Source organism: Achromobacter sp. UBA2119, from assembly GCF_002331005.1.
Classification (GTDB): Bacteria; Pseudomonadota; Gammaproteobacteria; order Burkholderiales; family Burkholderiaceae_B; genus Achromobacter; species Achromobacter animicus.
This window is the reverse complement of the sequence record NZ_DCYD01000018.1, coordinates 220,916-331,766: the sequence shown is the minus strand read 5'-3', so window position 1 is coordinate 331,766 and position 110,851 is coordinate 220,916. Positions and strand designations below refer to the sequence as shown.

Below are 110,851 nucleotides of genomic sequence, written 5' to 3'. Positions count from 1 at the left end.
ACGATGTTTACGCCGCAGCGATCGTCATCGCGCGCATCGGCTCGGGGTTATGCACTCCGCCCCCAACGCGCTTGGTCGTATAGAACAGCACGAAGGGCTTGTTCGTGTACGGGTCCCGCAGCACTCGCACGCCCACACGATCGAAGATGGTGTAGGTGCGCTTGAAGTCGCCGAACAGCACCGGCGTGGCGCCCGCCACCGCGTCCGGCATGTCCGGCACTTCGGTCAGCGGGAAACCGCCCACAGTGGCCGGCTGACCCGCGACGAAGGACGGTTGCCACAGGTAGTTGCCTTGACCATCCTTCAGCTTGCGGACCTGGCCCTGGGTTTTGCGGTTCATGGCGAAGCGCGCGTTCCCCGTGAATGCCGAGGGCAGGTCGTAGATGAGATCAATGATGCCGTCCGACGTGATGGCTGCAGCCGCGCCGCTGTTCACCACCTTGATCGCGCCGAACGGATGCTTGGCCGCGTTGGCGCCGCCTTCGACATAGGTCAGGATCCCGAAGGGCTTGTTGGTGCCGTTGCCCGAAACGAAAGCCAGGCCCTCCTGCTTGGAAAACTCGGTTTCCACTTCACCTGCGAGCCAGCTTTCCAGATTGATCGCCGAATCGTCGAGCAGTTGCTGCGTCGCGGCGGGGTTGGCGTAGATTTCGCCCCAACCGAAGCCGAGCGAAGCGAAACCAGCCGTGTTGGTCTGCGGACGCGCCGCAGTCTCACCCACCCAGCCAGATGCCGTACCGCCCATGTTGTAGAGCTTGGTCAGGCCGGCGCCGGATACCGGTTGTACGGTCGCCAGTTGCCGCATGGGCGAAACCAGCACCAGCTTGTCGGTAATGGTGCGATCCCACTCCACTGGCGCGAGATAGCCGCCTTCTTCTGCGGCCCCCTTGTTCAGCGCGGCCTGCACGTCGCCCTTCTTGAAGTGCGCGTTGAAGGCGTCGCTGTACTCGGAGTCCTTCAGGCGTTGGCCGGTGCCGTCGCCCATCTGCGCCGACGCGATCTTCATGTTGGCGTCGTCGATGGCGGATTGAAGCCGGGAGATGTCCGCGTTGATCTTCTCGACTTTGAAGGCCTGAAGCGCATCATGCGTGCCCTTCTTAACCTCATCCAGCTGCTTGGAGTGTTCGTCCTTGAACGTGGCGAAGGCTTGGTTCAGCTGTTCGATGAGGGCCTTCACCTCACCTGGGCTGCCGGCGTCGGCGCGTACGGAAACCAGCCCGCGGGGGACGCGGGCATTCGATTGTTGCTTCATGTTTAACCTCGCAGGGTTGTAAGTGTGGTTTGCAGCAGGGCTGCTACGTCGTCACCAGCGCACGGCGTGGTGGTTGTGGCAGCGCTCGGCTTGCCGGAAAAAAGTGCTTTGAAGGTGTCGCGGCGAGAGGAGCGGCTATATCCGGCGCGAGCCATAGCCGCTTCCACCTGGGCCAGGGCCCGACGTTCCCCGCTCGATTGCGGCTGCTCGGTGACTGCGGAGCCGTCCAGCAGGCCGGTGGCGAAGCCATCCTCGACCGCCTGATCTGCGCCGATCCAGGTTTCCTTATCCATGAGGGCTGCGGCCTGTTTCGGCGTCAAGCCAGTTCGAGCTGCATAAACCAGTGCCATCGCTTCATCGAACGGCTCCAGCTTCGCGGCTGCGTCTATCAGGTCGTGTCGGTTCCCTATGGCAACAGCCCAGGCGTTGTGGATCATCAGGAACGATCCCTGTCCCATCAAGATCTCATCGCCCGCCATCGCAATCACGGACGCTGCCGACGCCGCCAGTCCCAATACCTTGATGGTCACCTTGGCCTTGTGATCGCGCAGCGCGTTGTAGATCGCCACTCCTTCAAAGAAATTGCCGCCGGGTGAGTTGACGTTCACCGTCACGTCGCGGGCGCCAACGGAACGCAGCGCGGCCTGAATACGCTTGACCGTTACGCCGCTACCATCCCAGGTTTCCCCGATGGCGTCGTAGATGGAAATGGTGGCGTCTTCGTCCGCGCCAACGGCGCGCACTTGGGGCGCCCACCGCTCCAGCGCGTCCGGGCGCAGATCGAAGTCGGCGGCACCCAGACGGGCGTCCGCCTTGATCTCAGGCAGTTGCAGCAGGCTCATTGGATTTTCCTTTCTGGGTAATGGGATCGCGTAGCTTGTTTGCCTGCGGGTCATCGCTCGCGGGTAGGTCTGACAAGTCGCGGATCTCGTTCTGCCACATCCACGGGGCATGACCGCCGGCACCGGACGCTTTGGCGAAGTAGTCCGCCTGGTCCTTCAGCGTGCCGCGCATCAGAGCCCGCTCGTTGAACTTGTAGGCCAGCTGGTCCAATTCTTCGTCAGTCAGAAAGGTGCGCATCGCCGCCTGTTCCCACGCCGTGAACCAGAACTGCAGCCCGTACTGCACGAAGAAGATTCCCAACTGCTCGATGCCCGACCCCCAACTGGTGTCGTCCATCATCAAGAGGGGCCGCGGCACGCCGAAGGCGCGCGCTACCTCTTCAATCTGGGCGTTGCGGTTCTCGATGTGCTGCGCTTCGGCTGCGGTCACCTTGAACTTGTTTGCCTTGGCGCCCTCCTCCAACAACATCCAGCGCTCAGCGTTCTCCGCACCCGCGAAATCCGTGTCCAGGGAATTGCGCATCCGCCCGTAGGCCGTATCCGAGAGCGCCTTGGGCACCTCCACGGCGCCGCCCGCCAGGTTGCCCGTCCGAAATACGCGACCAGCGGCGCGCTCTGCGTCACGCGCCAGTGAGATGGCATCCCGGGCGAGCTTCATGCGGCCCAGCCCTTCCACCCCATCAATGGTGATGTCCCGCAGGTGGAACACCTCTTTCTGGGACAGCTTTACCTGCTGGCCATCTGGCCGGGTGTACGTGTAACGCATCTCCCAGCCCACCAGCTCGGCTTTGACGGATCCCAGCGCCATCGGCACCAATGCGATGGGCCTACCTGCCGACCAAATTACCCGCGCGTAGGCGTTGCCTTGCTGCAAGACATGCAGCTGCATCATGCTCTTGAACTCGAAGGGTGTTTGCCACCCGTTCGGCTTGAGCTTCATCAGCCGATAGCCCGGGTGGTCTTTCGCTGGTGCCTTGGATGGGTCGTTTCGAATCAGGTTGAGCGGCAGCATGCCAAGCGAAGTGACGATCAGCGACACGCACCGCAGTGCGGCCATGTTCCGTAGCGACTCCACTCGGCGGTTGTAGTCGCCGCTGCGGATGTATTCCAGCAGCGCTGGATCATCCAAGCCTCGGAACGCCTGCCCCCTGGGCTGCACCGACGCCTGCGCGCTTTCTAGCGCAATGGTTGGCTCAAGCCGCAGGCCGGCTTCAGGCGCCGACTCGTCCGCCGAGCCGCCCAGAAAGCGGTCCAGTAATTTCATGAGTTCTCTCAGATAAATCGAATCCCGCGGGATTCGTATACCGACCGGCCAGAGGCCTCGGGGTTGAGCGACAACAGGAAAACAGCGTCAAAGAGCGCCATGAGCGGGTCGATTTTTGCCGTACCCGATACCTGCTTGTTGATGGCGATCGCGTTTCCCTGCTGTACTGTCTTTGCATTGCCGACACACCAGGCCATCAGCGGACGCGCCCCGTGCAGCATCTCCTGCCCAGCAATCTTGCGCTCTGTGGTCTTGATCGCGCCATTCAAGCGCCATCCCTGCGAAATGGCGGTGATTTCTTCAAGGGTGAAGTTCCGCCCCGGACTGGTGAGCTCGTCAACAATGTCTCCGATACCCGATCCATCCACGCCGATGCACAGCTTCTCCGGCAACAGCCCGCGATCACGCACTTGACAGACAATGTCAGCCACTTCGGCCACGTCATCGCCGGGCCGATCCACGATCCTCAGGTCGCCCTGCTTATCGAAGTCCAGCAAAGCAGGGGCAATTTCTGCCCTACGCTCCAAAACAATCTTGTGCGCCCAGGCGCGCCCCCAGTGCAACCAGCGGCGCGTTTCAACTTCCCGCCCCATCAGGGCTAGCCCAAGCAAGTCATCCAAGCCGCCCCCGTCGATGCCGACCACGACCACTTCGCAGCGGTCGAGAAACTCATCCAGGTCTGCCAAGGCTGGATCACCTTGAGCCAGCCAGAAGTCGGCGCCCGCCCAGCGGTCTGATCGCAAGTTCAGCCCGATCTGCACATTTAGGTGCTTAGCCAGAAACTTCTGGCTGGACCCGTCGGTTTTCCCGAGGTTCTTCTTGAGTTCGTCTTGCAACCACTCCGCGCTGACAGAGCGGCCAAGGTTCGGGTTGGTGATGTAGAAGTTCTCCGGTAGCTGGTAGGCCTTCGCCTTTACCATTTCGTCCGGGAACTCGTATAGAACCCCCAGCGTCTTCCGATCCTCGATTTTCCCGTCGCGGACATCGCGCCAGTAGTCGAGTTTCTCCTTGAACACGCCTGCCGGCGGATCATCGCTCTGTGTGGTCAGGTAGATCACCCATCCCTCATCGCGGGAGACCTGGCCGCCCAACGCCTCCATAAACATTGCCGCGGCATTCGCTCGCTTGCCGAATACCCATAGCTCGTCCACCAGCACGCGGCCGGACTTCTTGCCAGATACTGTGTCGGTGTCAGCGGCAACGACCTTCAGGCTATTGCGCGTCACGCGATGGGTAATGGTTCGGATGTGTTCCTGGATGTGGAACATGTCCGACAGCTCTTCATCCGCGCGAATCATGCTCGCTGCGGGCTTAAAGCTGTTGTCGGCGACCTCTTTTGTCGGGGCCAGGATCAGGTGTTCCTCTTCCTCTCGCCAGCACATGACAAGAGCCGTCAGCATGATTCCGGCCGCAATGGTGGACTTCGTATTCTTTTTGCTGATAAGCAGCCCGTACTCGCGGATCAACTGCTTCCCCGTTGCCGCCTCATAGCCGCCGAAGATGGCGCGCACAAAGGCAAACACCCATTCTTCGCTGCACTCGCCAAAAGTGGGTTTCCCGGGTAGGTCGACAACGCGCAACTGCTTAAAGATGTTCAACGCGTATTCGGCCTGGTCTGCAAAGATCGGCGCCGGAATGATCGAACGGCGCGCGCGCAAGCGTGCTGCCCAATCTGGGCATGCAGTTGTCCAGGACATGGCTTAAACCTTCCCCACGACGCGCAGATGGGTGGGCGGTGGCGGCGGTGCAAATCGTCCACCGCTTGCCGCCTTGTCTGCTGCTTGTTTCTTCGCGTCCTTTTTCCCTTGTTCCCCCATCTTTCCATGTACGTAGGGGACCCACGCCTTTGCGGCCTCCACGCGCAGCTTCATGTCCTGCGCGGGATCGTTTGCGACTGCCTTGAGGAACTCCAGGGGATCGGAGTACAGCTTGCCCAGATCCGGGAGCGAAACCTCCTTCCCAGCGGCTGCGGCCGCTTCCTTCATTTTGTTAACCTGGTTAACACGGCCCAGGGCTTCCTGGACGTCCTTGTCTTTCATCAGCCGGGACGCTGCAACGGCCGCCCCTTTTTCGCTGTAGCCCGCATGGATAGCGGCTTTAGCACCGGACAGGCCCGACTGCAACGCCTGCACAAAGCGGCGCTTTTTGTCGGTTAATGCCATTAACAATCTCGGTTAACAAATCCGGTTAAGGGAAAATTTTCTGCGCATGAGGGAACAGGTGGTTTCCAGGGTCGATATCCCCCAGACTTTCGACCCGCCCCCCCCTGCCTGCCGCCCGACCAGTGGCCGCGGCCCCTCTGCCGATGCCCCAGGGAGCCGCGCAGAGGCCCTACAGGACGCGACGATTGACCGGGCGGGCCTCGGCGCCGGCCTCGATGCTGAGGCGCCCTACGGCTTCCTACTGGCGCGGACGGATAGGCCGCGCCTGATCCACCGTTCCACCTTGGTCGTGTCAGGCGTTGCGCCCGTCAGGCGCGCCGCGATGACGACGCCGACCAAGTACCAGCGGACCCACCACGCGACGCGAAGGGAAAGCTTGACCGCGATCTGTGCCATTACGTGCGGTTCCTGTATCCCATGTCCTGCCGCGTCTTGGCGTCATGGCATCCAACCTTGCGACCATGCGCATCGCGCGAGACGCAGAGCACCTGCGAGTTCTCGTCGGTGTCGGCTCCCCCATCGTTCAGGCTGACTTTGTGGTCCAGTTCGAAGCCATCGGGGTACGCGGTCACTGCGCCGCAGTGGGCGCAATGCGGATCGGCAGACCAGACACGCAACCGGCGGTCTTGCAGCTTCCGGCCCGTCATGCGCTTGGCGCTGGGCGTCGGCGCAGTGGTCAACCTGGAACCGGCCATTGCAAGGCGCGGCTTGAGTGTCGTGAGCTTCATGCCGATTCTCTCTGTGATCTTGCCGGGTGCTATCCACTGCACACCGCCCGGCGGCGATGCTCAACCACCCGCGCGCCATGCCCAGCGCGCGGACCCTTGATAGCGAAAGGGGGAGTAGTACGATATGGACCCGCGACTAACGGTTGAACGCCGCGCGGCCCGTGCATTCAATGCCACGGGCCATTTATTAGGTGACCTGAAGAAGGAGATCACCGCAATGCGTATCCTGATCGTAGACGACGCCACCGTATCTGCTGAGCTGACCGCCGAATGTTTGATGATGGAACCGGGTGTTTCGGTCCAGATTGCAGGCGACGGTGCAACGGCACTACGCACCATGGCCGAGTTCCAGCCCGACGCCGTTCTGCTCGATGTTGATCTGCCCGACGCGTCGGGTCTCGACCTTGCACCGCAGCTCAAGACAATGAACGAGGGCCGCGCCCCACGGATCATCATTTTCAGCGGCAGCGTCCGACAATCGCCCGGGTTTCTACCGGACGGTGTTGATGCTTGGCTCACAAAGCCTGCACACCTTGACGCGCTGTTGGACTGCATCTTTCGACCCGATGCAAAAAAAAGGGGCTTGACGGATAGGACATAATGCCCTAATATTCAGTTCAAGGCCGGCGCACACCGCGCAAGGTCACCTACCGGAGAACTCCGATGAACCAGCAAGAACAAGCCACCGTCCAAGCCGCAATCGCGATCCTGGACAAGCACCTCAAGCAGCCGGGCGTTGCAGCCAACAGCCCCGAAGCCATCAAGCAACTGCTGCGACTGGTGCTGGAAACCGAAGAGCGCGAAGTCTTCTTCGTTCTCTTCATGGACTCCCGGCTCCGCCTGCTGTCCGCCGAACCCCTCTTCTACGGCACGATTGACCAAGCCCCGGTGTTTCCTCGCGAAGTCGCCCGGCGCGCACTGATGTTGAACGCTGCCGCCCTGGTAATCGCGCACAACCACCCGTCGGGCAATGCCACCCCGTCTGAAGCCGACAAGCGCATCACCAAGACCCTGCGCATCGCGCTGGAACTCTTCGATGTTCGCCTGCTTGACCACTTTGTGGTCGGGTCCGGCAAGATGACCTCGTTTGCAGAAGCTGGCCTGATGAACTAACAAGGAGAGGCCCGGGAAACCGGGCCTATTGATCTATGGAAACTCGCGTACCCTATGGCGCCCCCGCGATCCGTCCAGAGTGCCTGCGACCGTTTGCCGATGGATGGAAGCAGCCCGAGGCGGGCGAAGTGCGCGCCGTGCTGTCTATGGCCGGCCTGACCGGCGGCGAAGCGGCAAAGCTCCTGGGCATCTCGGACGGCCGGACGATTCGGCGCTGGACTGGCGGCGATTCGCCTATCCCGTTCGCGGCTTGGGCAATCCTGTGTAATGTGGCCGGGCTCGGGTTGATCTGGGCCAAGCCCGAGCAGTAGAGGTCCCGCTATCACCTAACGAAAGGAGTGCCACACATGAGCAAAGACAAGCGCCTGGATATGGACGCAGCGCGGAAACTGGACTTGACGCTGGCCACCGGCAAAGTCGAGTGCCAGGTTTCCAATCGTTGGCTTCAGTTCCCAAGCGAAGCTCCGCTGTTTTCTGATGGTGCGTACGTGTTCGTGAACGTCATGACCGAATCGGAAGGCGGGACCGAGCGGAAGCTGTGCGAGCTCATCCTCCGCAAGCACGAACTCGAGCATGTTCTTTCGCGGGTGCAGGTACGCCCCCGCGGGGACTAATGCAGGCCGGCTGCTTAGCTGGTCGCCAAAGGCACCGCCGGTACGTCAAAGACCGAGTTCGGAGGCAGCTTTTCCGCGTACATCCGCGTATCCGCCCCCGCCGTGATCGCCGCGTCGCACTGCACGCAGTAGGTATCGGCGCCCTTGCGCACGATCTGCGTGAAGTTGCGAAAGTAGCCTTGGCAGCGGTCGCACTGCATTTCCAGACACATAGCGATCTCCAAAGAGGAAAGCCCCGACCGGTGTTCCGTGCCGGGGTTTTTTATTGTGTGGCGGGCAATGCAGGATTCGAACCTGCGGGGCGTCGTCGCCCTACGGGTTAGCAACCCGCTGCTTTCGGCCTCTCAGCCAATTGCCCTGAAATGGAGCGGACAGAGGGAATCGAACCCTCGCTGCGCGGCTTGGGAGGCCGGCGGCTCACCATGAGCATGTCCGCGAAAACAAAAACGCCCTGGCCAGAATTCGGACCAGGGCGTGACGACCACGGGGTCGCTTCTAGAGCATCTTCTCGCAAGCCTGGGCGCATTCGCGGCAGGTTCTCGCGCACGCTTCCATTCCTTCAATCTGCTCACAGCTAGCCGCGCAGTCATTACACATCGAAGCGCAGGCCTGGCAAACATACTGGTGATTTGCCGCACCAACTAGCATCGTGTGTGCTGACGTACGGCATACTTCCGCACACGCCAGCATGAGCCGAAAATGGCTAGGTTCAACGTGCTTACCCCCCGCCTCCAGACAATGTCCCATTGCTTCCTGAAGGCACGTTCGGTAGCACGCGAGGCAGGCATCGATACACCCTGTCATGTCTGCATTCATGGCGTTCATAGGAGTTCCTCCTTGTGTTGGCCCGAAGTGGGCAACACAAGGGCAGCAAACAGCATTCCTGACACAAAGGAATTCCCCAAACAAACCCAGAAACGCGAAAACCCGCCTGCTTTCGCGTGGCGGGTTTCGTGGGCGGACTTCTGAGGAAATCCGTTATCGCTGATTATGGCGGCGAATCTCCGCACAGTCAACGGTCAGGGGATAAAACCTCCGTCTCGCAGCAGCTTTTCGGCGGCGGCGTGCGCGGCCTGCTCGACGCCGTAGATTGGTTCCGCGCCCTTCTTCTCGCGCGTACCGCGCAGCCAATCGTTCGCCCTGGCGCTAGCCCGCTCCACGCTGCGCACCTTGCACGCATACTCATCGGCCAAGGATTGCAGGGTCCGAACGGTACCGCTGTCGTAGTAACGGCGCACAAGGGCATACAGCAGCTCGCTATGCGCCGTGCGCATCGACAGGTGCGCGCCCAGCGCCGCCGCGATCTTGTACAGCGCAGCCACCCAGCCCGGGTGATCGGCCTCGCTGTGGCAATGCTTGCAGCTTGCCACGCGCTGACCGTAGCGGGCGTGCAGCACAGCCACGTGCAGCGGGTCCAGGTTCCGTTCGAGGAATTGCCGAACCTTGCCGATCTCCGCGCATCCGTCCGCGCCGGAGAGCGGGCCAGGCTCACCCAGGCGCATGTCAGCCGCGCGGGCCATCGCAGGACGGTTCAACGTGTGCCGCTCATCGCTGAACGCGTAAGCCAGGGCGACGGCCAGGCGGGCAAAAGGCGTATTGCGTTCGCTCATGCTTCCTCCGGCATCACGTAGACCGGATAGACCGGCGCCGGCTCGTTGCTGCCGCCAGCGATGCGCAGCCACGTGTTGAGCTGGTCCAGCGCCTCCGCATCGTGGCGCGGGTGTGCCGCCCAGAAAAGCATCCACTGGCCCCGCTCCGTTTCACTGAGCGTCATCAGGTGCTTGGCCAGGAGGCGGTCCAGGGTGGCGCGGTCAGCGAGCGCCACGCCCCCGCGGCAGCGCCAGCAGCGGCACGGCGCGTATGCCATGCCGGGATCCGCATTCGAATCCGCCGACTGATGAACGCGGCTGACGGATGCGGCGGCGGGGTTCTGAAACGGGATTTCCAGCCAGGTGTCGGGGTTGTTGTGATCGAGCATGATCAGTCCTCAAACGATTCCAGGGTTGTAGGGAGGGACGCGCAGCAGGCGCGCCACAAGCTCAACCGCAGAGCCGTCGCGGACGGTGCTCTCGGTAAAGCGCAACACCTTCCAGCCCGCAAGGGTGGCGGCGTTGTACTTCTCGCAATCAGCGACGAATCCGGACCCACGGGTGTGACGCCCGTTCGTCCATACGCCGCCTTCAATCTCGACCGCGATCTTTTGATCCGGCCAAGCAAAATCGAAGCGCCAGAGGCGCGGGGGCGCGAAACGGTACTCCCGCTGCGGCTCCAACACCTTTAAGGCGCGTGCATCGCGCGCGAAGCGCTCCTCAAGCGCGCTCGGGGCCTTGGGGGCGCGCTTCGCCGTCTTAGGCTTGGTTTCCGTGACTGACGGCCACCGCTTAACGCGAAGTACCATCAAGCTGCTCCCCGGTTTTGCAGGGAATAAATGGGTGGCCGCGTGAAGTGCGCGTAGTCGCGGTATTGACCGGTCACGCGGTCGTAATGGAGTTCAACCATCCCCACCCGGCCTACGAACTTCTTGCGGATTTTCTGAATGTGGATCTCCACCGGCTTATGCTCGTCCTTGACGTGCCGGTACACGGTGATGCAGTTGTCCGCCTTGTTGCGCCAATGCGCCGAGCCGGACACGTCGTAGGGTGTCGGGATGGGGTAGTCGCCCGAGTCTTTGTCCTTGTAGAGCTTGGCCGGATGCGCCACGACCCAGGCATGAACTCCATGTGCCCAGCAGAACTTCCGGATCTTGGACAAGGCCAGGGAGATGTAATCGGTCTCGGTCTGACCAGGCGCCCGGCCATGCTCAATCTCGTTCCATGGATCCATGATCAGCCCGCGGATGCCCTTGCGAGTCACCAGTCGGCTAGCCTGTTCAAGAAGGGCGTCCAGACTGGGGGACTCGGGCATCATGAAAGTGAAGTGGTCCGCCAGGAAATCCATTGCGCTGTCCAACTCAGCCACGTCCATCCGCTCGCTCGGGCCAGCGGAAAACGGCTTGCCGATGAACTTTTCCATCAGCTTTTCGCTGTGATAGTCGGCAGGAAAGTTCTCGGGCGAGAACACACCGAAGTTCCAGCCGTGCTGCTGCGCAAGGTGAACAGCCAGGGCATCCAGCCATTCGGATTTGCCGTGGCCAGGGATACCTGTCACCAGGGTCCACTCCCCTTCCAGCACCGTGTAGTACCCGTCCATGCCGGGCCAGCCGGTGGAGACCCCGCGTCGAACCTCGCCCTCGTAGCGCCGGAGGATCTCGGAGCGGAAGTCCGTGACCGAATACGTGCCCTCGATCGGCACCGGTTGCGCGTCTTCGATGCACTTTTGCAAGGCGTCTGGGCCAAGCTTTATCAGTACGTCATTGGCGTCTTTGCAGCCGTCCGGCCAGGTCACGATCAAGCACTTGTCACGGCCAAGGCGGCGGATCAGTTCCTCTTGCAGGCGACGGCCCGGGGCATCGTCATCGACGGCGATGATGTGCTCGCGGACGTTGGCCAAGTGCTCGCAGTCCAGGAAATCGAATTTGCTGTCGTAGTTCTTCGTGTCCGGCGTGGGGGCACCATCGGGTACCGAGACGCAGTTCTTGAAGCCGCCCTCTTCCACCGACAGCTTGTCCATTTCCCCTTCGACCCAGATCAAAACCGCATCCACGTCGTTCAAGCCGTACAGCACACGCTTCGCTCCCGACGCCAACCGGAACAGCTTGTCGCCGGTGCGGTATTTGACGTTGATCACCTCATCGCCGTCCAGGTACGGGAACATGACGCAGGTCCGCTCCTCCTCGACCTGGGGGAAATACTGCTGGCCGTAGCCGATGCAGTTGCGCAGGAGCGTGGCCTGGCTGATGCCGCGGCCCGCGAAGTAGTCCACGACAGTCTGCGGCAGATCGGTGCGGTTCAGCACGTAGTCGGGCTTGCGGTAGATCTTCGGCGCCTCGGGCCGGCGCTCTTCGCCGTGGCCCAGCGATCCGCCCCAGCCGCAGTGGTGGCAGTTCCACAAGCCCTTCTCGGTGTTGACCGACAGGCAGGGATAGTTCTTTTTTCGCCGCGACGGCGAGCACCGCGGGCAAGTGGTTTTAACCTCCACGCCGGTGCGCCCGCGCAAATCGATCCCAAAGTCGTTGAAGGCCTTCACAGGACAGGCTCCGGGTTGCCGCTGACGTCGAAGAAGCGGTTGCCCACGCGGTATCGCCCCCCGTCGACCTGGGTGATGCTGGCACCAGGGAACCGCGTCTGGAGGGTTGCCATCACGGACGCTCGGTCGCCCGCCCCCGGTGAATCCTGGCCCCTATCGTTCGCGATAAAGCGGTCGATCTGGTCGGCAGACCGCAGGATCACATCGATCCCGTTGTACTTCTCCCGCCTGTCGTTCTGGCCCATGTTGTGCGGGGTCTTGCTGCAACCACGGATGGCCCGCCGCAGATCCTCGGGGCTGTGGCCGTTTTTCAACGCGGTCTTGATCGCCTTGCGCCGCTTGTCGTCCAGCACGGAGCGGGGCGATTGCATGACCTCCTGCCAGTAGGCGAAAACCTCCTGCACGGCGTCTGGCTTCGGTGTCGCCGTTGATTCCGGGGCATCGACCGGCGCCCCCGGGTCGGCATCAGCCGACAAAGGGGTTTGATCTTTTGGAGACGGAGACGGAGACGGAGACGGAGACGGGGCAGTGCTAGATTCTGCTAGTGGCAAGCTACTAGCACTTTCTGGCACTGCTACTCGTGTGCTACTAGCACCTTCTAGCACTGCGTCAGCCGTGCTAACAGCCTGCCCTTGGCACTCGGCCGCATGCTCACTGACTGCTCCCCCGATGCGTTCGGCATACTCGGGCATACGCCTAGCAGCTTCTGCGCGGCCGTACTTCTTGCACAGGGCTGCCCAGCGCGCCTTCTCGCTACGGGCCTCGGATCCTGCTACCCACGGGTTGTGCTCTTCCCAGTCATGGATGGTCCGGCAGAACTCCTCTCCATCGAGAAAACCAACGTCGCACAGCGTAGCGACGAATTCGCCTTCGCCGCCGGCCCAGTCAACGGCCAGTTCGATGTCTTCGTCCGACAGTCCGCTGAGATTGCCGTCCGGTTTGTGGGAAGCGCACCAGAGGAACAGGCAGACCAGGCGCCAGGCGCCGTCACCGCCGAGCCGGCGGACCAACTTCTTGGTCTTAGGGTGCGTGGCCAAGCCCACTGATAGGCGTGCGTCTGTAGTTGCCATAGGGGCCGTCCTTAGCTCCCTTGGGGCAAATCGAAGTACGACAATGGCACGATGAAGAGCGTGGCGGGGTCATACAGTTCGTACGCCCAGCCTCGCGCCTTTAACCACGCGACAAAGGCATGGTGAACGTGGCCATCGTAGTAATCCGGGTCCGCACACTCCAAGGTCCACAGGATCGGTTGCCCGTCCGGCATCGCCATCTCGTCCGCCCCCGTCCAGATCCCCTCGGCATCTTTCCACTGCCCGCCGAACTCCTGCAGCGGGCGCATCCAGAGGCCCGGAAACGTCGCTGCGAGGTCCGCCCGCATAGCGTGATAGGTCAAAGCTTGCATTGCATCTACCTCCATCACTCCACTTGAAGGCACAGCGCCGGGCCGGGTGGAGGAGTCCGGCTTTCGGGAGCTACCCGGGCGCGTGCACACCATTGCCCGCCTACGGCCTGAACCGATGGCGGCGTTGAAAGACGGCCCGCGCGCGTTCTTCGCGCTCCAGGCCCTGATCGAAATCGGCAATCCACTTGCGCATACCGCGGCGGCGCCACAGCCACCACACGCCGACGCAGCATCCAGTCATCAACATCAGCAGCCACGTGAGCGCGGCGATCAGGATCAGGATCGAAACGGCAGTGTTCATATCGTGGGCGGCCAGTTGCCCAGCGCGAGCACCGCCAGCACAAGGGCAAGGATGAGGAAGTCGAAGGCAGCCATGTCAGCAGTCCACCGGGCCAATGGGAATGGCGTCGGGCGCCGGCGCGGTCGTGGTGTCACCCGGGATATGTTGCGCAGAGGTCGAATAGGAAAGGCGAACGCCGCGCAGCAAGTGCCCGCGCGTCGCGGCAAACGTCTCCGGCGACATGCCTGCCTCTTGGGCTCGGTCAATTAGGGTGGTGCCGGCGTTAGGCATGCATCACCTCGCGGGCACGATAAGACCCGAGCACCAGCGGCCCGAGGTCGAGTTTGGATTGGGAAGGGTGGCCGGTGATGGCGATGCGGTTGAATTCGAGCTGGCGCCATTGCGCCCCTGAATCCGTACCGGCCAGGATTGCACCGCCGAAGCCGCCGGCCTGGGCGATGTGTCCCAACAGCATCGCCTTGAACGACTCGACGCCGGCGAAGTGCGCCAGCGCGCGGTAGATCACTGGAAACGACAGACCATGCTTGACCATGATCTGGATCGCCAGCAGGTACAGCGGCTCGCGGTCGGCGACCGTGCTTAGGGCGTTAGGATCGGGCTGGGCGGCCCCGCCGCGTACGATGGCGTCGATCTTCAGGTCACACCACACGGCGAAGTCATCCGACAGCCAGCGAGCAAATGGCACGGCCAGCTTCGGGTGCAACCACGTGCCGGCCTGGCCGCGCACCTTGGATGTGCGGATCAGCTTGATGTCGGGAAATCCGACCTCAAAGCCGAGGGCCTTTCCGAGTGCCGCCATGTAGCTTTTGGTCCCAGGCAGCGCGATCCAGTGCGCGGGCTTCTTGCCGTGCCGTTTTGCCGGGCCGGTGGCGTTGAACCAGCCATCGCCCATAAAGTGAACGGGCTGGCCCTCGTACTGTTCGATGATCAGGGCGTTAGGCATGGGCAGGCTCCGTCTCGGAATGAGCGATGTCAGGCCAAAGGCTTTGCCAGTCGTTCGGATGAAGTCGCACGAACGCGGCGAAGACGCGATCGGCGATCTTAGGTGGCAAGTCGTCGGGCCATTGGCGTACACCTTGGTAGGAGATTCCAAGAGCGGCGGCGGCTTTAGGGATGGTTCCGCCCAATTTTTCGATTGCACGAGCTTTTTTCATGGCCAAATTGAATCATGATTCAGTATGATGTGCAACCATAATTCAACCGCCACAGGCGAAACTTTGAATCATGATTCAGACCTACGCAGACCGCCTCCTCCTCGCCATGAACCAGCGCAATGTCGATGTGACAACGCTGGCCAAAGCGTTGGGCATGAGCTATCAGGGTGTTAAACGCGTCGCGGACGGCAAGTCCAAAGCGTTTACCGCCGCCAACAACGAAGAGGCCGCGCACTTCCTCCGCGTGTCGCCGCGATGGCTCGCAACTGGTCAAGGCGACATGGACGCCGGAGCGGTTCGCGCGCCAGATCCTTGGCCGCTTCCATTTGTGGAAGAGGCAGACGTGCGCGCCCTGCCGCCGGAGCAACTAACCGCGCTGGGGGTGGCCGTTGCCCTGGCCGTCGCGCAGCTCAAGCTCAACATCAAGGTTTCTCCCCAGACGGCGACCGCGCCCCCAGCGGCAACGACGGGACTGCGTGCTCACAAGCCTGGCGCGTTGGTGGACATGGATGCTGCTGATGATCCATTTCCGATGCGTATCCCGGGGCTCCCGCCCGCGCCCTGGGATGCGGAGCGTGCGGCGCCGCGCACCGCCGCGCCCTTGCGAATCAGCACACAGGCGGGCGTTACCGCCAATGCCGGGCCGGGGGAGCCGCACGCGGCTAATGACGAATTCGAGGAAGTGCCCGAGTTGGCAGAGGTACGCTTGGCCGCGGGAGACGGCATCGAGAATCACAGCGAAGACCAGACCGGCATGATCCAGTTCCGTCGCTCGTTTCTCAAGGCAGTGGGTGCGGATAATGGCAAGGCGCGTGTGGTGTACGCGAAGGGGGACAGTATGGAGCCCGTCATCCGCGACGGTGCCGCGCTGCTGGTCGTGCCCAACGAGAACCTCACGCTTCGCGACTTGGCCGCCGGCGGCGTCTATGCCATCAATTACGACGGCAAAATGATTGTGAAGACGGTCGCCAAAGACAAACTTACCGGCCGGTGGGTGGCGCGGTCGTTCAACCCGGCATATCAGGACATCCCGCTGGAGAACGGACACCCCGCTCGCGTGCTGGGCCAAGTCGTTTGGACGGGCGCCCGTCTGCGGGATGATGAGGCCGGACAGTGGGTACGCTCGTGATGCCCCACGACCTCATGCATGAAGTGGATGAGAAGCTGCTCTCGCACCCGAATCAGCATCAAGCATGAAAAAGCCGCCCACAAAAGGGGCGGCTCTCAATAGGCAGAGACGTTCAGGCAATCACAGCCAACATTGCCTGATAGGCGTTAGGCTCGATCTTTTGGTCGTCTCGGTTTATCTCACTCATGACATCGTTGTAGGCAATGGTCCGCAGCGACTCAATTTCAGGTGCATCCGTTTTCCGTGCCTCAGCCAGCAAAGGCAAGATTTGCGCCGCCGTTAGTTCCTGGGCTTTGGTCAAAAGCTCATCGTACTTCTTGATGTCCATTTCATTCGGCACCGCCTTGTCGGCAGGTCGAATGACAATCACCATGGCGCCAAATACGGCGGCCAGCACCGCACCCGCAATAGAAACCCAAGCAGGAAAATTCGTAGCCATAGCCGACATTACGCCGGCACCACCAAGTATTGCCAGAAAGGTTGAGATAGCCTGGATGCGCCGATACAGCCTCGCCGTCCGCTGTGCGAGGCGCTGCGCGTACCGAATTTCTCCAAGAACTTGATCCTTGGTCTTGATAATCGTTTCGCTCATACGTACCTCCTATCGCGACGGTGGCGGGGCTGGCGGCTGCGGCGCTGGTATCGGCCTGGGCGGTACATGCCCCTTCACCGGATAGCTAAAGTAAGACACCCGATCGACTCCAAAGTTTCCATGACTGTCCAAATCATAACCGGCCGAGAAAAGTCATGGGTAGAGCGATCTCAAAGGTGGCCACAGGAGCCTGCCGACGTCAAGGCGCATCTAGATCTTGGGGGTGCTAATGGCTCCTTGCGCCACACCGACCCACTAAGATCCGTGCCACCGCCCAGTGGATTTTTAATGCGCCATCAACCAAACGATTGAATTATGATTGACCTGCAACTTGAATCATGATTCAATGGCTGCATGGTGGAAATACACCGCCAGAAAAGGAAAGCCCCGCACCTGTTAGCGCAGGCCGGGGCTTCAAGAAGTACCGCAGTTAGCGCTGCGGCCCTCGTACCTGGACAGCCTGAGGAGGCCAACATGTCCAAGAAAAATATCCGCCCGCATGGCGCGGAGGGGATCTTTCATCCTCGCACAGTAACAAAATCTTCGTTGACCGTCAATACTTCGTCAACGCTCGCATTTCCCTTCCGCGCTGATGGCTTTCGAGCTGCCGAGCAATGGCACGTGGCGTTCTGCGCTGCAGCCGATGCAGCCCGAGGCTATCTCTTCCCCTCGGGCCTACGCCAAGCATTTGAAGCGCTGCCCCTCCCCGCTCGCTCAGATTTTCTGGATGCGGTCGGCGCATTGCTGGTCAGCTTCGCAGTCATCGGCGCGCCGGCCCCCGGCCGCCAGAACCTTCGTGAAGACGTGGCGTTGGCACTCAAGTCACCAGAAGAACAGGATCGCTGGGCGCAGGCCAACAACCCCGAGGAGGACGCAGCATGAGTTCGCGCACCGATGCAATCCTCCGCATTACTCCCGCCGAATACCGTCAATTCGCTGAGGAAGTGAAAGCCTGCGGCATGGTCCTGCGACTGTTCGAACAGCCTGCACAAATCATCGGTCTCCGCTCCGGCCTCGACGCCAGCGTCATCGATGCAACGTGCGAAGAGGTTACGGGCTCGCTCGTCGAAGCTCCGTCACTCCTTCTTTGCACCCACATTGATGCTGGCCGAGTTCGTCGTGAGGCAAAGGACCGCTACGAATGCGACCTGTCTCAACTGACCGATTCGGAGATGTACCGCTTCTGGCTGTATCACGAGATCGGTCATGGCGCGGATAACTATTGCTCCCTCTCCTTCCAGCTCAGCGAAGCGGCCAACGACGCGGAAAGCGCCAAGGACATTCTGCACCGCATTTGGTGCGCGAATGAGGTCCTGGCGGATCGCTGGGCCTGGGCGCAGGTGTGCGACAGGCCGATGCCGTTGACCGCAAGCGGAAGGCGGTTCCAAGAAGCTATCGCGGCTGAACTGGAGTTCCTCGATGGAGTAACGGGCGGCCGAAAGAACTATGCAAAACGGCCGTTCCCGCACGTCAAACCCGGCCCGTATCACGGCGTGCCCCTTCGAATGCTGGCGCGAGAAGACGCACATCTTTGGATCGGGCCTGACATCGCGCCAGGCGTGAAGGAGCGGGCGCTGCGATTCGAAGAGCGAGCCATGCAAAGCCCCCATCACCATCTGCCGGAACGGCTGGTGAACCGCGTGCAAAGTCGTGCGCCGCTCGATCTGACGCACGTTACGGTATTGGAGGTGGCATGAGCCCGCGCAACAACATCCCCGCCCCCCAGGACCTCGCCGGCGCGGCTTGGGAGATCAAGGCACTCCTCGATGCGCTGGACGAGCTCATGCCGCTCGACAAGGCCGAAGGCGTGGCGCTCCATGCCCTTGCGCAAATCGGTAGCGCCAAGGCCCGCGAGCTGGCCAATCATCTGTCCGTCGTGACGGAGGTGCGTCATGTCTAAGCCCCGCAACCCAACCGAACAACTGGCGGCTGCGGTGCGCGGTCGCGCGCTGTACACCCGCCTGTACGACAAGGCCACGGCTGAACTGTCCGAGTGCAAGGCTGAGGCAGCGGCGATGCGCGAACGCTGCGCAACTCTGGCCAGCGCGCTCGAGATCACCACCAGCATTCTCGAGGCCTCGTCCGATCCCCATCTGAAGGCCAGCGCCGTCGCGGCGCGCAGCCTATTGAACACTGCGGGGCGCGCGCCCGCCGCGGAGGCTCATCAATGAAAGCTCTTGTCATCCCCGCAAGCACAGCCGCCACTATGAGCAGTCGGGAAATTGCTGATCTGGTGGAGGCCCGGCACAACGATGTCGTGTCCACGATCGAGCGCCTGTTCGACAAGGGACTTTTACGATCAAGTCGTAAAACCCGGCGCGAGGCCACGCGCGGCCGGCCGATTGACGTGTATGACCTGGTCGAGCGGGATACGCATCTTGTCGTGGCCGGCTACAGCGATGAGCATCGCGCCCGCGTGATCGATCGTTGGCAAGAGCTGGAAGCGCAGGCGGCGCCAGGCTTTGCCATCCCGACAACGCTTTCCGGCGCCCTGATGCTCGCCGCCGAACAGGCAGCCACCATCGAACGCCAGCAGGCTCAGATCGCCGATGCCGCCCCCAAGGTCGAGTTTGTGGACCGCTATGTGGATGCCACCGGCAATAAAGGCTTCCGCCAGGTCGCAAAGCTGCTCAAGGCGAACGAGGCGCGATTCCGCGAGTTCCTGGAGGCCAAGAACATCATGTACCGCCTGGGCGGGGAATGGACCCCGTACCAGAACCATATCGACGCAGGCCGCTTCGTGGTCAAGACGGGCGTGTCCGAATCGGACCACGCCTACACCCAGCCCAAGTTCACGCCTAAGGGCATCGAGTGGATCGCAGCCCTGTGGGCCGTGCATTGCTTACGTGAAGATGAAGATCGGGAGGCAGCATGAAACAGTCAGACATGAACCACCTGCGCAGGCTGCTCGGATGGATCCGATGCGAGATCGAACAGCCGCCGGCGGAGCAGCAACGGACCATGATCTCCATTGCGGAGAAGCTGGGCGAGTGCGGAATCGATCCCGACGCTAAGGCACGCTTGGTCGAGGGATATCGCCGGGCCGAGGCCGTACCGGTCTATGTCCGAGATGCGGTGAACGCCCTGGAAAAGTTGCTCCCCGCCCCCGGGCGCGGACCTGGTGCTGAAGGACCGCGCGCAACGGCTGAAACCCGCGTCAATATTGGGTTTGACCCTGGTGCTCCTGCCGGGCGCGCGCCACACCGCCCCATGAGCCTGGGCGCAATCTTGGCCGAGTACAACAAGGGATGCGGAAACACTGTCGGCACAGGCTCGGAGCATTGCCCGGAATGTGTCGCCGCTTTCGTCCGTGCCCTTGAGGCCCTGAACGTCCGCCAGGAATGCGTTCCCGTAGGCGATGCACAGGAAGCATTCGTTTCGTGGTGGAACGGTCAGGATGAGGGAAGTATCCGTTTCGACCTTGCGCAATACCCGGATGACCTTAAGTCCACATTCAACAACCTGTGGAACGAGGCATGGCGGGTTGCCCTGGCCGGGCACACGCAGGAGGGCGAGACATGCTAACTTCCCGCCTTTCTCACAACGCCCTCGCCCAGCTATTCCGCTGGCCGCTCCCAACCGATGGACGAACCGAAGAAACCCCGCCGGCGAAAGAAGGATCCGGACGTTCTGTATTGCTCCTTCTGCAACAAGTCACAGCACGAGATCCGCAAGCTGATCGCGGGGCCGAAGTCCTACATCTGCGACGAGTGCATCGAGATCTGCAACGAGATCATCGTGGAAGAGGACTACCTGAACGCGGAGAGCAAGGGCGCGCTGGCGGCCTACATCGTGGAGCAGCAGGAGGAGGTTGCAGAAATCCAGCGCCGCATTCTCAAGGCCGCCCGAGCGCTTGGCGCGTCGATCGCACCTGGCGGCGGTACGCAGCACTGATCCTGACCTCGTTCGCGCTGACGGGCTGCTCGAAGACGCCTGTGTCTGTGTCGAGTACGGACAACCAGGAGATCCAGGTTGCCGAACTGTTCACGCACAAAGGCGTGACAGTCTTCCGGTTCAACGATGCCGGCCGCCGGGTCTACTTCACCAGCAAAGCCACCGACGTAACGGCGTCGCACGTCGAGTACTGCGGCAAGGGGTGCTCGCGGGCGGTGACCGTCGAGACCAGGGGCGAATGGGCAGTGAATGCGGGGGGTCGGAAATGAGCGCCGATGTCCGTATCGAACCCGTTTACGTAGACCTGGCGACGGCTTCGGCGATCACCACCCTTGCCGAATCCACAATCCAGGCGATGGTGGCGCGCGACGAGTTCCCGCCCCCGCGAGAGCTATCCGGGCGACGCGTCGGATACCTGTACGCCGAAATCTTAGAATGGGCACGTGCTCGGCCCAGGTCTACGATGCTTCCGCCCCGCAATACGGGCGCAAGAAAGCCCAGGCCAGGGGGCCCAGCGCCGGCGGGAAGCTAACGGCTGCGCTTCGCCAGCTTTTCCAAGTAGTCCGACAGGCGGCGCAACCAGATTCGACGCTCCTTGTCGTAGGAATAGCGGTTGTAGTCGCCCTCCACGCCTTCGAGCATGTGGCCGAGAATCACCTCGGCCACATCTCGGGGGCACTTCAACGAGGCTAGGAACGTGCGAGCCGTACGGCGTAGATCGTGCGGCGCCCAATGCGTGACGGTCAGCCTGATGCGCTTTCGATGTGGCGTCGTCTCACTGTAAGGCTGGTGGTAATAAACGCGAGTTTGTACCGACTTCTGCTCCCAGTGCCCCGACGCGCCATAGGACGGAAATAGGTAGCCATCGGGATACGCCTCCAACCTGCGCCTGACGATCTCCTCTGCCCGTCCTACCAAGGGCACCCGAAAATCAGTTGCCTCCTCCCGTCTGACGTTCTTGGTCTTCGCCTTCGGCACCGTCCACCACAGGCCGTCTGACTCTTCAGTTATCTCGCCCGCTTCCATCACGGTGATTTCGGCGCCGCGCGCTGCAGTCCAAAGGTAGAGCGTCAGAATGTCGGTTATGTCCCGCGAGAAGTTCGGCAGCCAACGGATAAGCTCCCCAGCTTCAGTAGGCGACAGTACGCGCTTCACGACGCCGGACTTAACGCCATTGATCGCTTTTCCCTTGGACTTCAGTTTTCCCCGCAAAATCACTCGCCACCAGTTCGGCACCGTCTCCGGAAGCTTGCCCGCATCGTGGCAATACTCCCAGGCCGCGCCCAGCTCGCGCCGCAGGATTTGAGCTTGGACGGGAGTATCGGCGTACGAATCGATCAGTTCGAAAGCTTGCGCCCTGGTCACCGAGGCCGCCGGCGCGTCCGCCAAAGCGCCCAGCATGGTCGCAAATGTGCGCTTAATCTCAGCTTGTCCTTTGGGCGCCCGATTCCGCTCCACATGACCAGTCAAGTACGCGGCGCAGACATCCATTACCGACACGTTGGCGCCGTCCGCCTTTGCTTGCGCCGCGGCCAGCGCCTCGACCGCAGCGGCGCGTGCGTCTTTCGCCCGCTTTGCCACGTCCACGCCTGATGCGCGTTCCTGCCGCAGCCCGTCCCAGGCACCCATAGCGGCCGCGAACGAAACCTCCGGCCAGCGCCCGATCTTGTGCCGCCGCATCTTGCCATCGATCGGACTCTTAAATCGGTACAACCAAGTCCTGGTGGTGGCCGTTGCTACCAAGCGTAAGCCGGGGCATCCATCAATGGTAAGGTGTTGCCCTGGCTCAAGAAGCTTGGCGGCGCGCGCATCGAATTGCATAGCTATGTTGCCCTCTGGCGTAAGTTTTCCAGAGGATGCTAAACGAAGCGGCGTAACTTTTCAAAATCACACAGCAAAAAGTTACGCCAAATCGGCAAGTGATGACGGGTTTAGATGGGTGTCGCTGGGCCGTTCGCCCTTCAATAATCAAGGCTCATCCCTCTGTAAATGCAAGCTGCACAAGGCAAAAACACGAAATCGCCCGGTGAAATCGAGGAATCGATTATCGGCCACACCCCCATGATGCAACAGTACCTGCGCCTCAAAGCCGAGGCCGGGCCGTTGCTGCTGTTCTATCGCATGGGCGACTTCTATGAAATGTTCTACGAAGACGCCGAGCGCGGCGCGCGGTTGCTTAACCTCACGTTGACCAAGCGGGGCTCGTCCAATGGCGTGCCCATTCCCATGGCCGGACTGCCTGTGCATGCCATGGAGCAATACCTGGCGCGGCTCGTCGCCATGGGCGAGTCCATCGCCATCTGCGAACAGATCGGCGATCCCGCCGCCTCAAAGGGCCCGGTCGAGCGCCGTATCGTGCGCATCGTGACCCCCGGCACGTTGACCGATGACGCCCTGCTGCCCGCCAAGGCGGACCGCGCGCTGGCGGCCATTTTCGTCAGTGGCAGCGCGCGCGCGCCGCGTGCCGGGCTGGCCTGGCTGAATCTGGCCAGTGGCGAGTTCCGGGTGACCGAATGCGCGCCGGCTCAACTGGAATCCGAACTGCACCGCATCGCGCCGGCGGAGATCGTTTGCGCGGACAGCGCGGAGTTCGATTTTCCGTTCGAGGGCGCGCGTTCCCGCGTGCCGGACTGGCACTTCGAAAGCGACGGCGCCCGTGCGCATCTGCTCGCGCATTTCAAAACGGACACCTTGGCGGGCTTTGACATTGAGGATATGCCGGCCGGCATTTGCGCAGCGGGCGCCCTGCTGCGTTATGCCGCGCGCACGCAGTCGCAGGCGCTGGCGCACGTGCAGAGCCTGTCCGCCGAGCGGCCCGGGCAGTTCGTGTTGCTGGACCCGGTCACGCGCCGCAATCTGGAACTGACGCAGACGCTGTCGGGCGAAGACTCGCCCACGCTGTTCTCGCTGCTGGACGGTTGCCGCACGCCGATGGGCAGCCGTCTCCTGCGCCGCTGGCTGCATCACCCCTTGCGCGAGAATGAGCAGGCGCTGGCGCGGCAGCAGGCCATTTCTGCGCTGCTGGCCGGCCGTATGGACGTCGAGCAGACGTTCGGTTCGGCGGGACTGCTGGAAGCCCTGCGCGCCTCCTTGAATGCCTTTCCCGATATCGAGCGCATCGCGGCGCGACTGGCGCTGCGGTCCGTGCGCCCGCGCGAACTGGCCAGCCTGCGCGATGCGCTGCAGGCCCTGCCGGCGCTGGCCGATCTGGTCGAGCCCATGTCGGCCTCGCCGCGCATCGGCGAACTGATCTCCCACCTGTCGGTGGATCCCGCGCTGGCCGCGCTGCTGGTGCGGGCGATTGCCCCCGAGCCGGCCGTGGCGATCCGCGATGGCGGCGTGCTGGCAGCCGGCTTTGATGCGGAACTGGACGAATTGCGTGGACTGGCCGCCGATGGCGGGGACTTCCTGGTCCAGCTCGAAGCCCGCGAGCGCGAGCGCACCGGCATCAGCAATCTGCGCGTGGAGTTCAACCGCGTGCATGGCTTCTATATCGAAGTCACCAAGGGCCAGACGGCCAAGGTGCCGGAAGACTACCGCCGCCGCCAGACGCTCAAGAACGCCGAACGCTATATCACGCCCGAACTCAAGACCTGGGAAGACAAGGTGCTGTCCGCGCAGGACCGCTCGCTGGCCCGCGAAAAATGGCTGTTCGAGCAATTGCTCGACGTGTTGGCCGAACACGTGCGCCCGTTGTCGGACTGCGCCGCCGCGCTGGCCGAACTGGACACGCTGGCCGCCCTGGCCGAGCACGCGCAGCGCCATGACTGGGTCGCGCCCGAACTGTCCGAGCAGGCCGACATCGACATCGACGCCGGCCGCCACCCGGTGGTGGAGCGCGCCATCGAACGCTTTACGCCGAACGGCTGCCGGCTGGATCCGGCGCGGCGCATGCTGTTGATCACCGGCCCGAACATGGGCGGTAAGTCGACGTACATGCGGCAGGTGGCGCTGATTGTGCTGCTGGCGCGCATCGGCAGCTTCGTGCCTGCGTCGCGCGCCCGGATCGGCAAGATCGATCGCATCTTCACGCGCATCGGCGCGGCCGACGATCTGGCGGGCGGACGCTCGACCTTCATGATGGAGATGACGGAGGCCGCGGCCATCCTGTCGGCCAGCACGCCCAACAGTCTGGTGCTGATGGACGAGATCGGGCGCGGCACGTCTACCTATGACGGCCTGGCGCTTGCGTGGGCTATCGCCTGCCGCCTCTTGTCGCACAACCGCGCGCTGACGCTGTTTGCCACGCACTACTTTGAATTGACGCGTCTGCCCGCCGAGCAGGCCACGGCCGCCAACGTGCACCTGGCCGCCGCGGAATCGGCAAGCGGCATCGTCTTCCTGCACGAAGTGCGCGAAGGTCCGGCCAGCCGCAGCTATGGGATTCAGGTGGCGCAGCGCGCGGGCGTGCCCGCCGCGGTCATCCGCCAGGCGACACGCGAACTTGAACGCCTGGAAGCGCAAGGCGCCCCGACGCCGCAGCTGGGCCTGTTCTCGGCCGCCGCCGAAGCCGACGCGCAGGCGCACGCCGAAGCCGAACGTTCGGACGCCATCGAAGCGCTGGACTCGCTGCGCGAGGAGCTTTCCGCCATTGACCCCGACAGCCTCACCCCGCGCGAAGCGCTGGATGCCCTTTACCGCTTGAAGAAGCACCTCCAATGAACCTCGACCACCCCCTGCCGCTCCTGGGCAATCAAAGCCCCAACGACTTCATGCGCCGTTACTGGCAAAAGAAGCCGCTGCTGATCCGCCAGGCCATTCCGGCTTTCAAGCCGCCCGTCACCATCGCGGCCATCAAGAAGCTCGCGCGCCGCGACGACGTGGAATCGCGTCTGATCTGGCGCGAGAACGGTGAATGGCAGATGGAAAACGGCCCCTTCGCGCGCCTGCCCAAGGACGACGAGGGTGATTGGACGCTGCTGGTGCAGAGCGTGGACCTGCATAGCGATGCTGCGGCCGAACTGATGGCCTTGTTCCGCTTCATTCCGGACGCGCGTCTGGACGATGTGATGATCAGCGTCGCCAGCCACGGCGGCGGCGTTGGTCCGCATTTCGACAGCTACGACGTGTTCCTGCTGCAGGCCGCAGGCGAGCGCGAATGGAGCTACGGCCGCCAGAAGGACCTGTCGCTGGAGCCGGGTCTGCCGCTCAAGATCCTGAACAATTTCCAGCCCGAGGAAAAGGCAGTGCTGGCGCCGGGCGACATGCTGTACCTGCCACCGCAGGCCGCGCATGACGGCATAGCCATGGGCGACGGCTGCATGACGATCTCCATCGGTTTCCGGGCGCCGACACAGGCGACACTGGCGCGCGGCCTCCTGGAAGCCGCTGCGGACCAGGTGATGGCCCGCGTGGGCCTTCTGGGCGGTCCCTATGGCGAGCCTGCCCTGCCCGGCCCCAAGCTGTCGGCGGTCTACCGTGACCCGGGCCAGCCGGCGGTGGACACGCCCGCGGCGCTGCCGGACGGACTGGTGGCCGCCACGCTGGAAACGGTCGAAAAGCTGCGTTTTGACGATGCCCTGGCATCGCGCTTTCTGGGCTGCTGGCTGACCGAGCCCAGCAACCTCAGCGTGTTCGATGCGCCCGAGGGGTTGGATGTCGATCTGGAAGAAGATTGGCCCGCGTCCGGCCGCCTGGTGTTGGATCGCCGCAGCCGCATGCTGTATCGCGGCAAGCAGCTTTTCATTAACGGGGAAACAGCCATGACGCGCGCCGATGTGGCGTTGCGCCTCTTGGCCGATGCGCGTAGCCTGGATTGTGCGCATCCCGCTTGCGCCCGTCTTTCAGAGGATGCGCGTTCCTGCTTGGCGGATTGGCTGGACTCGGGTTGGATTCATTACCGCCCCGAGTAGTATCTGGAAACCTGAAAGTATCCGTGTCGCACAGAAAGAAATCAGGTCTGTAAGCCGGGTCACATCAAGAAAGACATAACACCAAGCTGAAAGGTTTGTTGCTTTTGGGATGCCACCGCTTTAACTTTCACACGCGATCGGCATGAACCTTCCTGTAGCCTGAATTCTGGTTTCCCCTAACGGGGTTTCAAGAGTCGTCATCTACAGGAGTTCAAATAATGATGAGCAAAACCTTGATTATTGCCTCGGTGCTGGCCGTTGCGCTCAGCGCTTGCAACAAGAAGGAAGATGCCCCGGCACCGGCGGCCAACCCCACTCCCGGCGCGACCACGCCCGCTCCTGGTGGCACGCCGCCGGCATCGCCTGCGCCGACCCCTGGCACGACCCCCGGCACCGGTTCCACCACCCCGGGCGGCTCGACCACCCCCGCGTCGTAAATCTTCAGGCACGAACCCCCGCACTGAAAGACGCAAAAAAAACCCTGGCATGTCATGCCAGGGTTTTTTTGTGCCTTGCCGCGGCACGCTGAGCGTGCGCGGCAAGGTGGTTTCAATTACATCTTGTCCTTCAGGACGCTCAGCAGGCGCTGCGCCGTCGGGCTGTTGTCAGGCGAACCGTTGGCGTCCAGCACCGAGACGGTGGTCTGTTCGCCGTTGCCCACCAGGTGGATGCGGTACTGGGGCGCCTGCGCCTTCTTGTCGCCGGAGAACATGCGGCTGAAGAAGCCGGGCTGTTCCATCTTTTCGCCCGTGTCCGTGTCGACATAGCGAACGAAGTAGTCGCCAGCCGAACGATCGCGGTCTTCGACGGCGAAGCCGCCGCCATCGAGCGCCACGCCGACACGGCGCCAGGCGCGGTCGAAGGATTCGCTGACGATGAGCGACGCGCCCTGTGCGCGGACGTCCTGCTGCACGGCCGGACGCTGCGGCGACGCTTCGGCCTGCTGGACCAGCCTGCGGGCGTTGTCGACGTCGGTGCCCAGGTAGACCATCATGCGCGCCAGCATGGCGGCGTTCAGGCCCGGGTCTTCCTTGCCGTTCTGCCACTGCACCTGAGCGCCGTCGGAGCCGACGCGCTTTTCAAGCATCTGGCGGTGGCTGACGTAGATTTCGGTGTGGCCGTTGACGCGTTCGACGCGGGTGCGGAATTTCTCGCGCTCGCCGCTATCCCAGGCTGTTTCCAGCACGGCGCCCAGGGCTTGGCGCAGCCAGCTTTCCGGGATCTTGGCGCGGTTCTCGGCCCAGTCCGTTTCGATCAGGCCGGCGCCGGGGTTGTTGGTGGCGACGGTAAAGCCGCTTTCGGTCCAGAAGTCGATCAGGCGGGGGAAAACCTGCTCGGGCGGACGGTCCACCACGAGCCAGCGCAGGTCGCCGTCGCGCTCGACACGCATGTCGGAGCGGCTGGGAAGCACGTTGCTGGTCTTCGGGGCGCTGGCCTGGGCCACGCCTTGCTGCTGGAACTCAGAGAAGGTGGTGGAGCCGGATGCCGGCGCGCGGTAGCGGGGGTCGCTGTTGGCTTGCGTCAGGTCGGGCGGAATGCTCAGGGGCTCTCCGCGTTGGTTCACTGCGCTCTTGTAGTCGACCGATTCTTCATTGCCCAGGAATTGGTTGACCTCGGAGCACCCGGCCAGCAACACCAGAGACATCAATGCCGACAAACCGGCATGACGCTTGTTCATACGTTTCCTCACGATATTTAGAGCAGTCCCGTTTCCTGGAGCGCGTTGCGCACCGTTGCGTGATGCGGCGCGCTCAGTTCGACCAGTGGCAGTCGGTAGCCAAGCGCGCTGCGGCCCATTTCGGCCAACGCCCACTTGACGGGGATGGGGTTGGCTTCAACGAACAAAGCCTTGTTCAGACGCGCCAGGAACGCGTTAAGTTCACGGACCTTCGGCACGTCGCCCGCCAGGGCGGCGGCACAGAGGTCGCGCATGAGCTTGGGCGCCACGTTGGCCGTGACGGAAATGTTGCCGCGCGCCCCCAGCAGGATCAGGGCGGCCGCGGTGGGATCGTCGCCGCTGAAGACCTGGAAACTGGCAGGCGCCTCGCGGAGGAGCAGGCCGCCGCGGGCGATGTCGCCAGTGGCGTCCTTGATGCCGATGATGCCCGGCACCTGCGCCAGACGCAGGATCGTGTCGTTGCTCATGTCGGCAACGGTACGGCCCGGCACGTTGTACAGGATGGTGGGCAGGTCGACGGCTTCCGCGATGGTGCGGAAGTGGCGGTACAGGCCTTCTTGCGACGGCTTGTTGTAGTAAGGCACGACCGACAAGCCCGCGTGAGCGCCGACCGCCTTGGCGTGGCGCGTCAGGTGGATGGCTTCGTCGGTGGAGTTGGCGCCCACGCCAGCAATGACCGGAATGCGGCCGGCGGCGTGTTCGACGGCAACGCGGATCAGTTCCGCGTGTTCTTCCATGGAGACCGTGGGCGACTCCCCGGTGGTGCCCACCACCACCAGCGCGTCGGTGCCTTCCTGGACGTGCCAGTCGATCAACGACCGGTAGGCAGCGTAGTCCAGGCTGCCGTCGGGTTGCATTGGGGTGACCAGGGCCACCATGCTGCCCTGGAAATTAACGCCTGCGGCGGTAGCAGGGGATGCCATAGATTCGGGCTCCAAAACCCCGCGGCGGGATTGCCCCAGGGCCTGATTCAGTGAAACCGCTGAGTTTAACGGATATTGGGAGGAATCTTACAGAAACCACTGAACGATTGTCGTTCCCAGCCCGAGCACCGGTTGCATCAATAACCAGAGCACATCGGTGACCAAAAGCACAATGACGATGATCAAGCCATACGGCTCGATTTTCGAGTATTGCCAGGCCAGACGATTGGGCAGCAGGCTGAACAGGATGCGTCCGCCGTCCAGCGGCAGGATGGGCAGCAAGTTCAGCGCCATCAGCACGAGGTTGACGTTGACGCCCGCCACAGCCATTTCGAACCAGAAGCTTTCGTGCAAGCCGCTTTCCATGAACAGGCGCAGCGACAGCGCCCACAGGATGGCCATGAACATATTGGCAGCCGGGCCGGCCAGCGCCACCCAGGCCATGTCCTTTTTGGGACGGCGCAGGCGGCCGAAGTCGACGGGAACCGGCTTGGCCCAGCCGAAGAGCAGCATGGAGCCGCCAATGAGTTTGGAGGCCAGCAGGATGGCAACCGGCACGAGCAGCGTGCCGACGGGGTCGATGTGCCGCACCGGATTCAGGCTGACCCGTCCGGCCTGGTAGGCGGTCGGATCGCCCAACATGCGCGCCACGTAGCCGTGCGCGGCTTCGTGCAGGGTGATGGCGAAGATAACCGGTATCGCGTAGACCGCAATGGTTTGGATGATGTCATTCATGGCGAACCGGATTGTAGATGAGCCACGCCCGCGCGCGGCACGTCTCGTGCATCGAGGCGAGGGGTGAAATCAGACAAGTCCGAGCGTGGCGGGATCGCCGCGGCCCAGGCGCACGACAACCGGCTCGTCGCCCGTGAGGTCGATCACCGTGGTGGGCGCCTGCGGGCAGGCGCCCGCATCGATGATGGCAGCCAGATCGTGGTCGTAACGCTCGCGGATATCTTCGGCGTCGTTCAGCGCCTCGGTTTCATCCTTGGGAATGAGCGTCGTGGACAGGAGGGGCGAGCCCGCCTGCTCCAGCAAGCCCAGGAGGACGGCGTGATCCGGCACGCGGATGCCGATGGTCTTGCGCGAAGGGTGCGATACGCGCCGCGGGACTTCCTTGGTGGCCTCGAGGATGAAGGTCCAGGGGCCGGGCGTCGCGGCTTTCAGCAGGCGGTACTGCTTGTTGTCGACGCGGGCGAAGTGGCCGATCTCGGCCAGGTCGCGGCACAGGAGCGTGAGGTGATGCCGTTCGTCGAGTCCGCGCAGGCGGCGCAGTCCGTCGGCGGCGCTTTTGTCGTCCAGGCGGGCGACGACGGCATAACTGGAGTCGGTGGGCACAGCCACCAGGCCCCCGTCATTAAGCCATTGCGCGGCTTGCTTGAGCAGCCGCGGCTGGGGATTTGCTGGGTGGACGGAGAAGTACAAAGCCATGGGTTTATCCTAACATCCTTGAAGGCCGCTCAATTGCGCGGCGATGCAAAATGGCGGTATCGCCGATCCGCCCCGGAGAACGAATATGCGCCTTGGAAATTCGCGCCAGAGCAACAATGTGGAAGACCGCCGTTCGGGCGGCCCGCGAATCGGGGGCCGCGGCACCATCGGCATAGGCACGATAGTACTTGCCCTTGTCGCAATGTACTTCGGTGTGGATCCGCGCGTGGTCCTGGACATGGCCGAGGGCCCGGCGGTGCAGGAGCAGGCGCCCGCAACGGCCCCGCCTGCCAACGATCCGCAGGCCGTCTTCGTGTCCAAAGTGCTGGGCGAAACCGAAGACGTGTGGAACGCTATCTTCCAGAAGGAACTGAACCGCCAGTACGTCGAACCCAAGCTGGTGCTCTTTCGCGGCGCCACGCCGACCGCCTGCGGCACCGGCCAATCTGCCATGGGGCCCTTCTACTGCCCTGGCGACGGCAAGGTCTATATAGACCTGTCGTTCTTCGACGAGCTGCGGAACCGGTTCAAGGCGCCGGGCGATTTCGCGCAGGCGTATGTGATCGCGCACGAAGTCGGCCATCATGTGCAGCACCTGCTGGGCATTTCGGACCAGGTTGACCAACTGCGCCGTCGCAACCCGTCGCAGGCCAATGCGCTGTCGGTGCGGCTGGAGCTGCAGGCGGACTGCTTTGCCGGCCTGTGGGCGCAGCGCGCCGATGCGGCGCGCAACATTCTTGAAGGCGGCGACGTCGAAGAAGCGCTGGCAGCGGCCACCGCCATCGGCGACGACCGGCTGCAGAAGCAGAGCCAGGGCTACGTGGTGCCCGATGCCTTCACGCACGGCAGTTCTGCGCAGCGCGTGCGCTGGTTCAAGCGCGGCCTGGAAAGCGGCAGCATCAAGCAGTGCGACACGTTTGGTGCGACGTCGCTGTGACGGCAGATTCGCGCTGGGCGTCGGCATGCCATCATTCCAGGCCGGCCGCCCGCTTGACTGTATATCCATACAGCCAACCAACCCCTGCCGTCTTCATCTTGTAAGATTACGCCCCCTCGCAATGCTGCGCGCGCGTGTTTATCTCCGCGGCGCGGCGGGCGCAGCGCACGCCACTCGCAGGTTTGCCCACGCGCCCTCCAAGACCCTTTATCTGTTTCCATGGCCAACAAGTTCGAACCGCTAATCACCGTTGATGAGGTGCAAGAGATTCTTGCCGAACCCAAGGAAACCGCGAAGCCCATCGTCTGGGTCCCGAAGCCGGCGGCGGGCACTGCGCAGTGGATGGAGTTCAGCAGCCCTTGCAAGATCAAGGGCGACGTGCGCGAAGACGTGATCTTTCGCGTCATGTACCGGGGCGCCCGCACCGCCGTGCATGGCCAGGCCACCATCTTTCTGACGGAAGCGTTCTGTGCCAGCCTGTTCGTGGGGCCGCACCGGGTGTACGGGGTGGACACCGACGATTCGTTTCACACGAGCCTGGTAGGCGCGGACCGGCCGCAGTACCGCAAGCCGCTGGCCGACCGCAGCCATGAGCACATCTGGGTCGGGGAAGGCGAAGGTTATGCCGAGCCCGTCGTGCCTGCGCTGGACACCATCGCGGCGCTGATGCAGTATTTCCTGCCGCGAGCGAATCTGACGCTGGCCGGCGGCTTTGCGCATCCCCTCAAAGGCCGCCAAATCGAACTGATCCTATGAGCAATTTTCTGGAAGCCTCCGGCTGGACCGTCCTGCCGGCGGGCGAACACGCCATCCGCGCCGTGTCTCCCATGACGCTGGGCCTTGACGGCCAGCACGCCGCCTTTTTCATCGCGCATCCGGACGAGTCGTCGTTCTACCTGACCGACGCCTGTGAGACCGCGATGCACGCGTCGAGCTTCGGCATCGAGGTAGCGGCCAAGCGCATCGACATCCTGAACGAGACGCCGGGCGTCACCCTCGCCCACTTCGACCGGTCGGGCGCCATCGTGGCATCGGGCCCGAACGAACAGTTGCAGGAAGCGCTATGGGACGCGGTAAAGCTGGCGATGGCCCTGTCGTTTCAGTGCGCGAAGTGGATGCCGCGTTTCAGCCAGCTGCGCTTCCGCGCCCAGGTGGGACGCGCGCTGGCCGAAGGCGTGGGCGTGAACCGCATGGTCAAAGGTGCGCGCGCCAAGGGCAGCAGCGGTCACACGGCGGACTTCGCGTACGCGGTGCGTGCGGCGGGCAGCACCGCCCTCACCTACATCGAGCCCATTGCCCTGAAGGCGGGCAAGAAGATGGACTGGACGCAGGTCTATCAGACTCACGGCAAGATGTCGGACGTGAAGATGGCCGATGCGCGCAACTCGCGCATGGTAATTCTGGAAGACGGCGCGTCGGCCGAGGAATTCAAGAAGGCCGTGACGATCCTGGAGCAGTCCGCCACCGTGCAGACGCTGGCCAAGACGCGCGACTGGCGCGAAGTGTTTTCGACGTAGCCGCCAAAAGGCAGGCGGGTCAGGACGGCAGATTGGTCAGGCCGTCCACGATTTCGCGGCCATGCAGAATGGCCGCATGGACGGCCTCGCGCGGGCTGTAGACAAAGCCGCCGCCGGCAAATTGCGGTACGGGGTATTCGTCGCCGCCTTCAAGGATGGCGCCTGCCTGCACGACCATCACCGATGCGATGAAGACAGGGCCGCTGGATTGCGCCGGAACTTCGATAGCGCCGCTGCCCCGGGAAACCTTGGCCGTGAGGCGGTATCCCTTGTAGATCAAGTTGTTCTGATGCACTTCGGTAGTCCTCTATCTGCCGTCGAGCATACTCCGTGATTCGATGACAATCCGGATAAGTTTTGTAACCCAAGCAGAAAATGGAAACACTGTTGCACTGCCGCAAGCGCGTCCCCGTTTCTCGACCGCTGGGAATCAAAATGGCCATTTTGCCAAGAGTCAGCGTAGACGCGGCTTGCGGGGCTGCACCGCCTTTTAGCGGTGCAGCATCAACAGCGGTTTCCGGGGATTTACCCTAGGCCCTGTTGCGAAAGTGCATCCTGGGACACTTTCATCCCTGTCATGCGCATGTAATCGTCCAGCCGCCAGCCTTTACCGAGCAGGATCATGCGGGTATGCAGGTCGTCCCGCACGGCCGGACTGACCTCACTTCCCAGATACGTGAGCTGCTTGCTGCGCAGGTCCACGAAGCCCAGCACATAATCGCGCGCCAGCCCCATCCACAAACGATGCGCACCCACCGACTGGCGGGCGCCGCTCAGGATGCACAAACCCGCATCCAGCGCCCAGCGGTACACCGCGGTGGCCAGTCCCATGCCCTGGTAAGGGGCGGCGTACTTGGAATGCGGGGCGCGCACGTAGGGATCGGCGCGCCGCCCCACTTCGATCAGGCGGTTGAACACGGTATAACCCGCCAGCCGGCCGCGCCGCACGTCCACCACATACACGTAATACTCGCCGTCGGCCTCGCGGTAGCGAAGCACGATGCCAGGGATATCGGTCTTGACCTCCGGCAATCCATGCAGGCGGTCCATCGGACGATTCATGCGGTTGTGGATGGCATCGAGTTCCTTGTCCACTTCTTCGGGACTATGGTTAACGTCGATGCGCAATTCCGTCACGATCGACATGATGTGACGGAACGCGTGCAGGGCCAGCGTAGGCAAGGCCACCTCCTGTACAGGGTTGAGAAGCTGTCCGCGAGGGACGGGACGTAAAAAAAGCCGCATCCGCGGCTTGAAAGGTTGTGTGCGGGTGCACCGCCGTATGGGGCGGTATGGATGGGGCGAGGCGCGGAGGAAGCGATCAGGCTGCTGCATGCGCGTCCCGTTGGGCGGCGGGTTGGTCGCCGGCAAGACCGAAGAAGGCCGGAAACTGGCGTTCGCCCTTGGCCGTGATGCGCAGCGCGCGTGAGTCCAGATCCTTGCTGATCCAGCCGCGCGCCAAGAGCGCATCGAGCAGCGCGGCGCCCAGTGCGCCTCCCAGATGCGAGCGCCGCTCGCTCCAATCCAGGCACGCGCAGGCAAAGCGGCGGCGGCGCTGGCGCGCTTGCGCGGCATCAACGCCCACCTGCGCGAGCGACGCCTCGCCCAGCGGCGTCAGCAGATAGTCGCGGCCGTCCGGCGTCAACCAGTGCCGGGCCAGCATCGCATCGTGAATCCGCACCGCCAGCGTGCCAGCCATGTGGTCATAGCAGGTGCGGCTGTCGCGCAGCGCGGAAGGTGTGGTCGGCTTGAACGGGGCGCGGTCGGCGCCCGCCACCACCAACAGCGCCTCCAGCGCGTGGCCGACGTCACCGCTCGCCAGCCGGTAGTAGCGATGCTTGCCCTGCACGGCCATTTCGACCAGCCCCTGATCGCGCAGACGCTGGAAATGGCTGCTGGCCGTGGAAGCGCCGATGTCGGCGGCCGCGGCCAATTCCGTGGCGGTGCGCGCGCGGCCGTCCAGCAGCACGCATAGCATGCGCGCCCGCGCGGGATCGGCAATGGCGCCCGCTACGGCGGACAGGTTGATGTCGGCGAACTCGGAATCCATGATTCGGTATGGACCAAAGTGTTGTGTGCAGGACGTAAGCATACTTCGACTCAACGAAACCAACATCCACCTTGCCATCCCATGCCTGCCTCCCCTTCCTTTTTCGGCTGGAAAGTCCTCTACGCCACCTTCATACTCGCCGTCTTCGGGTGGGGCGTCGGCTTTTACGGGCCGCCGGTCTTCCTGCATGCCGTCGTCCAGCGCAACGGCTGGAGCGTCGGGCTGGTGTCGGGCGCGGTCACCCTGCATTTTCTGGCGGGCACGGTGGTGGTGGCCAACCTGCCGCGTCTGTACCGGCGCATCGGCGTCGCCCGCACGACCGCAGGCGGCGCGGCGCTGTTGGCGCTGGGCGTGGCGGGATGGGCGGTGGCGCAGGCGCCGTGGCAGCTTTATGCCGCCGCAGTGGTCAGCGGAATGGGCTGGGTCACGCTGGGCGCGGCGGCCGTCAACGCGCTGATTGCCCCCTGGTTCGTGCGGCGGCGTCCCGCCGCGCTGGGCATGGCGTACAACGGCGCCAGCGTGGGCGGCATCGTCTTTTCGCCGCTGTGGGTGTTCCTGATTGCGCAGGCCGGCTTCGCGCAGGCAGCACTGTGGGTTGGCCTTGCGATGGTCGCCGTCATTGCCGCGCTGTCGCACAAGGTGTTCAAGGTGACACCGCAGCAAATCGGCCACGCGCCGGACGGAGATCCGTCGGGCGGCGTTCCGTCGGGCGGGGTCCCGTCGGGCGGCTCATCGTCGGCCGGCTCATCGTCAGTCGGCATCCAGTCTAGCGGCACGCCCCCAGCCACCGCCCCATCGCGCGCCGCGCAGGAAAGCGCCGCAACGCCCACGCCAAGACTTGCGATCAAGCTGCGCCAAGACCGGGCGTTCGTGACGCTGGCCGCCGGCATGGCATTGGGGCTGTTCGCCCAGATCGGTTTGATCGCGCACCTGCTGTCACTGCTGGCGCCGATATTGGGCGCGCAGACGGCAGGCCTGGCGATGGGACTGGCGACGGCCAGCGCCATCGCCGGCCGCTCGCTCGTCGGCTGGCTGATGCCGCCAGGGGCCGACCGCCGCAAGATAGCCTGCGCGGCATACGCCGTGCAGATTGCGGGATCGCTGGTGCTGATGCTGGCCGCCGACCATGCGTGGGCGCTGTGGACGGGCGTCGTACTGTTTGGGTCGGGCATCGGCAACGCCACGTCGCTGCCGCCGCTGATCGCGCAGACGGAATTTTCCCGCGAGCAGGCGGCACGCGTGGTGCCGCTGATCGTCGCGCTGTCGCAAGGCGCGTATGCCTTTGCGCCCGCGGCATTCGGCGCGCTGCGCACGTGGCTGCAGCCTTCGGGATTGACGCTTCCCGGCTTCCTGGCTGCGGCCGCCCTGCTGCAAGCCGCGGCCATCGCATGCTTTGCGGCCGGCCGGGGCGCGCACGCCAAGCGCGGCGCGCCCTGATGCCTCAGGCGCCTTTGCCGCGCCGGGCCACCAGGCCGGCCATGACTGCGTCGCCGCGTTCGCTGACCAGGCCTTCAGCGACGCCCTCGCGATCCGCCGCATTGCGGTTCTGGCTGACCTTCCACTTGCCTTCGATACGGGCAATGGGAATCTCGACGCCGATAATGGCGCGCATCTGCGCGGCAATGAAATCGGCGGGCGCCTCGTCCACCCGCCACGGCTGGACGCGCGCCTTTTCCTGGCTGTCGGTCAGCGCCTCAAGCTGCGCGCGCAGCCAGGCCGGATCGTCCTGGATCACCGGCGTGCCCCACACGTGCACGGCCACGAAGTTCCAGGTCGGCACGACCTTGTGCGTTTCCGCCTTGGTCGCGTACCAGGACGGCGTGATGTAAGCCTGCGCGCCATGAAAAGCCACCAGACACTCGCGTCCCGCGGCCAGCTCGGCCAACTGCGGATTGGCGCGCGCCACGTGCAGGCGCAGGACGCCGTGCTCGCCTTCGGGATACAGCAGACAGGGGATGTGATTCGCCATCAATCCGCCCTCTCCGCTGGTGAAGACAACCCCTAGCGGGTGGGCGCGGATGAACTCGTGCTGGATTTCCAGCGAATCTTCGCGAAAAGCGGACGGCAGGTACATGGAAGCGGCGCGATCAGAAGGGAGGAAAACGACAACATACCGCGCGCGTGGCACCACTGAAAGAGCCACACAAGCTGCCTTTCATGGAGCCATGCGCGGCGCACACCCGGAACACCGCCCGTGCCCGTCCGGCCGCTATTGCCGGGATCGACCGTACGCCGCGTTCATGCGCTCGCGAGCCTGCGTTTCATGCGCGAAAGCGCGGTCGTAGTTTTCCAGGCACCCTGCCGTGGGATTGGGCCACTGGATTGCAGCGATTGCGTCGGTCAGTTCGTCACGTGCCCGCTGCCATTCCTTGACGGCGGCATACCATTCGTTGGCGGTGTCCATAGATACTCTCCCCCTTCTATGTGCACACGCCAATCGTAGCGCTGGCCAACACCAGCGAGACAGCGTTTTCGCATGGCCAGATGGATGATGTGGCGGCGACGCAGCGATGCATTGCGCGAGCGAAAAAATTGCCGCGCCGCGCCGCGGTTCAGGCAGATAATTTCCAGCAAGGATCGTGCCGGTTTTGCGCCTGCCTGCCGCGGGCGCCGTTTTTCTGACAAGGGAAAAAGCCATGAAGCCCAACCTCGCACTGCGCGCGGCCTGCTGCGCGCTCATCGGACTGGCCGGCTGCACAAATCTGCCCAAGGCCAAGGACTATTCCACCGCGCTCGGCGAACCGCAAAGCCAGCTTCAGCAGGATCCCAACTGGAGCGGCGGCCGCATCTGGGTCAGGCCAGGTCCGCCGATCGGCAGCCAGTTCGACAAGAAGCTGCTCATGGAAGACGTCACCTACATTCCGGGCGACCGGCCGGACGAGCTGGACTTCCGTGACGACGCCGAGATGCGCCAGCGCGTGCTGGCCTACATGAACGCGGCCCTGCGCCGGGAGTTCACGCAGGCGGGCTATCAGCTGATCTCCGCGCCAGCCCCGCGCTCGGTGCGGCTGCGCGCCGCCATCACCGGCACCTTCCGCAACGACCGCGATCCGCGGCCGGGCGAGTATGTGCCCATTGGCTATGTGCTGGGCCAGACTGCCAAGGCTGCAGGCCTGCGCGACCAGTCGGCGCGGCTGCTGATCGAAGCCTCGGCGCGCGATGCCACCACCAACCAATTGCTGATCGCGTCGTTGGGCGCAGTCACAGGCAGCAATTTGCCGGAAAACCGCAAGCCCACCGCCGCCGACGTGCAAAGCGCCATCGACGACTGGGCGCGCCGGGTCCGCGAGCAGTTCGACCGCATCTGGGTCGGCGAAATACCCAAGACCAAATGACGCGCGGCGGACATTTTCCGCCTTCATATCACGATGTGATGAATATTGACGTCAACCCTCACTTACCCAGGGCCGCCGGCTAATGCTACTGTTCCGCCTGTGCAAGGAGTACATGCAATGGATCAGAAAACGAAGCCCTGGGCATTTCCCAAACCCCACCCCGAAAACACGCCACGCGGCGAACGCAACAAACAAGAGTTCGACACGCCGCCCAAGGAAGAAAAACCCGCGGCCAAACCGCGCGCCAAAAAGCAGACGCCTGCGACCGGGCGGGCGCGCCCGTGAGGCTGGCGGCAAAGGTCTGTACGGCAGCGCTGGCGGCGCTGTCCGCGCTGTCCATGGCGGCCGCCGCCGCGCCCGGCATCCAGACGGGCGACATGGTGTTCCAGCAGTCCCGGTCAGCGCAAAGCCTGGCCATCCAGCAAGCCACGCACTCGCCCTACAGCCACATGGGCATGATCGTGACGCGCCAAGGCCAGCCCTACGTGCTTGAGGCCGCGGCGCGCGTCAGCTACACCCCCCTCTCTCAATGGACCGCGCAAGGCGAGCGCGGCCATTACGTCGTCAAGCGGCTGCGCGACACTTCCCTACTGACGCCCGACGCGCGCGATCGGCTAGCGAAGGCGGGCGCCGCCTACGTCGGCAAGCCCTACGATCTGGTATTCGCCTGGTCGGACGACCAGATCTACTGCTCTGAACTGGTGTGGAAAATCTATCAGCGCGTACTGGGCGTGAAGGTCGGCGCGCTGGCGCCGCTGAAAAGCTTCGATCTCGCATCGCCTGCCGTGCAGGCCAAGATGCGGGAACGCTACGGCAAGAACATTCCGTGGGAAGAACCCATCATCTCCCCGGCCGCCATGTTCGAGTCCGACCAACTGGTCACGGTAGGCACCTTCTGATTGCAGTGCGCGGCGCAACCGCCGTCCAAGGAGCGCAATGACGGTTTCCATCCTGCTGAGCATCGCCATTGCGCTGGAAACGGGCTGGGGTGCGCTGGCATTGTGGATCCGCGCGCCGCTTTCATCGGCATGGAAATTGGTCGCAGTGGTCGCGTGGGTGATGTTGGCATTGGCGGCCATCGCCGGGCTGATATGGCCGCGTTGGTGGCCGGGCCTGGTTCTGCATGGCGCGGCGCTAGCCGTCCTGCTCGTGTGGTGGCTGCGCATCCGCCCGTCCAACGACCGCCCGTGGCTTGCCGAAGTCGCCCGCCAAACCCACGGCGTCGTCAATGGCAACACCGTCACGCTGCACAACGTGCGCAACTTCGACTGGCGTTCGCGCACCGACTTCACGCCCCGCTGGGAAACCCGGCGTTATGGGCTGGACACGCTGCAATCGGTGGACGTGGCCCTGTCGTATTGGGGCCGTCCCGCCATCGCCCACGCGCTGGTGTCGTTCGGATTTGGCGACGACGATCACGTGGTGTTCTCGGTTGAAATCCGCCGCAAGCAGGGCGACCGGTTTTCCGAGATCGGCGGATTTTTCAAGCAGTACGAACTGAGCGTGATCGCCTCGACCGAAGCGGACAGTCTGCGGGTGCGCACCAACGTGCGCGGCGAAGACAGCTACCTGTACCGTATCCACATGCCCGAGGGCGCGGAGCGCGAACTCTTCGTAGCCTACGTCGACGCCGCCAACCGCCTCCGGACAACACCCCGCTTCTATCACACGCTCACGGCAAACTGCACCACCATCGTCTTCCAGATGGCCCGGCGCATCGTGCCCGGATTGCCGATGGATTACCGCCAGCTTCTGTCAGGCTACCTGCCGGAATACCTGTACAAGCTGGACGCCCTGCGCGGGGCCGCCAGCGCCGCAGAGTACCGGCGCCGCGGCCGCTATACGGACCGCGCCCGCGCCACCACCGACCCGGCCGAATTCTCCCGCAACATCCGGCAGGGTGTGCCCGGCATCGCGCCTGAATGATCCGGGTCCACGGCGCCGCCTAGGGAACGCCGGCCTCGGCCACGCGTCACGCGCCGGAAGTCCGCCAGCGCCGCGAGCGGACGCCTCGCTCAACGGACGGGCACTGCATCCTTGTAGATGACGCCATCCTTCATGATGACCAGGAAGCTCTTGTCCGGATCGCCGATCAGCTTGATGTCCTGGATCGGGTCGCCATCGACCAGCAGCAGGTCGGCAAGCGCGCCTTCGCGCACGACACCCAGATCGCCGCGGTAGGGGTTGCGCTTGCCCGACAGTTTCAGCAGCTCCGCGTTCGTGCCGGTTGCCATGATGAGCGTCTGCGCCGGCGTGTACCACCGCGTCAGGCTTGCCAGGATGCGGCCCTGCTGCTCGGCCAACCGGCTTGAGAACAGGATGTCCGTGCCGAACGCGGTCTTGAGCTTGTGCTTGATCGCCAGCTGGTAGGTCCGGTCGGTCCCGGCAAAGACCTCCTGCGCCTTTTGCCATTGATCCGATCCTCGCGGAAAGGCGTCGGCCAGTTCGTCCGGAAAGGGCTGGGTGCTCAGCCACACGCCGGCACGCGCCATCAGCTCGGCCGTATCCTCGTCCATCATGCTGCCGTGCTCGATGCTCTGCACACCCGCCTTGATGGCGCGCTGGATGGCGGTGGGCGTGTAGGCGTGCACCGCCACATACGTACCCCAGTCCGTCGCGGCATCCACCGCCGCGCGCAACTCCGGCTCGGTGAACGTCACCACATCCAGCGGGCTGTGCGGCGACGACACCCCGCCGCCGCCGGTCAGCTTGATTTGCGTCGCGCCCTGCATGAGCTGTTCGCGCGTGCGAAGGCGCACTTCGTCGGGGCTGTCGGCGATTGTGCTGTCGCCGGACAAATCGTGCCGCGAGCCCGGCGCGCCCAGGGTGCGCGGCAGGTCCGCCATCGAGCGGAAGTCACCATGCCCGCTGGTGACGCTGATCATCGCGCCGGACGGATAGATGCGCGGACCGGGGATCACGCCCTGGTCCACCGCCAGCTTCAGGCTGAAGGCCGAGCCGCCCAGGTCGCGCACCGTGGTGAAGCCGCGCATCAGCGTCTTCTTCGCCTCGACGCCCGCGACGATGTTCAGGTACGTGGGCTCCTGCGTCATCGCCACCGCCAACGGCACGCCCACGAACATGCTGTGCCAATGCATGTCGATCAGCCCCGGCATCAGCGTGCGGCCGCCGCCATCGATGACGCGGGCGCCGTCTGCCGCGATCTTGTCCCGTGACACTTTCTCGATGACGTTGCCGTGAACCAGAACACTGCTCGCCGGGCTCAGGTCGCCGGACACGCCGTCGAAGATGCGCACGTTTTCAAACAGGATCCGCGAATCCGCCGCGGCCTGCGCGGTCGGCGGCGGCGCCGTGGCAGCCGGCGCCGCAGGCAAGCTATGGGAATGCGCCAGCGAAGCGCCAAGAAGCAGCGATGCCGCCGTGAATGCAATGCCAGTCCTGACAAACATGATCGAACCTCCGGATGGGGTCATCCGTCCTCAGGACGGAAACAGGATCGGAATCAGCAGCACGCTGACCCCCAGCGAAAACACAGCCAGTGGTGTCCCGATCTTCAGATAGTCGGCAAACCCGAAACCGCCCGCCACGCTGACCAGCGCATTAGAGGGCGTAGACACCGGCGACATGAACGCCGCCGACGACGCAATGGCCACCGTCATCGCAAATGCATAGGGAGACGCGTGCAGGCTTTCGGCGATGCTGATGGCGACCGGGCCCATCAGCACGGCGGTCGCGGTGCCGGAGACCACCACGCCCAGCGTCACCGTCGCCACGAACACCAGCGCCAACTGGCCGTAGATGCCCCAATCGCCCGAATAGTGCAGCAGGAACTGCGCGGCCAGATCCACGCCGCCGCTGCGCTTGAGCGCCAGCGCAAACGGCAGCATGCCCACGATCAGGATCAGCGCCCGCCAGTTGATCGACCGGTACGCCACGTCCAGCGTCACGCAGCCGAACAGGCCCATCATCAGGGCGCCGATCAGCCCCGCCATCACGTTGGGCACCCAGTCGGTCAGCATCAGGAACACCACCGTCGCCAGCGAGAGCAGCGCATGGATGGCGCGGTTGGGCACCGGCACCAGCGAATCGGCTTCGACCGGCATCGCCAGGCTGACCAGATCGTGCTCTTCGGCCTGCAGGGAAAAAATGCCTGCCCACGGCCCGACCACCAGCAACGTGTCGCCCACGCGCATCTTCACGTCGGGCAGGTCGCGCTTGGCCTCCTTGCCGCGCCACAGGCCCACGACGAAAAGTCCATGCCGCCCCAGCACCACGGAATCGCGCGCATTCGCGCCGTCCAGCCGCGATTCCGACGGGATGATGACCTCCACCATGCCCACATCGCGGGCCTGATCCGTGAAGTACACGCCGGACATCTCCAGCCGCCGCAGGTGATGCCGGCTGCAAAAGCCGTCGATATCGAACCCCTCTGCATCCCTGTCCAGGAGCAGGATGTCGCCCGCCTCCAGCACGTCGTCCGCCGTCGCGCGCATGACGGCCCGCGCGAACCGCGTGTTGCGCTCGATGGCGATGACGAATGCTGCCTTGCCGAGTTCGCCCGCCCACAGTCCGAGCTGGCGTCCCACCAGGTCCGAGTCGGTCTGCACCAGCAGACGGCATGCCCGGTTCTGCAGCGAATATTTGGTCGCCCAGTCGCCCAGGCTGGGCCGGTTCAGCGCGCGCGGCCCCTGGCCCGCGTCGATGAGCTTGCGCGCGAACAGCATGTAGGCGACACCGCCCGCCAGGACGACGATGCCGATCGGCGTGAAGTCGAAAAAGCCGAAACCCTCGTAGCCCGCATAACCCAGCGCGCTGTTGAGCACCAGGTTCGGCGTGGTCGCCACCAGCGTCAGCATGCCGCTGATCGCCGCCGCCGCGCCCATGGGCATCAGGATCCGCCGGGCCGCCATGCCGGATTTGCGCGCGATCCGCAGCACGATGGGGATGAAGATGGCCACGACGGCCGTGGAGCTCATCACCGCGCCCATTGCGCCGACCGCCCCCATCACCAGCAGCACCAGCCAGCCCTCGCTCTTGCCGCCGTGCCGCAGCAGCAGGTCGCCGACGGCCTGCGCCACCCCGGTCCGCACCAGCCCCTCGCCGACCACAAACAGGCATGCGATCAGGATGATGGCGGGATTCGAGAACCCGTCCAGTGCCTCGCGGTAGGTCACGGTGCCGCTCAGCGGCAGCAGCAGCATGACCAGCAGCGCGACGGCATCCGACCGGGGCCGCCCGATGACGAACAGCACCACGGCCGCGCAAAGGATGGTGAGGACAATCGCCAGTTCGCTGCTCATTGCCGTGCTGCCCCCCGCCCCTTTCGGCTAGAACGCCGTATTGCCCGTGCTGATTGCCCACACGCCGATGCCGCACGACACCAGCACGAGCAGCAGGATCGGCCACTCGTACGGCGCGAAGATGCTGCCGCGCTGCTCGCGGCGCGATATCAGGAAAAGAATGGTGCCTGGCGCATAGATGACGCAAGACAGGACGAAATACCGGAAGCCGCCCGCATACACCAGCCCGGCCGCATAGACCGTGGCCGCCACCGCCAGGCCCAGTTCAACCTTGCGGCGCCGGCTCCAGCCGTCATAGGTTTCGCCGCGCATCGCCAGCATCAACCCGAATGCCGCCACGAAGAAGTACGGAATCAGGCTCATCGAACTGGCCATGTTCTTCAGGAGCACGAAGGTGTCTTCGGTGAAGAGCGTGACGATCAGAAAGAGCTGCACGATGCCGTTGCTGAGCCAAAGCGCCGCGGCCGGCACGCCGTGGCGGTTTTCCCGGCCCAGGAACGACGGCATGATGCCCGCGCCCGCCGCGGCGCGCAGCACTTCGGCGGCCAGCAGGATCCACGCCAGGTAGGCGCCCGCCACCGACACCATCAGCCCCACGCTGACCAGCATGCTGCCCCACGGTCCGACCGCGGCCCGCAGCACGCCCGCCATGGACGGATTGCGCAGCGAGGCCAGTTCCGCGCGCGGCAGCACGCCATACGACAGCATCGTCACCAGCACCAACAGCGCCAGCACCAGCAGAAATCCGACGATTGTCGCCACCGCCACGTCCTCGCGGCGTTTGGCGTAGCGGGAATAGACGCTCGCGCCCTCCACGCCCAGGAACACGAACACCGTGACGAGCATCGTGTTGCGCACCTGTTCGAAAAGACTGCCCTTGCCCTCGCCGCTGAGCCCTTCGGCAATGTTGGCCCGTAGCACCTCCAGGTCCACGGCAAACGCGGCGAAGACAATGAAGATGGCGATGGGCACGACTTTGGCGATGGTCACGACCGTGTTCATGCCCGCCGCCTGCCGGATGCCGCGCAGGATCAGAAAATGGGTGCACCACAGCAGCACCGACGACACCAGCACGGCGGACACGGTATCGCCGTCGCCGAAGAACGGCAGCACGGCGCCCAGTGTTCCCTTGAAGATGACGAAATAACTGACGTTGCCCAGGCAGGCGGCGGTCCAATAGCCCAGCGCCGCCAGAAAGCCCAGATACAGCCCGAAACCGGCCTTGGCATACGCGAAGATGCCGGCGTCCAGATCGGGGCGCCGGCGCGACAGGAACTGGAATACCATCGCCAGCGTCAACATGCCCGTGCCGGCAATGGCCCAGGCCACCAGGCCGCCCACCGGACCGGTATTGCGCGCAAAGACGCTGGGCAGCGAAAAGATTCCCGCCCCCACCATCGACCCCACCACCATGGCGGCCAGCGCCATGCGAGAAAGTTTGGCAGTTTCCCCGCTCACATTCTTCTCCTGAAAGCGATCCGGTCGTTGCGCGCCCGCGCGGCTGCCCCTCTGCAGAGACAGCCGCGCACGGCAGTGCGCCGCTAGGCGGGATCCCGCGAAATCGGGCACGTCATGCAGTGCCCGCCGCCGCGGCCCCGGCCCAGTTCGGCGCCGACGAAGGTGATGACCTCGACCCCCGCCTTGCGCAACAGCGTGTTGGTGTAGACATTGCGGTCATACGCCAGCACAACCCCCGGCGAAATGCAGACCAGGTTGGCGCCGCTGTCCCACTGCGTGCGCTCGCGCAGATAGGCGTTGCCGCCGGTCTCGACGACGCGCATCTTCTTGATGCCCAACGCCTCGCCGATCACGTCCACGAGCGACCCCTTGTCCTTGTGCAGCTCCAGCGACCCCGGCGCGCTGCCCGGCCGGTAGGAGAACGCCTGGATGTTGTTGACGATGTCGGGATACATCAGCACGCAATCGCGGTCGGCGAAGGTCAGCACGGTGTCCAGATGCATGGCGGCCCGCAGCTTGGGCATGGCCGCCACGATCACCCGGTCGGCCGCGTTCTTGGCGAAGAGGCTGGCCGCCAGCTGGCTGATGGCCTGGCGCGACGTGCGTTCGCTCATGCCGATCAACACCGTGCGGTTGCCGATCGGCATGACGTCGCCGCCTTCCAGTGTGGCCAGCCCGTGGTCGGCCGTGGGATCGCCCCACCAGACGTTCACCTTGCCGGCAAAGCGCGGATGGAATTTGTAGATCGACGACGTCAGGATCGTCTCTTCGTGCCGCGCTGGCCAGTACAGCGGATTGAGGGTGGCGCCGCTGTAGATCCAGCACGTCGTGTCACGCGTGTACAGCGTGTTGGGAAGCGGCGGCAGCAGGTATTCCGTGACGCCGGCGGCTTCCTTGATGAGCGTGAGCTGCTCGCCGCCGATCGATTCGGGGAACTCCTCGGTCGACAGCCCGCCGATCAAGGTCTCGGCCAGCTTGCGCGCCGGCAGGCCGTCCAGATAGCTGCGGATCTCGTCGAGCAGGCCCAGGCCAACCTGATTCGCCACGACCTGGTTGTCCAGGATCCACTTCTTCGCTTCAGGTATCGCGACTGTTTCGGCCAGCAGGTTGTGCATTTCCACGACGTCCACGCCGCGGTCCCGCATCTTCGTCATGAAGTCGAAATGGTCGCGTTTCGCGTTGTCGACCCACATGACATCGTCAAACAGCAGCGCATCACAATTGGAGGGCGTCAATCTCTCGTGGGCGCGTCCTGGCGCGCAAACCATCACCGTGCGCAATTGCCCGACTTCTGAATGGACTCCAAATTCCTCGGTATCAGCCATGACTAGCTCCCAGACGTTAGATGGCAATCCAGCCGTAGATCAGGCCCACGATGGCGGCCAGGGCTCCGACGCATGCCACGATGAAAACGACCAACTCCCAGCCGGTGAAGAATTTCCGGCCCTGCTCACGCCGGGCCCAGAAATACAGGACCGACCCGGGCGCATACAACAGCGCCGACAGCAGCAGGAACTTCAAGCCGCCGGCGAAAATCATGAACAGTGTGTAGACGGCCGCGATGCTGGCAAGCGTCAGATCACGTTTCCGGTCCTTGCCGCCGACGTAGGTTTCGCCGCGTTTGGCGAGCTGCCAGCCGAACCCCGCGACCAGCAGGTACGGAATCAGCGACATCGCGCTGGTCAGGCTGAGCATCAGCGAGAATGCATCGCGTGACCAGTACGTGCTGATGACGAAAAGCTGCACGATGATGTTGGTCACCCACAGCGCGACGACCGGCACGCCGTTCTTGTTCTCGCGGGCGAACGCGCGCGGCATGTCTTCCGTCTTTGCTGCCGCGTGCATCACTTCGGCGCAGATCAGCGACCAGGCCAGATACGCGCCCAGCACCGAGATCAGCAGACCGACGCTGACGAACACGGCGCCCCACGGCCCCACCACCGACTCCAGCACGCCGGCCATGGACGGCTGGCGCAGCGCCGCGATGTCGGTCTGTTGCATGGCGGCATAGGGCAGCAGAGACACCAGCACCATCAGCAGCAGCGCGGTCACAAACCCGATCAGCGTGGCCACCCCCACGTGCGACCGCTTCGACGCGAAGCGCGAGTAAACGCTGGCGCCCTCGATGCCCAGGAAGACGAAGACCGTCACCAGCATCGTTCGCCTCACCTGCTCGAACAGGCTGTAGCCGCTCATGTCGCCCCAGAAATTGATGCGGAAGAGGTCAACCTTGAAGGCCACGAACAGCACGACGATGAACACCACGATCGGGATGATCTTGGCCACGGTCACCACGGCATTGATGAACGCCGCCTGCTGCACCCCGCGCAAGATCATGAAGTGGAACATCCAGATGCCCACGGACGCCACAGCGATTGCGATGACCGTGTTGCCGTCGCCAAAGACGGGAAAGAAGGCGCCGAGCGTCGATTTGATCAGCACCCAATACGACACGTTGCCGATGCAGCTGCCGATCCAGTATCCAAACGCGGACAGAAAGCCCAGGTAATTGCCAAACCCGGCCTTGGCATAGGCAAAGACGCCCGCGTCCAGGTCGGGCTTGCGCTCGGCCAGCGCCTGGAACACGCGCGCCAGCGTGTACATGCCCGCGCCCGCAATGATCCAGGCGATCACCGCCCCAACCACGCCCGTTGCCCCGCCAAAGGTCCGGGGCAGCGAAAAGATCCCGGCGCCGATCATCGACCCCACCACCATGCCCGTCAGGGCAAGCAATCCAAGCTTCTTGGGAGTACCGCTTTCCATCATGCACCTCCAGTATTGAGCAAAGACGTGAGCAGGTCGGCCGCCGTCCCGGATGCTGCCCGGGACGGCCGGCTCAGCCGCGGGTAACGCGCAAACTGCGACTGGCGCCGTACACCGTGGTCATCGTGATAAGAAGCGGCACGCCGATGAACGTGCCCGGTATGCCCCACACCAACCCCCAGAAAAACACCGCAAACATCACCATCAGCGGCGACAGCGAAAACGCGCTGCCGGCCAGCCGGGGTTCCAGATAGCAGCCGTAGACGATCTGGATGCAGTTCAAGACGACCAGCACCAGAATGCTCGTCTGCAACGATCCGTATTGCACGAACGCGAAGAACGCCGGAAACACTGTCGCCACCAGCGGTCCGAGAAACGGGATGTAGTTCAGCAGGAACGCCAGCCCGCCCCAGGCGGTCGCCAGCTCCAGCCCGGCGTAGATCGCAAACAGCCAGACGGTCACGCCCGTCAGCACGCTGGCGATGGTGCGGATCACCATGTACCAGCGCAGCTTGCTCGCCACCTCGCGGGCGACCGCCATCCAGCGCTGCGCCCTTGCCTCGCCCAGCAGGCGGGTCAGCCGCTCCGGCGCCTCGTCCAGTTCGAACAGCCCGAGCGCAATGAAGACGAAGGCGATGAAGATCATGCCCAGCATGCTGTTGATCCGCAGCGCCACTTCCTGGATAGCCCGCACCAGCCATGACACGTTGAAGCTGTCCTGGAACATCTGGATCGCCATCGCGCCGTGCGGGTGCAGCATTTCGGTCTCTAGCGTGAACAGGCGCTGGAAGCGCGCGGCGTTGGCCATGACCCACTGCGCGACCAGGCTGAAGCCCCAGGCCGCCAGCGACAGGAACACCACCGACACGACCAGCGTCACCACCAACGCCAGGATCGCGGCGAGCGGCGCGGGCATCTTGCGGCCCAGGTACTGGCGCAGCGGCGCGACCAGGCAGATCACGAACAGCGCGAACGTCAACGGCACGAACACCGGGCTGGCCAGGTACAAAAGCCCCAGCAGCAGGATGGCGAAAATGCCGGACAGTGCGAAAGACATCATCTTGGTATCACCCCATCAACGCGCTTGACCAGATAGGCATAGAACGGATTGGAGGTCAGCCGGGTCAGCGTATCCATGCCGATCACGAAAGCCCCGACCTCGCCGCGCATGGACATGGCGCCCAGGCTGATGCCGAATTCCTCGATGTTGTCCGGGTGCGTGCCGTACAGCGCGTCGTCGGTCGGAAACGGCAGCGCCACGTGCGACAGCGAATAGACTTCGCGCGGGTAGTCCATGCCGATGGCGCGCTCCACAACCGCGGTGGCGTTCGGCTCGATGACGCGCTCGATCATGGCGCTGGACGTCGGGCTGGCGTTGGTGACGAGCGTCAGCCGGTAGTTGCGCTTTTCGCCAGGCAGCGTGCCCGCCAGCTGCCACGCCACGCCGCGGCGGAACAGCGGCCCGAGCTTGGTGGCGCGGTTCAGGTCGAATAGCACCAGGTCACTGCCGTTGGCGGGCAGGCGCGCATACAGGGCGTTGATCAGCGCGCGCGTGCTGACGGTGAAGTCCAGCACCGAATGGAACGTGATGATGGGCGGCAGACGCTCCAGGCCGCCGGATCGCTGCTGCGCAACCAGCCTGTCCTGCAGCGTCTGCGTCAGTTCGAACGACTGGCGCGCCGCGTGGACCGGGAAAGAGTTGTACTTGAACGGGTTGAACTCCGGCACGATGCTCAGCCACGCGGCCTTGGCGAACGCGGGCAGGATGGCGGGCAGCCCGGCAACGCCCGCAAAGCGCGCGAACGACGTGATGCCGACCATCGGCGACAGCAGCACCAGGCGATCGGGCTTGTCGAGCTTGGGATTGTCCAGCGCGTCCAGCGTGTGCATCAGCGCCAGCGCCCCGCCGTTGGAAAAGCCCACCATATGCAGCGGCTTGGGTGCGGGAACCCGGCGCCGCGCTTCGCGCACCGCCAGGCGCGTCGCGGCCGCCCAGTCCTCCCAGTGCGCGTCCGTCAGCCCGCCCGGCACCGTGCCGTGCCCCGGCATCCGGATGGCGATCGCCACGTAGCCGACGGATTGGTAATGCGCGGCGACGTGGCGCAGGCTGTAGGGCGAATCCGTCAGGCCATGCAGCAGCACGGCCACGCCCTGCGGCTCTCCCGCCGGCGTCAGGACGAATGACCGGTTCCAGTCGTGCGCGAAGTGTTCGGGGTAGACCTTGGCATCCGCGAAATAGCGGTTGCTGTCCACCTTATCCTCCGGCAGCAGCTTGTCGCCCACGTTCTGCCGGACCAGCGTGAAAAGCTGTTCCTCGTGTGCCAGGTAATCGTCCCAGGTGCTGCGATCCAGGCGTTCCGCGTCCAGCTCCTGGGGAACATACGTGTGCCAGGCAGCCAGCGGCGGGCCCTGCTGAATGTCGTACAGGCGCACGCCCATCAACGTGACGACGACCAGCACGGCAAGGCCGGCAAGGATGAACACGGCTTTGCGCAGCCTTCGCCAGGCTGGGCGCGGGCTGGCGCTGACCGGCTTGCCGGCGTTCACTGCGCGCCTCCGACACTGGGCGGCGCAATTGGCATGGACGCGGCGGGCGAACCTGCAGCGGGCACCTCTACCGCAGGCGGGCCTGTCGACCCCGCCGCCGGCGGCGCATCCGCCATCACCACCTCCGGCTGCTCATCTCCGCCCCCCAGCGCGACGTACAGCGACACGCCGTTCTGAAGCTGCGACGCCCGCAGCGTCAGCATCTGCTGCTCTGCATTGAACAAGCCGCGCCGCGCGTCGACGACTTCCAGGTAGATCGAGATGCCGTTCATGTAGCGCAGCTCGGCAGTCTCGGCCAGGCGGCGCTGCGCCTGGATCGCCGTTTCCTGCGCGGTCACCTGCTCCTGGAAGCGCTTGCGGTTCTCCAAAGCGGTAGCCACTTCGCTGAACGCCGTCTGCACCGTCTTGCGGTAGTTGGCGACCAGCTCATCGCGCTGCGCGGTGGCAAGATCCACCGCCGCGCGCCGCTGCCCGTAATCGAAGATCGGCCACCCGATTCCCGCGCCGATGTTCCAGATCTGGCTGGGCGACGAAAAGAGGTCCGACAGCTCGGTGGAGGCATAGCCGAACGAACCGGTCAGCGCGATACGCGGAAACAGGGCTGCACGCGCGGCGCCGATATTGGCGTTGGCGCTGCGCAAGCGGTTCTCCGCCTGGCGGATGTCCGGCCTGACAACCAGCAGCGACGACGGCAGGCCGGGACTGAGCGCATCGAACTGGCCCGCGGCCTCAATCGGCGGGCCAACGGTCATCTCCCGCTGCAGGTCTTCGCCCACCAGCACCCACAGACGGTTCCAGTGCGCCGCCGTGGCGCGCTGCCACTCGGCGAGCTGGGTCTGCGCCTGCGTCAGCAGAATGGCCGACTGCTCGAAGTCGACCAGCGAGGTCACGCCGGCGTCCAGCCGGTCCTTGGCGACGCGCAGCGCATAGCTGCGAGTTTCGACCGTGCGCTGCGCCAGCGCGATGCCCTCCTCGCCAGCCCGGGCGTCGTAATAGGTCGAGGCCACGTTTGCAATCAGCGACAGACGGAATGCCCGCCGCCCTTCCACGGTCGCCAGGTATTGCTGCAACGCGGAGGCCGTCAGGTTGCGGATGCGCCCCCAGAAATCCAGCTCGAAGGACGAGACCATCACCTGGGCGCTGAACTGGTTGAACTGCACGGTCTGCCGCGACCCCGCCAGCGCCGGATCCAGCACGGTCAGCGGCTGCTGGTTGCGCGACGCGGCCGCGCCGGCATCCAGTTGCGGCAGCTGGTTGGCGCGTTCGATGCGGTAGAAGGCGCGCGCCTGCTCGATCCGGGCCGTGGCAGCGGCCAGATCCTGGTTCAGTTCCAGCGACCGGGCGATCAGGCGCTTGAGTTGCGCATCGCCGAAGAATTGCTCCCACGTCACGTCCTGCGCCGCCACTGCATCCGGCGGAACTTCGCCGGGAAACACCGCAGGCGTCGCGACTTCCGGCTGGCGGTGCTCCGGCGCAAAATTGCAGGCGGCCAGCCCCCAGCCCATCAGCGCCAAGATGGCAATGCGCGCTGGCCTCATGGGTTCTCTCCCCGCTCTTCGGCCTTGGCCGGAACGCCGGCAGCAGGCGTGGACCCGGGCTTGGCCGCATTCTTGCGTGGCCCCGACCAGCGCCGCGCAACCATGTAGAACAGCGGCGTGAAGAACACGCCGAACAGCGTGGCGGTCAGCATGCTGCCCATCACGCTGGTGCCCACCGCCTGACGGCTGGCCGCGCCGGCGCCGGTGGCCAGCACCAGCGGCAGCATGCCCAGCACGAAGGTGATGCTGGTCATGATGATGGGACGCAGACGCTGCCGGGCGGCATCGACCACCGCCTCCTTACGGTCGCGCCCTTCCAGCTCCTCTTTCAAGGCGAACTCCACGATCAGGATGCCGTTCTTGGCAGCCAGGCCAATGATCGTGACCAGCCCGATATTGAAATAGATGTCCGCCGACATGCCCCGTCCCAGCGTGAACGCGGCCGCGCCCAGAATGCCGAACGGCAGGATCAGCAAGACGGACACCGGCACGGACCAGCTTTCGTAGAGCGCCGACAGCAGCAGGAACACTACGATCAGCGACAGGCCCAGCAGCAGCGCCACCTGATTGCCCGCCTGGCGTTCTTCGTACGCCGTGCCGGTCCATTCATAGGTGATGCCTTGCGGCAGGACTCGCTCGGCAATGGCTTCCATCTCGGCCAGCGCCACGCCGCTGGAACGGCCGGCAGCGGCCTCGCCCGAGATGGTGATGGACGGAAAGCCGTTGTAGCGCTCCAGTTGCTGCGGGCCGTCGATCCAGCGCATCCGCGAGAACGCCGAGAACGGCACCATCTCGCCCCGGTTGTTCGGCAACTGCAAGGCGGCAATGTCCTGCGGCTGCATGCGCTGGTCGGCCTCGGCCTGGATGAACACCCGCTGCACCGAACCGTCGAGCAGGAAGTCGTTGACGTAGTTCGACCCGAACGCCAGCGTCAGCGCCTGGTTGACCTGCGCGACCTGCAGCCCCAAAGCGCGCGCGTGCACCCGGTCGATCTCGACATACAGGCGCGGTCCCGGCGGCATGCCGTCCAGCCGCACGCCGGTCAGCACGGGGCTGGCCGCAGCGGCCGCAATCATGGCCGCGCCGGTGGCAGCCAGACCCGCGCCGCCCTGCGCGGTGCGGTCCTGCACCTTCATCGAAAATCCCGACGCGTTGCCCATCGACGGGATGGGCGGCGGATTCAGCGCGAAGATCATCGCCTGCGGAATCGACCGGAACGCCAGGTTGCTGCGCCCGACCAGCGCGTCGACGGCCTCAGCCCGATCGGTGCGCTCGCTCCACGGGTGCAGGTCCACGAACGACAGCGCCGCCGTCTGCCCCTGGCCGAAGAAGTTGAACCCGACCACCGATGCCACGTTGCGCACGGCCGGCAACTGACGCAGCTGGCTTTCGGCCTGCTGCACGGCGGCCTCGGTCTGATCGGCCGTGGTGCCGGGCGCGCCGGTGTACGACACGAAGAAGTAGCCTTGGTCTTCCAGCGGCAGATAGCCGCCCGGCAGGCGCGAGAACAGAAACACCGTCAGGCCGCAGACACCCAGGAATATCAGCATCCAGCGCAGCGGTCGCACAAGCATGTGTTCGACCGCGCGCACGTACTGGCGTGTCATCGCGTCAAAGCCGCCGTTGAACTTGTCAAAGACCCACTGCTTGCCTTTCGAGATCCGGCCCTTGGGCGGCTTGCCGTCCGGCAACTTGAGCAGCGTGGCGCACAACGCGGCGCCCAGCGACAGCGCCAGCACGGTCGACACGACGATCGCCACGGACAGCGTGATGGAGAACTGGCGGTAGATGGCGCCGCTGGAACCGGGAAACATCGCCATCGGCACGAACACCGCCACCAGCACCAGCGTGCTGGCGATGATCGGCCCCCACACCTGGCCGACCGCCTTGCGCGTGGCCTCGGGCGCCGAGATTTTTTCGTCCTGCATGATCCGCGCGACGTTTTCCGACACCACGATGGCGTCATCGTTCAGCACCCCGATCGCCACCACCATGCCAAAGAGCGACAACAGGTTGATGGACGCCCCAAACAGAAACAGGCCCGCGCAGGTCCCGATCAGCGCGATCGGCACGATCAGCGTGGGGATCAGCGTGCTGCGCCAGCTTTGCAGGAACAGGAACACCATCGCCGTGACCAGCAACAGCGCCTCGACCATGGTGACCAGCACCGAGCTGATGGACGTCGTGATGAAGGGCGTGGTGTCGAACGGCACGGTCCAGCCCACGCCCGCCGGAAACACCGGCTCCAGCTCCGCCATCCGCTGGCGCACCTGCCGCGCGACGTCCAGCGCATTGGCGTCGTTGGCAAGCTGGATGGCGATGCCGGCAGCCTCCTTGCCGTTGACGCTGAGCCGGAAGTTGTAGCTTTCGTTGCCCAGCTCAACCCGCGCCACGTCGCCCAGCCGCACCAGCGAGCCGTCGTTGTTGACCCGCAGGATGACCTGCCGGAACTGCTCGGGCGTGGAAAAGCGGCTCTGCGCCACGATCTGCGCGTTGAAGTCCGCCCCACGCGCCAGCGGCAGGTCACCCAGCGACCCGCCGATCGTCTGCGCATTCTGTTCCTGCACCGCGCGCATCGCGTCGCTGGCCGACATCTGGAAGCTGGCCAGCTTGCGTTCGTCCAGCCAGATCCGCATCGCGTAAGACGAGCCGAACAGCTGCACGTCGCCCACCCCGCGGATGCGCCGCAGCTCGTTGAGGATGTTGTTGGACGCGAAATTGCCCATCTCGACGGCGCTGACGTTTCCGCTTTCCGATTGCAGCGCCAGCAACATCAGGAAGCCGGACGACGCCTTGGTCACCGCCACGCCAAGCTGGCGGACTTCCTGCGGCAGCCGGGGTTCGACCCGGCTCAGGCGGTCCTGCACCTGGCTGCGGGCCACGTCCAGGTCCGTGCCCGGCTGCAGCGTCACCGTGATCTGCGACGTGCCGTTGGCGCGGCTGACCGACGCCATGTACAGGAAGTTGTCGACCCCGTTCATCTCCTCCTCGATGATGGAGGTGACCGTGCGGTCGATGGTGGTGGTGTCGGCGCCCCGGAAGGTCGCCTGGATCGTGATCGAAGGCGGTGCGATGTTCGGGTACTGCTCCACCGGCAGCAGCACCACCGCGATCAGGCCGAACAGCAACAGGAACAACGCCACCACCCAGGCGAATACCGGCCGCAAGACGAAGAATGAGCCCATGACCGACTCCGCTAGGGTTTCGCGGCTTGCTGTTCGACCGGGTCAACCTGTTGGCCTGGCCTTATCTTGTGCCAGCCATCCACGACCACTTTCTCCCCTGGTTCAAGGCCGCGGCGCACCAGCCAGCTTCCTGAGATCTGCTCACCCACCTCGATCTGCCTGGGCACCGCCGTGTTGTCGGGCCCGATGACGAACACGGTGGCCGTATCGCCGTTCAGCCGCGCCGACCGCGCGGGAATCAGGACGCCCTCCTGGCGCACGCCGACGAGTATCTGACCGTTGACGAACTGGCCGGGCAGCAACTCACGCTTGGCGTTGTCGAAACGGGCGCGGATGGTCTGCGCGCCGGTGGTCCGGTCGACGCTCAGGTCCGCGAAATCCACGACGCCGGTCTCGCCAAACTCCCGGCCATTGGCCAACGTAAGCCGCACCGGAAACGTGTTGCCCGCCGTCGCCAGCGCGCCGGAGCGCGCGTAGTCGGTCAGGTCCATGATGGCGGTGTTGGACTTGGTGAACGTAGCGCTGATCGGCGACAACTGGTTGACCTGCGCCAGCAGCGTGGCCGCCGATGCGCTGACCAACGCCCCTTCGGTGACCAGCGCGCGGCCCACGCGACCGGCGATGGGCGCCCTGACCGTGCAGCGGTCCAGCCGCAACTGCGCCAGCGTGACCGCGGCCTGCGCATCAGCCACATTGGCCTGCGCCTGCCCCAGCGCCGCCAGCGCGGCTTCGTATTCCTGCGCGCTGACCGCCTGACGCTGCACCAGCGGACGGAACCGGTCCGTGACCGAGCGCGCATTCTTCTGCACGGCCTGCGCGCGCTGCAGCATGGCGTTGGCTTGCGCCAACTGCGCCTTGTAGTCGCTTGGGTCTATCTGGAACAGGGGATCGCCGGCCTGTACGTCGCTGCCTTCGGTGTACAGCAGTTTCTCGACGATGCCGTCAACGCGTGCCCGCACTTCAGCGGTGCGAATCGGTTCGATGCGCCCGGGCAGGTCCACGTTCAGGTCGACCGGCTGGCGGCCGACGGTCATCACGAACACCTTCATCGGCGCAATGGTGACGGCCGCCGCGTCGTTCCGGTCACCACATCCCGCCAATGCAAGCGTCCAGGCGCCCAAGGCATACAACATGACACGACGGACATTGCTGCTTACTTGCGTCATCCACTACTCCCAGGCGGTCGAACTCGGGGTCTCGCGCTGCCCTCACCTCATGGCGGAGGCAAGCGCCTTACATGGACAGCTTGTATGCGGGACAGCTTATGGGTGGACACCTTGCGGGCGCGCCTGGGCGCGCCGGACGGACCTGCAGCTTATGAAGCGCGGGCGCAGCAAGACGCCGTGGGGTTATCGCGCTGAAGTCGGAGAATGCCGCCGATCGGGAAAAGTCCGACCCAGGCGGAACCTGCCCAATTAAGGCCAGGCTGGCTCTGGCCCGGCGTGGGCCGGGCGCCATGCAACACGAACAAGACCATCGACTTTCGCACAAGCATCCTTTATGTCGTTGACGAGGAATACTGGCTGAAATGGGGCTGCATGGTCGTGCGGCGGATGGGGAATCCGCTTGCGAGCGCTGGCACGGTATGTGCTGAGCGCGGCGCGAAAGCACAGCTTAAGTAGCGATGGCGCTTAGCGCAAGCTTTTCTCGTTTGCTCCGTTGGCGAACGGAAACGAAAGCGAGGCGCTGGGAATCGGTGTCGCAGGATAGGGAGATTGGGAAAAGTCCCGGGTCAGTCGCAGCAACTGCGCAGTTGTTGCCAGACTAAACAAATAGAATCAAAAAGATGACTACGTAGGGAGACGAGCCGGGAAGTGGCGACAAGCGAGCGTGCCGGCCACTTCCCACAACGCGCGCATCACCCGCGCAACCGCAGCTTGCGTACCACTTCGAGCAGATCGTCCAGCGACACCGGTTTGCTGATGTGGGCGGAAAAGCCTGCGCTGACGGCTTCGCGCATGTCTTCCTTGGCGCCAAAACCGGTGAGCGCGATGGAAGGCAGATCGGCGCCACTGTCTTTTTCGCGAATGGCGCGCATCAGCGTATAGCCATCCATCTCCGGCATGCCGATGTCCGACAGCATCAGGTCGAAGCGCGCGGTTTCCAGGATTTCCAACGCCTGCCGGCCGTTGGAGGCGGCCGTGACCACCGCCCCTTCCATGTCCAGCAGCTCGTGCATGATGTGCAGGACGTCCTCGGAGTCATCGACCAAAAGCACCTTCAGCCCTTCCAAAGGCATGTCGGCGTTGGCTTGCGGCGCAGCCTCGGTTTCAAGGGAACCGGCAAGGTCCAGCCACACCGTGAAGCGCGCGCCGAGCCCCACGCCATCGGAATGGACCTGGATCGTGCCGCCATGCGCACCCACCAGTTCGCTGACAACCGCCAGGCCGATGCCCAGTCCGGGGCTGGCGCCCGTCTTCTGGCGCACGTCGCCCTGGCTGAACATGTCGAACACCCGGCCGATGAACAGCGGGTCGATGCCCTGGCCCGTGTCGGCGACTTCCAGTTTCAAGCGGTTGTCCTCGACGGCCAGCTTGAGCGCGACGGAACCGCCCTCGGGCGTGAACTTGATCCCGTTGTTCAGCAGGTTCCAAATCACCTGTTCGATGCGCACGGGATCCGCATCCAGGTAGATCGCCAGCGCGGGATCAAAGTCGCTGCGCAGATCGATGCCGGCCGACGCCGCCACGGGCTTGAGCACCTCGAGGATGTTCTTCGCGATGGCCACGACGTCGATGATCGATTTGTTGAGCGCCAGCTTGCCCGTCCGGACGCGTGAGAGATCCAGCAGATCGTCAATGATGCGAGCCTGGCCTTTGACCGAACGCTGGATCAGGTCCGTCGCACGCGCGGCGGGGCCGAAATTGCGCACGGCCGGCGTGCGGGCCAGCAACTCGGCATTGAGCTGGATCAGGTTGAGCGGGTGCTTCAGTTCGTGCGACACGACCGCGAAGAACTCGTCCTTCAGCACGCTATCGGCATGTGCGCGGTCCAGACGGGACTCCTGCTCGGCGTCGCGCAATTTCAGGTCAGTGACATCGCGCACGATCTTGGCAAACCCCTGATAGACAGGATCGTCCATCCGGTTCACGCCGCCGGTGCAGAACACCAGGCTGCCGTCCTTGCGCTTGTGCCAGCGTTCGTCAGGGGCGTAGCCGATCTTCCTGGCGCGATTCAGTTCATGCTCGGGTCTGCCAGCCGCGATGTCCTCGTCGGTGAAGATGATCGCAATGGGCTTGCCTTCCGCCTCGGCGCTGGTGTAGCCGAACATCAGCTCGGCGCCGATGTTCCAGTTGGTGATGATGCCTTCGTTATCCAGCGTCATGATGCCGAAGTCGCGTGCGCTTTCAGTCATCAGCTTCAAGTGAGCCTCGCCAAGCCGCACGCTTTCCTCTGCCTTGCGCCGGTCAGTGATGTCGATGAACGTAAGGACCGCGCCTTCGATGCGGTGGTCACCGCTCCGGTACGGCAGCAGCCGCGCCAGATACCAACGGCCAGTCGTGCTGTGCACCTCGCGCTCCAAGGGACGCAGCAGCTCGAACACGCCGGCGGCATCCTTGGCCAGGTCCGGGTACTCCAGACGATGCGTGATGTCGAGCACCGAACGTCCGGCGTCGCTCGGAATCACATTGAAGATGTCGGCCGCGCGGGGAGTGAACCATTGGATGCGCATCATGCGATCCACGAACACCGTGGCAATGTCGGTGGACGCGATCAGGTTTTGCAGGTCGTCATTGATCTTCGCGGTTTCATCGACCTTGGCCTTCAGTTCCGCATTGACCGTGATCAGCTCCTCGTTGACGGACTGCAGCTCTTCCTTGCCGGTCTCCAATTCTTCCGTGGTGGAGCGCAATTCTTCGTTGATGGCCTGAAGCTCTTCGTTGGAGGCCTTCAGTTCTTCCGTGGAGGTTTCCGCCTGCTCGATGGTCGCCTGCAACTGGCCCCGGGTGCGTTGGAGTTCGGCCTCCAGTTGCGTCAGTACCACTGCGGAGCCCGTCGCGGGGCTGACAGCACCCTCTGCGCTCATGATGTCCTCGACTTCCTCGAACAGCACAAGCAGGTAATCGCTGGCCGATTCCTCATGCCGGAATGGCCGCACCACCATGTTGACGTAGGTCTGGCGCTCGCCCAACGTCATTCTCACGCGCCGCGCCTCGACACTCTTTCGCGAATGCAGGGCCTGAAACATCGCAGTGCGCAATTCCGTGCGCAATTCCGGATGCACCGACAAGGGCAGATTGCGGGAAGGTTCGCCGCCCGGATGGCGCAGGAAGCGGCCTGCCCGCTCCGAGATGTGCACGATGTCGCTGTGGGCGTCGACGATGACACTGGGCGGCGCAAACATTTCGAGCGCACGCTGATGCACAGCGGCATACGAGACCTTGGGCTGGCGAGCCGGCGCCGCCGAGGCGTGCACCGGCCGAACGTGATTAATCCTCCCGTCGGTCAGTTCGGGCATGCCGCTCAGTTGCGACGGCGTTTCCCGAGCGATATAGATGCGGTGGCGCTTGTCCACCACTTGAAAAAGCTGCGGGCACGCATCGGCCGATTCGGAACTGCCGAGGAAAAGATAACCGCCCGGCTTCAATGCGAAGTGGAACATGCGCAACACGTCGCGCTGCACTTCGCGGTCCAGGTAGATCAAGAGGTTGCGGCAACTGACCAGATCCAGCTTCGAGAACGGTGGGTCGCGCAGGATGTTGTGCACGGCAAACAGCACCCGCTCGCGGATTTCCTTCTTGACGCAGTACTCGTTGTCCTGCTCGCTGAAGAAGCTTTGCAGCATGAGTTCAGGCACGTCGCCCTTGATTGCCATCGGATAAGCCGCCGCTCGGCCCACGGCTAGCGCCGATTCGTCGATGTCGGTGGCAAACAACTGAATCTTGGGCGGGTGGGGCAACGCATCGGCCTGTGCGCTCATCAGCATGGCCAGCGAATACGCCTCTTCACCTGTCGAACATCCTGCAACCCAGGCGCGCAACGCCACTTCCGGCGTGTTGTTCAGCGCCTTCAACAGCTTGGGCAACACGAATTCATCCAGATTGGCGAAAGCTTCCTTGTCCCGGAAAAACTGCGTGACGCCAATGAGCATATCGGACAGCAGTTTAGGGGTCTCGTCGATGCGTTCCTGAAGCAGCTTTCCGTATTCGGGCAAGGTTGACACGCCCGTGACCTGCATGCGGCGCTCGATTCGGCGAAGCACCGTGGCCTTCTTGTAGTGGCGGAAATCGTGCGCCGTGCGGGCGCGCAAGAGGGCAAGAATGTCCCGCAGGGCGTTGCGTTCCTGTTGCGCCCCGTCCGTCACCTGCTCGGCATCCGCGGCGCCGGAGGCCTCAGCCTCGGTCAGCGGCGGCAGATGGATGCTGTCCATGTTTTCCGCGATCTGCTTGAGACGCTGCGGCATGGTGGACACAGGCAGCACAATGTCCACCATGCCGGTGGAAATTGCATTGCGAGGCATGGTTCCGTGCTCTGCTTCCTCGGGCAACTGCGCGAACGTCACGCCGCCCTGTTCCTTGATGCGGGCAAGGCCCACCGATCCGTCGGACCCGCCCCCCGACAGCACGATGCCCACGGCACGGTTCGTATGCACATCGGCCAGCGTGCGGAAAAATTCATCAATGGCAATTTGGCGGCCTTCCGGCCGGCTGGCCCCCGCCGAGATACGCAGGTAGCCATCATTCATCGACAGCGAGGCCGCTGGGGGAATCACGTAGACGTGATCGCGCAGGATCGGCACGGGCTTGGTGACCTGCTTGACCGGTAGCGTCGTGCAGGCCTGCAGAATCCTGTCGAGAATGCTTTCGTGGTCGGGAGACAGATGCACCACAACTACGAATGCCATGCCGGGCTTTGCCGGCACGTTCGAGAAGAACGTCTTGAGCGCGTCGATCCCCCCGGCCGAAGCCCCCAGCCCGACCACCGGGAAGCTCAGGTTGCTGCGGGCGACTCCCGGTTTGTTGTTGGGAACGGACGGCGATTCGGACATTTTTAGCCTGTGGTTGCGTGCGTGGGAGTGTCCGCCATGATACAGCCGCCAGTTTGCGTCAGGTGCCGTAAAAGCCGGCTCAAAGACAGATGTTCGCCGTCGTTGCGCAGCGTCTTCAACTCATTCGATCGGCCCGGGCGGCAGCATCCGCTTGTGCGCGGTGGCGCGATACTGGCGTTCGATGACCGCGACCGCGTCTTCAGCAACCTCCTCGCCCTCCAGATACCCGTCGATCTGCGCGTATGTCACGCCGTACGCGTCCTCATCAGGGCGCAACGGCCGCAACGACTCCAGATCGGCGGTGGGCACCTTCAGCACCAGCCGGTCCGGCGCGCCCAGCAGCGACCCCAGCGCCCGCACCCGCCGCTTGGTCAGACCGCGCAGGGGTAGCACGTCCGCCGCGCCATCACCATGCTTGGTGAAAAACCCCATCAAGGCTTCGGCGGCCTGGTCCGTGCCGATCACCAGGCAATCAAGCGCGCCCGCAATGGCGTATTGGGCAATCATGCGCTGCCGCGCCTTGATGTTGCCCGCGCCGAAATCCTCGGCCGCCTCGTCCGCGTATTCAAGGCCGGCGGCGCGCAGCGCCTCGCGTTGCGCATCCACGGCAGGCTTGATGTCGATGCGCATACGGCGATCGGGCGCGATGAAATCCAGCGCCTGCGCCGCGTCTTCCTCGTCGCGCTGCTCGCCGTAGGGCAAGCGCACGGCCACGAACGTGGCCGGTTTTCCCTGGCCGCGGACGCGCTCGACGGCAAGCTGCGCGATCCGCGCCGCCACCGTGGAATCCACCCCGCCGCTGATTCCCAGGACATAACCTGCGCGGCCTGAATGCGTCAGGTAGTCGGCGAGGAACGCAATGCGCCTTTCCAGCTCTTCCGTCGCGTCGAAGTCCGGGGTTACTCCCAGTTCTCCGGCGATGGCATCCCGCAACCGCAAGGGGGTATTGCCTGAGTTCATTTTCACTTCTCCACGTTGGCGCATCGAAGCAGCAATCAGCGTTCCTGCGTCCAACTAACGCCCTGCTCGGCGCCCGGCATTGCTCGGGAACGGCACTTGCTCGCGGTTTGATGTTTCATTGTCGGAGGCGCCACGATGGACCCGGACTGGTCGACGATGTTTACGTTTACGCTCTCACCGCTGGAGATTTTCATCCGCGGGACGATCGTCTATTGGTTTATCTTCGTGCTGCTGCGCCTGGCTGGCCGGCGCGACGTCGGCTCGCTGGGCGTGGCCGACATGCTCGTGCTGGTCCTGATCGCCGATGCGGCGCAGAACGCAATGGCGGGCGAATACAAATCCATTCTGGACGGGATGGTCCTGATATCTACGATCATCGGCTGGACCGTGCTGGTCGACCGGGTAGGCTACTTTTTCAAGCCGCTTGGCCGCCTGCTCGAATCGGACCGCGTATGCCTCGTTCGCGACGGCGTGATCGCCAAGCGCGCGCTGCGCCGCGAATACCTGACGGAAGACGAGCTGATGAGCCAGCTCCGGCTGAAAGGCGTGCTCGAGGTTTCAGAGGTGCGCCGCGCGTATATGGAGCCGGATGGAGATATCAGCGTCATCAAGCGCCGGGCGCACAACCGCTTTCGCCGGACCTAGCGCCGCGCTGCCCGACGCCCACCCGGCGGGACGTCGGCCCCCGCCCGCAGGGACCACCGCAGCGCCATGCGTCGGCCCTTACGGCATCGTGTGCGCATCCTCGGTCAGCACCTGCATCAGCGCCTCGACGGAGTATGGCTTCTGCATGACCGGGAATCCCAACGCCCGCGGCCCGGCCATCGCATCGCTGTAGCCGCTGGCCAGCACGATCCGAATGCCGGGCCAATTTTCTCGAATCTGGCGGGCGAGTTCCATCCCGTTCATGCCGGGAAGCACCAGATCCAGGATCGCCAGGTCAAAGCCGCCGTCGCGCTGTTCCAGTTCGTGCAGGGCTTTTTCGGCATCGACCGTCCACGTCAGGTCCTGGCCCAGCTCCGCCAGCCACGCCGACACCACCTCGCCCACCATGCGGTTGTCTTCCACCAGCAGCACCTGGCGGCGCACCGGCACGTTGACGATGACGCCGGCGGCGGGCGTCTCGACCACCTCGCCGGGGGACGTGACGGCCGGCAGGTAGAGCGTGAACGTGGTTCCCTTGCCAACCATGCTGTCCACCGTCACGTCGCCGCCGGACTGCTGCACGAAGCCCTGCACCTGGCTCAGACCCAAACCAGAGTTCTCATGCTGGCCTTTAGTGGTGAAAAAAGGCTCGAACACGTGCGTCAGCACGCCGGGCGCGATTCCCGCGCCGGTGTCCTGCACGGACAGGGCCACGTGTGGGCCGTTAAGTTTGGTATGGCCTTCCAGGTCCGACGCGTCCGGCACGACCTGGGCCATTATCTTGAGTTGGCCGCCAGACGGCATGGCGTCGCGCGCATTGATGACCAGATTGAGCAACGCGGATTCAAGTTGCGCCGGGTCCACGAAGATCGTGCAGTCGCCCGGCCCGAACTCGTAGCTGATCGCCACGTGCGATCCAACCGAGGTCTCGAAGAGCTCGCGCATCGACGCCAGGCTGTCGCGCACGTCAAACGCGTGCGGCTGCAGCGGCTGCCGCTTGGCGTAGGCCAGCAACTGCCGGGTCAGCTGGGCGGCCTTTTCGGTGGTGTCGATGATGATGCCCACGTAGCGCATCAGCGAGGGGGGCAACTCGGGATAGCGCTTGATGAATTCGGCGGAAAAGCGGATCGCGGTCAGGAAATTGTTGAAGTCGTGCGCGACGCCGCCGGTCAAGCGGCCGATGGCTTCCATGCGTTGGGCGTGATGCATGGAATCGCGGGCTTCCTGCAGTTGCTCATGCCGCTCTTTCTGTTCGGTGATGTCGCGCGTGATCTTGGCGTAGCCGACGAGGACGCCCCGGTCGTCATGGACCGGATCGATGACCACGCTGCACCAGAAGGTGCTGCCGTCCTTGCGGACGCGCCAGCCTTCGGCCTCAAAGCGCCCTTCACGCCGCGCCGTCTCCAGCGCGAGCTCCGGCACGCCGGCTTTTTGATCTTCAGGTGTGTAAAAAACGGAGAAATGCTGCCCGATGATCTCGTCCGCGCCATAGCCCTTGAATCGTTCCGCGCCGGGATTCCAGCTGCTTACGCGGCCGTTGGCGTCCAGAAGGTATATAGCGTAATCCCGCACTGCGCCTACCAGAAGGCGATAGCGGTCCTCGGACGGAAAATCCGGTAAAGAAGTCATGCAATGTCCCCACCTGCGTATCTATTCATGCTCAGCCCCGTCAGCAAACGGCGTGCCGTCCTCCGGATTCTGCTACAGCGATCGCCCGATGGGCACGGATTTTGCTGTAACAGGAGTCAGTAGGCGGCCCATCCCTGGCGCCGTCCGGGCATAGAGGGCCTCAGCAATGCAAACCATTCGTAAAGCAGTATTCCCCGTCGCGGGCCTCGGCACCCGCTTTCTACCCGCCACCAAGGCCATGCCCAAGGAAATGCTACCCATCGTTGATCGGCCGCTGATCCAGTATGCCGTTGAGGAGGCGGTCGCAGCAGGCATCACAGAACTCATCTTCGTGACCGGCCGCAACAAACGGGCGATCGAAGATCATTTCGACCGCGTACCCGAACTGGAGTACGACCTGGAGGCGAAAAACAAGAATGCCTTGCTGGAGACCGTCCGTAACGTCATCCCGGACAGCGTCAAATGCGTGTACACCCGCCAGCCGGCAGCCCTGGGGCTGGGCCATGCGGTGCTCTGCGCGGCGCCCATTGTAGGCAACGAACCGTTCGCCGTGCTGCTGGCGGACGACATGATAGACGCGGACGCCCCCGTGATCGGCGAAATGATGAAGGTCGCCCGGGAATTCGAGGGCAGCGTCCTGGCGATCCAGCAAGTGCCAAAAACCAACACGCATCAGTACGGGATCGTGTCCGGCAGCCGCAAGGCGCACAGCGTCATGAGCCTGACCGGCATCGTGGAAAAGCCCAAGCCCGAGGACGCGCCGACCGACCTGGCGGTGGTCGGACGCTACATCCTGGAACCTCAGATCTTCGCGCTGCTGGAAGCCACCCAGGCGGGCGTGGGCGGTGAAATCCAGCTGACCGACGGCATTGCCGCCCTGCTCAAGACGCGCAAGGTGTTCGGGTTCGAATACGACGGCGTCCGCTATGACTGCGGCAGCAAGGAAGGCTTTTACCGCGCCACGATGGAAATCGGGCGCAAATATCACAACCTGGCCTGAGAAAAAGGAGTCTTTCCATGACCGACTCGAAACCCGCTCCCCCGCCCAATCCGCCGCCGTCTCCGCATGTCGACCGCGCCGAGACCGGCTTCACGGGCCAACCGACCGAGGACGGACCGCCGACGGGGGAAGTGAATCAGGACCCGGACACCAATTCGGGCTACCCCGCCGGCGGCTCGCAAGCGCCGGCCGGGAAAGATCCGTACGGACGACCCAAGAAAGCCGATTCCTGAGCCTTCCCGCCTGGGTTTTCCTTGCACCTTCAGCGACCGCACGCGGCTTTCAGCGTGCGGTCGCTGCCATGTGGGTGCCGTAATTCAAGCAGTCCGTGGGCGATGCCGACGCCGCCGCGCGATGCCTGCCTGCTGTAGATGAATCAGTTGCCGATGAGCCCCCTCTTTTCCCATTTATTGAAACGCGCTGCCGCCTACCGTGCCGCCATCGCCGAGGACAGCGTCCGCCTGCCGCTGCAGACTGTAGCGGCGGTACTGCTTGCTTTCGGCTGCATGACGTGGTGGCAGATGCCGGACGTCGCGTGGGGCGCCTTCTCCGCCCTCTTTGTGGTGCGCGCCACGGTCGAGGGCACCGTCGGCGAGGCCGCTGCCCGCATCCTGGGCGCGCTGATCGGGGTGGCGCTGGGCATCACGCTCGTGCCGTTGGCGCACGCCGCCGACATTCCGGCGCCATGGAGCATCGTGGCCGGCGTAGGGGCCGCCGCCTGCCTGTCGATACGCTGGCCGACGCTGAACTACAGCCTGGTCACGGCAACCATCCTGACCGTTACGCCGGACGCCAACATCGTGGCCGGCGCGGTGAACAAGACGCTCGCCATCGTCGTGGGGTCCATTGCCGGGATCCTGGCCGCTTTTGCGGTGCTGCCGCTGTCGGCCCGGTACAGCATGCGGTACAACCTCGCTGCCTCCCTGCAGCTCTACGGCGAACTGCTGGTCGAATGGGCCGCCGCCGTGAACGAAGGGCGTGCCCGGCCGCGGCCGCGCGACAAGCCCGCGCTGGAACGCACCCACTGGCGCGCACGCGACATGGCAAGCCAGTCGCGGTCGGTGCCCATTCGCATCCTGGGTTCGGACACGCAGGCCTATCGGTTGCAGGAACGGATCGAGGAACTGTGGCTGACCGTGCCCTTGATGGAACGCGTGGGCGGCATGGAACTGACCGATAACGTCTGCCGCCGTCTGGGCCCCGCGCTGCACGACGTCGCGATGGCGGCACGACAGCAGATCGACGGCCTGGCCCGCGTCATTCGTGACAAGGGCGCCGAAGCGCCCATGTGCAGCACCGGTGAGCCATTTGCGAAACTGGATGCCGCGGTTGAGGAAGCCGCTAGCGGCGGCGGCTTCACGGCCCGCGAGCGCGTGGCCGTGGATCTCATCCGCTGGTCGTGGCAGGAAGTCACGCGGGAACTGGACGCCTTGTGCGACACCGTCCAGCCGGAAACCTGACAAACGCGAGGCCGGATGCAGGACATCCGGCCTCGGTGGTCAAAGCGTCAACGATTAAATGGGTCAACGCGTCAAGACTTCAAGGCGTCAGCACAACCTTGATGCAGCGGTCCTCCTTATCACGGAACGTCTTGTACAACTCAGGCCCGGCCTCCAGCTTGGCGCGATGCGTGATGACGAACGACGGATCGATCCTGCCCTGCACGATGAGGTCCAGCAGCTCGTCCGTCCAGCGCCGCACGTGGGTCTGGCCCATGCGCCACGTCAGCCCCTTGTTCATCGACGCGCCAAACGGAATCTTGTCGATCATCCCGCCATACACCCCGGGCACCGACAGGATGCCCGCCGGCCGGCACACGTACATCATTTCGCGCAGCACGTGCGGCCGGTCGGTCTCGGCGCCCACGGCCTGCTTCATGCGGTCGTACATGTGCTCCATCGTGCTGCTGGCGTGCGACTCCATGCCGACCGCGTCGATGCATTTCTCCGGTCCTTTGCCGTTGGTCAGTTCCTTCAACCGTTCCACGACATCCTCGTCTTGGAAGTTGATCGTGACCGCGCCGCAATCGCGCGCCATCTGCAGGCGCTCCGGCACGGATTCGATGCAGATCACCTGGCGCGCACCCAGCAGGATCGCGCTCTGGATTGCCATCTGACCGACGGGACCACCGCCCCATACCGCGACCGTGTCCGTCGATTCGATGTCGCACTGCTTGGCCGCCTGCCAACCGGTGGGCAGAATGTCTCCCAGAAACAGCACCTGTTCATCCGACAGCTCGTCGGGCACCTGCACATGCGTTGAATCCGCAAACGGCACGCGCACGTATTCCGCCTGGCCGCCGGCATAGCCGCCCGTCAGATGGGTGTAGCCGAACAGCCCTGCCGTCGTGTGGCCGAACATCTTGGCCGCCTGCGCCGCATTGCGATTCGTGCGCTCGCAGACCGAGAAGTTGCCGCGCTTGCACTGGTCGCACTCCCCGCAGGTAATGGTGAACGGGATCACCACGCGGTCGCCGATCTTCAGGTTCTGCGCCTGCGCGCCGACTTCCACGACTTCGCCCATAAATTCATGGCCCATGACGTCGCCGGATTTCATGCCGGGCATGAAGCCATCGAACAGATGCAGGTCGGACCCGCAGATTGCGCACGCGCTCACCTTGATGATCGCGTCGCGCGGGTGCTCGATGACAGGATCGGGGACGGTGTCGTAGCGGATGTCATGTTTGCCGTGCCAGCAAAGTGCTTTCATCAGAATCTCCTTTGACGTGACCGCAACACGCGATCAGGCATGGCGCAGCAACTGCCATGCCGCGCGGAATGATTCATCTGAAATGGTCGCAAAGACGCTGGGCCGAACGCAGAACTTGCAACGCAGGTCGAAAAATATCCACGACGTGTCAACACCTTGGGCCGCAATCGCCATTGATCCAGGCGATTTATCGCAGCCCCGCGGCCCGCGCGCGTTCGGCACGATGCTTGCGAAGCGCTTTCACACGCTTTCGGTGTGATACCCCGGCTCAAGCCGCCCCGCCATCACCGGACCCATCCCAATCTCCTGGAGTTTCCATGCGTACCGTCGATTCCTCAATTGGCGGCGCACCCCACGCCCGCCCTCCCACCGCACCGGAAGCACCTGCGGCGAACGGATGGCTGACGCTCGAGCGCCCTGCGATATTGTGCTTTTCCCATCTCCGTTGGAATTTCGTGCACCAGCGGCCCCAGCATCTGATGACGCGTTTCGCTCGGGCCCACGCCGTCTACTACGTTGAAGAACCCGTCTGGGAAGACGCCGCCCGCCACGGCTGGCTCGAGTCCAGCCGCGTCGATGGCGTCACCGTCATCACGCCGCACGTGGCGCGGGAAACGGCGGAGCAAGACCAGCGCCGCCTGCTTGCCGAGCTTGTCCGCGAGCACGGCCTTGCCACACCGGTCCTTTGGTACTACACGCCGATGAGCCTGCCGTTTACCGAGGATCTGGACGCCGGGCTCGTGGTGTACGACTGCATGGACGAACTGTCCGCGTTTCGCGGCGCGCCGCCTGAACTCGTCGCGCTGGAACGGCAACTGCTCTCGCGCGCCGACGTGGTCTTCACGGGCGGGCATAGCCTTTACGAATCCAAGCGGCGGCTCCATCCGAATGCGCATGCGTTCCCCAGCAGCGTGGACCGGCAGCATTTCGCGCGGGGCCGAACGTCGGCCAGCATCCCTGCCGACCTGCTTGCGATCCCGTCGCCGCGCATGGGCTTTTATGGCGTCCTGGACGAGCGCTTCGACACGGCACTGCTGGCGCAGGCGGCCGGCATGCGGCCGGAATGGCACTTTGTGCTGATCGGCCCGGTGGTCAAGATCGACCCGGCCACACTGCCGCAGGCGCCCAACATCCATTACCTCGGCTCGCGCGCGTATGACCAGCTTCCCGATTATCTGGCGGGCTGGGACGTTGCCCTGATGCCGTTCGCGATGAACGAGTCCACGCGCTACATCAGCCCGACCAAGACGCCGGAATACCTGGCGGCGGGCAAACCTGTCGTCTCCACGCCGATTGCGGACGTCGTGCGCGCCTACGGCGGCTGCCCCGTCGTGCACATCGCCGCAGACGCGTCGGCCTTCGTCAACGCAATAGCGCTTGCGCTGGAGTCAGCGGCCGAGCCGGACACGGTGGCCCAGCATGCGGACCGCGCGCTTGAGGGCATGTCGTGGGACCGAAGCTGGGAAGGCATCTGCGACGCGATGAACCGCGCCTGGACGAGCTCTGCACGCAAGGCCCGGCATTCGTCCGCGCCGCCGGCCGCGCTGCGCCTGCCGCAAAGTCTGACGCCCACGCACTATGACTGCCTGATCGTCGGGGCCGGCTACGCCGGCAGCGTGCTGGCCGAACGCCTGGCGCGCGGCAGCGGCAAGCGCGTCATGGTGGTGGACCGGCGTCCGCACATCGCGGGCAATGCTTACGACTTCTATAACGAGGCCGGACTGCTCGTGCACCGTTACGGTCCCCACATCTTCCACACCAACTCCGACAAGGTGCTGCAATACCTGTCCCGGTTTACGGAATGGCGGCCCTATGAACACCGGGTCCTGGCCCGCACCGACGGCATGCTGGTGCCCATGCCGATCAACCTCACGACGCTCGAACGGCTGAACGGACGGTGCTTCACCGCCGCCGAGGCCGAACAATTTCTGCAGACGATGGCCGAGCCGGTTTCCGTCGTGTCCAGCGCCGAGGACTTCGTCGTCTCGCAGGTCGGCCGCAACCTGTACGAAAAGTTCTTCCGCGGCTACACCCGCAAGCAATGGGGCCTGGACCCCTCCCAACTGGACCGATCCGTTGCCGCGCGCGTGCCCACGCGGCTCTCGCGCGACGACCGCTACTTCACTGACCGCCATCAATGCATGCCGCTCAAAGGCTACACGCACATGTTCGAGCGCATGCTGGACCATCCCAACATATCCCTTGCGCTCGGGATGGACTTCGAGGAAGCCAAGTCGGCGTTCAGCTATGACGGGCTGATCTATACCGGCCCCATCGACGAATACTTCGGCTACTGCTTCGGCCCGCTGCCGTACCGGTCCCTCAAGTTCCGGCACGAAACGCTGAACGAGGAATGGCACCAGCCCGTCGGCGTCGTCAACTACCCGGCCGAAGACGTCCCGTACACCCGCATCACGGAATACAAGCACCTGACCGGCCAGCGCCACGCCAAGACCGCCGTGACCTACGAGTATCCCAGCGCGCAGGGGGACCCATACTACCCCGTCCCGCGCCCCGAAAACGCTGCGCTGTTCCGGCGGTACCAGGCGCTGGCGGATGCCTGCGAAGGCGTGCATTTCGTCGGCCGCCTGGCGACTTATCGCTACTACAACATGGACCAGGTTGTGGCGCAGGCCCTGTCCACGTACGAGGAGATGGCAAGCCGGCAGGCAGAACCGCGCGGTGCGGTCGTGGCCGAATGAATCCGGGCATGGCGTTTCAGAGCTTCCTGCAGGCGGGGTTCGAATGCTCCTGTCACCGCTTCCCCGATGGCCGGCAGCTTGACCTGATCGAGTCCACGGGCCATGCGAAGTGGGCGGCCCAGGACTACGCCGCCATCGCCGCGCTGGGCATGCGGACGGCAAGGGACGGGGTGCGCTGGCACCTTGTCTGCCCCGCCGCCAACGTATACGACTGGTCTTCGCTTCTGCCGCTGCTGCACGCCGCCCGCGACAGCAAAGTCGAAGTGATCTGGGACCTGTGCCACTACGGCTGGCCGGCGTGGCTGGATATCTGGTCGCCCGCCTTTCCCGAGGCGTTCGCCCGATATGCCGCCGCAACGGCCCGCCTGATTGCCGGAGAAACCGATATGCCGACCTGGTATTGCCCGATGAACGAAATCTCGTACTGGAGCTGGGCGGGCGGCGACATGGCGCACTTCGGACCCTGCACGCTCGGCCGCGGCCTGGAATTGAAACGGCAGCTCGCCCGCGCCGCGATCCAGGCCAGCGATGCAATCCAGGAAGCCGACCCGGACGCGCGTCTGGTCTGCGCCGAGCCGCTGATTGCCATCCAGCCCGCGCAACCCGGCGACGCCCTGGAAGCCGCGGCGGCCAGCGAGGCCCAGTTCGAAGCGCTCGACATGCTGTGCGGACGCGGGCACGCGGACCTGGGCGGCGACGAGCGCTACGTCGACGTCATCGGCTTGAACTACTACCCCCACAACCAATGGCTCCACCGCGGCGCGCCCCTGCCGTGGGACGACGCGCGCTACACGTCCCTTGCCCACCTTTTGCAGGGTTGCGCGCACCGCTACGGCAAGCCCCTCTTCATCGCGGAAACCGGGGCCGAAGGCCTCGCACGCGTCCCCTGGATGCGCTACGTCGCCGACCAGGTCACGCTGGCGCAGGCGCGCGGCGTCGACGTCGCGGGCATCTGCCTGTATCCCGTGACGGACTATCCCGGCTGGGAAGACGACCGCCACTGCCCGACCGGCCTCCTCAGCGCGCCCGCGTCCGACGGCCGGCGCAGCGTGTATGCCCCGCTCGAAATCGAACTGCGCGCGCAGGCGGCACGCGCGGGCCGCGGTCCCGCCGGCCTGCTCCCCGCGCCCGCACGCAGTGCCGACGGAGATTGAGCCATGCCAGACCTGCCCGCCCTCCCCACCCATCCCACGGCCTTTCTCTGGCGATACGTCCGCCAGCGGCCCTGGGCGTTCGGCCTGCTGGGGTTGATCGTCGTCCTGGCCGGAGTGTGCTCCGTGACCGTGCAGTACGCCATGAAGCTCATCGTCGACGCCATGGCGCTGGGCGCAGACGCATCCGTGCAGGTGTGGTGGGCGCTCGGCCTGTTCCTCGTCGTCATCGCCATCGAAGCCGCACTGTGGCGCTGCGGCGGATGGCTGGGCTGCCGCAACATCGTGGCCGCCTGCGCGGCGCTGCGGGTCGAGGTCTTCGAGCACCTGAGCCACCATTCCACCCGCTACTTCCGCCAGCACCACTCCGGCGCCCTCGCCAATCGCATCTCGTCCACCGCAAGCGCCGCCGGCGCCATCTACGGCGCCATGGTCTGGAGCATCGTGCCGCCCTGCGTCGACTTCCTGGGCGCCGTCGTCGTCCTCAGCACCGTCGACTGGCGCATGGCCGCCGCCCTGCTCGGCTTCGTCCTCGTGCTCGCCGCCATCATCATCTCCTTCGGCGCGCGCGGGCGCAGCCTGCACCAGCAGTACGGCGAGCAGGCCGCCCACGTCGGCGGAGAAATCGTCGACGCCATCTCCAACATCTGGGCAGTCCAGGCCTTCTCCGCCCAGGCGCGCGAGCGCGCACGCCTTGAAAAGGCGCTCGGCGAAGAAGCCCGCGCCCAGCGCCGAAGCTGGATGTACGTCGAAAAGGCACGCGTCATCCATGACGCCTGCCTGTGGCTCGTGGCCGGCGGCATGCTGCTCTGGGTGCTGCGCGCCTGGGAACAGGGCCAAGCCAGCCCCGGCGACGTCGTCGTCGTCAGCGCGCTCACCTTCCGCATCCTGCATGGCTCGCGCGACCTCGCGCTCGCGCTCGTCGGCACCGCGCAGCAGTTCGGCGTCATCGCCGAGATGCTGCGCCTGATCGGAAGGCCACACTCCGTGCCCGACGTACCCCACGCCCAACCGCTGCGCGACCCCGCCGGCGCCATCGCCTTCGAAGGCGTCCAATACACCTACCCCGACGGCTGCCATGCGCTGCGCGGCATCACCCTATCCATCCGCCCCGGCATGAAAGTAGGCCTGGTCGGCGCCTCCGGCGCCGGCAAGTCGACCCTGCTCTCGCTGTTGCAGCGCGCCGACGAACCACAACAGGGCCGCATCCTGATCGGCGGCCAGGACATCCGCGAGGTCACGCTGGCAAGCCTGAAAGACGCCATCTCGGTCGTGCCGCAAGACGTCAGCCTGTTTCGCCGGACCATCATGGAAAACATCCGCTACGGCCGGCCCGACGCAACCGAAGAAGACGTCATCACCGCCGCGCGCCAGGCCCATTGCGACACCTTCATCCAGCGCCTGCCCGACGGCTACGCCACCATCGTCGGCGAACGCGGCGCCCTGCTGTCCGGCGGAGAACGGCAACGCATCGGCATCGCCCGCGCCTTCCTCAAAGACGCACCCATCCTGCTGCTCGACGAAGCCACCTCGGCGCTGGACAGCTACTCCGAACAGCTCATCAAGGACGCCCTGGCCGAACTCATGCGCAGCCGCACCGTCGTCGCCGTCGCGCACCGGCTGTCATCCCTGACCCGCTACGACCGCATCGTCGTCGTAGACGCCGGCCGCATCGTCGAAGACGGCTCCCTGGACGAACGCCTGGCCGCCCGCGGCCCGCTGCGCGCACTCTGGGACCTGCAAGCCGGCCACGACCGCCGCATCGGCCAGGACGGCATCCACCCGGTCCCCGCCACCGCCTGACCGAACCTTCCCCCACTATTCCAGGAACCCCAATGGAACTCGTCCGCCCTCCGGAAGATCCGACCGTCCCCCACCGCCTGCGCCGCGCCAGCTTCCTGCTGGGCTTCGCCATGGGCGGTTTCTTCGACGGCATCCTGCTGCACCAGATCCTGCAATGGCATCACCTGCTCTCCAACATACAGGTTGGCCCCCTGGGCAGCCTGACCGCCCAGGTCGCCGCCGACGGCATCTTCCACGCCATCATGTACGTCATCGCAGCCGCGGGCTTGATCGAGCTATACCGCGCCCGCTCCGCCGCCACGACCGGCCCCGCGCTCCGTCCACGATGGGGCCACTTCTGGATCGGCTTCGGCGTCTGGCACATCGTCGACGCGCTGCTCTCGCACTGGATCACCGGCATCCATCGCATCAAGATGGACGCGGAGAATCCGCTGGTGTGGGACTTGGCCTGGTTTGTCGTATTTGGCGTGTTGCCGCTGCTGTACGGCTGGCGCGCACGTAACCATCGCCGTCCGCCGCCCACAGGACGCACGGGCAAGACGTTTGCCAGCTTGTTGGTTGCAGGCGTACTGGCCGGCGGGCTTATGAACCTTTTTCCCTTGCGCGCGGACGCCGACACCACCGTCATCGCGCTGCGGCCCGGCGCATCGCCTGGGGCGATGTTTCAGGCGTTGGCGGATACCGACGCGCGAGTCGTGTGGTCAGATTCTCAAGGATCGGTTTGGGTGATGACCGCGATCCCGATGGGAGAGAAGCTGCGGTTATTTGCGGCCGGCGCGATGTACGTCAGCGGCTCGGTGGCTCCGGCCGGTTGCTCGGCGTGGCTGAAGGCAGGCACCACGTAGCTGACAACCGATTTTTATCCGCAAGCGCGAAGCGTCATCGTCAGACGAAAGACACCGCGTAAGTCCCACCAGGCCGCCCGCGCGGCCGTCGTGGGACGGGCCCCGCAAGACGCTCCACACCCAGAAATCGCCAGCAAGAACCTCAAGAACTCCACCCGCCCCAGCGCCCGGCAAGCTCAAGCCACTCGAGCCCGGCGTGGCGTCGGCCTGGGGCGCGCGGGGCGTGTAGATGCGCCCGAGGGAATCGGAAGGCAGTCGCCGAAGGCGACAACGACGATGACGACGGGGAAGTCCGGAGCGAAGGCTCCGGACCGCAATCGTAGCCCCGCGCGCCCCAGGCCGACGACGCGCCGGGCGTCAAAAGAACCCTGCCCGCCGCCAAACCCAACCAGCCAACCACCTCACCGCCGCGACCGCAGCAACCAACAAGCCGCCCCACCAATCAAGACGGCAGCAGCAACGAGCGAAGTACTAGGCTGATTAACCGCCATCTTGGTGTACATACTCCGACGGCCAACCTGCTGCTCGGCGGAATGCGACCCGCCGCCTTCATACAGCGAATCAGATCCCCCGTCAGCCACCGCGCCACCGCGCTGCTGCCGAAACAGCCATCCAGCCATACGGTCCGCCAGCCCCGGCATATTCTGACCCAGCGTCGAAATAGCCCGCGACGCGCTCCCCACGTACAAATCCCGCGTCGGATGCTCCGCCGCGTGGAGAATCGCATCAGCCACCGCCTCAGGCGCGTAAACCGGCGCCGGCAGGCTAGGCTGAACGTCCATATAGTTCCGCGCGTGCGAAGTAAACCCCGTAGCGATCGACGCCGGCTTGATCAACGTCACCGACACCGGCGCCCCTTCTTCACGAAGCTCCATCCGCAACGCATCCGTAAACCCCTTCACCGCATGCTTGGCCGCCGAATACGCCCCCTGCAGCGGCACAGCCCGATCCGACACCTCGCTGCCCACATTGATCAACGCACCGCCACTTGCCTTCATGTGCCGCACCGCGACCATCGACCCGTACACCACGCCCCAGTAATCCGTATCGAACAGCTTGCGCTGGTCCTCAACCGGCACCGACTCCAGCGTTCCAAAGATCGAAACGCCCGCGTTGTTCACCCACGTATCAACCCGCCCATAACTATCAATCGCGCGTTCCAGAATACGATCGTGATCGTCCTGCACACCCACATCCGCAACCACGCTGATCGCCGATCCGCCGCCGCGCACGATATCGTTCAGCACGCTATTCAGCCCGTTCTCCTGGCGTCCCACCAACACCACCTTCGCCCCGCGTTCAGCCGCCATCTTCGCTGTCGCCGCGCCGATGCCACTGCTCGCGCCCGTAATCACCATCACCTGCTCACGTAGCGGTTTCAGTTTCAATTTCATTGAGTGCTCCCGGTTGCCAACGCGGAAATCGCGCTGCGAATCGGGCCAGCAATCCCCATTCCTGAAACGCGCCCCGAACGCCGAAGTTCGACCCTCGCATCAGGCGCTGGTTCCCGCGGGCCGTTCTTATCGCGGGCTACACCGCAATCATCATCATTCGGATGCGCGAATTCTAGATATAGCCATTCGGACCGTTGTCGAAAAATTTACCGATGCGAGCAGCGTTGGTAATCGCCGTCGTAGGACGCCTGGTGGTCGCGGCCGACCGGCCCTCCACCGCAACGACCGCCGTGCTGCACCCGCCTCGGCGGACCATGCGGGCGCCTCGTTGCCGGCCGCATTCCGGCGCTGGTGCGGCTGGCGGGCCGAGCTCGGTGCGATCGCTTTCGTGGCTTTCCTGGCGATCTCTTATCTGATGGTCTTCGAGCAAGCGTGATCGCGAAAAAGTCAGGCCGCCAGGAACATTTGTTGCGGCATCGGTTCGCTGTCCGCGGCTTGCAAGAGGACAGATCCAACCACGGAGCACACACCCTGCGGCACACGTCCAAACGCGCCGCGCACACGCATCCCGGCAGAGCGCCGGGTATCAGGAGAACGTTATGTTTGCACACAACAAGCGACTGCAATACACGGTACGTGTCAGCGAGACCAACCCGGGTCTTGCCAATCTGTTGCTGGAACAGTTTGGCGGACCGCAGGGCGAACTGGCGGCGGCCTGTCGCTATTTCACGCAGGCGCTGGCCGAAGACGATCCGGGCCGCAAGGACATGCTGCTCGACATCGCCACGGAAGAACTGAGCCATCTGGAAGTCATCGGCACACTGGTCGCCATGCTAAACAAGGGCGCCAAAGGCGTGCTGGCCGAAGCCACCGAATCCGAAGCCGAGATCTACCGGCGCCTGAACGGCCCGGGCAACGACTCGCACGTCACGCAGGTGCTGTACGGCGGCGGTCCGGCATTGATCAATTCGGGCGGCCAACTCTGGAATGCCGGCTACATCGACACCATCGGCGATCCGTCGGCGGACCTGCGGTCCAACATCGCCGCCGAGGCACGCGCCAAGATCATCTATGAGCGCCTCATCAACGCCACCGATGATCCGGGCGTCAAGGACGCGCTGGGCTTCCTCATGACCCGTGAGGTGTCACACCAGCGCTCCTTCGAAAAGGCCCTGTATTCAATCGAGCCGAACTTCCCGCCCGGAAAGCTGCCCGGCGACCCGCGCTTTGCCTCGGTGTACTTCAACATGTCGCAAGGCGACGGCGACACGCGCGGACCGTGGAACAGCGACGCCAACTTCGAGTACATCTCGGATCGCGAGGAACAGGGCGCTATCGACGGCGACGGCATGCCCAACGTCAACCTGACAGAAGACGAAGTGCTGGCCCTGCAGGCCATGGCGGCCCGCACGGCGTCGGACCCGAGCAGCGACCCGGTGACGGGTACGGAGCTCGGTCAGGTGAATGCGGCCGACGAACTGAAGCAGCCGTAACGCGACGCGCCGCAGCACGGCGCATCTCTTGCCCGCCCCGCCCTTTCGGCCGGGCGGGCTTTCATTATTTGCGGTCGGCCGGCTGACCTTCTCCGGACCGGTTGTCCACGGGCGGCGCGTCCGGCGTGGCGCGGCCCGGGTCCCATACATCCGCGGGGTCCATCCCCGGCGGAAACTGGCGCCCCGCGCCAGTGCGGTTCGGGTCGGCCGGGCGGTCCGACAGCGTGCGCTCGCCGGGCGGCACCGGCTTGCGATCCGCGTCGGCGGGATCGTCCTGGTGGGAATGGGGTTTCGTGCTCATGGTTCATCTCCTTGGGGTGTGTTCAGGGCCAGGACGTTTCCTGCATCGGCAACACCATCACCTCGGGCACCACGGTTTCCGGCGGTTGCGTCAATACGAAGCGAACCGCACGCGCGACGTTGGCGGGATCCTGCAGCGTGCTCGTATCGATATCCGGAAGCCGGTCCAGGAGGAACGGCGTGCGCATGCCGCCGGCTATGACGGCGCTGACCTTGATACCCATTCCGCGCAGTTCAGCATGCAGGGCATGCGACAGGCCTAGCAATCCCCACTTGCTGGCGTGGTAAGCACTGGCGTTTGGCCACGCGCGCCGCGCGGCGGTAGAAGCCACGTTCACGATATGGCCGCCGGGGCTGAGGCGGTTCTTGCCCAGCTTTGCCATCAGGAACGGTCCTGTCAGATTCGTGCGCAGCACACGCTCCCAGACGTCGGGATCGAGTTGGTCGATGGACGCGGTGACATCGACGCCGGCGCTGTTCACGATCGCGTCCAGCTTGCCGAACTGCCGCACGACTGCGTCCATGCACTCGGCGACGTCGGCCGCCACGCCCACGTCCATGACGCAGGCCATGACGTCCGCGCCGCCTTCTTTCAGCTTGCCCGCGACAGCATTGGCACGCTGCTCGTCGATGTCGCTGACCGCGATACGGGCCCCTTCGGCCGCAAGCTGCTCGCACAGCGCCGCACCCAACCCGCTGCCGCCGCCGGTCACAAGGATTACCCGTCCGTCAAGACTCTCGAATTCATGCATGGTTGCGCTCCATTAAGCCGCGATGCGTGCGGCGGTCCGACCTTCTTTGATCTACGCGCAAGAACTCCGAATGCTGCGATGCGTATTGACCACGCAGAGCCTGCATGCACCAATACCCCGAAAGGCGAACAGGAGGCACACATGGCGAACCCAGCATATAAACGGGTCATGGAGGTGGTGGCAGCAGCCGCCGATGGCACCACGTACCGGATCGACAGATATTGCTCGCAGCCTCAGGGCGATGCGAAGACCAGTTCCTATTGCTGCCTGCCTGACGGGCAGCTCGTGACATGGCAGGGCGACGGACATTACAAGCTGCCCGACGGTACGATCGTCACGATGGTGGCATCACGACTGTGCTCATAGTGCACTCAGACCGGATGAAACAGCGCAGCTACATCCCGCGAATCAACAGCCCAACGATGAAAAGCACGGCCACGGCGCCAATCCAGACGGCCAGCATCAGCCAGGGTCCCCGGCCAGTCTTGGCGCCGCGCCGCGCCGGGCGGGCGCGGGTGGAAGTATCGTCAACAGGTTTCATGATGCGCTCCCGGATATCCGAGCCCGGCCGGTGACGCGATGACGGCCCTGAACCACGAAGGACACAGGGCCGCACCAGCATCGCTACCGGCTTCATGCAGGTTGCAATTACTTTGCCTTGCCCGCCTTGGCCGCTTCCGCATTGGTCTGCTGCAGCGCCAGCATGCTCAGCTTCTCGTCGGTGGCCTTTTCTTCGGCCAACGTTTCCTTCAACAGCGTCAGTGCTTCGGTCTCGCCCAGTTGCTTGGCGAAGGTGCAAAGCGTGCCGTAGCTGGCGATCTCGTAATGCTCTACCTTCTGCGCCGCAGCGATCAGCGCAGCATCGCGCACCGGGCCTTCCTCAACGTCTTCGATGACGTCTTTGCCTTCTTCCACCAGGCCTTCCATGGCGGCGCACTTGATCCGCTTCAGCCTGAAATCCGCGCCTTCGACGATCTTGTCGATGCGTTCGATCTGTCCGCGCGTCTCTTCAAGGTGCGTGGTGAAGGCTTCGGCCAGTGTGGGGTCAGTAGCGGCGCGAGCCATCTTCGGCAGGGCGCGCGTCAATTGCTTTTCGGCGCTATACACATCCGATAGCTCGTGAATAAACAGGTCCTTCAACGTCTTCTGGCTCATGATCACTCCTGTGTGTGGATCGATGTGGGAAGCGGGCCTTGCCCGTGCGGTGAACAGCAAGGCGCATGCCGGTGAGCGCTGCTGCAATAGCGGACGGGCAGGCCCGCTTGATCGATCAGGCGCCGGTGCGGACACCGGCGCGTCTCAACGTATTCACTTCTTGGCCGACACGCTTTGCTGCAACGTCTTCGCCGCTTGCAGATGCTGCTGCAGGCTGGGCAGCGTTTCGATCGCAAACTGCTTGACCTCCGGATCCTTCACTTCCTTCGAGGCCTTCTCGAACAGCTTGACCGCGTCTTCGTGCGCGTCGACGCCGATCTCGTCGGCGTACGCCTTGTCGAACCCTTCGTCACGCAGTCCCAAAGCCTTGAGTTTGGCGGTCTGCATCATCGAAGGATCCTTGGGCGGCTCGAAACCCTTGCTCTTGGCCAAGGCTTCGAGCTGCTGGGCCACCTTGGTGTGATCGTCGATCATCTTCTGCGCAAATTGCTTGACCTCGGCGTTCTGCGACTTTTCCAACGCCATCTTGCTGCCGGCAACCTCGAGATGGCCGGACTCCGCGGCGTCTGTCAGAAAGCCGCGCGCCTCGTTGTCGAGCTTGTTCGTTGCAGCGGGCACCTGGGCGCCAGGGGCTGCGGGGGTTTGCGCAAGTGCCACCGAACTCATGCCGAGGACAATTGCAGCGCCAAGCCCTGCCTTCAAAAGACGGTTTTTCATTCGGACCTCCAGTAGAAAATAAGTCGCCGGCTGTCGGCCTGATGCCGCCCGGCGAACAAGGAACATCCAGCAAACGTCATGCCCGTCCGCCCCGGGAAGCGCGTCCCGCCAGCGACGCGTCCGCGTTCGCCATCAGCCAAAATCGCCCTCGCCCACCTGGATAGGACCGTCGGTTGGCACCCACTGCGTGCGGTGCGCCAGTTCGCGTAGCGCATCAGCGCCGCTTTCGAATGCACGCAGCAATTCCGGCGCGGTGTCATCGGCGGCGCCGAACCGCTGCCGCAGCACATCGCCCGATATCTCGAACTGCCGCGTCACACCGGCCGTTTCCATCTCGAAAACGATGGCGTCGCCTTGTGCTTTCGCGTTGGTCGCTTTGGTGAATTTCATTTCGGTCCCTCCTCGCGAGTGGTTGTCGGAGACGCGCCTTGCGGCGGCGCGCTTGCGGCAAGGGCAGCAAGTCGTGTTCCGTCACACCGCGCACGTCAAATCTTCCGATCGTGTAGAAATCGCAGCAGTGCATGCGCATCAGCACGCGCGACGCGCCGTCATCTTTCCGCCACGCGCGACGGGAACAATAGTTGCGGCGATCCGGTTGTCACAGCGGCAGGGTTACCGGTCTCTGGTTGGGGAGTCCGGTGGCTGGCACGGCCTCGCCACGTCGCTGTGACCTTTGCGTTTTGTTGGACCGTGAGTCTTCGCCCCGCATCGCGCGGGGCGCTTTTTTGCGGCAGAAATAGCGTGTTTTACGGCGATGTAACAAAGAAACGCAGCGTTACACGCCCTCCGTTGCGCGAGCGCAGTGCCATCGGCACACTAGCTGCTCGCATCTTTTGGGAGAGTTGCCATGCAAGTGGATATCCAGAAGTTGGGAGCAGACGCCGCGCGCCAAGGGTTGACCCTTTTGGATTGCCCCTACCTTCGCACCGCAGCCATGCCTGCGCAGACCGGCGAATCAGTCCATGAATGGCGCAGCCGCGTCGAGATGTGGAAAGCCGGCTGGAAAGACGGCGTCAGATCTCGCGTCGTCGGCCGCGCGCCGTCATCCCCCTTCACGATCACCCGCAGGTAGTCACTGCCTGCGGTGCGTATCCCGCCAGGGCCCTGGGCATCGTCCAGGGCCCGATTCATTTGAAGAACCGGCGGGCTTTTGGCGGCGCGTTTTCATGGACATGTTCGCTTTCGGGCCTTGGTCGGGAATTCTTGCACTTTGTTGCACCCGCACGGAGGCAGTTTTTGCAAAATCCCGAGCAGGAAATTTTCCGAACACCACGCTCTGGAGCGCACGATGAATACTGAAAAGGGTATTTGCGTAGATGGATTCAAAGTCCACTGCGATGTCATTGAGTTGCCGAGCGGCAAGTATCGGCTCGACGTCACGACCCGGCGTGACGGCGAACACGACGGGAAGGCCGTCTGGCCCATCCCCAGCGGCAAGCTGTTCTCGGCGCAGCACGAGGCCGAGCGTCACGCCAAATGGATCCTCAAAGGCATCCGGCGCGTCGACGCCAGCGGCGCCCCGCAGTTCTGCCTGACCTGATCTTTGCAAGACCCGGCGCATTGCGCGCTTAAGTCTTCTGGAGCGCCCTCGGGCGCTCTTTTTACATTGACCCCGCCCCCGCCACGGGTCCGGGCACGCGCATTGCTCTGGCGTCACGGCCCTGTAGTGTCAATGCGCTATCGCACCACCGCAGAACTACAGCACGACATGGCCGGCAGCCCGGAAACGATGCGCCGGCCCTTCAAACCGAGGAGCATCATGAAACGGCCACGCCACCGCACGCAAAAGGATTCAGCGCTTACGGCATACGCATGGCCATCTTGGGCGCTGACGTCGCGACGCTTTCCGGGATCGCGTTAAGTGCCCCGCCCCGCCGTGCAGGACGGCCAAACCCTGCCGGATCCGCGCGCGTCCATGCTCAAGGGCCTGCTCGGAACCAGTCTGCTCGCACTCAGCGCGTTCGGCGTCTTCGCGCTGTGGCGTTACCTGGACGCCTCGCATCCGGCGGTAGGTGCGGCGCTGCTCGGCGGCTTGCTTGCCGCTGGCGCCACCGCGCTGGGCGCATTGCCGGTGGCCTTTTCGCAACGGGTGCCCGAACGGGTCCAGGACACGTTGCTGGGATTCGGCGCCGGCATCATGCTGGCCGCCTGCGCCTTTTCTCTCATTATTCCGGGCCTGGACGCCGCCCGCGAGCTCGGCAGAGGGCCATGGGGCGCCGGACTCTCCATCGCCGGCGCCATCCTGCTCGGCGCGTCGGCGCTGCTGATTCTGGACCGCGTCCTGCCGCACGAGCACTTCGTCAAGGGCAAGGAAGGCAAGCCCGCCCGCAACCTGCGGCGAACGTGGCTGTTCGTGTTTGCAATCACGCTGCACAACTTTCCCGAAGGCCTGGCGATCGGCGTCGGTTATGCCGGCGCAGACCCCGTGCAGGCCGGCTCGCTGGCCTTGGGGATCTCGATTCAGGACGTGCCCGAAGGCCTGGTGGTGGCCATCGCGCTGCTGGCCGCCGGCTACCGGCGCGCATTCGCGGTGGGATTCGGCATGGCCTCCGGCCTGGTGGAACCGCTGGGCGCAGTGCTGGGTGCAACCATCGTCGGCTGGTCGGCGTCGTTGCTGCCGTGGGGGTTGGGCTTTGCCGCGGGCGCCATGCTGTTCGTCATCAGCCACGAAATCATTCCCGAGACCCATCGGAAAGGTCACGAAGTCCCTGCCACCTGCGGCCTGATGCTGGGATTTGTGCTGATGATGGTGCTGGACACGGCCCTGCAGTGAGGTCAGGCCGGCGATACGGCTTAACCGGTATAAACGCGTCATTCCGCCCTTTGGTGCAATGTGCGTTGACGACGCTCATCCGTTTTCAGTAATTTAGGACGGTGAGCCTTGCGCTCACGTTTTTTGTATAGGCCGTTTTTGTCCGTGTCTCAGTAAGCCGTTTCGTCTGCAAGCCAACCCCCAGGAGCTCGAATATGAAGAAGCACCTACTGATGATTGGTCTTATTGGCTCAATGACCTTCGCGGTCACCGGCCAGGCAGCTGATGCGAAAAAGCCTCTCGCGCTATGGCAATGCCAGGATTTCCTAGGCGTCCAAGAGACCTATCGCCCCGTCGTCGTCAGCTATGCAGAAGCGCTTAACAACAAGGGCAAGCCCGAAGAGGCCGTGCTTGACGTCGAGGGCATCAGCACCCGCACGCCGATGCTCGTCAAGCAGTGCAACGAAAACCCCAAACAGATGCTGCGCGACGCCCTGGCGGGTCTGAAGAAATAATTGTTCGCGCCCCCCTGGAGCCTGCGCTCCGGGGGATTTGGCTGCATCGGCGACTGCTCGGCTTATCTCCTGCGCTTCCCCTCCTTCCGCGCCCGTCCGGCGCTCCGCAATCTCCCCTGTTCTTAAAAACCACGCCCCCAGTGCGAGGTGCCTGCACGCGCCGTGCTGCGCTGCAAGGAACAACATTTGCTGCGGTCGCGCTTCCTGCAACTGGAGGCCCGACGATGAATTCATGGATTTTTGGAGACTGGATCAACGCACATCCGCTGGCGCTGTGGATCATCGCGCTGGGCGTGGGCGCGGTGCTGTTCATGGTGCTCGCCACCGTGCTGAAGGTGGCGCGCGCGCGGCTGGAGGCGCGCGCGCAACTGCCCGGCCACGGCTTTGCCAATGCCATGGCCCAGATCCTTCGCCGCACCAACTGGGTGGTGTTGGCGTTGCTGTGCCTGATGGCCGGCATCGACATCAGCGATGCGCCCATGCCGTGGAGCGGCGCCACGATCAGTCATCTGTGGTTCGTGCTGATGGCGCTGCAAGGCGCGTTGTGGCTGGAACGCGCCGTGGACGTGATGGTGCGCCGCGCCGTCCTGGCGCGTGGCGAAGCCAGTCTCGTCACAGCCACCCTCCTCGGCTTGCTGCTGCGCACCTTCGTGTGGGCGGTCGCGTTGCTGGCCATGTTGGACAACCTGGGCGTGAACATCACGGCGCTGGTCGCCAGCCTGGGCATCGGCGGCGTCGCGGTCGCCCTGGCGGTGCAGACCATTCTGAGCGACCTGTTCGCCTCCATCTCCATCGGCCTGGACAAGCCGTTTGAAGTGGGCGACTTCATCGTGTTTGGCGCGGTGGCAGGCAGCATCGAACACATAGGCCTGAAGACCACGCGCATCCGCAGCCTCGGCGGCGAGCAGATCGTGTGCTCGAACACCGAACTGCTCAAGCAGACCATCCAGAACTACAAGCGCATGCAGCAGCGGCGCATCGTCTTCTCGGTGCGCATCAGCTACAAGACCGACGTCGAACGGGCCGCCACCGTCCCGGGCATCCTGCGCGACCGGATCAACGAGCAGGCCGACGTGCGATTCGACCGCGCGCATCTGGCGCGATTCGGCGACAGCGCGCTGGAGTATGAGGCCGTGTATTACCTGATGAGCGCGGACTACAACCGCTACATGGACACGCAGCAGGCGATCAACCTGGGCATCATGCGCTCGCTTGAAGCGGCGGGCATCACGCTGGCGCTGCCGGAGCGCATCGTCCACGTCAACGCGCCCGAATCCGAGGAACCGGCCGAGCCGGTGTTGGCGTCGGCGCGCGGATAGGCACGCGGCTTGCAGCCGGAATGCGTTTTCAAGGAGAACACCATGAACGCCAACCATCCCGGCGGCCGCGATCCGGCCGCAGACGCCCACGATCCGGCGCGTGCCGCCACGAACGCAGACGGCAATCCCGCTCCCGAGCCGTCGACCGAAGACCAGGTTGATATTGCGGATCGTGTGCAGAAGGACTTGGCCAAGGCCAACGACCGGGAGCGCGCCCGGGAAGACGCGTCAGTGGAGCAACAGGCCATTGATGGCAATCCCGCGCCGCAGCCCGACGTGGAAGGCGGCATGTTCAAGCCGGCCGACGACACGCCGGCCGTGCTGCCGGAGAAGTCCGGGCCGAAGCAGTAAACCTTCCGTCGCTATAGCCCCAGGGTCAGCAGCATCAGGAACGCGCCAAACAGCACAAAGTGCGTCAGGCCTTCGATGGCGTTGGTCTGGCCGTCATTCAAGTTGATGGCCGCCACGATCAATGTGACCAGCATCATCAGCGTCTGCAGCGGCGTCATCGCCATGTCGATCCGCTGGCCGGTGAAGAGGGCCATTGCCTCCATCGCGGGCACGGTCAGGATCACGGTCGACAGCGACGCCCCGAGCGCGATGTTGACCACCGACTGCATGCGATTGGCAAGCGCCGCCCGGAAGGCCGTCAACATCTCGGGCGCGGCCGAGATGCCCGCCACCACCAGGGCGATCAGCCCCACCGGCACGTCCATTCCTTCCAGACTGCGGTTCAGCGCATGCGACATCAGCTCTGCCAGCGCGCCCACCGCCACGATGCCGACCGCCATCACGGCGGCCGACTGGCGCCATCCGGGGCCGCCGCCGGGCGGCACGGGCGTGCGCGTCTTTTTTTCGGGATAGCTGTAGCTGAAGAAATAGCTGTGAGGCCCCGTCTGCATGCGCACAAACACGCCGTACATCAGCAGCATCGACACCACGGTGAAGGCGCTATAGGCGCGCCAACTGGGCTGCGGCACGAACTCGGGAATGATCATCGACACCGTAACGGCTGTCAGGATCATCACGCTGTACGTGCGCGCCGAATCGTCGTTGTATGCCTGCTCGCCGTGCTTGAACCCGCCGATCAGGGCGGCCACGCCAAGAATGCCGTTGATATCCAGCATGACCGCCGAATAGATGCTGTCGCGAACCAGCGTCGGCGAGCCCGCCTTGGACGACACGATCACCAGCACGATCACTTCCACCAACACCGCTGACAGCGTCAGGATCATGCTGCCGTACGGGTCGCCCAGTTTCTGCGCGATGCGTTCGGCATGGCGCGCAACGCTCAGGGAGGCGGCAAGGATCGCCGCGATCAGCACGGCCGTTTCCGCCAGACTTGCGGCTTGGCCTAGACCCTCCAGTTGCGGGTCGATCATGAACCCCGCGATCGCAAGCACGCAGGCGAGCAGCAGGAATTTTTCGGAATGCAGTAGGGATTTCATCACAACGTGGCGGGCCGGAATTCCGAGAGCCTAGCACGCACCGTTCCAGCCGAGGCGCGCGGCATCGGGCATGCGGCTTGCTGTCCATGGGGTCCGTGCATGTATGGATGGAGCGCCATGCCGAAAAGGAACGCAGCAAAGCGGCAAACGAGATCCCGGCCGCAACCACGACCCCGGAAGACCGGCAAACCCAATCCGGTTTCCCATTTTTTTGACCGCTTCGCGTCGCTTGTGACCAAGTGGGCGGGCTCACCCGTCGCCTTTGGCATCGCGCTGATCGCGGTGGTGATATGGGCGATCTCGGGCCCCGCGTTCGGCTTCTCCGAGACTTGGCAACTGGTCATCAACACTGGCACCACCATCATCACCTTCCTGATGGTTTTCCTGATTCAGCAAAGCCAGAACAAGGACAGCGAGGCGCTGCATCTGAAACTGGACGAGCTGCTGATTGCGGTCAAGGGGGCCGACGAGCAACTGGTCGACGCCGAGCGGCTGGATGAAGGCAAGCTGCTTGCCTTGGCGTCGGCCCTGACAGCCCGCGCCCGCAAGCAACATCGTCAACGGGCACGCGGCCGTCGCCGCGATTGACCCATTACCGGGCCGTCGGGCGCGCACTTTCGCACGCGTCGTGCTGCTCTCACGCCCGCACAGCCATTTGCCGGATTGCGGCCTGGGTGATCGCGGCAAACGCCTTCGGATCGTTGAACGCACGCGCGGTCAGCATGGCGCCATGCACGGTGGACATGAAGGCCTGCGCCTCGACCTGCGCGCTATCGCGCAGTTGGAGCTGCCCTGCCGTCGCCCCGGCTTCAAGCACCGAGGCGAGCCAGGCGGTCAAATCCTTGAAATAAGCCCGCACCTCGGCCGCGACTTCCTGGGGAATCATCGGCGACTCCGCCGCCAGCATCGCGCAGATGCACATCGACGCGCTGCCTTCGCGGATGCACTTGGCCCAGTAGTCCGTGTAGGCGGTCAGGCGTTCCACCGGATCTGCCACGTGCTGATCCAGCGCCGCCAGACCCGCGAGCGCTTCTTCGCGATGGCGGACGACGACGGTCAGGACGAGTTCGGCCTTCGTCGGGAAGTGATGATGGATGCTGGGTTTGCCGATTCGCACGCGTTCGGACACGTCGGCATAGCTGAACCCGTGATAGCCGCCTTCGGCGAGCAGCAGCTTGGTGTGCGCGACGATCTCGGCGGCGCGGGCAGAAAGTTCCAGGCTCATGGCCAGAATGACTCCGATTGGCGGGGGGCAAGTCGATGCGAATGCTCGCCAATCTACTAGTTGGTCGGTTGGGTGTCAAGACGGCGATCGTGCCGCCTTGACCGTCTCCGACTATGGAATCGCCGACACGTCCCGGCCGGTGGGCGCCTCGAGATTGCCCGAAGGATGCGCCGGCCGCGACAACTGCGCCGGACTCGACCGGGTCGAAGGAATCGGCGCATGCGCCGGACGTGACAGATTCGACGGATCCGAAGGCCGCAACGCGCGCGAGGCCTGCGTGGCCTGCAACGCCCGCGCCGTCCGCAGCCGCCTCACCTGGTCGTCCAGCTGCGCCCGCAGGCGCTCGATCTCCGCGTCATCGGCCGAGCGCACCGCGGCGGCGCGCACCTCCTCGACCATCTTTTCCAGCCGCGCCATGTCCGGATCAGGCAATGGATTGCTGACGCGCCGCACCTGCATGCGGCCCATCAACTCGTTAACGCGATCGCGCAACGCCACGGCAGCCATCGCGCGCAGGGGCTGCCGTAAAAACTTTGGCCATCCGAGCGACGCTCCCGCGGCCAGTGCCGCCGTCCGCGCCCACGCCCCGCCGACCTTGCTGCGGGGCGCGCTGCGCGCCATGGGAACGGAGAGCGCCTGGCGGTCACGTTCCATCTTGGCCAGAAGGGCCGCCTTGTCAGCTAGCGTGGTCATCTTGGGCATAGTGGCTCCGTGCAGCAGCGGTATCGAGGCGCACCTGGTGGCTCAGCTCCGCAAAGGGCGAGCCCTTCGGTGCGCTACGTGTCGAAATGGCGAGCGAAATGAGCGTGATGAGCAACCACGCGCCCGCAACAAGCCACGCGGCAAGTTTGCGATGCTCCGTGTCCCAAAAGCTCACGATGGCGGCCACCGACACGAATCCCAACGTGCCCAGACCGCAGAAAACCAGGGCCACGCTGCTGATCACCGTGGCGACGAGCGCGGCCCGGTACAGGGACAGTTCGATGCCGACCAACTCGACATAGTCCCCCGAGCGTTCGGCAGCAAAAGCCGCGATGCGGCGCAATCTGCGCAAGCGTTCTGAAATCATGGCGTCTCCTTGGGGCGATGACGGGCGATGTCAGCAAATGTCATACCCGTTCGCCCCGCGAGACGCCACAACGCTAACTGTTACCGCCAATGCGCCGGCCAGAGCTGCGCGTGGAGTTGGGGATTGAAGGCATCCACGGAGGCGGTGGCAACACCCACCACCAGGAACGCGTCGCCCGCCAATAGCTCAGCCAAGGCGTCACGGTCGGCGCAATGGGCAATCACGAATCCGCCTTTGCCGTCCTCTGCGGGCCCCGCCGCCAGGATTTTCCCCGACGCGATCCCCTCAAACAGCCATTGCTTGTGCGATTCCAGATGAGCGCCCAGGCGTTCCTTGGGCACGGTGTAGATCAGCTTTACGATGAAGATCATTTCGCTGCCTCAGACCGTGAGCGCCAGCCGAACCACCTGGTCGACCTGATCGCGCGCCGCCGCCATCGATGCAGCGCTGGCCTGCGCGCCCCGCGACATGTTTTCTGCACGCACAAACTGGACGTCCGAAATGCCCATGAAGCCAAATGCCGCCTTGATGTAGGCCTCCTGGATATCAAGACCGCTCAATGCGCCGGAGAGATAACTCCCACCCCGCGTCGACACCACGACAATCGCCTTGGGACCGGCGAGCCCCACCGGACCTTCGGGGGTGTATTTGAACGTGCGACCGGGTTGCACGATGCGGTCGATCCACGCCTTCAACTGGCTGGACACCGAAAAGTTGTACATGGGCGCGCCGATCACCACCACGTCACTCGCCAGAAATTCGTTGACCAGCGTCTCCGAACGCGCGTGCTCCTTCAGCGTTTCAGCGTCAAAACTTGAAGGACCCATCGGGCGAAAGCCGGCCGCGATCGCTGCCGTCAGGTGAGGGATTGGCTCCCCGACGACATCGCGATATACCAGCTTGCTGGACGGGACAAGCGAAACGATCGAGTCGATGACTTCATGCGTCAGCGCACGGGACGACGACGCGTCGCCAAGAATGGAGGAATCAATCAGCAGGACTTGCATGGGAATTCTCGGAAAGGAACAGGGTGAAGGCACTCTACTGTCCCAAACCGCCCGGCGCTAGAATGCGACAGCATGACGCTTTGTCTCATCGGGCAGAACAATAAATGGAGAGTTGCTCGTGATCGATCTGAACGATTTGGCGTTGTTCGCCGCCATCGGTGAACACGGCAGCTTTTCCAGCGCCGGCCGTGCGCTGGGGTTTCCAAAGTCGAAGGTGAGCCGGCGCATTGGCGATCTGGAAGCGCAATTGGGCGTGCGGTTGCTGCACCGCTCCACGCGCGTCGTCAGCCTGACCGATGCCGGCAGCGAGTTCTACAAACACTGCCAGAGCGTCACAAACGCGGCCAAGGCCGCGGTCGACGTGGCTCAGCGCGCCGCCGAAGGCCCCATCGGCAAGGTGCGGGTCAGTTGTCCGGTGGGCGTCGCCCATCTTTTCCTTGCCCGTATCCTGCCGCAATTCCTGCGCAGCGAACCCGCGGTTCAGCTCGAGTTCGAAATCACGAGCCCGTCTCGGCGAGGCATGGTGCCCGCCGTCCGGGCATTCATCGAGCATCTTGCCCGCACGGTTCCCCCAACCATGAAGAACCCTACCGGCCAGTACGGCTGCGACCCGTTGCCCCTGGCGCCTGAACGAGGCTCGTCGGGTCGTCAATAGAAAAAGCCGCGCTTTTTCAGGACGCTGCGCTATGCCCGCCCGGCAGCGCGTCTGCCAGTCAGGCGCAGCAGCAACCCCGCCAGCTGCTCCAGCCGATAAGGCTTGGACAACAGCGGAATACCCTCTTGCCCCGCCCTTTTCACTTCCTCGCCCAGAAAGCCGGTCATCAATGCCACCGGAAGATCGGGCCTCTGGGCGCGCACTTCCCGCGCCAGTTGAATGCCGCTCTTGCCACCGGGCATCATGGCATCCGTCAGCATCACATCAATAGCGGCGCCGTCATTCAACACGTCCAAGGCTTCGGCGGCACTGGCGGCCGGCGTCACGATATAACCCAGCTCTTCCAGCATGCTGGCGGTCAGCGTCGCAACGTCCGCGTCGTCTTCCACCAGCAGCACGTTCAAGGCCGCTGGCCGCTCCTGGACCACGCCGGACTCGCCCGATTTTCCCTGCGCAGCCAGCCGCCGTTTCGACCGCGGCAACAAGACTGAAACCGTGGTGCCGACGTCCATCTCGGTGGACAGGTCGATGGCGCCGCCCGATTGTTTGGCAAAGCCGTACGCCTGCGCCAGCCCCAGCCCCGATCCCTTGCCGACATCTTTGGTGGTGAAAAACGGTTCAAACACGCGTTCAGCCACCGCCGGGCTCATGCCGGTCCCCGTGTCCGACACCCGCAATGCAATGTGGTCGACGGTCAGCTCTCCCTTTCCGGATGCGGTCATGTTCTCGGTCCGGATCTCGATCACACCGCCGTCCGGCATGGCGTCGCGCGCGTTGACCGCCAGATTCAGGATGACGAGTTCCAACTCGCCAGGGTCCACTTCGACCGGCCAGAGGTCGTCGGCCAGCGCCAACGCAATGACGATGTCGCCGCGCAGGCTGCGCTCGAGCATCTCGAGCATGTTTTGAACGACCGTGTTCAGGTTGAGGACCTCCGGGCGCAACGCCTGGCGGCGCGCGAACGTCAGCAATTGGCGAGACAACGAGGCGCCGCGGTCCACCGCCTGTCGCATCGAGCCATACAAGCGGGTGCGCCGCGCTTCGTCGATGGGACGCTGCAGCATTTGCAGCCCGCCGGAGATGACCATCAGGAGGTTATTGAAGTCGTGCGCCACCCCACCGGTGAGCTGACCCAGCGCTTCGAGTTTCTGGGCCTGGCGCAGCGATTCCTCGATCCTGCTGCGCTCGCGCATCTGCTGCTGAAGCTCGGCGTTGGCCAGTTCCAGTTCGCGCGTCCGGCTTGCCACGACCGACTCAAGCGCCTGCGCGGCCTGCTTCTCAGCTTGCAGCAACGTGCGGATTTCATATTGTCGGGTCCGGGCGCGCGCCGCCGTTTGAACCGTGGTGGTCAATGCAAGGCTCTGAACCGGCCGTTCCAGGAGCGAGACATTGCCCAATAATTCGGTCATTTTCTCGCGCCAGCGCACGATAGGGCCGGTTTGCGTCTTGCCGGTCAACACAACGAACGGCAGCCCCGACCATGCCGGCTGCGCCTGCAACCACTCGGACACCAGTTCCAGGTTCTTGCCGAACAGCCCTTCCTCGGTCAAACAGACGGCCAGGGCGCCGGCGTCCGCCTGCGCCAGCAGCTCCTCGATATTGCGGCAGACGAACGTGTCGAAACCCGCGCGCTGCAGCAGCCGCGCGCCGGCTTCCCCGTCGCGGCCGATCGGTGCGTAGACGAGCACGCGCGATTCAGCGTCCTCAGGTCGATGCATCGGGATTGTTCAGCAGAAGGCGCAAATCGTCGCCGGTGTATTGCGGCGTTCCCGAAAAAATTCCGTGAAACGAGGTCAATGGCGGGCCAACGACCAGCCCATCTTCGGACATGCTGAATTCGCGGATGGCATGTTCGTGCGCGCCACTGCGCTTCTTGACGACGGAGATGGCACGCCGGACGCGTCCGTCGTGCTCGAAATACCGCAGCATGATCACCGTGTCGCTGAGATAGCTGATGTCCATGGGCGTTTCCATCGGGCCCACCAGACCGTGTTGGGCCAGGATCATCACCGTCGTCACGCCCTGCTGCCCCAGGTAGCTCAGCAATTCGTGCATCTGCAGAATCAAGAAGCGCCCGTCGGGCATGGCGTTCAGATAGCCGTTCAAACTGTCGAACACCACCACGCGCGCGCCATCATTTTCGACCGCGCGGCGAACCATCGCGGTGAATTCGCCCGGCGCCATCTCCGCGGGATCAATTTGCTTAAAGGTCAGAAGCCCTGCGTCCAGCGCGGATTCCAGCGGCATTCCCAGCGCACGTGAGCGCGCGAAGAACGTGGCCCGGGACTCGTCGAACGCGAAAATGGCTGCATGCTCGCCGCGCTGCGTCGATGCCAGCGCATAGGTAGCCGCAACTGAAGACTTGCCCACCCCCGCCGCGCCGATCAGCAGAACATTCGTCCCGCGGTCCAATCCGCCGCCCAGCAGGCTATCCAGTTCGGCGTTGCCGCTGGGCGTGGGCGTTGGGGCAAACGCTTTGTGATGCTCCGCCGCAACGAGCCGCGGATAAACCTCCAGCCCGCCCTTCCTGATCGTGAAGTCGTGGTAGCCACCGCGAAAATCCATGCCGCGCATTTTCAATATGCGCAGCCGCCGTCGCTGGGCGCCGTAGTCGACCGCCAATTGCTCAAGTGCGATGACGCCGTGCGAGATCGAGTGCAATTGCAGGTCGTCCTCTTTGGCCGCCTGGTCGTCCAGCAGGATCACCGTACACCGGCGATTGGCGAAAAAATGCTTCATCGCCAGAATCTGCCGGCGATAACGCAGCGAGCCCTGCGCCAGCAGGCGCAGTTCCGACAGGCTATCGATGACGACCCGTGCTGGATCCAGCTGTTCAACCTTGTCCAGGATCAGGCGCGTGGTCTCGGTCAGCTCCATCTCGGCGGGGTGCAGAACGGTGAGTTCCCGCTCGGGATCCAACACGTCTTCGGACACCAGTTCCAGGATCTCGATGCCGTCCAACGACCACCCGTGGCGGTGGGCAACCAGACTGAGTTCGGCCGGACTTTCGGAAAGCGCGACATAAAGCGCGCGCTCGCCGTGACGGACGCCTTCCAACAGGAATTGCATTCCCATGGTCGTCTTGCCCGTGCCCGGCCTTCCTTCGCACAGATACATTTTGTTCGGATCCAAGCCGCCGCCGAGGATGTCGTCGATGCCGAGGTTTCCGGTCGAAATTCGGGGGTCTGGCTTGAAAGCCGCAGTCTGTTCTTCAATCGGTGCGCTCATGGCTTTCCCGTAAAAACGAGTGAGAAAGCAAGCATATCGCCATCGTCAATCCCGAATGGCATCCCGCGCGAAAGATATGTTACGTACTGAATCGCACCCATCGTACGAGAATCGCGGCTTCAAGTCCGACCAGAAGGCGGTCAGCGCGGGATTGCACGGCCTGGCTCGCCACTTGGCCCTGTAACAAAGGTGCAATGCAACCCGCAAAAAAACGCCCGCCTTCTGCATGCGAATGCAGAAGGCGGGCGTCTAGCGGGTGAACGGGCTTATTCGAACGAAATCTGAAGCTGAGGATTGATCTTCCATTCGAATCGGGCGCTGGCCTCACCGCCGCCGGCGTCCTGGGCCAACACCACATACCGGCCTTCTTGCGGGGTCGGCGGCACCAGGCCCCGAAGCGTGCCGGTGGCCTCGTCGAACTTCAGGCCTTCCGGAAGCCGGGCAGGCGTCGTGCCGTCCTTGTCGAAAAGCGTGTAGCGCACCGCACCGCTTCCACCCGTGGCGTTGACCACCGGCACCGCCGACGGCATCGTGGCGCCCGCCGTGAGTTCGATCGGAAGGGTGGAGACCTCCAGCGCGGGCGCCAGGTTGAATTCGACGGGAATGGAAACGCGGGCGCCGCCCTCGTCGCTGATGGTGGCCGTTAGCCCCGCCATTTTTTCCAGGGACTTGGGCACCGCGCCGCTGACACGGCCGCTGCCGTCGAGCACCAGCCCGGAAGGCATGCGCATGGCGCTGCCGTCGGGATTGGAATAGGAGACGGCGTAGTTGCCGGTGCCGCCGCTGACGTTGATGAACTTGACGGGGCTCTTGATGCGCCCGCCCGCCGTCGCTTGAATGGAGCCGCCCTCGACGTTCAAGGGCGGATTGATGGTCAGTTGCACGGTGCGGCTGGCCTTACCGCCGCCGCTGTCTTCGACCTGGATGAGATACGTCAACGTCTTGGGGCTGGCCACAGAAGGAGCGGCGCCAGACAGCGAACCGTCGGATCCGAACACCAGCCCGGCGGGCAGTTCGGCGGGTTTGCCGCTGGTGTCAAGCAGCCGGAAGTTCAACGCCCCGGTGCCGCCCGACGTTCGCACCCGGATCAACTGGGAATTGAGCGTTGCGCCCGAAGTGATGGAGAGCCCCCTGTCCGGTGCCACGGCAGCCGGGCGGGCGCGGGTGATTTCTTGACCGCTCGTGGACGCCGCAGAAGCTGCCGGCGCTTTCGTGCCGGATGACGGCGCCCCCTTGGCAGGCGCGGCACGCTGAGTGATTTTTCCAACGGGCGGTTTGAAGTCTTCGGCAGCGATGGCTTGGCCGGGCGCGACTGCGATCAGTCCAACAGCGGCTCCCAGGCACGCGAATCGGGAGATTAACTTTTTATTCATAACGGTCCTTGTGACTTAATCAACGATGCGCAGTGCGCATTACACGTCTCTCTACAGGCCAGGCGCGGCAGCCTGGCGTGCGAGCCCCCAATTACCTCGTGCCCTTCAATCAGACCTTGATGCGCCGCTTTGCCGCTTTGCATTTACATCACGGCGTCGCGCAAGGCTGCAGGCCACGTTCTGCGTCAACGAATCTGGAAACTGGGCGTCACATTATTTCAAGATCAACAGGCCGAAATGCAGAGTAGAACTACCTCTTTGCAGGCAAAAAATGGCGAGGCGACTCAGTAAGCCTGCCGTCGCTGACCGGCGTTATCAGACCAATGAAAAGGCGGGCGAGGGCGAGCGAGGTGTTGATGTTCAACTTCGAGTAAATGCGCGCCTTGTGGTTGTCGACGGTACGGACTGAAATATGGAGATGCTCTGCGATCTCTTTGCTGGAATGCCCGGCGATGACGCCTTGGACGATCACCAGTTCACGGGGCGTGAGCATCGCTTTGCGTGCTTCTTCCTGGTCTGATCGGAGCCGATTCAGGTGAGCGCGGCGGCTCAGGCGCAGTGCATGGTGAATGGCTTGGCAGAGCCGGCTTGAGTTCAAGGGCTTGGCAAAGAAATCGACGGCGCCGCGCCGCATGGCTTCGACGGCATCTCCGAATTCGGGCTCGGCCTTGATGAAGATGGTTGGCAACGCCGCGTTGGCCTGAACCAGGTCGCGCTGTACCGCGGTATCGGCAGCCGCCTTCCCGAAATCCATGATGAGGCAGTCGCACTCGCCCGCTGAATAAATGGACAGGAATTCGTTGACTGTTCGGCTCTGCACGACTTCGATGGAGAAGTCGGCGAGCGTCCGGCGCACCGCCCACACCGAAGACTCGTCCTCGTCCACGATGTAGGCTTTGGAGCCACTGGGCAATGCGCTGGCTTGGCCAATGACTGACTCCGCATCACGCGATGCCAGAAATTCGTCCGGAATGGACCGGTATTGATACTGCCTCCACCGCAGCGGTTGTTCGGAATACGGCATCGTTGAACAGCCAGGAAGAATTGAAAAGTGTCCAATACGGCCGGCAAATTGCCAGCACGCTGCGCAGGCGAGTATAGGTATGCACTCCCCGTCCCGAAATCGGATATTTATTAAAAACTTGGGGTGACCGCTCACCGGACAGGATTACTCAATCTTGCCGCCATCGCTTTATAGCCAGGAGTAATATGACGCGTCTGGCGTCAAACCCGCCGGCGCAAGCAAGCCGATTCACGCCTGGTCCTTCCCACCCCTGTCGACAGCGGAGCGTCCCTCCGAGCCTGCCCTCGGTGTCTGCAAGTCCTGGCGCGCAAGCGGCCACAAAAAAAGACATCGAGGAGAAGCGGATTGGACAAGCAAGAGTCGGGCGGCTGGTATTTCGGCTGGAACATCGTCGGCGCCGCCACGGTACTCACCCTGTTTACGGTCGGCCTGCGCATGGGCATCGGACCGTTCTTTCTGCCCATGGCCGAGAGCCTGGGTTTTTCGCGCAGCCTGCTGTCGGGCATCGTCGCCATCGGCATGCTGTGCTATGGCCTGGGCATGCCGCTGGCGGGTTATCTGGTCAGCATCCGCGGCACGCGCTTCGTCCTGCTGACCGGCACGGCCATCGTGGTATTGGCTTCCATCTGGACCGTCTTCGCGCGCGGACCCCTCGAATTTTTGCTGGCCTTTGGCGTTGCGCTATCCGTGGGTCTGGCCTTCACCAGTCCGGTCGCGCTGACGCCGGTGATCAGCCGCTGGTTCACGCGCCAGCGCGGCATGGCGCTCTTCTTCCTGTCCACGGGGTCGATGGCCGGCATCGCGCTGATGACCCCGACGCTCACCTACGCCATCTCGGCGGTCGGCTGGCAGGAAACGCTGCTGGGCTTTGCCGTGCTGTTTGCGCTGCTGACCGTGCCGGTCGCGCTTTTCGTGATGCGCGACGAGGCGCCCGAGCACACCGACCTGCTGCCCCATCAGATCATCGAAAAGACCGGCACGGCCAAGCCGGCAGCCAAGGCGCCCGCGCCGGGGCTGGGCGAGGCCCTGCGCACGTTGCCGTTCTGGCAGGTCGCGCTGGGTCTGTTTGCCTGTGGTTTCAGCATGAACCTGCTGGGCACGCACGGCATGCCCATGCTGATGGACCACGGCTTTGACGCCACCACCAGTTCGCTGGGCATCGGCCTGATTGGCTTGGTCGCCATTTTCAGCACCTTGGTGCTGGGCCGCATGTCCGACCAGGTCGAACGCCGCAACATCCTGGCGGCCATCTATCTGGTGCGGGGACTGGGATTCTTCGCGCTGGTCATGGTGGGCGCACATTGGGAACTGTATTTGGCTGCGACCATCGGCGGCATCGTCTGGGCCGGCAGCATCGCGCTGTCCTCGGCCATCCTGGCGGACGTGTATGGCATCCGGCTGGTTGGCGTGCTGTACGGGCTGACGTATCTGGGCCACCAGATCGGCGGCATGATCAGCTCGTGGCTGGGCGGCTGGGCGTTCGAGACCTTTGGCACGCACTGGGTGGCCTTCGGGTCGGCCGGCGCGCTGCTGTTCCTGGCCGCATTCATCTCGATGCGCCTGCCGCCGCGCGGAATTCTGCGCGCGCCACGGGCAGTGCCCGCCGCCGGACGCTGAATCGCCGGCGGCCAGGCGTGACGCCGAGGGTGCGCCGCACCCCCGGCCCGCAGGCGTTAACGGTCTTTCAGCAACGACACCAGCTCGGGCACATAACGTTCGCCGCCGCCTTGCGCGACGGCCTGATCGAACGTTTGCTGCACGGCGGCGCCGATCTCGCGGACCGCCCCGGCCTCGGCGGCCATGGTGTTGTAGTACGAAAGATCCTTCTGCGCGTTAGACATGAAAAAGCGCAGGGACGACGGATCCTGTTCCAGCAGATACGGCTTGATGCGCTCCAGCGCCACGCCGCCGCCGCCGCCCTTGGCCAGCACTTCCGCAAAGACGGCCGGGTCGATGTCCGAACGCAGCGCGCACGCCGCGGCTTCGGACAGCAGCGCCACCACGCCCAGCGACACATAGTTGTGCAGCAGCTTCATGCGATGGCCGGCGCCCACCGGGCCGGCATGCGTGATGTTTTCAGCGAAGCAGGCCAAGAGCGGCTTGCATTCGTCAAACAACGCCGCATCGCCGCCCACCAGCAGGTTAAGGCGGCCTTCGGCGGCTTCTTTCGGGGTGCGCGTCATGGGCGCATCCAGAAAGCGCCCGCCGCTTTCGGTGACGGCCTGTGCGACCTTCACGGTCGACGACGGAATGGCCGTTGAGCAATCGATGATGACGGTGCCGGGACGCAGCCCCTCGAGCACACCGGCCGGCGACAGCAGCACGGCTTCGACCTGCGGGCTGCCAGTGACGCACAGGATGATCACATCCGACTGCGCAGCCAGCTCGGCGCCGGTGGTCACGCTGACCGCGCCGGCGGCCTTGAGCGCGTCCAGCGGCTGGTTGCCCGGGTGTTCGAGCACGGTCAGCGCGTGACCATGCTTGACCAGGTTGCTTGCAATGCCGTGGCCCATGAGGCCGATACCAACCATGCCGACTTTCGCCATCTTCAAATGCTCCTGCCATGTAGGGTGATTGTTGTGCCGTAAATCTTACCCTCAGAAGATGAGCGCTGGGCCGGGGGGTTGCACGGCGTGGTGACAATTCCGCGTGCGTCCGCGCCCCGATCACCGCGCTATGCCTGCGCGGGCGCGTCTGGAATACTTTCGGGGATCGTCCTACGGGACTCTTGCATCGCCAGCCATGACAGACTCCCTTCCCGCCGGTTTCACCCCCTGGTATCCCAGCAGCCAGTTCATGCGCCACCTGAACGACCTGGGCCCGTTCTACCGCCGCAAGGCCGACAACGTGTTGGCCCTGCGGGTCACCACGGCGCACGGCAACATGCACGGCATGGCACACGGCGGATTTCTGGCCACGTTTGCCGACAGTGCGCTGGGCCTCGTCATTTCCGAAGACGCCCACGTATCCGTCGTCACGGCGCAGATGTCCGTCGAGTTTCTGAATGCCGTCAATCCGGGCGATTGGCTCGAAGCCCACGTGCAGATCGACAAGCAGGGCAAGCGGCTCATCTACGCGACCTGCCGCCTTCAGGTGGAGGGCCGCGTCATGCTCAAGGCGAGCGCCGTGTTCGCGGTGCGACATGCGGCGGTGCCGGCTTCGGACGGCTGATCGACGAAGCGGGCATGGCCGGCGGCACAGGCTTGCCGGCCGGGACCCGCGCTACAAGGGACCCACGCTACAAGTAAGGCGTAGCCAGCCAGATCACCTTGTTGCGCAGGCGCTTCGCAAAAGGCGCCTGCAGCAGATCTTCCAGCGTCACGCGGTGCGCGTTGGCGATCAACGCATCAACGCGCGCGCCGATCCAGCGCGCCACCTCGGGATCGTAGATTTCGGTGTCCAATTCAAAATTCAATCGCAGGCTGCGCGGATCCAGGTTCGACGAGCCGGCGTAAGTCCACGCGCCGTCCACCGTCATCAGCTTGGAGTGATCGAACGCACCGCTCGACCGCCAGACGCGGCAGCCCGTTCGCACCACCTGATCAAGCTGCGCCGTCATCGCGTAGTCCACCAGCCGCAGGTTGTTCTTGCCCGGAATCACGATGTCCACGACGATCCCACGTCGCGCCGCCGTGGCCAGCGCGCCGATCAGCGTCTGGTCGGGCAGGAAGTAAGGCGATTGGATCCGCACGTGATGCCGCGCCACCGCCAACGCGCCTAGCAGCATGTTGTGCGTGCTGCCGATTGCGCGGTCCGGGCCGGACGGCACGCAGCGGATCGGCACGTGGCCCGACGGCGGCAGGTAGTCAGGATCGAACCACGGCTTGGCGGACAGCGACTCGTGCGTCGTGAAATTCCAGTCATGCGCGAACACCGACATCAGCTGCGTCACGATCGGCCCTTCCACGCGGAAGTGCGTGTCGTGGTTGGTGGCATCCCCCGCCAGCGCGCTGACAAACGCCGCCCGCACGTTCATGCCGCCCGTAAACCCCACACGTCCGTCCACCACCAGCACCTTGCGGTGGCTGCGCAGATTGGCGTAGGGCATGCGCAGCACGCCCATCGGATTGGTCATGAACCGCGCCACCGGCACGTTCGCCTTCGCCAACATGCGCACGATCGGCGGGCGTGAATACTTGGAACCCACGGCGTCGATCAGCACCCGCACCTGCACACCGCGTGCCTGCGCTTCGATCAGCGCCTCGGCCACCTCGCGCCCGATCGGGTCGTTATCGAAGATGTAGCTCTGCATCGCCACCGTGTGCCGCGCCTCGCGGATGGCCTGCAGCATTGCGGGATACGTCTCGTCGCCACCAGCGAGCGGCCGCACCTGGTTGCCGCCCAGCAGCTCGAACCGGCTGACGCGGTCGCCAAGCACTTTCAATGACGCAAACTGCTCACCCGATATGGGCACCACATCCACCGGCGCCGTCGCGACCTGCCCAGCGTCCTCGAGCATCGCGTCGTCCCGCTGCTGCGACACCCGCGTCTTGCGAATGCGGTTGATCCCCGCCACGAAATAGAAAAGCGCCCCGAGGATCGGCGAGAACATCGCCACCCCCACCCAGCCAATGGCCGCCCGCACATCCTGCTTGGTCATCGCGGCATGCACCGCCGCGCCCGTGCCCGCCACGATGCTGATGGCAAAGGCAACATGAGGCCAGTATTCGATCAAAAATGCGTGTATGCGATCCATGGCGATGGCTTGAAACACGGCCTCCAGTGGTTAACCAGCGCAAGAATAGCAAGGCTGCCGCCTGTGGCAAGACTACTTTTTAAAGGCGATTTCACACCCTTCAAAAAAACGTGCTAGAATTCGGCCTCTTCGTTGTTGAGCAGCTTTCGAAGCAAATTTGAAAGGCGCAAAACGACGAAAGCACTGAAGGAAACTGAAGTGCAACGCAGTACCAGAGGTGGCTGTAGCTCAGTTGGTAGAGTCCCGGATTGTGATTCCGGTTGTCGTGGGTTCGAGCCCCATCAGCCACCCCAAGAATTCATTTGAAATCAGCCGCTTTTAGCGGCTTTTTTCTTTTCTGGCGCTAATTCATTTCAATAATCCAGGCGCTGGATAATAAGTTTTGATATCGAGTCGCGGGCCAAAGCGCTCGTCAATTTGCACCATCAAAGCGCACATCAAATCGCCCGTCAAAACGCATCGCAAGGCAAAATTCGACCGGCCGCCCCGCTGCCGGTCGAAGTTGCGAATGATCGGTGTCTGCCACCCATGACACGGTTGCGCCAAGGGATGGCTATCGCAGCGACACCTGGATCAGCCACCCTGCTCCAAAAACGCCTGCAAAGCGGGCACCGTATTCAGCACATGCTGGCGCATCGCGGCCTCGCAACGCGCCGCGTCGCGGGTCTGTAGCGCGTCGATCAGTTCCTGGTGCGATTCGCGCACGCGCAGCACGCGGCCGGGTTGGGCAGCCCAGAGGCGCATGTAGGGTTCGACAACCGAATGCAGTTCGGAGATCTGATTCAACAGGCGCGGTTGTTTACAGAAGCTGCACAGGTATTCATGGAATTCGCGGTGCGCGGCGGTCCAGTCAAGATCTTCGTTTGCGCCCTGGTCCAGCTGCTCGAGCATGTTCGACAGCCGGCGGATGTGCTCGGGGCCCATGTTTTCCACGGCATTGCGCGTGGCCAACCCTTCGAGCACGGAGCGCATCTCGAAGACCTCGAGCATCTCCTGCTGATTCAAGCCGCGCACCACGGCGCCGCGATTGGCGCGGATCTCCACCAGACCTTCCGACGCCAGGCGGCGCAGCGCACCGCGCACGGGCATGCGGCTGGTGCCGATCTCAGCGGCCACCACGTCGGGCACGAGGCGCTGGCCGGGCGCGTAGCGGCCCAGGCGGATTTCGCGCTGTAAATGCAGGTACGCCTCGTCTTCGGCGCTGATGGCTGTCTTCTGGAATTGCAGCACTGACGTCCCCGGGCTTGGAAAGCCGCCATGATAGATAAGGGCGAAAATAACACAAATTGGATCCAATGATCCATGGATGCAAATACCTATGGCCGGGGGTTCGCGCGTTGCGTTTAATCCAGGGCAGGACGCGGCAGACCGCGCCCGCTCGGCCGGAACGGGCATCAGACCCGACCCGGCCCATACGCTTTCCATAACGCGATCAAGGGGAATCCATGAAATTTCGTCTCATCCGGGCGCTGGCAGGCGCCGCCGCGCTGGCCTTCGGGGCGCAAGCGGCCGCGCAAGCCACGGACTGGCCGCAGCATCCCGTGCGCATCGTCGTGCCCTTCCAGGCCGGCTCGGCCACGGACCTGATCTCGCGCCAGCTTGGCGCGGCGCTGTCCGCCGAACTGGGCCAGCCCTTCGTCATCGAGGCCCGCCCCGGCGCCGCGGCCGCGATCGGCAGCGCGTCGGTCGCGCGGTCGGCGGCGGACGGCTACACGTTGCTGATGGGCGGTCCGGCCGCCGTCGTCACCAACCGCTTCCTGCAGAAACGCCTGGCATACGACCCCGACGCTTTCGAGCTGGTGTCTATGGTGGCCTACACGCCGAATATCCTGCTGGCCAATCCGTCGCAGCCGTTCAAGACGCTGCCCGAAATGGTGGCCTATGCGCGCGCCAATCCCGGCAAGCTGACCTATGCCTCGTTCGGCACGGGCACGACCTCGCACATGGCGGGCGAGATGCTCAAGTCCGTCGCTGGCATCGACATTCTGCACGTGCCCTACAAGGGCGCCGGCGAAGCCATCCCCGCCCTGCTGAGCGGTCAGGTGTCGATGTACTTCGACACCATCATGACCGGGCTGCCCCAGGCCAAGAGCGGTTCGCTGCTGGCGCTGGGCATGTCCAATTCGCAGCGCTCGGCGCTGGCGCCGGACATCCCGACGATCGCCGAGCAAGGCTTTTCGGGCTACGACATCGCGCCGTGGTACGGTCTGGTCGCGCCTCAAGGCACGCCCGCACCGATCCTCGACAAGCTCAACAAAGCCGTCAACAAAGTGCTCGCCGACCCCGCATTGCGCGGTAAGCTCGCCGAAGCCGGCGCCGAGCCGCGTGGCGGCAGCCGCGAGGAATTTGCCGCCTTCATCAAGGCCGAGATTCCGCGCACCAAGCAGCTGATCGACCAGGCCGGCATCACCCCGCAGTAATTTTTCCAACGAGTTCCAGCACCCATGTCCTCCCCCTTCGATTGGTCTTTTCCGTACGCTTCCCGAAAAATGCCGGTCCTGGCCGCCAACGCGGTCGCGACCAGCCAGCCGCTGGCTGCGCAGGCGGGACTACGCATGCTGCTGGCCGGTGGCAATGCCGTTGACAGCGCCATTGCCACCGCGATCGCCCTGACCGTCGTCGAGCCCGTGATGAACGGGATCGGCGGCGACATGTTTGCCCTGATCTGGCACGACGGCCAGCTTCACGGCCTGAACTCCAGCGGCTGTGCGCCGGTCGCGTGGACGCCCGAGTACTTCAAGGGCCGCGACGCCATGCCGGGCACCGGCTGGGGCACGGTCACGGTGCCGGGTCAGATCGCGGGCTGGAAGGCCTTGTCCGACCGCTTCGGCAAGCTTCCCTTCGCCAAGCTCTTCGAACCCGCCATCGCGTATGCCGAGGAAGGCTTTGCGGTGTCGCCCACCATTGCGCGCCAATGGGCCAATCAGGCGCCCAAGCTCGCGGCCGAGCCGGGCTTTGCCGAGGCCTTCCTGCCGCAAGGCCGCGCGCCGCAGGCGGGCGAATGGTGGCGCTTTCCCGACCAGGCCAAGACCTTGCGCGACATCGCCGAAACCGGTGGTGAAAGCTTCTACCGCGGCGAACTGGCCCGCAAGATCGCGGACTTCGCGGCCAAGACGGGCGGCGCGCTCAGCGCCGTCGACCTGGCCGAACATCAGGCCGAATGGGTCAAGCCCATCTCGCAGTCGTTCCGCGACTACGAGCTGCACGAGATCCCGCCCAGCGGCCAAGGCATCTCGGCGCTGATGGCGCTGGGCATGCTGGAACAATTCGACCTGGAAGGCATGGGCCGCGACAGCGCCGACTACTACCACGTCAGCATCGAAGCCATGAAGCTGGCGTTTGCCGACCTGCACCATCACGTCGCCGATCCGCGCCACATGCGCACTGATGCGCGCGCCCTGCTCGACCGCGCCTATCTGGCCGAGCGCGCCCGCCTGATTTCCATGGACCGCGCCAGCGTGCCCACTGCGGGCACGCCTGCCACCGGCGGCACTGTCTACCTGACCGCGGCGGACGCCAGCGGCACGATGGTGTCGTTCATCCAGTCCAACTATCACGGCTTTGGTTCGGGCGTGGTCGTGCCGGGTACCGGCATCAGCCTGCACAACCGCGGCTTGAACTTCGTGCTGACGCCCGACCACGTCAACCAGGTCGCGCCGCGCAAGAAGCCGATGCACACCATCATCCCCGCGTTCGTGACGCGCGGCGGCCAGCCGGTCATGTCGTTTGGCGTGATGGGTGGCTCGATGCAGGCGCAAGGCCATCTGCAGATGGTCACGCGTCTGGCGGCCTTCGGCCAGAACCCGCAGGCCATGAGCGACGCGCCGCGCTTCCGCGTCGAGAAGGGCCCGGTCGTGAACGTGGAATCGCACCTGCCGGCCGACGTGGTCGACACGCTGCGCGCGCGTGGCCACAACGTCGCGGTGGCCCCGGTGGACAGCCTGGAGTTCGGCTCGGCGCAGCTCATCTGCCGCTTGCCGCAAGGCGGCTACGTGGCGGCGTCGGACTCGCGCCGCGACGGACAAGCCGTCGGGTTCTGACGCGTGGCGGGGCACGCCGGACGTCCCTTGCGGAAGTTCGGCGACAATCCGTGACCTGCCGGCGCGCGCCCGCGCGCTGGCAGCCTGCCGCCTTCGCGCGCCGTCATATCCCTGCAGCAGCGCCGCCCGATACTGCCGCGTCGCTGCATGAAGGACCGAAATGCCCCACCCGGCTTCACCGCCCCGCCTCAAACGCGCGCGCTCAGCGCAGCGTTTTCTTCTGACCCTGCAACGCTTACCCGCCACGCTGGCCGCCGTCGGCCTGCTGGTGCTGACGTCGGCGCCCACGCCCGGCCGCGCCGCGCTGCCGGTGGCCGTCGGTGGTCAACCGCTGCCTTCGCTGGCGCCAATGCTCGAACGCGTCACGCCGGCCGTCGTCAATATTTCAGCGTCTACCGACGCTGCGGCATCGAGCGGCGGCCGCGCGTCCACGCCCGGCAGCCTGCGGCAGAACGTGGGTTCGGGCGTCATCGTCGACGCCACCCAGGGCAACATCCTGACCAACCATCACGTGGTGCGCGGGGCGTCCGCCATCCGCGTGTCCCTGCAGGATGGGCGCAGCTTCAACGCCACGGTGGTGGGCAGCGATCCGGACACGGATCTGGCCGTGCTGCGCATCGCCGCGCAGAACCTGCGGGCGCTGACCCTGTCCGACTCCAGCGACCTGCGCGTGGGCGATTTCGTGGTGGCGATCGGTGATCCCTACGGCCTCGGACAGTCGGCGTCGTCCGGCATCGTGTCCGCGCTGGACCGGTCCAGCCTGCGCGCCGCGGGCTACCAGAACTTCATTCAGACCGACGCGTCCATCAACCCCGGCAACTCGGGCGGCGCACTGGTCAATCTGAACGGCGACCTGGTCGGCATCAACACCATGATCTACACCCCGTCGGGCGGGAATGTAGGCATCGGCTTTGCCATCCCGTCGAACCTGGCGGGCGAAGTCATGCAGCAACTGTTGCAGCACGGGCAGGTGCAGCGCGGTGGACTTGGACTGGACACGCTGGACATCACGCCGCGCAATACCCGCCAGCTTGGACTGGCGCCGGGATCGACCGGCGTCGTCGTGGCGCGCGTCGCCGATGGCTCGCCCGCGCAAAAGGCAGGCGTCCAGGCCCGCGACCAGATCCTGTCCATCGACGGCAAGGCAATCGGCTCCAGCGCCCAACTGCGCAACGCGGAAGGCCTCTCGCCGGTCGGGCGCCAGGTGCGGCTGGGATTGTCCCGCGCCGGCGCAAGGACCGAGGTCCTGCTGCGCATCGAGCCCGAGCAGAACGAGCGCCTGCATGCAGGTTCACTGGACGCCCGGATGATGGGCGTGGAGTTTTCGGAGGTGGGACGCGCGCAACGCGTGCAAGGCAACGACGGCGCCGCGGTCAGCGCCACGTTTCCCGATCGCGGCCCCGTGGCCGCGCGGCTGCAGCGCGGGGATATCGTCATCGGCGTGAATCAGCGCCCCGTCAGCACGCTTGCCGACCTGCGCAACCTGCTGACCGGCGCGGGCGCGCAGCCGCTGGTGCTGACGCTGCTGCGCGGACGGACCGCTCACACGCTGCAGGTGAACTGAGCGAGGCGCTGCCCGGGAATCGTGGCAGAATGGCCCGACCCGGCGTTCGGCGCCGGTTCCAAGGCTAGCCGTCACGACAAACCATGCATCGCGGGCGCGCCCGGCCCGCCAGAAGGAGCACGGATGAACCGCATTCCGCCTCACACCCGCCAAAAGCTGCCCCGCCTGCTGCTGGCGGCCGGCCTCGCAGTCATCGCGACCGGCGCGGCCGCACAGGACAAGGCGCCGCAGATCATGCAGGTGCCGGCCGACAACCGCATCGTCTGGCAGGCGCCGGCGGAAGGCGACGTCACGTATGAATGCCGGCTGACGCAGACCGACGGCGCGCGCTACGCGTGGGTCATCGCGGGCGCGGCTGCGACGCTTGGCGCGGGCCAATCCGGCCAGACCGGCACCTACAAAAGTCCGCCTGAAACCTGGCGGGCGGCCGACGGGTCGACGCTGACCGGCATGGAAACCGTGCGCGCCAATGCCGGGCCGGACCGCCTGTACGATCAACTCGTCCTGGCCAATCCGTCGTCGGGCGTGGGTCTGTTGACCGGCGTGACCTACATCCAGCGGTTCGTGCGCGCGGGCGGCGGCGCGCCGCAGACGCCCTGCTCGGCGGCCAACAAGGGCCAACGGGCGCAGGTCAAATACCAGGCCGATTACGTGTTCTGGAAACCGAACTGAGGTTGGTTCGCTGAACGGACGTCCGGCGGCGATCGCATTGCGGCAATGCACCGCGCCGGTCGTGCCGCGGCTGCCCACAACGGGGGCCCCTACTGCACCGCTCGTGCGCCCGCATCGGGCAGAGGCAGGGCGTTACTGCGCGACGGACATGCCCTGCTTCAAGGCATCGACCAGCCCGGGATGCCGGGCCTTTTCCTGCGTGAGCGTGTAGGCGGAAAACGTCACCACCTTCTTGCCCGACGCCGCGAACAGCGCCGTCAGCTCGGCCGGGCGGCCCGACAGTTTGCTGGTCGCGTCCACTTGAAAAACGCCGATGCTGCCGACCTTGAACGCGCCATCTCCCGTCTTCTTGAACGTCGGCACCGCTTCCTTCTGCTGCGACTGAAAGCCCGCGGCCATCGCGCCCAATGTGAATGCGTCATCATCGCCGACGGCCAGTTCGACCGGCACATCGATCACGATGATCGCCTGCATGGTGGCGCGATTCAGGTAGATCTTGCCGGAGACCTCGGGCGTTGCCGGGTCCGACGGAAATTCGGTTTCGGTGAAGCCGGCGGGGATGAGGACCTTGAGCTTGCCGTCCAGCACCTGCAGCGTTTGCGGCTGCGGCGGGGGAGCGGCGGCGTCCGCCGTCGCGCCATTCGGGTCTTGTTGCGCAGCAGGCGATCCGGCGGCGGGCGATCCCGCGGCGGGCGATCCTGCGGCCGGAGGAGCCGGTGTCGGCGATGCCGGTGCCGGCGCGGCTGGCGCTGACGGCGCCGGCGCTGCTGCAGCAGGTGCTGCTGGGGCAGGTGCTGATGGGGCGGGCGCTGCCGCTGCTGACGCGGCAGGTGCCGGTGATGCCGGCGCAGGCTTCGCAGACGCCGATGCCGCAGGTGCAGTTGCGGGCGCCGTCGATACCGCCGCCGGCGCTGCCGCAGCTGCCGGCTTAGCCGCAGGTGAAGCCGCAGCAGGCGCTCCGCCTGCTGCCGCCGCATCCCCCGGCTGAACATTCTGTGCCTGCGCAGAGGCGCCCGCGGCCATGGCAAGCGTCAACGCCAATGTCATTTCTGCGAGCCGTGCGTTGTGCGTGTGCATAGCTATCCGATGATTAGGCTGAGCGTTCAATACTACAACGACACTCACCCTGCCCTCGGGCGATGAGGGTCGGCAGGGTGATCCAAAATGCTACGCAATCCGGCCTCAACAAATGACGAAGCCCGCGCAAGCCTGCGCGGGCCTTCTAATTGCCATGATCGGAGTTCGGGTGAGCGGACTGGGAGTGGAGCTAGGGAGGTGGCCGCTTTTTTCGCGTCTGTGGCCGGGTAAGACGCCCAATCCGCTCAGTGCAACCGCGGTGCAGGGCGCAAGCGGCGCGCGCCTGGCGCGCGCCGCTCATCACGTCTGCCGCTTAGAAGCGATGACGGACACCGACCATGCCCACCGTGCTCTTCACGCCGTCGATGAACGCGAAGTCCGTGGCGTAGGAGCCCAGCGCGTACAGGTTCGTACGCTTGGACAGGTTGTACGTGTAGCCGATGCTGTACACGTTCATGGCCGAATCGCCACCGGTCAGCAGATCGCTGTCCGGATCGGCACGTTGCCACGAAGCCAGGATGGTGCTGGCGCCAAGCGGAACGGTCACGCCGACCATGTACGAATTGGCCTTGAAGTCTTCGACGCCAACGTTCGAGCTGAAGCTCTTGGCCTCGGGGCTGCCGCTGCCGAAGGCGTTGATGCTTTGGCCGGTGAACCAGCCGTCACGCGTCTGACCGAAGGCGGCAGCCAGCTTCACGACTTCAAAGTCGTACGAAGCGCCGATGCTCCATGCCTTGGGCGTGGCGTCATTGCCAAGCTGGTTGGCCGGGTTCAGTTGGTCGTACGTCAGGGCGACGTTCAGCGGACCGTTTACGTAGCGGACGCCGGCCGTGATGGCGCGGGTGTTGTCAGCGGTGCGGAAGCCGGTCTGTGCGGCGGTCGTGTCGGCGATGTTGAACGAGTAGCCGACGCCAGCCTGGAAGCCGCCGAACGACGGGGTCGAGTACTGGACCATATTGTCGTAGCGGACGGTGTTGGCGGCGCTGAACGCGTTGCCGATGTTGGCTTGGCCATAGCTGGCGCCGAACGGATCGATCGCGCCCAGGTACTTGGAAGCGATGTTGGTCTGACGGCCGAATTCCAGCAAGCCCCACGACGAGCTCTTCAGGCCGATGGTGGCTTGGCGGCCGAACAGGCGGCTGCTCTGGCCCGACTGGCCGTTGGCCGAGTTGAAGCCGCTTTCCAGCGTGAACACGGCGGAGAGGCCGTCGCCCAGATCTTCCGAACCGCGCAGGCCCCAGCGCGAACCGCTGGAAACGCCGTTGCTCATGCCGACCTTGGATTCATGGTAGCCATCGCCCTTGATCCGCTGATAGCCCACGCCCGTATCGATCAAGCCGTACAGCGTCACCGAGGTTTCCGCCTGCGCCATGCCGGACAGCGCGGCAAAGATGGCGGTGGCGAACAGAGTCTTTTTCATTACAGATTCCCATTGATGTGAACAGACATGCGCATGTGGCCAGACCCGCATTGCAGGCGGCACAGTGATGCACACGGCGCATGGCAGGAACGGATTCTAGGGACGCAATATGTCAGTTCTGGGGACACAAGCGATCTCGCGGAAAGAAATGGAAATAATCGCTTTTTTTGTGGCGCGACGCCTACAGCGGCGCGCACATCGGCGACGCCGGCAGGCGTGTCATGGGCGTGTGCTATGAAGACAGGATGCGCGCAAACGTGCGCAGCAATTGGCGCGCATCGTGCGTGGGGACAAGGCCCGCCACCATCGCCGCCACGTCGTGGCCCTCGGCCTCGAACACCGGCGCGCGGCGCGACAGGCATGCCGACATCAGCGTCGGCGAGAACTCGGGATGGAATTGCACCGACCACGCGTTCGGCCCATATCGCAGGACCTGATGCGGATCGTGCCGCGAACGGGCCAGCACTTCGGCGCCCGGCGGCGGCGTCAACACGCTTTGCTCATGGGTCAGATTGGCCAGAAAACGCCGCGGCAGCGCGCCAAGCAGCGCATCGTCGCCAATGTCCGCGCAGAAGTCGATGGCATGCTGGCCGATCTCGCGGCCCTGCGGATGAAAGTCGACGACGCCGCCCAGCGCGTGCGCCATCAGTTGATGGCCGTAGCAGATGCCCAATAGCGGCAACTGCGCGCGATGCGCGCCGCGCAGCCATTCGGCCGTGCGCTCGCTCCAGGGCTCGCGATCCGTCACCATGGACCACGATCCCGTCAGCACCGCGCCGGACACGTCATTCCACGTGGGCAGGGGTTCGTCGTCGTGGGGCTTGAAGACCCGCACCGGCAGGCCCGGATCTTCAAGCGCGGCCAGCATCCAGTCGGATTGTTCGCCTTGCGCCTGCCGCAGATCTTCGGGCGGGCGGCCCATCTGAATGATGGCGAGCGGTTTTCGGGTCATGGACAACGATTCTGCGGATTGAAAGGATGACGGAGTTTACTTTCCGAACAGGCGCCGCAGCCGCTGGGACTCGGCGAGGTTCAGGCGCTTGGCTTCGTCTTCGGCGTAATCCCGCTCGCCGACATCGTAGGACCCTTCGTGCAGGCACTTCTTGCGATTGGCCTTGCACTCATCGTTGGACCGGGCCGGCGTGGTGGCCGCCATGCTGGCCTTTTCCGCAGCCGTCGGCTTGCTGGACGAGCACCCCGCCACCACCGCGACGAAAAACAACGCCGCGCCGCAGCGGCTGATCGTGAATATCGACATTTTCCCGGCCCTACAGAAGTGCTATAGCCGCTTTTATAGCAAACGCGCGCGGGGAAAGGCGTGATAAGTGGTAGCAGACGCGCGGCTTACCAGTGCATGTCCTCAGGCCCGCTCCCCTCATGCGCCCGCTGATCTGCCGCCGTCCAGCGAAGCCGCGCGATACCGCAGCGCCTCTATCACCAGCGCCAACGCCGGCGAGAGCTGCCGGCGATTTGCGT

116 protein-coding genes, 3 tRNA genes and 1 pseudogene (1 of these 120 only partly in view) are annotated in these 110,851 nt (G+C 64.4%); 51 read left to right on the top strand and 69 right to left on the bottom strand.

Features of this window, described 5'->3' with window-relative positions; genetic code table 11:
• Positions 1-7: 7 nt before the first annotated feature.
• The 6 genes from B3098_RS22595 to B3098_RS22570 all read right to left on the bottom strand — a co-directional run bounded on the left by B3098_RS22595 (position 8) and on the right by B3098_RS22570 (position 6,248).
• On the bottom strand, positions 8-1,252 hold the full coding sequence (locus B3098_RS22595) for a phage major capsid protein (protein ID WP_286899067.1): 1,245 nt from the start codon (positions 1,250-1,252) through the stop codon (positions 8-10).
• A gap of 2 nt (positions 1,253-1,254) precedes the next feature.
• Positions 1,255-2,094, bottom strand: a complete 840-nt coding sequence (locus B3098_RS22590) for a head maturation protease, ClpP-related (RefSeq protein ID WP_286899065.1) — start codon at positions 2,092-2,094, stop codon at positions 1,255-1,257.
• Positions 2,072-3,358 carry a phage portal protein gene (locus B3098_RS22585; RefSeq protein ID WP_286899063.1) on the bottom strand — a complete coding sequence of 429 codons (1,287 nt, stop codon included), beginning with the start codon at positions 3,356-3,358 and terminating at the stop codon, positions 2,072-2,074. The genes B3098_RS22590 and B3098_RS22585 overlap by 23 nt, the downstream gene beginning before the upstream one ends.
• An 8-nt stretch (positions 3,359-3,366) precedes the next feature.
• Positions 3,367-5,055, bottom strand: a complete 1,689-nt coding sequence (locus tag B3098_RS22580) for a terminase large subunit (RefSeq protein ID WP_286899062.1) — start codon at positions 5,053-5,055, stop codon at positions 3,367-3,369.
• A gap of 3 nt (positions 5,056-5,058) precedes the next feature.
• Positions 5,059-5,520 carry a terminase small subunit gene (locus B3098_RS22575; protein ID WP_286899061.1) on the bottom strand — a complete coding sequence of 154 codons (462 nt, stop codon included), beginning with the start codon at positions 5,518-5,520 and terminating at the stop codon, positions 5,059-5,061.
• A 395-nt stretch (positions 5,521-5,915) separates the two neighbouring features.
• The gene (locus tag B3098_RS22570; protein WP_286899059.1) at positions 5,916-6,248 is read right to left on the bottom strand and encodes an HNH endonuclease signature motif containing protein; all 333 of its coding nucleotides are present in this window, start codon (positions 6,246-6,248) and stop codon (positions 5,916-5,918) included.
• 124 nt (positions 6,249-6,372) lie between these two features.
• Between B3098_RS22570 and B3098_RS22565 the strand changes: the two genes are divergently transcribed.
• The 4 genes from B3098_RS22565 to B3098_RS22550 all read left to right on the top strand — a co-directional run bounded on the left by B3098_RS22565 (position 6,373) and on the right by B3098_RS22550 (position 7,975).
• The gene (locus tag B3098_RS22565) at positions 6,373-6,849 is read left to right on the top strand and encodes a response regulator (RefSeq protein ID WP_286899058.1); all 477 of its coding nucleotides are present in this window, start codon (positions 6,373-6,375) and stop codon (positions 6,847-6,849) included.
• 62 nt (positions 6,850-6,911) lie between these two features.
• The gene (locus tag B3098_RS22560; RefSeq protein ID WP_286899057.1) at positions 6,912-7,361 is read left to right on the top strand and encodes a JAB domain-containing protein; all 450 of its coding nucleotides are present in this window, start codon (positions 6,912-6,914) and stop codon (positions 7,359-7,361) included.
• A 35-nt stretch (positions 7,362-7,396) separates the two neighbouring features.
• On the top strand, positions 7,397-7,672 hold the full coding sequence (locus B3098_RS22555; protein ID WP_286899055.1) for a transcriptional regulator: 276 nt from the start codon (positions 7,397-7,399) through the stop codon (positions 7,670-7,672).
• A gap of 36 nt (positions 7,673-7,708) precedes the next feature.
• Positions 7,709-7,975 carry a hypothetical protein gene (locus tag B3098_RS22550; RefSeq protein ID WP_286899052.1) on the top strand — a complete coding sequence of 89 codons (267 nt, stop codon included), beginning with the start codon at positions 7,709-7,711 and terminating at the stop codon, positions 7,973-7,975.
• Positions 7,976-7,989: 14 nt separating this feature from the next.
• On the opposite strand, the gene B3098_RS22545 is transcribed toward B3098_RS22550, so the two are convergent.
• The 13 genes from B3098_RS22545 to B3098_RS22485 form a co-directional block, all read right to left on the bottom strand.
• Entirely contained in the window at positions 7,990-8,187 is a 198-nt protein-coding gene (locus B3098_RS22545; RefSeq protein ID WP_286899051.1) for a hypothetical protein, read from the bottom strand.
• A gap of 58 nt (positions 8,188-8,245) precedes the next feature.
• Positions 8,246-8,333 (bottom strand) — tRNA-Ser (locus B3098_RS22540).
• 5 nt (positions 8,334-8,338) lie between these two features.
• Positions 8,339-8,411, bottom strand: a tRNA-Gly gene (locus tag B3098_RS22535).
• Between the two features lie 59 nt (positions 8,412-8,470).
• On the bottom strand, positions 8,471-8,572 hold the full coding sequence (locus B3098_RS22530; protein ID WP_286899293.1) for a four-helix bundle copper-binding protein: 102 nt from the start codon (positions 8,570-8,572) through the stop codon (positions 8,471-8,473).
• A 422-nt stretch (positions 8,573-8,994) separates the two neighbouring features.
• Positions 8,995-9,585 (bottom strand): hypothetical protein, encoded by a 591-nt coding sequence (locus B3098_RS22525; RefSeq protein ID WP_286899050.1) that lies wholly within the window; start codon positions 9,583-9,585, stop codon positions 8,995-8,997.
• Positions 9,582-9,953: a hypothetical protein gene (locus B3098_RS22520; RefSeq protein WP_286899048.1), complete on the bottom strand. Its 372-nt coding sequence runs from the start codon at positions 9,951-9,953 to the stop codon at positions 9,582-9,584. Before B3098_RS22520 ends, B3098_RS22525 begins: the two co-directional genes overlap by 4 nt.
• Before the next feature lie 9 nt (positions 9,954-9,962).
• Positions 9,963-10,373 carry a hypothetical protein gene (locus B3098_RS22515; RefSeq protein ID WP_286899047.1) on the bottom strand — a complete coding sequence of 137 codons (411 nt, stop codon included), beginning with the start codon at positions 10,371-10,373 and terminating at the stop codon, positions 9,963-9,965.
• Complete coding sequence (locus tag B3098_RS22510; RefSeq protein ID WP_286899045.1) at positions 10,373-12,100, bottom strand: toprim domain-containing protein; 1,728 nt, start codon at positions 12,098-12,100, stop codon at positions 10,373-10,375. The genes B3098_RS22515 and B3098_RS22510 overlap by 1 nt, the downstream gene beginning before the upstream one ends.
• Positions 12,097-13,137 (bottom strand): hypothetical protein, encoded by a 1,041-nt coding sequence (locus B3098_RS22505; protein WP_286899043.1) that lies wholly within the window; start codon positions 13,135-13,137, stop codon positions 12,097-12,099. Before B3098_RS22505 ends, B3098_RS22510 begins: the two co-directional genes overlap by 4 nt.
• A gap of 44 nt (positions 13,138-13,181) precedes the next feature.
• Positions 13,182-13,502: a hypothetical protein gene (locus B3098_RS22500; RefSeq protein ID WP_286899042.1), complete on the bottom strand. Its 321-nt coding sequence runs from the start codon at positions 13,500-13,502 to the stop codon at positions 13,182-13,184.
• Positions 13,503-13,602: 100 nt separating this feature from the next.
• Positions 13,603-13,803 carry a hypothetical protein gene (locus tag B3098_RS22495; RefSeq protein ID WP_286899041.1) on the bottom strand — a complete coding sequence of 67 codons (201 nt, stop codon included), beginning with the start codon at positions 13,801-13,803 and terminating at the stop codon, positions 13,603-13,605.
• A gap of 262 nt (positions 13,804-14,065) precedes the next feature.
• Complete coding sequence (locus B3098_RS22490) at positions 14,066-14,746, bottom strand: KilA-N domain-containing protein (protein ID WP_286899040.1); 681 nt, start codon at positions 14,744-14,746, stop codon at positions 14,066-14,068.
• Complete coding sequence (locus tag B3098_RS22485) at positions 14,739-14,957, bottom strand: hypothetical protein (protein ID WP_286899038.1); 219 nt, start codon at positions 14,955-14,957, stop codon at positions 14,739-14,741. Before B3098_RS22485 ends, B3098_RS22490 begins: the two co-directional genes overlap by 8 nt.
• A 70-nt stretch (positions 14,958-15,027) precedes the next feature.
• Here B3098_RS22485 and B3098_RS22480 point away from each other — a divergent pair, with 70 nt between their 5' ends.
• On the top strand, positions 15,028-16,086 hold the full coding sequence (locus tag B3098_RS22480; protein WP_286899037.1) for a S24 family peptidase: 1,059 nt from the start codon (positions 15,028-15,030) through the stop codon (positions 16,084-16,086).
• A 112-nt stretch (positions 16,087-16,198) separates the two neighbouring features.
• On the opposite strand, the gene B3098_RS22475 is transcribed toward B3098_RS22480, so the two are convergent.
• A complete protein-coding gene (locus B3098_RS22475) occupies positions 16,199-16,678 on the bottom strand; it encodes a hypothetical protein (protein ID WP_286899036.1) in 480 nt (159 codons plus the stop codon).
• A 474-nt stretch (positions 16,679-17,152) separates the two neighbouring features.
• On the opposite strand from B3098_RS22475, the gene B3098_RS22470 reads away from it, so the two are divergent.
• The 9 genes and pseudogenes from B3098_RS22470 (at position 17,153) to B3098_RS22430 (ending at position 21,104) form a co-directional block, all read left to right on the top strand.
• Positions 17,153-17,560, top strand: coding sequence for a hypothetical protein (locus B3098_RS22470; RefSeq protein WP_286899034.1), 408 nt, complete (start codon positions 17,153-17,155; stop codon positions 17,558-17,560).
• Positions 17,557-18,375: a hypothetical protein gene (locus B3098_RS22465; protein ID WP_286899033.1), complete on the top strand. Its 819-nt coding sequence runs from the start codon at positions 17,557-17,559 to the stop codon at positions 18,373-18,375. Before B3098_RS22470 ends, B3098_RS22465 begins: the two co-directional genes overlap by 4 nt.
• Positions 18,372-18,578 (top strand): hypothetical protein, encoded by a 207-nt coding sequence (locus tag B3098_RS22460; RefSeq protein WP_286899030.1) that lies wholly within the window; start codon positions 18,372-18,374, stop codon positions 18,576-18,578. Before B3098_RS22465 ends, B3098_RS22460 begins: the two co-directional genes overlap by 4 nt.
• The gene (locus tag B3098_RS22455) at positions 18,571-18,849 is read left to right on the top strand and encodes a hypothetical protein (protein WP_286899027.1); all 279 of its coding nucleotides are present in this window, start codon (positions 18,571-18,573) and stop codon (positions 18,847-18,849) included. The genes B3098_RS22460 and B3098_RS22455 overlap by 8 nt, the downstream gene beginning before the upstream one ends.
• Entirely contained in the window at positions 18,846-19,553 is a 708-nt protein-coding gene (locus B3098_RS22450) for a phage antirepressor KilAC domain-containing protein (RefSeq protein WP_286899025.1), read from the top strand. Before B3098_RS22455 ends, B3098_RS22450 begins: the two co-directional genes overlap by 4 nt.
• Positions 19,550-20,203, top strand: coding sequence for a hypothetical protein (locus B3098_RS22445; RefSeq protein WP_286899023.1), 654 nt, complete (start codon positions 19,550-19,552; stop codon positions 20,201-20,203). Before B3098_RS22450 ends, B3098_RS22445 begins: the two co-directional genes overlap by 4 nt.
• A gap of 57 nt (positions 20,204-20,260) precedes the next feature.
• Positions 20,261-20,425: pseudogene (locus B3098_RS22440) on the top strand (ClpX C4-type zinc finger protein); the annotation flags it as partial.
• Between the two features lie 188 nt (positions 20,426-20,613).
• The gene (locus B3098_RS22435) at positions 20,614-20,841 is read left to right on the top strand and encodes a hypothetical protein (protein WP_286899020.1); all 228 of its coding nucleotides are present in this window, start codon (positions 20,614-20,616) and stop codon (positions 20,839-20,841) included.
• Positions 20,811-21,104 carry a helix-turn-helix transcriptional regulator gene (locus B3098_RS22430; protein WP_349677767.1) on the top strand — a complete coding sequence of 98 codons (294 nt, stop codon included), beginning with the start codon at positions 20,811-20,813 and terminating at the stop codon, positions 21,102-21,104. Before B3098_RS22435 ends, B3098_RS22430 begins: the two co-directional genes overlap by 31 nt.
• On the opposite strand, the gene B3098_RS22425 is transcribed toward B3098_RS22430, so the two are convergent.
• Positions 21,101-22,393 carry a tyrosine-type recombinase/integrase gene (locus tag B3098_RS22425; RefSeq protein ID WP_286899016.1) on the bottom strand — a complete coding sequence of 431 codons (1,293 nt, stop codon included), beginning with the start codon at positions 22,391-22,393 and terminating at the stop codon, positions 21,101-21,103. The genes B3098_RS22430 and B3098_RS22425 overlap by 4 nt on opposite strands.
• Positions 22,394-22,633: 240 nt before the next feature.
• Here B3098_RS22425 and mutS point away from each other — a divergent pair, with 240 nt between their 5' ends.
• The 3 genes from mutS (at position 22,634) to B3098_RS22410 (ending at position 26,861) form a co-directional block, all read left to right on the top strand.
• Positions 22,634-25,234, top strand: a complete 2,601-nt coding sequence (gene mutS, locus B3098_RS22420; RefSeq protein ID WP_286899013.1) for a DNA mismatch repair protein MutS — start codon at positions 22,634-22,636, stop codon at positions 25,232-25,234.
• Complete coding sequence (locus B3098_RS22415) at positions 25,231-26,424, top strand: cupin domain-containing protein (RefSeq protein WP_286899012.1); 1,194 nt, start codon at positions 25,231-25,233, stop codon at positions 26,422-26,424. Before mutS ends, B3098_RS22415 begins: the two co-directional genes overlap by 4 nt.
• 218 nt (positions 26,425-26,642) lie before the next feature.
• A complete protein-coding gene (locus B3098_RS22410) occupies positions 26,643-26,861 on the top strand; it encodes an endopeptidase (protein WP_218344466.1) in 219 nt (72 codons plus the stop codon).
• 116 nt (positions 26,862-26,977) lie between these two features.
• Here B3098_RS22410 and bamC read toward each other — a convergent pair whose 3' ends face one another.
• The 4 genes from bamC to B3098_RS22390 all read right to left on the bottom strand — a co-directional run bounded on the left by bamC (position 26,978) and on the right by B3098_RS22390 (position 30,456).
• Positions 26,978-28,102 (bottom strand): outer membrane protein assembly factor BamC, encoded by a 1,125-nt coding sequence (bamC, locus tag B3098_RS22405; RefSeq protein ID WP_175124280.1) that lies wholly within the window; start codon positions 28,100-28,102, stop codon positions 26,978-26,980.
• 17 nt (positions 28,103-28,119) lie between these two features.
• Positions 28,120-29,025 carry a 4-hydroxy-tetrahydrodipicolinate synthase gene (dapA, locus tag B3098_RS22400; RefSeq protein WP_175124281.1) on the bottom strand — a complete coding sequence of 302 codons (906 nt, stop codon included), beginning with the start codon at positions 29,023-29,025 and terminating at the stop codon, positions 28,120-28,122.
• A gap of 87 nt (positions 29,026-29,112) precedes the next feature.
• Positions 29,113-29,760 carry a site-2 protease family protein gene (locus tag B3098_RS22395; RefSeq protein WP_286899009.1) on the bottom strand — a complete coding sequence of 216 codons (648 nt, stop codon included), beginning with the start codon at positions 29,758-29,760 and terminating at the stop codon, positions 29,113-29,115.
• Between the two features lie 69 nt (positions 29,761-29,829).
• Positions 29,830-30,456 carry an L-threonylcarbamoyladenylate synthase gene (locus B3098_RS22390; protein ID WP_191579206.1) on the bottom strand — a complete coding sequence of 209 codons (627 nt, stop codon included), beginning with the start codon at positions 30,454-30,456 and terminating at the stop codon, positions 29,830-29,832.
• Positions 30,457-30,541: 85 nt separating this feature from the next.
• On the opposite strand from B3098_RS22390, the gene B3098_RS22385 reads away from it, so the two are divergent.
• From B3098_RS22385 to B3098_RS22375, 3 genes are all read left to right on the top strand, one after another.
• Positions 30,542-31,393 (top strand): KPN_02809 family neutral zinc metallopeptidase, encoded by an 852-nt coding sequence (locus B3098_RS22385; protein WP_286899008.1) that lies wholly within the window; start codon positions 30,542-30,544, stop codon positions 31,391-31,393.
• Positions 31,394-31,612: 219 nt separating this feature from the next.
• Entirely contained in the window at positions 31,613-32,149 is a 537-nt protein-coding gene (locus B3098_RS22380; protein WP_286899006.1) for a hypothetical protein, read from the top strand.
• Complete coding sequence (locus tag B3098_RS22375; RefSeq protein ID WP_175124286.1) at positions 32,146-32,910, top strand: DUF1828 domain-containing protein; 765 nt, start codon at positions 32,146-32,148, stop codon at positions 32,908-32,910. The genes B3098_RS22380 and B3098_RS22375 overlap by 4 nt, the downstream gene beginning before the upstream one ends.
• Before the next feature lie 19 nt (positions 32,911-32,929).
• On the opposite strand, the gene B3098_RS22370 is transcribed toward B3098_RS22375, so the two are convergent.
• The 3 genes from B3098_RS22370 to B3098_RS22360 all read right to left on the bottom strand — a co-directional run bounded on the left by B3098_RS22370 (position 32,930) and on the right by B3098_RS22360 (position 34,960).
• Entirely contained in the window at positions 32,930-33,205 is a 276-nt protein-coding gene (locus tag B3098_RS22370; protein WP_175124287.1) for a hypothetical protein, read from the bottom strand.
• Positions 33,206-33,435: 230 nt separating this feature from the next.
• A complete protein-coding gene (locus tag B3098_RS22365; protein ID WP_286899004.1) occupies positions 33,436-34,092 on the bottom strand; it encodes an N-acetyltransferase in 657 nt (218 codons plus the stop codon).
• A gap of 139 nt (positions 34,093-34,231) precedes the next feature.
• Positions 34,232-34,960, bottom strand: coding sequence for an ArsR/SmtB family transcription factor (locus B3098_RS22360; RefSeq protein ID WP_175185698.1), 729 nt, complete (start codon positions 34,958-34,960; stop codon positions 34,232-34,234).
• 81 nt (positions 34,961-35,041) lie between these two features.
• Here B3098_RS22360 and B3098_RS22355 point away from each other — a divergent pair, with 81 nt between their 5' ends.
• Positions 35,042-36,397 carry an MFS transporter gene (locus B3098_RS22355; protein WP_286899003.1) on the top strand — a complete coding sequence of 452 codons (1,356 nt, stop codon included), beginning with the start codon at positions 35,042-35,044 and terminating at the stop codon, positions 36,395-36,397.
• 4 nt (positions 36,398-36,401) lie between these two features.
• On the opposite strand, the gene B3098_RS22350 is transcribed toward B3098_RS22355, so the two are convergent.
• A complete protein-coding gene (locus B3098_RS22350; protein WP_175124290.1) occupies positions 36,402-37,034 on the bottom strand; it encodes an FMN-binding negative transcriptional regulator in 633 nt (210 codons plus the stop codon).
• A 135-nt stretch (positions 37,035-37,169) separates the two neighbouring features.
• Complete coding sequence (locus B3098_RS22345) at positions 37,170-37,364, bottom strand: hypothetical protein (protein WP_175124291.1); 195 nt, start codon at positions 37,362-37,364, stop codon at positions 37,170-37,172.
• A gap of 232 nt (positions 37,365-37,596) precedes the next feature.
• Here B3098_RS22345 and B3098_RS22340 point away from each other — a divergent pair, with 232 nt between their 5' ends.
• From B3098_RS22340 to B3098_RS22325, 4 genes are all read left to right on the top strand, one after another.
• Entirely contained in the window at positions 37,597-38,295 is a 699-nt protein-coding gene (locus B3098_RS22340; RefSeq protein ID WP_175138635.1) for a DUF3313 domain-containing protein, read from the top strand.
• Positions 38,296-38,412: 117 nt separating this feature from the next.
• Entirely contained in the window at positions 38,413-38,580 is a 168-nt protein-coding gene (locus tag B3098_RS22335; protein WP_174245436.1) for a hypothetical protein, read from the top strand.
• Complete coding sequence (locus B3098_RS22330; protein ID WP_279975524.1) at positions 38,577-39,194, top strand: YiiX family permuted papain-like enzyme; 618 nt, start codon at positions 38,577-38,579, stop codon at positions 39,192-39,194. The genes B3098_RS22335 and B3098_RS22330 overlap by 4 nt, the downstream gene beginning before the upstream one ends.
• Positions 39,195-39,231: 37 nt before the next feature.
• Positions 39,232-40,221 (top strand): DUF4105 domain-containing protein, encoded by a 990-nt coding sequence (locus tag B3098_RS22325; RefSeq protein WP_286899000.1) that lies wholly within the window; start codon positions 39,232-39,234, stop codon positions 40,219-40,221.
• A gap of 89 nt (positions 40,222-40,310) precedes the next feature.
• On the opposite strand, the gene B3098_RS22320 is transcribed toward B3098_RS22325, so the two are convergent.
• The 12 genes from B3098_RS22320 to nadE all read right to left on the bottom strand — a co-directional run bounded on the left by B3098_RS22320 (position 40,311) and on the right by nadE (position 61,996).
• Entirely contained in the window at positions 40,311-41,705 is a 1,395-nt protein-coding gene (locus tag B3098_RS22320) for a metal-dependent hydrolase family protein (protein WP_286898997.1), read from the bottom strand.
• A 30-nt stretch (positions 41,706-41,735) separates the two neighbouring features.
• On the bottom strand, positions 41,736-43,556 hold the full coding sequence (locus tag B3098_RS22315) for an SLC13 family permease (RefSeq protein ID WP_286898996.1): 1,821 nt from the start codon (positions 43,554-43,556) through the stop codon (positions 41,736-41,738).
• A 27-nt stretch (positions 43,557-43,583) separates the two neighbouring features.
• The gene (locus B3098_RS22310) at positions 43,584-45,014 is read right to left on the bottom strand and encodes a basic amino acid/polyamine antiporter (protein ID WP_286898994.1); all 1,431 of its coding nucleotides are present in this window, start codon (positions 45,012-45,014) and stop codon (positions 43,584-43,586) included.
• Between the two features lie 83 nt (positions 45,015-45,097).
• On the bottom strand, positions 45,098-46,339 hold the full coding sequence (gene arcA, locus B3098_RS22305) for an arginine deiminase (protein WP_279975519.1): 1,242 nt from the start codon (positions 46,337-46,339) through the stop codon (positions 45,098-45,100).
• Positions 46,340-46,355: 16 nt separating this feature from the next.
• Complete coding sequence (locus B3098_RS22300) at positions 46,356-47,777, bottom strand: basic amino acid/polyamine antiporter (RefSeq protein WP_286899290.1); 1,422 nt, start codon at positions 47,775-47,777, stop codon at positions 46,356-46,358.
• Between the two features lie 73 nt (positions 47,778-47,850).
• On the bottom strand, positions 47,851-48,837 hold the full coding sequence (locus B3098_RS22295) for an AI-2E family transporter (RefSeq protein ID WP_175185702.1): 987 nt from the start codon (positions 48,835-48,837) through the stop codon (positions 47,851-47,853).
• Positions 48,834-50,324 (bottom strand): alpha/beta hydrolase, encoded by a 1,491-nt coding sequence (locus B3098_RS22290; protein ID WP_286898992.1) that lies wholly within the window; start codon positions 50,322-50,324, stop codon positions 48,834-48,836. Before B3098_RS22290 ends, B3098_RS22295 begins: the two co-directional genes overlap by 4 nt.
• Positions 50,321-51,862 (bottom strand): efflux transporter outer membrane subunit, encoded by a 1,542-nt coding sequence (locus B3098_RS22285; protein ID WP_279975514.1) that lies wholly within the window; start codon positions 51,860-51,862, stop codon positions 50,321-50,323. Before B3098_RS22285 ends, B3098_RS22290 begins: the two co-directional genes overlap by 4 nt.
• Positions 51,859-55,047 carry a multidrug efflux RND transporter permease subunit gene (locus B3098_RS22280; RefSeq protein ID WP_286898991.1) on the bottom strand — a complete coding sequence of 1,063 codons (3,189 nt, stop codon included), beginning with the start codon at positions 55,045-55,047 and terminating at the stop codon, positions 51,859-51,861. The genes B3098_RS22285 and B3098_RS22280 overlap by 4 nt, the downstream gene beginning before the upstream one ends.
• 11 nt (positions 55,048-55,058) lie before the next feature.
• Positions 55,059-56,213, bottom strand: a complete 1,155-nt coding sequence (locus B3098_RS22275; protein WP_286898989.1) for an efflux RND transporter periplasmic adaptor subunit — start codon at positions 56,211-56,213, stop codon at positions 55,059-55,061.
• A gap of 692 nt (positions 56,214-56,905) precedes the next feature.
• Positions 56,906-61,036 carry a CheR family methyltransferase gene (locus B3098_RS22270; protein WP_279975510.1) on the bottom strand — a complete coding sequence of 1,377 codons (4,131 nt, stop codon included), beginning with the start codon at positions 61,034-61,036 and terminating at the stop codon, positions 56,906-56,908.
• Positions 61,037-61,156: 120 nt separating this feature from the next.
• Positions 61,157-61,996, bottom strand: a complete 840-nt coding sequence (gene nadE, locus B3098_RS22265; RefSeq protein ID WP_279975508.1) for an ammonia-dependent NAD(+) synthetase — start codon at positions 61,994-61,996, stop codon at positions 61,157-61,159.
• A 135-nt stretch (positions 61,997-62,131) separates the two neighbouring features.
• Between nadE and B3098_RS22260 the strand changes: the two genes are divergently transcribed.
• Positions 62,132-62,641, top strand: a complete 510-nt coding sequence (locus B3098_RS22260; RefSeq protein ID WP_286898987.1) for a DUF421 domain-containing protein — start codon at positions 62,132-62,134, stop codon at positions 62,639-62,641.
• A 78-nt stretch (positions 62,642-62,719) separates the two neighbouring features.
• Here the strand turns inward: B3098_RS22260 and B3098_RS22255 are convergent, their stop codons facing one another.
• Complete coding sequence (locus B3098_RS22255) at positions 62,720-64,270, bottom strand: PAS domain-containing sensor histidine kinase (protein ID WP_286898986.1); 1,551 nt, start codon at positions 64,268-64,270, stop codon at positions 62,720-62,722.
• Between the two features lie 166 nt (positions 64,271-64,436).
• Here B3098_RS22255 and galU point away from each other — a divergent pair, with 166 nt between their 5' ends.
• The 3 genes from galU (at position 64,437) to B3098_RS22240 (ending at position 66,730) form a co-directional block, all read left to right on the top strand.
• Positions 64,437-65,270, top strand: coding sequence for a UTP--glucose-1-phosphate uridylyltransferase GalU (galU, locus tag B3098_RS22250; protein ID WP_279975505.1), 834 nt, complete (start codon positions 64,437-64,439; stop codon positions 65,268-65,270).
• A gap of 17 nt (positions 65,271-65,287) precedes the next feature.
• Positions 65,288-65,503, top strand: a complete 216-nt coding sequence (locus B3098_RS22245) for a hypothetical protein (protein ID WP_175124307.1) — start codon at positions 65,288-65,290, stop codon at positions 65,501-65,503.
• A 153-nt stretch (positions 65,504-65,656) separates the two neighbouring features.
• A complete protein-coding gene (locus tag B3098_RS22240) occupies positions 65,657-66,730 on the top strand; it encodes an FUSC family protein (RefSeq protein WP_286898985.1) in 1,074 nt (357 codons plus the stop codon).
• Between the two features lie 79 nt (positions 66,731-66,809).
• Here B3098_RS22240 and B3098_RS22235 read toward each other — a convergent pair whose 3' ends face one another.
• Positions 66,810-67,979 (bottom strand): zinc-dependent alcohol dehydrogenase, encoded by a 1,170-nt coding sequence (locus tag B3098_RS22235; RefSeq protein ID WP_279975501.1) that lies wholly within the window; start codon positions 67,977-67,979, stop codon positions 66,810-66,812.
• 479 nt (positions 67,980-68,458) lie between these two features.
• Here B3098_RS22235 and glf point away from each other — a divergent pair, with 479 nt between their 5' ends.
• From glf to B3098_RS22210, 4 genes are read left to right on the top strand one after another with little or no spacing between them, the layout of a single operon-like run.
• Positions 68,459-70,681: a UDP-galactopyranose mutase gene (gene glf / locus B3098_RS29075; RefSeq protein WP_349677766.1), complete on the top strand. Its 2,223-nt coding sequence runs from the start codon at positions 68,459-68,461 to the stop codon at positions 70,679-70,681.
• A gap of 8 nt (positions 70,682-70,689) precedes the next feature.
• The gene (locus B3098_RS22220; RefSeq protein WP_286898981.1) at positions 70,690-71,835 is read left to right on the top strand and encodes a beta-glucosidase; all 1,146 of its coding nucleotides are present in this window, start codon (positions 70,690-70,692) and stop codon (positions 71,833-71,835) included.
• A gap of 3 nt (positions 71,836-71,838) precedes the next feature.
• Positions 71,839-73,635, top strand: a complete 1,797-nt coding sequence (locus tag B3098_RS22215) for an ABC transporter ATP-binding protein (RefSeq protein WP_286898979.1) — start codon at positions 71,839-71,841, stop codon at positions 73,633-73,635.
• 32 nt (positions 73,636-73,667) lie between these two features.
• Positions 73,668-74,480 carry a DUF2243 domain-containing protein gene (locus B3098_RS22210; RefSeq protein ID WP_286898978.1) on the top strand — a complete coding sequence of 271 codons (813 nt, stop codon included), beginning with the start codon at positions 73,668-73,670 and terminating at the stop codon, positions 74,478-74,480.
• Between the two features lie 401 nt (positions 74,481-74,881).
• Here the strand turns inward: B3098_RS22210 and B3098_RS22205 are convergent, their stop codons facing one another.
• Positions 74,882-75,874: an SDR family oxidoreductase gene (locus tag B3098_RS22205; protein ID WP_286898976.1), complete on the bottom strand. Its 993-nt coding sequence runs from the start codon at positions 75,872-75,874 to the stop codon at positions 74,882-74,884.
• A gap of 599 nt (positions 75,875-76,473) precedes the next feature.
• On the opposite strand from B3098_RS22205, the gene B3098_RS22200 reads away from it, so the two are divergent.
• Positions 76,474-77,367 carry a manganese catalase family protein gene (locus B3098_RS22200; protein WP_175124313.1) on the top strand — a complete coding sequence of 298 codons (894 nt, stop codon included), beginning with the start codon at positions 76,474-76,476 and terminating at the stop codon, positions 77,365-77,367.
• A gap of 64 nt (positions 77,368-77,431) precedes the next feature.
• Here the strand turns inward: B3098_RS22200 and B3098_RS22195 are convergent, their stop codons facing one another.
• Positions 77,432-77,668, bottom strand: a complete 237-nt coding sequence (locus tag B3098_RS22195; RefSeq protein WP_286898975.1) for a hypothetical protein — start codon at positions 77,666-77,668, stop codon at positions 77,432-77,434.
• A 22-nt stretch (positions 77,669-77,690) separates the two neighbouring features.
• Positions 77,691-78,419, bottom strand: a complete 729-nt coding sequence (locus tag B3098_RS22190) for an SDR family oxidoreductase (RefSeq protein WP_175124315.1) — start codon at positions 78,417-78,419, stop codon at positions 77,691-77,693.
• A 141-nt stretch (positions 78,420-78,560) separates the two neighbouring features.
• Between B3098_RS22190 and B3098_RS22185 the strand changes: the two genes are divergently transcribed.
• A complete protein-coding gene (locus B3098_RS22185; protein WP_286898973.1) occupies positions 78,561-78,785 on the top strand; it encodes a hypothetical protein in 225 nt (74 codons plus the stop codon).
• Between the two features lie 28 nt (positions 78,786-78,813).
• On the opposite strand, the gene B3098_RS22180 is transcribed toward B3098_RS22185, so the two are convergent.
• The 4 genes from B3098_RS22180 to B3098_RS22165 form a co-directional block, all read right to left on the bottom strand.
• Positions 78,814-78,960, bottom strand: a complete 147-nt coding sequence (locus B3098_RS22180) for a hypothetical protein (protein ID WP_191579359.1) — start codon at positions 78,958-78,960, stop codon at positions 78,814-78,816.
• A 107-nt stretch (positions 78,961-79,067) separates the two neighbouring features.
• The gene (locus tag B3098_RS22175; protein ID WP_191579358.1) at positions 79,068-79,574 is read right to left on the bottom strand and encodes a ferritin-like domain-containing protein; all 507 of its coding nucleotides are present in this window, start codon (positions 79,572-79,574) and stop codon (positions 79,068-79,070) included.
• Positions 79,575-79,727: 153 nt separating this feature from the next.
• Complete coding sequence (locus B3098_RS22170; RefSeq protein ID WP_286898972.1) at positions 79,728-80,291, bottom strand: DUF4142 domain-containing protein; 564 nt, start codon at positions 80,289-80,291, stop codon at positions 79,728-79,730.
• 132 nt (positions 80,292-80,423) lie between these two features.
• Positions 80,424-80,681, bottom strand: a complete 258-nt coding sequence (locus B3098_RS22165) for a DUF1488 family protein (protein ID WP_175124320.1) — start codon at positions 80,679-80,681, stop codon at positions 80,424-80,426.
• Between the two features lie 457 nt (positions 80,682-81,138).
• Between B3098_RS22165 and B3098_RS22160 the strand changes: the two genes are divergently transcribed.
• From B3098_RS22160 to B3098_RS22135, 6 genes are all read left to right on the top strand, one after another.
• Complete coding sequence (locus tag B3098_RS22160) at positions 81,139-81,363, top strand: CrpP-related protein (RefSeq protein WP_286898970.1); 225 nt, start codon at positions 81,139-81,141, stop codon at positions 81,361-81,363.
• A gap of 216 nt (positions 81,364-81,579) precedes the next feature.
• The gene (locus B3098_RS22155; protein ID WP_175138674.1) at positions 81,580-81,831 is read left to right on the top strand and encodes a hypothetical protein; all 252 of its coding nucleotides are present in this window, start codon (positions 81,580-81,582) and stop codon (positions 81,829-81,831) included.
• A 375-nt stretch (positions 81,832-82,206) separates the two neighbouring features.
• The gene (locus B3098_RS22150) at positions 82,207-83,064 is read left to right on the top strand and encodes a ZIP family metal transporter (protein ID WP_286899285.1); all 858 of its coding nucleotides are present in this window, start codon (positions 82,207-82,209) and stop codon (positions 83,062-83,064) included.
• A 194-nt stretch (positions 83,065-83,258) separates the two neighbouring features.
• Positions 83,259-83,558 (top strand): acid-activated periplasmic chaperone HdeA, encoded by a 300-nt coding sequence (gene hdeA, locus B3098_RS22145; RefSeq protein WP_056563757.1) that lies wholly within the window; start codon positions 83,259-83,261, stop codon positions 83,556-83,558.
• A gap of 224 nt (positions 83,559-83,782) precedes the next feature.
• Positions 83,783-84,877 (top strand): mechanosensitive ion channel family protein, encoded by a 1,095-nt coding sequence (locus B3098_RS22140; protein ID WP_286898967.1) that lies wholly within the window; start codon positions 83,783-83,785, stop codon positions 84,875-84,877.
• Between the two features lie 42 nt (positions 84,878-84,919).
• Entirely contained in the window at positions 84,920-85,228 is a 309-nt protein-coding gene (locus B3098_RS22135) for a hypothetical protein (RefSeq protein WP_286898966.1), read from the top strand.
• An 11-nt stretch (positions 85,229-85,239) separates the two neighbouring features.
• Here the strand turns inward: B3098_RS22135 and B3098_RS22130 are convergent, their stop codons facing one another.
• Positions 85,240-86,325, bottom strand: coding sequence for a calcium:proton antiporter (locus B3098_RS22130; protein ID WP_175138677.1), 1,086 nt, complete (start codon positions 86,323-86,325; stop codon positions 85,240-85,242).
• A gap of 117 nt (positions 86,326-86,442) precedes the next feature.
• On the opposite strand from B3098_RS22130, the gene B3098_RS22125 reads away from it, so the two are divergent.
• Positions 86,443-86,913: a low affinity iron permease family protein gene (locus tag B3098_RS22125; protein ID WP_286898965.1), complete on the top strand. Its 471-nt coding sequence runs from the start codon at positions 86,443-86,445 to the stop codon at positions 86,911-86,913.
• Positions 86,914-86,962: 49 nt separating this feature from the next.
• On the opposite strand, the gene B3098_RS22120 is transcribed toward B3098_RS22125, so the two are convergent.
• The 5 genes from B3098_RS22120 to B3098_RS22100 all read right to left on the bottom strand — a co-directional run bounded on the left by B3098_RS22120 (position 86,963) and on the right by B3098_RS22100 (position 89,626).
• The gene (locus B3098_RS22120; RefSeq protein ID WP_279974915.1) at positions 86,963-87,550 is read right to left on the bottom strand and encodes a TetR/AcrR family transcriptional regulator; all 588 of its coding nucleotides are present in this window, start codon (positions 87,548-87,550) and stop codon (positions 86,963-86,965) included.
• 111 nt (positions 87,551-87,661) lie between these two features.
• Positions 87,662-88,252, bottom strand: coding sequence for a hypothetical protein (locus B3098_RS22115; RefSeq protein ID WP_286898963.1), 591 nt, complete (start codon positions 88,250-88,252; stop codon positions 87,662-87,664).
• Positions 88,227-88,619 (bottom strand): phage holin family protein, encoded by a 393-nt coding sequence (locus B3098_RS22110; RefSeq protein ID WP_175124327.1) that lies wholly within the window; start codon positions 88,617-88,619, stop codon positions 88,227-88,229. Before B3098_RS22110 ends, B3098_RS22115 begins: the two co-directional genes overlap by 26 nt.
• 80 nt (positions 88,620-88,699) lie before the next feature.
• Complete coding sequence (locus tag B3098_RS22105; protein WP_286898961.1) at positions 88,700-88,990, bottom strand: YciI family protein; 291 nt, start codon at positions 88,988-88,990, stop codon at positions 88,700-88,702.
• A 9-nt stretch (positions 88,991-88,999) separates the two neighbouring features.
• On the bottom strand, positions 89,000-89,626 hold the full coding sequence (locus tag B3098_RS22100) for an FMN-dependent NADH-azoreductase (protein WP_286898959.1): 627 nt from the start codon (positions 89,624-89,626) through the stop codon (positions 89,000-89,002).
• Between the two features lie 118 nt (positions 89,627-89,744).
• On the opposite strand from B3098_RS22100, the gene B3098_RS22095 reads away from it, so the two are divergent.
• The gene (locus B3098_RS22095) at positions 89,745-90,281 is read left to right on the top strand and encodes a LysR family transcriptional regulator (RefSeq protein ID WP_286898956.1); all 537 of its coding nucleotides are present in this window, start codon (positions 89,745-89,747) and stop codon (positions 90,279-90,281) included.
• A gap of 29 nt (positions 90,282-90,310) precedes the next feature.
• Here the strand turns inward: B3098_RS22095 and B3098_RS22090 are convergent, their stop codons facing one another.
• The 4 genes from B3098_RS22090 to B3098_RS22075 form a co-directional block, all read right to left on the bottom strand.
• Positions 90,311-91,831 (bottom strand): ATP-binding protein, encoded by a 1,521-nt coding sequence (locus B3098_RS22090; RefSeq protein WP_286898954.1) that lies wholly within the window; start codon positions 91,829-91,831, stop codon positions 90,311-90,313.
• A gap of 154 nt (positions 91,832-91,985) precedes the next feature.
• Positions 91,986-93,509 (bottom strand): ATPase domain-containing protein, encoded by a 1,524-nt coding sequence (locus B3098_RS22085; RefSeq protein WP_286898952.1) that lies wholly within the window; start codon positions 93,507-93,509, stop codon positions 91,986-91,988.
• A gap of 266 nt (positions 93,510-93,775) precedes the next feature.
• Positions 93,776-94,591, bottom strand: coding sequence for an Ig domain-containing protein (locus B3098_RS22080; protein WP_286899283.1), 816 nt, complete (start codon positions 94,589-94,591; stop codon positions 93,776-93,778).
• 541 nt (positions 94,592-95,132) lie between these two features.
• Positions 95,133-95,906, bottom strand: a complete 774-nt coding sequence (locus tag B3098_RS22075; protein ID WP_286898951.1) for a response regulator transcription factor — start codon at positions 95,904-95,906, stop codon at positions 95,133-95,135.
• 345 nt (positions 95,907-96,251) lie between these two features.
• On the opposite strand from B3098_RS22075, the gene B3098_RS22070 reads away from it, so the two are divergent.
• A complete protein-coding gene (locus tag B3098_RS22070) occupies positions 96,252-97,523 on the top strand; it encodes an MFS transporter (protein ID WP_286898949.1) in 1,272 nt (423 codons plus the stop codon).
• A 56-nt stretch (positions 97,524-97,579) separates the two neighbouring features.
• On the opposite strand, the gene B3098_RS22065 is transcribed toward B3098_RS22070, so the two are convergent.
• On the bottom strand, positions 97,580-98,452 hold the full coding sequence (locus B3098_RS22065; RefSeq protein WP_286898948.1) for an NAD(P)-dependent oxidoreductase: 873 nt from the start codon (positions 98,450-98,452) through the stop codon (positions 97,580-97,582).
• Between the two features lie 196 nt (positions 98,453-98,648).
• On the opposite strand from B3098_RS22065, the gene B3098_RS22060 reads away from it, so the two are divergent.
• A complete protein-coding gene (locus B3098_RS22060) occupies positions 98,649-99,077 on the top strand; it encodes a PaaI family thioesterase (RefSeq protein ID WP_056563788.1) in 429 nt (142 codons plus the stop codon).
• Between the two features lie 67 nt (positions 99,078-99,144).
• Here the strand turns inward: B3098_RS22060 and B3098_RS22055 are convergent, their stop codons facing one another.
• On the bottom strand, positions 99,145-100,602 hold the full coding sequence (locus B3098_RS22055) for a phospholipase D-like domain-containing protein (protein ID WP_175124356.1): 1,458 nt from the start codon (positions 100,600-100,602) through the stop codon (positions 99,145-99,147).
• Positions 100,603-100,819: 217 nt separating this feature from the next.
• Between B3098_RS22055 and B3098_RS22050 the strand changes: the two genes are divergently transcribed.
• A tRNA-His gene (locus tag B3098_RS22050) sits at positions 100,820-100,895 on the top strand.
• A 280-nt stretch (positions 100,896-101,175) separates the two neighbouring features.
• On the opposite strand, the gene B3098_RS22045 is transcribed toward B3098_RS22050, so the two are convergent.
• Positions 101,176-101,832 (bottom strand): GntR family transcriptional regulator, encoded by a 657-nt coding sequence (locus B3098_RS22045; protein ID WP_175124357.1) that lies wholly within the window; start codon positions 101,830-101,832, stop codon positions 101,176-101,178.
• A gap of 215 nt (positions 101,833-102,047) precedes the next feature.
• On the opposite strand from B3098_RS22045, the gene B3098_RS22040 reads away from it, so the two are divergent.
• The 4 genes from B3098_RS22040 to B3098_RS22025 all read left to right on the top strand — a co-directional run bounded on the left by B3098_RS22040 (position 102,048) and on the right by B3098_RS22025 (position 106,878).
• A complete protein-coding gene (locus B3098_RS22040; RefSeq protein ID WP_286898947.1) occupies positions 102,048-103,022 on the top strand; it encodes a Bug family tripartite tricarboxylate transporter substrate binding protein in 975 nt (324 codons plus the stop codon).
• Positions 103,023-103,046: 24 nt separating this feature from the next.
• Positions 103,047-104,642, top strand: coding sequence for a gamma-glutamyltransferase (ggt, locus tag B3098_RS22035; protein ID WP_286898945.1), 1,596 nt, complete (start codon positions 103,047-103,049; stop codon positions 104,640-104,642).
• Positions 104,643-104,802: 160 nt separating this feature from the next.
• Positions 104,803-106,206, top strand: a complete 1,404-nt coding sequence (locus B3098_RS22030) for a trypsin-like peptidase domain-containing protein (protein WP_286898943.1) — start codon at positions 104,803-104,805, stop codon at positions 106,204-106,206.
• Between the two features lie 123 nt (positions 106,207-106,329).
• Positions 106,330-106,878 carry a DUF3455 domain-containing protein gene (locus B3098_RS22025; RefSeq protein ID WP_286898942.1) on the top strand — a complete coding sequence of 183 codons (549 nt, stop codon included), beginning with the start codon at positions 106,330-106,332 and terminating at the stop codon, positions 106,876-106,878.
• 132 nt (positions 106,879-107,010) lie between these two features.
• On the opposite strand, the gene B3098_RS22020 is transcribed toward B3098_RS22025, so the two are convergent.
• Entirely contained in the window at positions 107,011-107,466 is a 456-nt protein-coding gene (locus B3098_RS22020; RefSeq protein WP_218344415.1) for a hypothetical protein, read from the bottom strand.
• 128 nt (positions 107,467-107,594) lie between these two features.
• On the opposite strand from B3098_RS22020, the gene B3098_RS22015 reads away from it, so the two are divergent.
• Positions 107,595-107,810: a hypothetical protein gene (locus tag B3098_RS22015; RefSeq protein WP_286898940.1), complete on the top strand. Its 216-nt coding sequence runs from the start codon at positions 107,595-107,597 to the stop codon at positions 107,808-107,810.
• Positions 107,811-108,268: 458 nt separating this feature from the next.
• Here the strand turns inward: B3098_RS22015 and B3098_RS22010 are convergent, their stop codons facing one another.
• The 4 genes from B3098_RS22010 to B3098_RS21995 all read right to left on the bottom strand — a co-directional run.
• Positions 108,269-109,375 carry a porin gene (locus tag B3098_RS22010; protein WP_175138695.1) on the bottom strand — a complete coding sequence of 369 codons (1,107 nt, stop codon included), beginning with the start codon at positions 109,373-109,375 and terminating at the stop codon, positions 108,269-108,271.
• Between the two features lie 232 nt (positions 109,376-109,607).
• Positions 109,608-110,327 (bottom strand): glutamine amidotransferase, encoded by a 720-nt coding sequence (locus B3098_RS22005; protein ID WP_279974898.1) that lies wholly within the window; start codon positions 110,325-110,327, stop codon positions 109,608-109,610.
• Between the two features lie 36 nt (positions 110,328-110,363).
• Positions 110,364-110,633, bottom strand: coding sequence for a hypothetical protein (locus tag B3098_RS22000; RefSeq protein WP_175124365.1), 270 nt, complete (start codon positions 110,631-110,633; stop codon positions 110,364-110,366).
• A gap of 117 nt (positions 110,634-110,750) precedes the next feature.
• On the bottom strand, positions 110,751-110,851 hold the 3' portion of the coding sequence (locus B3098_RS21995) for a LysR family transcriptional regulator (RefSeq protein WP_286898937.1). The gene runs 826 nt beyond the window's last position; only the last 101 of its 927 coding nucleotides appear in the window; the start codon falls outside the window, past its right edge; its stop codon occupies positions 110,751-110,753.

Coding starts and splice junctions, on each gene's coding strand:
- B3098_RS22595 (WP_286899067.1), bottom strand. CDS start 1,252: ATGAAGCAACAATCGAATGCCCGCGTCCCCCGCGGGCTGGTTTCCGTA.
- B3098_RS22590 (WP_286899065.1), bottom strand. CDS start 2,094: ATGAGCCTGCTGCAACTGCCTGAGATCAAGGCGGACGCCCGTCTGGGT.
- B3098_RS22585 (WP_286899063.1), bottom strand. CDS start 3,358: ATGAAATTACTGGACCGCTTTCTGGGCGGCTCGGCGGACGAGTCGGCG.
- B3098_RS22580 (WP_286899062.1), bottom strand. CDS start 5,055: ATGTCCTGGACAACTGCATGCCCAGATTGGGCAGCACGCTTGCGCGCG.
- B3098_RS22575 (WP_286899061.1), bottom strand. CDS start 5,520: ATGGCATTAACCGACAAAAAGCGCCGCTTTGTGCAGGCGTTGCAGTCG.
- B3098_RS22570 (WP_286899059.1), bottom strand. CDS start 6,248: ATGAAGCTCACGACACTCAAGCCGCGCCTTGCAATGGCCGGTTCCAGG.
- B3098_RS22565 (WP_286899058.1), top strand. CDS start 6,373: ATGGACCCGCGACTAACGGTTGAACGCCGCGCGGCCCGTGCATTCAAT.
- B3098_RS22560 (WP_286899057.1), top strand. CDS start 6,912: ATGAACCAGCAAGAACAAGCCACCGTCCAAGCCGCAATCGCGATCCTG.
- B3098_RS22555 (WP_286899055.1), top strand. CDS start 7,397: ATGGAAACTCGCGTACCCTATGGCGCCCCCGCGATCCGTCCAGAGTGC.
- B3098_RS22550 (WP_286899052.1), top strand. CDS start 7,709: ATGAGCAAAGACAAGCGCCTGGATATGGACGCAGCGCGGAAACTGGAC.
- B3098_RS22545 (WP_286899051.1), bottom strand. CDS start 8,187: ATGTGTCTGGAAATGCAGTGCGACCGCTGCCAAGGCTACTTTCGCAAC.
- B3098_RS22530 (WP_286899293.1), bottom strand. CDS start 8,572: ATGTGTAATGACTGCGCGGCTAGCTGTGAGCAGATTGAAGGAATGGAA.
- B3098_RS22525 (WP_286899050.1), bottom strand. CDS start 9,585: ATGAGCGAACGCAATACGCCTTTTGCCCGCCTGGCCGTCGCCCTGGCT.
- B3098_RS22520 (WP_286899048.1), bottom strand. CDS start 9,953: ATGCTCGATCACAACAACCCCGACACCTGGCTGGAAATCCCGTTTCAG.
- B3098_RS22515 (WP_286899047.1), bottom strand. CDS start 10,373: ATGGTACTTCGCGTTAAGCGGTGGCCGTCAGTCACGGAAACCAAGCCT.
- B3098_RS22500 (WP_286899042.1), bottom strand. CDS start 13,502: ATGCAAGCTTTGACCTATCACGCTATGCGGGCGGACCTCGCAGCGACG.
- B3098_RS22495 (WP_286899041.1), bottom strand. CDS start 13,803: ATGAACACTGCCGTTTCGATCCTGATCCTGATCGCCGCGCTCACGTGG.
- B3098_RS22490 (WP_286899040.1), bottom strand. CDS start 14,746: ATGCCTAACGCCCTGATCATCGAACAGTACGAGGGCCAGCCCGTTCAC.
- B3098_RS22485 (WP_286899038.1), bottom strand. CDS start 14,957: ATGAAAAAAGCTCGTGCAATCGAAAAATTGGGCGGAACCATCCCTAAA.
- B3098_RS22480 (WP_286899037.1), top strand. CDS start 15,028: ATGATTCAGACCTACGCAGACCGCCTCCTCCTCGCCATGAACCAGCGC.
- B3098_RS22475 (WP_286899036.1), bottom strand. CDS start 16,678: ATGAGCGAAACGATTATCAAGACCAAGGATCAAGTTCTTGGAGAAATT.
- B3098_RS22470 (WP_286899034.1), top strand. CDS start 17,153: ATGTCCAAGAAAAATATCCGCCCGCATGGCGCGGAGGGGATCTTTCAT.
- B3098_RS22465 (WP_286899033.1), top strand. CDS start 17,557: ATGAGTTCGCGCACCGATGCAATCCTCCGCATTACTCCCGCCGAATAC.
- B3098_RS22460 (WP_286899030.1), top strand. CDS start 18,372: ATGAGCCCGCGCAACAACATCCCCGCCCCCCAGGACCTCGCCGGCGCG.
- B3098_RS22455 (WP_286899027.1), top strand. CDS start 18,571: ATGTCTAAGCCCCGCAACCCAACCGAACAACTGGCGGCTGCGGTGCGC.
- B3098_RS22450 (WP_286899025.1), top strand. CDS start 18,846: ATGAAAGCTCTTGTCATCCCCGCAAGCACAGCCGCCACTATGAGCAGT.
- B3098_RS22445 (WP_286899023.1), top strand. CDS start 19,550: ATGAAACAGTCAGACATGAACCACCTGCGCAGGCTGCTCGGATGGATC.
- B3098_RS22430 (WP_349677767.1), top strand. CDS start 20,811: ATGGGCAGTGAATGCGGGGGGTCGGAAATGAGCGCCGATGTCCGTATC.
- B3098_RS22425 (WP_286899016.1), bottom strand. CDS start 22,393: ATGCAATTCGATGCGCGCGCCGCCAAGCTTCTTGAGCCAGGGCAACAC.
- mutS (WP_286899013.1), top strand. CDS start 22,634: ATGATGCAACAGTACCTGCGCCTCAAAGCCGAGGCCGGGCCGTTGCTG.
- B3098_RS22415 (WP_286899012.1), top strand. CDS start 25,231: ATGAACCTCGACCACCCCCTGCCGCTCCTGGGCAATCAAAGCCCCAAC.
- B3098_RS22410 (WP_218344466.1), top strand. CDS start 26,643: ATGATGAGCAAAACCTTGATTATTGCCTCGGTGCTGGCCGTTGCGCTC.
- bamC (WP_175124280.1), bottom strand. CDS start 28,102: ATGAACAAGCGTCATGCCGGTTTGTCGGCATTGATGTCTCTGGTGTTG.
- dapA (WP_175124281.1), bottom strand. CDS start 29,025: ATGGCATCCCCTGCTACCGCCGCAGGCGTTAATTTCCAGGGCAGCATG.
- B3098_RS22395 (WP_286899009.1), bottom strand. CDS start 29,760: ATGAATGACATCATCCAAACCATTGCGGTCTACGCGATACCGGTTATC.
- B3098_RS22390 (WP_191579206.1), bottom strand. CDS start 30,456: ATGGCTTTGTACTTCTCCGTCCACCCAGCAAATCCCCAGCCGCGGCTG.
- B3098_RS22385 (WP_286899008.1), top strand. CDS start 30,542: ATGCGCCTTGGAAATTCGCGCCAGAGCAACAATGTGGAAGACCGCCGT.
- B3098_RS22380 (WP_286899006.1), top strand. CDS start 31,613: ATGGCCAACAAGTTCGAACCGCTAATCACCGTTGATGAGGTGCAAGAG.
- B3098_RS22375 (WP_175124286.1), top strand. CDS start 32,146: ATGAGCAATTTTCTGGAAGCCTCCGGCTGGACCGTCCTGCCGGCGGGC.
- B3098_RS22360 (WP_175185698.1), bottom strand. CDS start 34,960: ATGGATTCCGAGTTCGCCGACATCAACCTGTCCGCCGTAGCGGGCGCC.
- B3098_RS22355 (WP_286899003.1), top strand. CDS start 35,042: ATGCCTGCCTCCCCTTCCTTTTTCGGCTGGAAAGTCCTCTACGCCACC.
- B3098_RS22350 (WP_175124290.1), bottom strand. CDS start 37,034: ATGTACCTGCCGTCCGCTTTTCGCGAAGATTCGCTGGAAATCCAGCAC.
- B3098_RS22345 (WP_175124291.1), bottom strand. CDS start 37,364: ATGGACACCGCCAACGAATGGTATGCCGCCGTCAAGGAATGGCAGCGG.
- B3098_RS22340 (WP_175138635.1), top strand. CDS start 37,597: ATGAAGCCCAACCTCGCACTGCGCGCGGCCTGCTGCGCGCTCATCGGA.
- B3098_RS22335 (WP_174245436.1), top strand. CDS start 38,413: ATGGATCAGAAAACGAAGCCCTGGGCATTTCCCAAACCCCACCCCGAA.
- B3098_RS22325 (WP_286899000.1), top strand. CDS start 39,232: ATGACGGTTTCCATCCTGCTGAGCATCGCCATTGCGCTGGAAACGGGC.
- B3098_RS22320 (WP_286898997.1), bottom strand. CDS start 41,705: ATGTTTGTCAGGACTGGCATTGCATTCACGGCGGCATCGCTGCTTCTT.
- B3098_RS22315 (WP_286898996.1), bottom strand. CDS start 43,556: ATGAGCAGCGAACTGGCGATTGTCCTCACCATCCTTTGCGCGGCCGTG.
- arcA (WP_279975519.1), bottom strand. CDS start 46,339: ATGGCTGATACCGAGGAATTTGGAGTCCATTCAGAAGTCGGGCAATTG.
- B3098_RS22300 (WP_286899290.1), bottom strand. CDS start 47,777: ATGGAAAGCGGTACTCCCAAGAAGCTTGGATTGCTTGCCCTGACGGGC.
- B3098_RS22295 (WP_175185702.1), bottom strand. CDS start 48,837: ATGATGTCTTTCGCACTGTCCGGCATTTTCGCCATCCTGCTGCTGGGG.
- B3098_RS22285 (WP_279975514.1), bottom strand. CDS start 51,862: ATGAGGCCAGCGCGCATTGCCATCTTGGCGCTGATGGGCTGGGGGCTG.
- B3098_RS22280 (WP_286898991.1), bottom strand. CDS start 55,047: ATGGGCTCATTCTTCGTCTTGCGGCCGGTATTCGCCTGGGTGGTGGCG.
- B3098_RS22275 (WP_286898989.1), bottom strand. CDS start 56,213: ATGACGCAAGTAAGCAGCAATGTCCGTCGTGTCATGTTGTATGCCTTG.
- B3098_RS22270 (WP_279975510.1), bottom strand. CDS start 61,036: ATGTCCGAATCGCCGTCCGTTCCCAACAACAAACCGGGAGTCGCCCGC.
- nadE (WP_279975508.1), bottom strand. CDS start 61,996: ATGAACTCAGGCAATACCCCCTTGCGGTTGCGGGATGCCATCGCCGGA.
- B3098_RS22260 (WP_286898987.1), top strand. CDS start 62,132: ATGGACCCGGACTGGTCGACGATGTTTACGTTTACGCTCTCACCGCTG.
- B3098_RS22255 (WP_286898986.1), bottom strand. CDS start 64,270: ATGACTTCTTTACCGGATTTTCCGTCCGAGGACCGCTATCGCCTTCTG.
- galU (WP_279975505.1), top strand. CDS start 64,437: ATGCAAACCATTCGTAAAGCAGTATTCCCCGTCGCGGGCCTCGGCACC.
- B3098_RS22245 (WP_175124307.1), top strand. CDS start 65,288: ATGACCGACTCGAAACCCGCTCCCCCGCCCAATCCGCCGCCGTCTCCG.
- B3098_RS22240 (WP_286898985.1), top strand. CDS start 65,657: ATGAGCCCCCTCTTTTCCCATTTATTGAAACGCGCTGCCGCCTACCGT.
- B3098_RS22235 (WP_279975501.1), bottom strand. CDS start 67,979: ATGAAAGCACTTTGCTGGCACGGCAAACATGACATCCGCTACGACACC.
- glf (WP_349677766.1), top strand. CDS start 68,459: ATGACGCGTTTCGCTCGGGCCCACGCCGTCTACTACGTTGAAGAACCC.
- B3098_RS22220 (WP_286898981.1), top strand. CDS start 70,690: ATGGCGTTTCAGAGCTTCCTGCAGGCGGGGTTCGAATGCTCCTGTCAC.
- B3098_RS22215 (WP_286898979.1), top strand. CDS start 71,839: ATGCCAGACCTGCCCGCCCTCCCCACCCATCCCACGGCCTTTCTCTGG.
- B3098_RS22210 (WP_286898978.1), top strand. CDS start 73,668: ATGGAACTCGTCCGCCCTCCGGAAGATCCGACCGTCCCCCACCGCCTG.
- B3098_RS22205 (WP_286898976.1), bottom strand. CDS start 75,874: ATGAAATTGAAACTGAAACCGCTACGTGAGCAGGTGATGGTGATTACG.
- B3098_RS22200 (WP_175124313.1), top strand. CDS start 76,474: ATGTTTGCACACAACAAGCGACTGCAATACACGGTACGTGTCAGCGAG.
- B3098_RS22195 (WP_286898975.1), bottom strand. CDS start 77,668: ATGAGCACGAAACCCCATTCCCACCAGGACGATCCCGCCGACGCGGAT.
- B3098_RS22190 (WP_175124315.1), bottom strand. CDS start 78,419: ATGCATGAATTCGAGAGTCTTGACGGACGGGTAATCCTTGTGACCGGC.
- B3098_RS22185 (WP_286898973.1), top strand. CDS start 78,561: ATGGCGAACCCAGCATATAAACGGGTCATGGAGGTGGTGGCAGCAGCC.
- B3098_RS22180 (WP_191579359.1), bottom strand. CDS start 78,960: ATGAAACCTGTTGACGATACTTCCACCCGCGCCCGCCCGGCGCGGCGC.
- B3098_RS22175 (WP_191579358.1), bottom strand. CDS start 79,574: ATGAGCCAGAAGACGTTGAAGGACCTGTTTATTCACGAGCTATCGGAT.
- B3098_RS22170 (WP_286898972.1), bottom strand. CDS start 80,291: ATGAAAAACCGTCTTTTGAAGGCAGGGCTTGGCGCTGCAATTGTCCTC.
- B3098_RS22165 (WP_175124320.1), bottom strand. CDS start 80,681: ATGAAATTCACCAAAGCGACCAACGCGAAAGCACAAGGCGACGCCATC.
- B3098_RS22160 (WP_286898970.1), top strand. CDS start 81,139: ATGCAAGTGGATATCCAGAAGTTGGGAGCAGACGCCGCGCGCCAAGGG.
- B3098_RS22155 (WP_175138674.1), top strand. CDS start 81,580: ATGAATACTGAAAAGGGTATTTGCGTAGATGGATTCAAAGTCCACTGC.
- B3098_RS22150 (WP_286899285.1), top strand. CDS start 82,207: ATGCTCAAGGGCCTGCTCGGAACCAGTCTGCTCGCACTCAGCGCGTTC.
- hdeA (WP_056563757.1), top strand. CDS start 83,259: ATGAAGAAGCACCTACTGATGATTGGTCTTATTGGCTCAATGACCTTC.
- B3098_RS22140 (WP_286898967.1), top strand. CDS start 83,783: ATGAATTCATGGATTTTTGGAGACTGGATCAACGCACATCCGCTGGCG.
- B3098_RS22135 (WP_286898966.1), top strand. CDS start 84,920: ATGAACGCCAACCATCCCGGCGGCCGCGATCCGGCCGCAGACGCCCAC.
- B3098_RS22130 (WP_175138677.1), bottom strand. CDS start 86,325: ATGAAATCCCTACTGCATTCCGAAAAATTCCTGCTGCTCGCCTGCGTG.
- B3098_RS22125 (WP_286898965.1), top strand. CDS start 86,443: ATGCCGAAAAGGAACGCAGCAAAGCGGCAAACGAGATCCCGGCCGCAA.
- B3098_RS22120 (WP_279974915.1), bottom strand. CDS start 87,550: ATGAGCCTGGAACTTTCTGCCCGCGCCGCCGAGATCGTCGCGCACACC.
- B3098_RS22115 (WP_286898963.1), bottom strand. CDS start 88,252: ATGCCCAAGATGACCACGCTAGCTGACAAGGCGGCCCTTCTGGCCAAG.
- B3098_RS22110 (WP_175124327.1), bottom strand. CDS start 88,619: ATGATTTCAGAACGCTTGCGCAGATTGCGCCGCATCGCGGCTTTTGCT.
- B3098_RS22105 (WP_286898961.1), bottom strand. CDS start 88,990: ATGATCTTCATCGTAAAGCTGATCTACACCGTGCCCAAGGAACGCCTG.
- B3098_RS22100 (WP_286898959.1), bottom strand. CDS start 89,626: ATGCAAGTCCTGCTGATTGATTCCTCCATTCTTGGCGACGCGTCGTCG.
- B3098_RS22085 (WP_286898952.1), bottom strand. CDS start 93,509: ATGAGCGCACCGATTGAAGAACAGACTGCGGCTTTCAAGCCAGACCCC.
- B3098_RS22075 (WP_286898951.1), bottom strand. CDS start 95,906: ATGCCGTATTCCGAACAACCGCTGCGGTGGAGGCAGTATCAATACCGG.
- B3098_RS22065 (WP_286898948.1), bottom strand. CDS start 98,452: ATGGCGAAAGTCGGCATGGTTGGTATCGGCCTCATGGGCCACGGCATT.
- B3098_RS22060 (WP_056563788.1), top strand. CDS start 98,649: ATGACAGACTCCCTTCCCGCCGGTTTCACCCCCTGGTATCCCAGCAGC.
- B3098_RS22055 (WP_175124356.1), bottom strand. CDS start 100,602: ATGGATCGCATACACGCATTTTTGATCGAATACTGGCCTCATGTTGCC.
- B3098_RS22040 (WP_286898947.1), top strand. CDS start 102,048: ATGAAATTTCGTCTCATCCGGGCGCTGGCAGGCGCCGCCGCGCTGGCC.
- ggt (WP_286898945.1), top strand. CDS start 103,047: ATGTCCTCCCCCTTCGATTGGTCTTTTCCGTACGCTTCCCGAAAAATG.
- B3098_RS22030 (WP_286898943.1), top strand. CDS start 104,803: ATGCCCCACCCGGCTTCACCGCCCCGCCTCAAACGCGCGCGCTCAGCG.
- B3098_RS22025 (WP_286898942.1), top strand. CDS start 106,330: ATGAACCGCATTCCGCCTCACACCCGCCAAAAGCTGCCCCGCCTGCTG.
- B3098_RS22010 (WP_175138695.1), bottom strand. CDS start 109,375: ATGAAAAAGACTCTGTTCGCCACCGCCATCTTTGCCGCGCTGTCCGGC.
- B3098_RS22005 (WP_279974898.1), bottom strand. CDS start 110,327: ATGACCCGAAAACCGCTCGCCATCATTCAGATGGGCCGCCCGCCCGAA.
- B3098_RS22000 (WP_175124365.1), bottom strand. CDS start 110,633: ATGTCGATATTCACGATCAGCCGCTGCGGCGCGGCGTTGTTTTTCGTC.